This window comes from Micromonospora sp. CP22 (assembly GCF_009712475.1).
GTDB lineage: Bacteria > Actinomycetota > Actinomycetes > Mycobacteriales > Micromonosporaceae > Micromonospora.
Map to the genome: position 1 here is coordinate 115,083 of NZ_VCJO01000006.1, position 115,343 is coordinate 230,425.

The 115,343-nt window shown below is 71.6% G+C and carries 103 protein-coding genes (1 of these 103 only partly in view); 79 read left to right on the top strand and 24 right to left on the bottom strand.

Translation table 11 applies throughout. The features are described from left to right. Window positions 1-175 precede the first annotated feature (175 nt). Both FF096_RS13225 and FF096_RS13230 read right to left on the bottom strand, forming a co-directional pair. Window positions 176-1,591 carry a HAMP domain-containing sensor histidine kinase gene (locus FF096_RS13225; RefSeq protein ID WP_155217897.1) on the bottom strand — a complete coding sequence of 472 codons (1,416 nt, stop codon included), beginning with the start codon at window positions 1,589-1,591 and terminating at the stop codon, window positions 176-178. Window positions 1,592-1,608: 17 nt separating this feature from the next. After that, window positions 1,609-2,298 carry a response regulator transcription factor gene (locus FF096_RS13230; protein WP_309223214.1) on the bottom strand — a complete coding sequence of 230 codons (690 nt, stop codon included), beginning with the start codon at window positions 2,296-2,298 and terminating at the stop codon, window positions 1,609-1,611. 75 nt (window positions 2,299-2,373) lie between these two features. On the opposite strand from FF096_RS13230, the gene FF096_RS13235 reads away from it, so the two are divergent. After that, a complete protein-coding gene (locus FF096_RS13235; protein ID WP_155217901.1) occupies window positions 2,374-3,294 on the top strand; it encodes an ADP-ribosylglycohydrolase family protein in 921 nt (306 codons plus the stop codon). Between the two features lie 23 nt (window positions 3,295-3,317). Here the strand turns inward: FF096_RS13235 and FF096_RS13240 are convergent, their stop codons facing one another. Beyond that, the gene (locus FF096_RS13240) at window positions 3,318-4,223 is read right to left on the bottom strand and encodes a DUF1775 domain-containing protein (RefSeq protein ID WP_196222521.1); all 906 of its coding nucleotides are present in this window, start codon (window positions 4,221-4,223) and stop codon (window positions 3,318-3,320) included. 196 nt (window positions 4,224-4,419) lie between these two features. Here FF096_RS13240 and thrS point away from each other — a divergent pair, with 196 nt between their 5' ends. The 3 genes from thrS to FF096_RS13255 all read left to right on the top strand — a co-directional run bounded on the left by thrS (window position 4,420) and on the right by FF096_RS13255 (window position 8,386). After that, window positions 4,420-6,426 carry a threonine--tRNA ligase gene (thrS, locus tag FF096_RS13245; protein WP_309223215.1) on the top strand — a complete coding sequence of 669 codons (2,007 nt, stop codon included), beginning with the start codon at window positions 4,420-4,422 and terminating at the stop codon, window positions 6,424-6,426. A gap of 61 nt (window positions 6,427-6,487) precedes the next feature. After that, window positions 6,488-7,000, top strand: a complete 513-nt coding sequence (locus FF096_RS13250) for an HIT domain-containing protein (RefSeq protein ID WP_155218125.1) — start codon at window positions 6,488-6,490, stop codon at window positions 6,998-7,000. A 327-nt stretch (window positions 7,001-7,327) separates the two neighbouring features. Further along, complete coding sequence (locus tag FF096_RS13255) at window positions 7,328-8,386, top strand: aldo/keto reductase (protein ID WP_309223216.1); 1,059 nt, start codon at window positions 7,328-7,330, stop codon at window positions 8,384-8,386. Between the two features lie 34 nt (window positions 8,387-8,420). On the opposite strand, the gene FF096_RS13260 is transcribed toward FF096_RS13255, so the two are convergent. Then, a complete protein-coding gene (locus FF096_RS13260; protein ID WP_155217905.1) occupies window positions 8,421-10,574 on the bottom strand; it encodes an elongation factor G-like protein EF-G2 in 2,154 nt (717 codons plus the stop codon). 297 nt (window positions 10,575-10,871) lie between these two features. Between FF096_RS13260 and pgsA the strand changes: the two genes are divergently transcribed. The 6 genes from pgsA (at window position 10,872) to pdxT (ending at window position 15,879) form a co-directional block, all read left to right on the top strand. Next, window positions 10,872-11,504: a phosphatidylinositol phosphate synthase gene (pgsA, locus tag FF096_RS13265; protein ID WP_155217907.1), complete on the top strand. Its 633-nt coding sequence runs from the start codon at window positions 10,872-10,874 to the stop codon at window positions 11,502-11,504. A gap of 25 nt (window positions 11,505-11,529) precedes the next feature. Next, complete coding sequence (locus FF096_RS13270) at window positions 11,530-12,408, top strand: phosphatidylinositol mannoside acyltransferase (protein WP_309223280.1); 879 nt, start codon at window positions 11,530-11,532, stop codon at window positions 12,406-12,408. 13 nt (window positions 12,409-12,421) lie between these two features. Beyond that, window positions 12,422-13,576 carry a glycosyltransferase family 4 protein gene (locus FF096_RS13275; RefSeq protein ID WP_155217909.1) on the top strand — a complete coding sequence of 385 codons (1,155 nt, stop codon included), beginning with the start codon at window positions 12,422-12,424 and terminating at the stop codon, window positions 13,574-13,576. Between the two features lie 31 nt (window positions 13,577-13,607). Further along, complete coding sequence (locus FF096_RS13280) at window positions 13,608-14,114, top strand: hypothetical protein (RefSeq protein ID WP_155217911.1); 507 nt, start codon at window positions 13,608-13,610, stop codon at window positions 14,112-14,114. Window positions 14,115-14,280: 166 nt separating this feature from the next. Beyond that, entirely contained in the window at window positions 14,281-15,198 is a 918-nt protein-coding gene (gene pdxS / locus FF096_RS13285; protein WP_309223217.1) for a pyridoxal 5'-phosphate synthase lyase subunit PdxS, read from the top strand. A 75-nt stretch (window positions 15,199-15,273) separates the two neighbouring features. Then, window positions 15,274-15,879 (top strand): pyridoxal 5'-phosphate synthase glutaminase subunit PdxT, encoded by a 606-nt coding sequence (pdxT, locus tag FF096_RS13290; protein WP_309223218.1) that lies wholly within the window; start codon window positions 15,274-15,276, stop codon window positions 15,877-15,879. Window positions 15,880-15,989: 110 nt separating this feature from the next. On the opposite strand, the gene FF096_RS13295 is transcribed toward pdxT, so the two are convergent. Continuing rightward, complete coding sequence (locus tag FF096_RS13295; protein WP_155218132.1) at window positions 15,990-16,838, bottom strand: helix-turn-helix transcriptional regulator; 849 nt, start codon at window positions 16,836-16,838, stop codon at window positions 15,990-15,992. 103 nt (window positions 16,839-16,941) lie between these two features. Between FF096_RS13295 and FF096_RS13300 the strand changes: the two genes are divergently transcribed. The 4 genes from FF096_RS13300 to FF096_RS27485 all read left to right on the top strand — a co-directional run bounded on the left by FF096_RS13300 (window position 16,942) and on the right by FF096_RS27485 (window position 19,189). Beyond that, the gene (locus FF096_RS13300; protein ID WP_155217913.1) at window positions 16,942-17,571 is read left to right on the top strand and encodes an NADPH-dependent FMN reductase; all 630 of its coding nucleotides are present in this window, start codon (window positions 16,942-16,944) and stop codon (window positions 17,569-17,571) included. Continuing rightward, window positions 17,568-17,870: a hypothetical protein gene (locus FF096_RS13305; protein ID WP_155217915.1), complete on the top strand. Its 303-nt coding sequence runs from the start codon at window positions 17,568-17,570 to the stop codon at window positions 17,868-17,870. Before FF096_RS13300 ends, FF096_RS13305 begins: the two co-directional genes overlap by 4 nt. Before the next feature lie 222 nt (window positions 17,871-18,092). Next, window positions 18,093-18,842 (top strand): YebC/PmpR family DNA-binding transcriptional regulator, encoded by a 750-nt coding sequence (locus FF096_RS13310; protein ID WP_155217917.1) that lies wholly within the window; start codon window positions 18,093-18,095, stop codon window positions 18,840-18,842. Between the two features lie 164 nt (window positions 18,843-19,006). Beyond that, entirely contained in the window at window positions 19,007-19,189 is a 183-nt protein-coding gene (locus FF096_RS27485; protein ID WP_375335337.1) for a hypothetical protein, read from the top strand. A gap of 70 nt (window positions 19,190-19,259) precedes the next feature. On the opposite strand, the gene FF096_RS13320 is transcribed toward FF096_RS27485, so the two are convergent. The 8 genes from FF096_RS13320 to FF096_RS13355 all read right to left on the bottom strand — a co-directional run bounded on the left by FF096_RS13320 (window position 19,260) and on the right by FF096_RS13355 (window position 27,432). Next, on the bottom strand, window positions 19,260-20,321 hold the full coding sequence (locus FF096_RS13320; protein ID WP_309223219.1) for an ABC transporter permease: 1,062 nt from the start codon (window positions 20,319-20,321) through the stop codon (window positions 19,260-19,262). Further along, a complete protein-coding gene (locus FF096_RS13325) occupies window positions 20,318-21,211 on the bottom strand; it encodes an ATP-binding cassette domain-containing protein (protein WP_309223220.1) in 894 nt (297 codons plus the stop codon). Before FF096_RS13325 ends, FF096_RS13320 begins: the two co-directional genes overlap by 4 nt. 80 nt (window positions 21,212-21,291) lie before the next feature. Then, on the bottom strand, window positions 21,292-21,972 hold the full coding sequence (locus FF096_RS13330) for a response regulator transcription factor (protein ID WP_309223221.1): 681 nt from the start codon (window positions 21,970-21,972) through the stop codon (window positions 21,292-21,294). Next, a complete protein-coding gene (locus FF096_RS13335) occupies window positions 21,969-23,324 on the bottom strand; it encodes a sensor histidine kinase (protein WP_155217921.1) in 1,356 nt (451 codons plus the stop codon). Before FF096_RS13335 ends, FF096_RS13330 begins: the two co-directional genes overlap by 4 nt. Window positions 23,325-23,514: 190 nt before the next feature. Next, entirely contained in the window at window positions 23,515-25,470 is a 1,956-nt protein-coding gene (locus FF096_RS13340) for a M48 family metalloprotease (RefSeq protein WP_155217924.1), read from the bottom strand. Window positions 25,471-25,480: 10 nt separating this feature from the next. Continuing rightward, window positions 25,481-26,077: a LemA family protein gene (locus tag FF096_RS13345; RefSeq protein WP_155217926.1), complete on the bottom strand. Its 597-nt coding sequence runs from the start codon at window positions 26,075-26,077 to the stop codon at window positions 25,481-25,483. A gap of 72 nt (window positions 26,078-26,149) precedes the next feature. Next, window positions 26,150-27,094 carry a permease prefix domain 1-containing protein gene (locus FF096_RS13350; RefSeq protein WP_155217928.1) on the bottom strand — a complete coding sequence of 315 codons (945 nt, stop codon included), beginning with the start codon at window positions 27,092-27,094 and terminating at the stop codon, window positions 26,150-26,152. Continuing rightward, the gene (locus tag FF096_RS13355; protein ID WP_155217930.1) at window positions 27,091-27,432 is read right to left on the bottom strand and encodes a PadR family transcriptional regulator; all 342 of its coding nucleotides are present in this window, start codon (window positions 27,430-27,432) and stop codon (window positions 27,091-27,093) included. Before FF096_RS13355 ends, FF096_RS13350 begins: the two co-directional genes overlap by 4 nt. A gap of 139 nt (window positions 27,433-27,571) precedes the next feature. Here FF096_RS13355 and FF096_RS13360 point away from each other — a divergent pair, with 139 nt between their 5' ends. The 4 genes from FF096_RS13360 to FF096_RS13375 all read left to right on the top strand — a co-directional run bounded on the left by FF096_RS13360 (window position 27,572) and on the right by FF096_RS13375 (window position 34,682). Further along, window positions 27,572-28,186, top strand: a complete 615-nt coding sequence (locus FF096_RS13360; protein ID WP_309223222.1) for a TetR family transcriptional regulator — start codon at window positions 27,572-27,574, stop codon at window positions 28,184-28,186. 90 nt (window positions 28,187-28,276) lie between these two features. Then, a complete protein-coding gene (locus FF096_RS13365; protein WP_155217932.1) occupies window positions 28,277-29,857 on the top strand; it encodes an MDR family MFS transporter in 1,581 nt (526 codons plus the stop codon). 180 nt (window positions 29,858-30,037) lie between these two features. Continuing rightward, window positions 30,038-33,571 carry a DNA polymerase III subunit alpha gene (dnaE, locus tag FF096_RS13370; protein WP_155217934.1) on the top strand — a complete coding sequence of 1,178 codons (3,534 nt, stop codon included), beginning with the start codon at window positions 30,038-30,040 and terminating at the stop codon, window positions 33,569-33,571. Window positions 33,572-33,644: 73 nt separating this feature from the next. Further along, a complete protein-coding gene (locus tag FF096_RS13375) occupies window positions 33,645-34,682 on the top strand; it encodes an aminotransferase class V-fold PLP-dependent enzyme (protein WP_309223223.1) in 1,038 nt (345 codons plus the stop codon). Between the two features lie 91 nt (window positions 34,683-34,773). Here the strand turns inward: FF096_RS13375 and FF096_RS13380 are convergent, their stop codons facing one another. The 4 genes from FF096_RS13380 to FF096_RS13395 form a co-directional block, all read right to left on the bottom strand. Continuing rightward, window positions 34,774-35,631 (bottom strand): SPFH domain-containing protein, encoded by an 858-nt coding sequence (locus tag FF096_RS13380; RefSeq protein WP_155217936.1) that lies wholly within the window; start codon window positions 35,629-35,631, stop codon window positions 34,774-34,776. 107 nt (window positions 35,632-35,738) lie between these two features. After that, a complete protein-coding gene (locus FF096_RS13385; RefSeq protein ID WP_196222522.1) occupies window positions 35,739-36,845 on the bottom strand; it encodes a calcium:proton antiporter in 1,107 nt (368 codons plus the stop codon). 45 nt (window positions 36,846-36,890) lie between these two features. After that, window positions 36,891-38,807, bottom strand: a complete 1,917-nt coding sequence (locus FF096_RS13390) for a helix-turn-helix domain-containing protein (protein WP_155217938.1) — start codon at window positions 38,805-38,807, stop codon at window positions 36,891-36,893. 17 nt (window positions 38,808-38,824) lie between these two features. Next, window positions 38,825-39,607 (bottom strand): 3-hydroxybutyrate dehydrogenase, encoded by a 783-nt coding sequence (locus FF096_RS13395; protein ID WP_155217940.1) that lies wholly within the window; start codon window positions 39,605-39,607, stop codon window positions 38,825-38,827. A 191-nt stretch (window positions 39,608-39,798) separates the two neighbouring features. Between FF096_RS13395 and ruvC the strand changes: the two genes are divergently transcribed. The 8 genes from ruvC (at window position 39,799) to FF096_RS13435 (ending at window position 49,190) form a co-directional block, all read left to right on the top strand. Continuing rightward, window positions 39,799-40,326 carry a crossover junction endodeoxyribonuclease RuvC gene (gene ruvC, locus FF096_RS13400; RefSeq protein WP_309223224.1) on the top strand — a complete coding sequence of 176 codons (528 nt, stop codon included), beginning with the start codon at window positions 39,799-39,801 and terminating at the stop codon, window positions 40,324-40,326. Beyond that, window positions 40,323-40,925 carry a Holliday junction branch migration protein RuvA gene (ruvA, locus tag FF096_RS13405; protein ID WP_155217942.1) on the top strand — a complete coding sequence of 201 codons (603 nt, stop codon included), beginning with the start codon at window positions 40,323-40,325 and terminating at the stop codon, window positions 40,923-40,925. Before ruvC ends, ruvA begins: the two co-directional genes overlap by 4 nt. 55 nt (window positions 40,926-40,980) lie before the next feature. Next, window positions 40,981-42,051, top strand: coding sequence for a Holliday junction branch migration DNA helicase RuvB (gene ruvB, locus FF096_RS13410; RefSeq protein ID WP_155217944.1), 1,071 nt, complete (start codon window positions 40,981-40,983; stop codon window positions 42,049-42,051). Between the two features lie 138 nt (window positions 42,052-42,189). Then, entirely contained in the window at window positions 42,190-42,528 is a 339-nt protein-coding gene (gene yajC / locus FF096_RS13415) for a preprotein translocase subunit YajC (protein WP_309223225.1), read from the top strand. Window positions 42,529-42,810: 282 nt separating this feature from the next. Continuing rightward, window positions 42,811-44,694 (top strand): protein translocase subunit SecD, encoded by a 1,884-nt coding sequence (secD, locus tag FF096_RS13420; RefSeq protein ID WP_309223226.1) that lies wholly within the window; start codon window positions 42,811-42,813, stop codon window positions 44,692-44,694. Window position 44,695: 1 nt separating this feature from the next. Continuing rightward, window positions 44,696-45,886 carry a protein translocase subunit SecF gene (gene secF / locus FF096_RS13425; RefSeq protein WP_155217946.1) on the top strand — a complete coding sequence of 397 codons (1,191 nt, stop codon included), beginning with the start codon at window positions 44,696-44,698 and terminating at the stop codon, window positions 45,884-45,886. 106 nt (window positions 45,887-45,992) lie between these two features. Then, window positions 45,993-46,559, top strand: a complete 567-nt coding sequence (locus FF096_RS13430; protein ID WP_309223227.1) for an adenine phosphoribosyltransferase — start codon at window positions 45,993-45,995, stop codon at window positions 46,557-46,559. Between the two features lie 171 nt (window positions 46,560-46,730). Beyond that, window positions 46,731-49,190 (top strand): RelA/SpoT family protein, encoded by a 2,460-nt coding sequence (locus FF096_RS13435; RefSeq protein ID WP_375335333.1) that lies wholly within the window; start codon window positions 46,731-46,733, stop codon window positions 49,188-49,190. An 81-nt stretch (window positions 49,191-49,271) separates the two neighbouring features. Here the strand turns inward: FF096_RS13435 and FF096_RS13440 are convergent, their stop codons facing one another. Next, window positions 49,272-50,105 carry a peptidylprolyl isomerase gene (locus tag FF096_RS13440; protein ID WP_309223228.1) on the bottom strand — a complete coding sequence of 278 codons (834 nt, stop codon included), beginning with the start codon at window positions 50,103-50,105 and terminating at the stop codon, window positions 49,272-49,274. A 64-nt stretch (window positions 50,106-50,169) separates the two neighbouring features. Further along, the gene (locus tag FF096_RS13445) at window positions 50,170-51,096 is read right to left on the bottom strand and encodes a peptidylprolyl isomerase (RefSeq protein ID WP_309223229.1); all 927 of its coding nucleotides are present in this window, start codon (window positions 51,094-51,096) and stop codon (window positions 50,170-50,172) included. Between the two features lie 243 nt (window positions 51,097-51,339). On the opposite strand from FF096_RS13445, the gene FF096_RS13450 reads away from it, so the two are divergent. After that, window positions 51,340-52,059: an MBL fold metallo-hydrolase gene (locus FF096_RS13450; protein WP_309223230.1), complete on the top strand. Its 720-nt coding sequence runs from the start codon at window positions 51,340-51,342 to the stop codon at window positions 52,057-52,059. 72 nt (window positions 52,060-52,131) lie between these two features. Continuing rightward, window positions 52,132-53,460 (top strand): histidine--tRNA ligase, encoded by a 1,329-nt coding sequence (gene hisS, locus FF096_RS13455; protein WP_155217948.1) that lies wholly within the window; start codon window positions 52,132-52,134, stop codon window positions 53,458-53,460. Between the two features lie 91 nt (window positions 53,461-53,551). Here hisS and FF096_RS13460 read toward each other — a convergent pair whose 3' ends face one another. Next, window positions 53,552-54,382, bottom strand: coding sequence for an SGNH/GDSL hydrolase family protein (locus FF096_RS13460; protein ID WP_155217950.1), 831 nt, complete (start codon window positions 54,380-54,382; stop codon window positions 53,552-53,554). 246 nt (window positions 54,383-54,628) lie between these two features. Here FF096_RS13460 and FF096_RS13465 point away from each other — a divergent pair, with 246 nt between their 5' ends. From FF096_RS13465 to mltG, 15 genes are all read left to right on the top strand, one after another. Continuing rightward, a complete protein-coding gene (locus FF096_RS13465; protein WP_155217952.1) occupies window positions 54,629-55,681 on the top strand; it encodes a S1 family peptidase in 1,053 nt (350 codons plus the stop codon). A 106-nt stretch (window positions 55,682-55,787) separates the two neighbouring features. Continuing rightward, window positions 55,788-56,189, top strand: coding sequence for a hypothetical protein (locus tag FF096_RS13470; protein WP_155217954.1), 402 nt, complete (start codon window positions 55,788-55,790; stop codon window positions 56,187-56,189). A 24-nt stretch (window positions 56,190-56,213) separates the two neighbouring features. Further along, a complete protein-coding gene (locus FF096_RS13475; protein WP_155217956.1) occupies window positions 56,214-56,540 on the top strand; it encodes a hypothetical protein in 327 nt (108 codons plus the stop codon). A gap of 85 nt (window positions 56,541-56,625) precedes the next feature. After that, the gene (gene aspS / locus FF096_RS13480) at window positions 56,626-58,434 is read left to right on the top strand and encodes an aspartate--tRNA ligase (RefSeq protein WP_309223231.1); all 1,809 of its coding nucleotides are present in this window, start codon (window positions 56,626-56,628) and stop codon (window positions 58,432-58,434) included. 108 nt (window positions 58,435-58,542) lie between these two features. Then, window positions 58,543-59,400 carry a sugar nucleotide-binding protein gene (locus FF096_RS13485; protein WP_309223282.1) on the top strand — a complete coding sequence of 286 codons (858 nt, stop codon included), beginning with the start codon at window positions 58,543-58,545 and terminating at the stop codon, window positions 59,398-59,400. 102 nt (window positions 59,401-59,502) lie between these two features. Then, entirely contained in the window at window positions 59,503-60,099 is a 597-nt protein-coding gene (locus FF096_RS13490) for a helix-turn-helix domain-containing protein (RefSeq protein ID WP_155217958.1), read from the top strand. Next, window positions 60,096-61,379, top strand: a complete 1,284-nt coding sequence (locus FF096_RS13495; RefSeq protein ID WP_309223232.1) for an MFS transporter — start codon at window positions 60,096-60,098, stop codon at window positions 61,377-61,379. Before FF096_RS13490 ends, FF096_RS13495 begins: the two co-directional genes overlap by 4 nt. Before the next feature lie 87 nt (window positions 61,380-61,466). Continuing rightward, the gene (locus FF096_RS13500; protein WP_155217960.1) at window positions 61,467-61,676 is read left to right on the top strand and encodes a hypothetical protein; all 210 of its coding nucleotides are present in this window, start codon (window positions 61,467-61,469) and stop codon (window positions 61,674-61,676) included. A 74-nt stretch (window positions 61,677-61,750) separates the two neighbouring features. After that, on the top strand, window positions 61,751-63,277 hold the full coding sequence (locus tag FF096_RS13505; RefSeq protein WP_155217962.1) for a replication-associated recombination protein A: 1,527 nt from the start codon (window positions 61,751-61,753) through the stop codon (window positions 63,275-63,277). Between the two features lie 2,294 nt (window positions 63,278-65,571). Further along, window positions 65,572-66,384, top strand: a complete 813-nt coding sequence (locus FF096_RS13510; protein ID WP_230462574.1) for a hypothetical protein — start codon at window positions 65,572-65,574, stop codon at window positions 66,382-66,384. Window positions 66,385-66,523: 139 nt separating this feature from the next. After that, window positions 66,524-66,985 carry a DUF948 domain-containing protein gene (locus FF096_RS13515; RefSeq protein ID WP_309223233.1) on the top strand — a complete coding sequence of 154 codons (462 nt, stop codon included), beginning with the start codon at window positions 66,524-66,526 and terminating at the stop codon, window positions 66,983-66,985. 26 nt (window positions 66,986-67,011) lie between these two features. Beyond that, on the top strand, window positions 67,012-67,317 hold the full coding sequence (locus FF096_RS13520; RefSeq protein ID WP_155217964.1) for a hypothetical protein: 306 nt from the start codon (window positions 67,012-67,014) through the stop codon (window positions 67,315-67,317). After that, window positions 67,314-69,992, top strand: a complete 2,679-nt coding sequence (alaS, locus tag FF096_RS13525; protein ID WP_155217966.1) for an alanine--tRNA ligase — start codon at window positions 67,314-67,316, stop codon at window positions 69,990-69,992. Before FF096_RS13520 ends, alaS begins: the two co-directional genes overlap by 4 nt. Window positions 69,993-70,065: 73 nt before the next feature. Further along, the gene (gene ruvX / locus FF096_RS13530) at window positions 70,066-70,527 is read left to right on the top strand and encodes a Holliday junction resolvase RuvX (RefSeq protein ID WP_309223234.1); all 462 of its coding nucleotides are present in this window, start codon (window positions 70,066-70,068) and stop codon (window positions 70,525-70,527) included. Next, window positions 70,524-71,720 (top strand): endolytic transglycosylase MltG, encoded by a 1,197-nt coding sequence (gene mltG, locus FF096_RS13535; RefSeq protein ID WP_155217967.1) that lies wholly within the window; start codon window positions 70,524-70,526, stop codon window positions 71,718-71,720. Before ruvX ends, mltG begins: the two co-directional genes overlap by 4 nt. Before the next feature lie 31 nt (window positions 71,721-71,751). Here the strand turns inward: mltG and FF096_RS13540 are convergent, their stop codons facing one another. Continuing rightward, window positions 71,752-73,017 (bottom strand): endo-1,4-beta-xylanase, encoded by a 1,266-nt coding sequence (locus FF096_RS13540; protein ID WP_155217969.1) that lies wholly within the window; start codon window positions 73,015-73,017, stop codon window positions 71,752-71,754. 100 nt (window positions 73,018-73,117) lie between these two features. Here FF096_RS13540 and FF096_RS13545 point away from each other — a divergent pair, with 100 nt between their 5' ends. From FF096_RS13545 to FF096_RS13610, 14 genes are all read left to right on the top strand, one after another. Continuing rightward, a complete protein-coding gene (locus tag FF096_RS13545; RefSeq protein WP_375335336.1) occupies window positions 73,118-73,927 on the top strand; it encodes a shikimate dehydrogenase in 810 nt (269 codons plus the stop codon). Window positions 73,928-74,170: 243 nt separating this feature from the next. After that, entirely contained in the window at window positions 74,171-75,874 is a 1,704-nt protein-coding gene (locus FF096_RS13550) for a glycosyl hydrolase (RefSeq protein ID WP_309223236.1), read from the top strand. Window positions 75,875-76,104: 230 nt separating this feature from the next. Next, window positions 76,105-78,039 carry a hypothetical protein gene (locus FF096_RS13555; RefSeq protein ID WP_155218167.1) on the top strand — a complete coding sequence of 645 codons (1,935 nt, stop codon included), beginning with the start codon at window positions 76,105-76,107 and terminating at the stop codon, window positions 78,037-78,039. A gap of 96 nt (window positions 78,040-78,135) precedes the next feature. Continuing rightward, window positions 78,136-78,678 (top strand): DapH/DapD/GlmU-related protein, encoded by a 543-nt coding sequence (locus FF096_RS13560; RefSeq protein ID WP_155217971.1) that lies wholly within the window; start codon window positions 78,136-78,138, stop codon window positions 78,676-78,678. Next, window positions 78,671-80,266, top strand: coding sequence for a lipopolysaccharide biosynthesis protein (locus FF096_RS13565; RefSeq protein WP_155217973.1), 1,596 nt, complete (start codon window positions 78,671-78,673; stop codon window positions 80,264-80,266). The genes FF096_RS13560 and FF096_RS13565 overlap by 8 nt, the downstream gene beginning before the upstream one ends. 105 nt (window positions 80,267-80,371) lie before the next feature. Continuing rightward, a complete protein-coding gene (locus tag FF096_RS13570; RefSeq protein ID WP_155218169.1) occupies window positions 80,372-81,607 on the top strand; it encodes an O-antigen ligase in 1,236 nt (411 codons plus the stop codon). Then, window positions 81,604-83,217, top strand: a complete 1,614-nt coding sequence (locus tag FF096_RS13575) for a lipopolysaccharide biosynthesis protein (RefSeq protein ID WP_155217975.1) — start codon at window positions 81,604-81,606, stop codon at window positions 83,215-83,217. The genes FF096_RS13570 and FF096_RS13575 overlap by 4 nt, the downstream gene beginning before the upstream one ends. 7 nt (window positions 83,218-83,224) lie before the next feature. After that, the gene (locus FF096_RS13580; protein ID WP_309223237.1) at window positions 83,225-84,127 is read left to right on the top strand and encodes a sulfotransferase domain-containing protein; all 903 of its coding nucleotides are present in this window, start codon (window positions 83,225-83,227) and stop codon (window positions 84,125-84,127) included. Continuing rightward, window positions 84,124-85,374 carry a hypothetical protein gene (locus tag FF096_RS13585; protein WP_309223238.1) on the top strand — a complete coding sequence of 417 codons (1,251 nt, stop codon included), beginning with the start codon at window positions 84,124-84,126 and terminating at the stop codon, window positions 85,372-85,374. The genes FF096_RS13580 and FF096_RS13585 overlap by 4 nt, the downstream gene beginning before the upstream one ends. Before the next feature lie 32 nt (window positions 85,375-85,406). Further along, window positions 85,407-85,889: a UDP-N-acetylglucosamine--LPS N-acetylglucosamine transferase gene (locus FF096_RS13590; protein ID WP_375335334.1), complete on the top strand. Its 483-nt coding sequence runs from the start codon at window positions 85,407-85,409 to the stop codon at window positions 85,887-85,889. Window positions 85,890-85,945: 56 nt separating this feature from the next. Further along, a complete protein-coding gene (locus FF096_RS13595; protein ID WP_155218177.1) occupies window positions 85,946-86,572 on the top strand; it encodes a glycosyltransferase in 627 nt (208 codons plus the stop codon). After that, window positions 86,521-87,489 (top strand): glycosyltransferase family 2 protein, encoded by a 969-nt coding sequence (locus FF096_RS13600; RefSeq protein WP_155217977.1) that lies wholly within the window; start codon window positions 86,521-86,523, stop codon window positions 87,487-87,489. Before FF096_RS13595 ends, FF096_RS13600 begins: the two co-directional genes overlap by 52 nt. A 133-nt stretch (window positions 87,490-87,622) precedes the next feature. Then, window positions 87,623-88,801, top strand: a complete 1,179-nt coding sequence (gene aroC / locus FF096_RS13605; protein WP_309223241.1) for a chorismate synthase — start codon at window positions 87,623-87,625, stop codon at window positions 88,799-88,801. Then, complete coding sequence (locus tag FF096_RS13610) at window positions 88,798-89,313, top strand: shikimate kinase (protein WP_155217981.1); 516 nt, start codon at window positions 88,798-88,800, stop codon at window positions 89,311-89,313. Before aroC ends, FF096_RS13610 begins: the two co-directional genes overlap by 4 nt. 14 nt (window positions 89,314-89,327) lie before the next feature. Here FF096_RS13610 and FF096_RS13615 read toward each other — a convergent pair whose 3' ends face one another. Both FF096_RS13615 and FF096_RS13620 read right to left on the bottom strand, forming a co-directional pair. Beyond that, window positions 89,328-90,152: a cytochrome c oxidase assembly protein gene (locus tag FF096_RS13615; RefSeq protein WP_309223242.1), complete on the bottom strand. Its 825-nt coding sequence runs from the start codon at window positions 90,150-90,152 to the stop codon at window positions 89,328-89,330. Further along, window positions 90,149-90,691, bottom strand: a complete 543-nt coding sequence (locus FF096_RS13620; RefSeq protein WP_155217983.1) for a DUF2243 domain-containing protein — start codon at window positions 90,689-90,691, stop codon at window positions 90,149-90,151. Before FF096_RS13620 ends, FF096_RS13615 begins: the two co-directional genes overlap by 4 nt. Window positions 90,692-90,823: 132 nt before the next feature. Here FF096_RS13620 and aroB point away from each other — a divergent pair, with 132 nt between their 5' ends. The 4 genes from aroB to nusB all read left to right on the top strand — a co-directional run bounded on the left by aroB (window position 90,824) and on the right by nusB (window position 93,824). Next, window positions 90,824-91,900, top strand: coding sequence for a 3-dehydroquinate synthase (aroB, locus tag FF096_RS13625; protein WP_155217985.1), 1,077 nt, complete (start codon window positions 90,824-90,826; stop codon window positions 91,898-91,900). Beyond that, a complete protein-coding gene (gene aroQ / locus FF096_RS13630; RefSeq protein ID WP_309223243.1) occupies window positions 91,897-92,343 on the top strand; it encodes a type II 3-dehydroquinate dehydratase in 447 nt (148 codons plus the stop codon). The genes aroB and aroQ overlap by 4 nt, the downstream gene beginning before the upstream one ends. 489 nt (window positions 92,344-92,832) lie before the next feature. Next, entirely contained in the window at window positions 92,833-93,390 is a 558-nt protein-coding gene (gene efp, locus FF096_RS13635) for an elongation factor P (RefSeq protein ID WP_155217987.1), read from the top strand. A 23-nt stretch (window positions 93,391-93,413) separates the two neighbouring features. Next, window positions 93,414-93,824 carry a transcription antitermination factor NusB gene (nusB, locus tag FF096_RS13640; RefSeq protein ID WP_196222524.1) on the top strand — a complete coding sequence of 137 codons (411 nt, stop codon included), beginning with the start codon at window positions 93,414-93,416 and terminating at the stop codon, window positions 93,822-93,824. 72 nt (window positions 93,825-93,896) lie between these two features. Here nusB and FF096_RS13645 read toward each other — a convergent pair whose 3' ends face one another. Further along, a complete protein-coding gene (locus tag FF096_RS13645) occupies window positions 93,897-94,385 on the bottom strand; it encodes a transcriptional regulator (RefSeq protein WP_007458348.1) in 489 nt (162 codons plus the stop codon). Between the two features lie 313 nt (window positions 94,386-94,698). Here FF096_RS13645 and pyrR point away from each other — a divergent pair, with 313 nt between their 5' ends. From pyrR to fmt, 18 genes are all read left to right on the top strand, one after another. Further along, window positions 94,699-95,286, top strand: a complete 588-nt coding sequence (gene pyrR, locus FF096_RS13650; protein WP_309223244.1) for a bifunctional pyr operon transcriptional regulator/uracil phosphoribosyltransferase PyrR — start codon at window positions 94,699-94,701, stop codon at window positions 95,284-95,286. 55 nt (window positions 95,287-95,341) lie between these two features. Further along, on the top strand, window positions 95,342-96,268 hold the full coding sequence (locus tag FF096_RS13655) for an aspartate carbamoyltransferase catalytic subunit (RefSeq protein WP_155217990.1): 927 nt from the start codon (window positions 95,342-95,344) through the stop codon (window positions 96,266-96,268). Then, the gene (locus FF096_RS13660) at window positions 96,265-97,542 is read left to right on the top strand and encodes a dihydroorotase (protein WP_309223245.1); all 1,278 of its coding nucleotides are present in this window, start codon (window positions 96,265-96,267) and stop codon (window positions 97,540-97,542) included. The genes FF096_RS13655 and FF096_RS13660 overlap by 4 nt, the downstream gene beginning before the upstream one ends. 55 nt (window positions 97,543-97,597) lie before the next feature. Continuing rightward, the gene (gene carA, locus FF096_RS13665; RefSeq protein ID WP_309223246.1) at window positions 97,598-98,758 is read left to right on the top strand and encodes a glutamine-hydrolyzing carbamoyl-phosphate synthase small subunit; all 1,161 of its coding nucleotides are present in this window, start codon (window positions 97,598-97,600) and stop codon (window positions 98,756-98,758) included. Beyond that, window positions 98,751-102,131: a carbamoyl-phosphate synthase large subunit gene (carB, locus tag FF096_RS13670; RefSeq protein ID WP_155217992.1), complete on the top strand. Its 3,381-nt coding sequence runs from the start codon at window positions 98,751-98,753 to the stop codon at window positions 102,129-102,131. Before carA ends, carB begins: the two co-directional genes overlap by 8 nt. Window positions 102,132-102,231: 100 nt before the next feature. Further along, window positions 102,232-103,272, top strand: a complete 1,041-nt coding sequence (locus FF096_RS13675; protein WP_309223247.1) for a quinone-dependent dihydroorotate dehydrogenase — start codon at window positions 102,232-102,234, stop codon at window positions 103,270-103,272. A 115-nt stretch (window positions 103,273-103,387) separates the two neighbouring features. Then, complete coding sequence (locus tag FF096_RS13680; RefSeq protein ID WP_155217994.1) at window positions 103,388-104,662, top strand: adenosylmethionine--8-amino-7-oxononanoate transaminase; 1,275 nt, start codon at window positions 103,388-103,390, stop codon at window positions 104,660-104,662. 158 nt (window positions 104,663-104,820) lie between these two features. Then, on the top strand, window positions 104,821-105,657 hold the full coding sequence (gene pyrF / locus FF096_RS13685) for an orotidine-5'-phosphate decarboxylase (RefSeq protein WP_155217996.1): 837 nt from the start codon (window positions 104,821-104,823) through the stop codon (window positions 105,655-105,657). Window positions 105,658-105,828: 171 nt separating this feature from the next. Continuing rightward, window positions 105,829-106,146, top strand: coding sequence for an integration host factor, actinobacterial type (gene mihF / locus FF096_RS13690; protein WP_117229171.1), 318 nt, complete (start codon window positions 105,829-105,831; stop codon window positions 106,144-106,146). Between the two features lie 25 nt (window positions 106,147-106,171). Next, window positions 106,172-106,705, top strand: a complete 534-nt coding sequence (locus FF096_RS13695; protein WP_309223248.1) for a guanylate kinase — start codon at window positions 106,172-106,174, stop codon at window positions 106,703-106,705. A gap of 54 nt (window positions 106,706-106,759) precedes the next feature. Then, a complete protein-coding gene (rpoZ, locus tag FF096_RS13700; RefSeq protein ID WP_007075826.1) occupies window positions 106,760-107,023 on the top strand; it encodes a DNA-directed RNA polymerase subunit omega in 264 nt (87 codons plus the stop codon). Window positions 107,024-107,036: 13 nt separating this feature from the next. Next, on the top strand, window positions 107,037-108,248 hold the full coding sequence (gene coaBC / locus FF096_RS13705; RefSeq protein WP_155218001.1) for a bifunctional phosphopantothenoylcysteine decarboxylase/phosphopantothenate--cysteine ligase CoaBC: 1,212 nt from the start codon (window positions 107,037-107,039) through the stop codon (window positions 108,246-108,248). An 88-nt stretch (window positions 108,249-108,336) separates the two neighbouring features. Continuing rightward, a complete protein-coding gene (gene metK, locus FF096_RS13710; protein WP_309223249.1) occupies window positions 108,337-109,530 on the top strand; it encodes a methionine adenosyltransferase in 1,194 nt (397 codons plus the stop codon). 71 nt (window positions 109,531-109,601) lie between these two features. Next, window positions 109,602-111,518, top strand: coding sequence for a primosomal protein N' (locus FF096_RS13715; RefSeq protein WP_230462599.1), 1,917 nt, complete (start codon window positions 109,602-109,604; stop codon window positions 111,516-111,518). 268 nt (window positions 111,519-111,786) lie between these two features. Continuing rightward, window positions 111,787-112,758: an AAA family ATPase gene (locus FF096_RS13720; RefSeq protein WP_309223250.1), complete on the top strand. Its 972-nt coding sequence runs from the start codon at window positions 111,787-111,789 to the stop codon at window positions 112,756-112,758. A gap of 137 nt (window positions 112,759-112,895) precedes the next feature. Continuing rightward, on the top strand, window positions 112,896-114,164 hold the full coding sequence (locus tag FF096_RS13725) for a cytochrome P450 (RefSeq protein ID WP_155218005.1): 1,269 nt from the start codon (window positions 112,896-112,898) through the stop codon (window positions 114,162-114,164). A 43-nt stretch (window positions 114,165-114,207) separates the two neighbouring features. Continuing rightward, window positions 114,208-114,768, top strand: coding sequence for a peptide deformylase (def, locus tag FF096_RS13730; RefSeq protein ID WP_309223251.1), 561 nt, complete (start codon window positions 114,208-114,210; stop codon window positions 114,766-114,768). A gap of 4 nt (window positions 114,769-114,772) precedes the next feature. After that, a protein-coding gene (fmt, locus tag FF096_RS13735; protein ID WP_155218007.1) for a methionyl-tRNA formyltransferase crosses the window boundary here: on the top strand, window positions 114,773-115,343 show its 5' portion. Its footprint extends 356 nt past the window's final position; only the first 571 of its 927 coding nucleotides appear in the window; its start codon is at window positions 114,773-114,775; its stop codon lies beyond the right edge, outside the window.

Genomic DNA, 115,343 nt, shown 5'->3' on the forward strand with positions numbered 1-115,343 from the left:
CACAGCTCCACCAGCCGCGTGCGCTGGAAGCGACAGGCTGGTGGAACTGCTGGGTTCGCTGAGATCCTGACAGCCAGACCGGTCGGCGAGAACGGGGTTAATTCGGATCTAAGGAAGACTTGCGCCGTCGCACAGCCCGGAGCCACGATCGCGCCACGGGCCGTGACGAACGCACTCAGCCGTCCGTCGGCCGTTGCCGGGGCCAGCGGCGTCCGCTCTTCTGCTCCCGCCCCTCCCGAGCCATCCGGCCCACCAGACCGAATCGGCTGACCTGGCGCGGTGTCGCCTCCGGGTCGGCCAGCAACATCACCACACTGGCACCGCCCAACCGTGCCCGGTCGATGCTGACCGATCCGTTGGCCTGCAACGCCACCCGCTTGGCGATGTCCAACCCGAGCCCGGTGGAGCCCTGGTCGCTGGCACCGCGCCGCAGCGCCCGGTCCGGGTTGGCGATGCCGGGGCCGGCGTCGTCGATCCGGATGGCCACGTACCCGTCGCGGCGTGACACCGCCACCTCGAACGCGGTGCCCTGCGGGGTGTAGCGGAACACGTTGCCGATCACCGCGTCCAGGGCGGCGGCCAGCTCCGCGCGGGGTACCGGCGCGGGAATGCGCAACTGGGCACCGCAGACCCGGTGCGGGCGGTTCTGGTCACCGGCGAGGGCCGCCCAGAACACCATCCGGTCCCGTACGACCTCGCTGACGTCGCACATCGCCGGAGCGGTCTCGGTCGTCGTCACCGCCTTGCGGGTGGTCTTGATCAGCACGTCGATCTCGCCCTCCAGGGTGACGATCGCCTGCCGGATGCGCCGGATGCCGCGCCGGTAGTCCAGCTCGGCCTGGCTGAACGAACCCACGCTGGTGTCGTCGGACTCCAACGCCTCGGCGTCGAGGCGCAGCACGGTCAGCGGGGTACGCAGCCGGTGGGACAGGTCCGCGACCAGCTCCCGCTCCTCGGTGCGCGCCGCGACCAGCCGCTCCGCCATCCGGTTGAACGCGTGACCGGCCTCGGCCAGCTCGCGCGGGCCGTGCGGCTCGACGCGTACGCCCAGGTCACCGTCGCCGATCGCGAGGGCCGCCTTCACCAGGCCCCGGCTGGCGTCCGCCGCTCGGGCGGCGACGCGGTCCACCACCAGCATCGCGGCGCCCACCAGCGCGACGGCCACCCCGCCCAGCAGCAGCCACCGACCACCGCGACCGGCGTCGAGCACGGCGTCCGGGACGAAGACCTCCACCACGGCGGTCTGCTCGCCCAACACCACGGGATCCAGCCGCAGCACCCCGCCGTCGACGTCGACGACCTGCGAGCGGCCCTGCTCGCGGGCCTGGTCCAGCTGCGCCGCATCGGCCCGTCCGGCGGAGGCGTCCACGTCCAGCCCGTGCACCACCGGCCGGGTGGCCGGGTCGTCTCCGCTGGCCTCGATCGCCCGGGTCACCGTCTCCGCGTCGGTGCTGATCGCGAGCGCCCCGGTCACCAGCGCGCTGCGCCGCGCCGCGTCGGCGATCGCCTCCTCGCGGGCCTGCCCGCTGAGGGTCAGCCCGAGCGGCACGAGGAAGGCCAGTGCCAGCAGGGTGCCCACGCCGGCCGTCAACAGGGCCAGCGTCCTCCTCAGTCCGGCGCCACCAGCCGGAAGCCCACCCCCCGCACGGTGCGCAGGTAGCGCGGCTTCGCCGCGGACTCGCCCATTTTGCGCCGTAGCCAGTACAGGTGAACGTCGATGGTCTGATCCTCGCCGACCGACGGCTGCCGCCATACCTCCTCCAAGAGCTCCCGCCGGGACACTACCCGGCCGGGGCGGGCGGCGAGATACGCCAGCAGGTCGAATTCCTTGCGTGTCAGGGCCAGTGCCTCACCGTCGAGGTGGGCGCTGCGTTCGCCGACGTCAACCCGCAACCCGCCCACGGTGTGCACGGCGGGTTGGCTGGCCCGACTGGCCCGACCCGCCCGGCGCAGCACGGTGGTGATCCGGGCGTCCAGGTGCGCGCCGGTGAACGGCTTGATCATGTAGTCGTCCGCGCCGGCCCGCAGCAGCTTGACCACGGACTGCTCGTCGTCGCGGGCGGTGGCGATGATGATCGGCACGTCGGTGATGCCGCGCAGCATCCGCAGGGCGTCCGAGCCGTCCAGGTCAGGCAGCCCGAGGTCGAGCACGACCAGGTCCGGCGTCTCCGCGGCGACCCGGCGCAGCGCGTCCAGGGCGGTACCCACCGCGTGGACGGCATGACCCCGGTCGGTGAGGGACCGGAGCATCGCGCCGCGTACGACATGGTCGTCTTCGACCAGGAGGACGGTGGCCACCCAAGCACGGTACTCGGGACGGCAAGCGCGGCGACATTGCGGCCCGCCCCCGGAACCGGTCAAGCTGATGCGACCATGACGTTCACCCTCTATCCGGACACCCGCCTGGCCCTGGCCCGGGACAGTCTCACCGGCCTGTCGGTCGGCGACGCCCTCGGCTCACAGTTCTTCGTCCCCGGTCGGCGAGTCGCCGATCTCGCCGCCGACCGACTTCCACCCCCGCCGTGGCAGTGGACCGACGACACCGAGATGGCCTGCTCGGTGCTGGCCCGGCTGGCCGAGACGGGGCGCATCGACCGCGACGACCTGGCGTTGGACTTCGCCGAGCGCTGCGAGCCCTACCGTGGCTACGGTCCCGGCGCGGTACGCATCCTGCGCCTGATCCGCACCGGCACCCCGTGGCCGGTGGCCGCCGCCTCCGCGTTCGACGGGCAGGGCTCCTGCGGCAACGGCGCGGCGATGCGGGTCGCCCCGTTAGGCGCGTACTTCGCCGACTCGACCAGCCGAGCGGCGGCTCAGGCTCAGGCGTCGGCCGAGGTGACCCACGCCCACCCGGAGGGGATCGCCGGTGCCGTGGCGGTGGCGGTGGCGGCGGCCGGTGCCGCTCGGGCGCGTCTGGACGGCGATCGACCCGACCCGGGCCGCCTGCTCGCCGGTGTCGCCGCCGCCGTGGACCCGTCGACCGAGGTGCACCGGAGCGTACGCCGGGCGGCGGGGTTGCTCGGCCGAGGGCTGCCGGAGGTGGTGGACGCGCTCGGCAACGGCTCCCGCGTCACCGCACAGGACACCGTCGGGTTCACCTGCTGGGTCGCCGCCACCCACCTGGACGACTACCCGGCCGCAATCCGCGCCTGCGTCGAGGCGGGCGGCGACGTGGACACCACCGCCGCCATCGCCGGTGGGATCGTCGCCGCCTACACCGGGGTCGGCACCGCAGGCGGGGTGCCCACCGCCTGGCGGGCCGCCCGGGAGCCGCTACCCGACTGGGTCGACTGAGCCGGGCACGCCACGCCCGCCGGTCACCGCCGCGCGCCCGCCTCGACCACGTCCGAGCCCGCCGTCTCGGCCGGTCCCGCTGTCTCGGCCGTCCGGCCCGCGTCGGGTCCGGTCGACGGGTCCGACGTGGCCCCGTCGCCGGTCACCGGTTGCGTGTCGGCGGGTTCCTCGTCGAGTACCGAGCGGTCGACCTCCTCGGCCGGATCACGGCGTCGACGGCTGATCAGCCAGCCCACCACCGCCCCGCCGCCGAGCCCGGCGACCAGCCCGGCGGCGAGCAGACTGTTGGCGTTCGGGCCGCTGTCGGAGCCGGTGGTGGTGGCCGGTGCCTCGGCGGGCGCCCCGCCGTCGGGGGCCGCGCCGTGTCCGCCGTGCGCCCCCGGGTAGGTCGGGTCGCCGGGCAGTAGCGCCAACGCCGGCAACGGCCGCATGCCCGCGCCGCCACCCCAGCGCACCTGGAGGCCGTCGGCGTACGTCTGCACCAGTTCGAAACCGAGCCGGTCGGTCTGCGGCAGCGGTGCCATCGAGAACACCAGCCGGGCCGGGCCCTCGTCCGCCTCGCCCTTCGCCCGCGACCAGATCAGCGACGCGGTCACCACGTCGGTGGCCGGGCCGTGCATCCCGGACACCGGTCGGTCCAGCTTCCGGGTGGTGATCGTCGGTGCCCAACCCGGCACGGACAGCGGGTACACCTCGGCGATCGGCGGGTCCGCGGGGATCCTGATCTCGATCCGTTCGGTACGCACACCGGGCCGTTCGTCCGGCACCACGAACTCGATCTTCACCGCGTTGCCCTGCTGCGCCTCGGTCGGGGTGAAGGTCACCCCGTCGGCCCACGCCGTGGCGGGCCAGAGCAGTACCACGGTCGTGGCCAGGGCGGCCACCAGCGCGCCCCGGCGTCGACGGTTCCCGCCGTGCGTCATCGCCATCTGGGTTCCCATCCGTGTCCACGCGGCCGGAACCGGCTCCGGCCGCACCCGGTAGTTCGGATCCCGGGCCGAAAAGGTTCAACGGTGGCGGTGATCGGCTGCCGTCGGTGTCGACGGCGGCGTGTCCCCCGGCGACCGATAGCATCAGTGAGCCACCATCGGCACCATCCGTAACGTCTGCTGCGAGGAGTCACCCGTGTCCGCATCCCGTACCCCCGCCGTGGCCGACCCCGTCGTCGTCGCCGCCGGGACGACGGCGGCCGATGCGGTGGCCTCGGCCGGGCTGCCCACCAACGGCCCCCGGGCGATCGTGGTGGTCCGCGACCCGCGCGGCGTGCTGCGCGATCTGGACTGGCGTCCGGCCGAGGAGACCGTGGTCGAGCCGGTCGCGCTGGACTCCCCGGACGGGCTGAACGTGCTGCGCCACTCCACGGCCCACGTGCTGGCCCAGGCCGTGCAGGACATCTACCCGCAGGCGAAGCTCGGCATCGGTCCGCCGATCGACAACGGCTTCTACTACGACTTCGCGGTGGACAAGCCGTTCCAGCCCGACGACCTGGCCAGGCTCGAGAAGCGGATGCAGGAGATCATCAAGTCGGGGCAGCGGTTCCGGCGTCGCCGCTTCGACAGCCTGGACGAGGCGAAGGCCGAGTTGGCGGCCGAGCCGTTCAAGCTGGAGCTGATCGACGTCAAGGGCGAGGGGCTGGACTCCTCCGAGGTGATGGAGGTCGGCGGGGGCGAGCTGACCATCTACGACAACCTCGCCGCCGACGAGGACAAGGTCTGCTGGTCGGACCTGTGCCGGGGGCCGCACCTGCCCAACACCCGGCTGATCGGTGCGTTCAAGCTGATGCGGTCGGCCGCGGCGTACTGGCGCGGTTCGGAGAAGAACCCGCAGTTGCAGCGGGTGTACGGCACCGCCTGGCCGACCCGCGACGGGTTGAAGGCGTACCTGAAGCTGCTGGAGGAGGCCGCCCGCCGCGACCACCGCAAGCTCGGCGCGGACCTGGACCTGTTCAGCTTCCCCGACGAGATCGGCTCCGGTCTGGCGGTCTTCCACCCCAAGGGCGGCATCATCCGCCGGGAGCTGGAGGACTACTCGCGTCGCCGGCACTCCGAGGCGGGGTACGAGTTCGTCAACAGCCCGCACATCACCAAGGCCCAGCTGTTCCAGACCTCGGGCCACCTGCCGTACTACGCCGAGACGATGTTCCCGCCCATGCAGTTGGAGGGGGCGGAGTACTACCTCAAGGCGATGAACTGCCCGATGCACAACCTGATCTTCCGCTCGCGCGGCCGGTCCTACCGCGAACTGCCGCTGCGGCTGTTCGAGTTCGGCACCGTCTACCGGTACGAGAAGTCGGGTGTGGTGCACGGGCTGACCCGGGTACGCGGCCTGACCCAGGACGACTCGCACATCTACTGCACCCGCGAGCAGATGCCCGGCGAGTTGACCACCCTGCTGTCGTTCGTGCTGGACCTGCTGCGTGACTACGGCCTGGACGACTTCTACCTGGAGTTGTCCACCCGCGACGACTCACCGAAGTTCATCGGCTCCGACGCCGACTGGGAGGAGGCCACCGAGGCGCTGCGCACCGCCGCCGAGACCTCCGGCCTGGACCTGGTGCCGGACCCGGGTGGCGCCGCCTTCTACGGTCCCAAGATCTCCGTGCAGGCCAAGGACGCCATCGGCCGGACCTGGCAGATGTCCACCATCCAGGTCGACTTCAACCAGCCGGAGCGGTTCGGTCTGGAGTACCAGGCCGCCGACGGCACCCGGCAGCGGCCAGTCATGATCCACCGGGCGCTCTTCGGCTCGATCGAGCGGTTCTTCGGCGTGCTCACCGAGCACTACGCGGGGGCCTTCCCGGCCTGGCTGGCTCCGGTGCAGGTGGTCGGCATCCCGATCCGCGACGACCACGCCGACTACCTGCACGGCTTCGTCGCGGCGCTGCGCGCCGAGGGGATCCGCGCCCAGGTCGACGCCGGTGACGAGCGGATGCAGAAGAAGATCCGCACCGCGCAGCAGCAGAAGATCCCGTTCATGGTGATCGCCGGTGACGACGACGTGGCCGCCGGCACCGTCTCGTTCCGGTACCGGGACGGCTCCCAGCGCAACGGAGTGCCGTTGGCCGAGGCGGTCACCCACGTCCTCGACGTGGTCGCCTCCCGGACCAACACCGGCCCCTCCGCCGAGATGTGATCGACGGGCGGGGTCGTAGGATCGCCGTGTGACTGGGGCGGAGGAGCACACCGACAAGGACATGGCCGACGGGCTGGACCGGCTCTGGACGCCCCACCGGATGACGTACATCTCCGGGGAGGACCGCCCGGAGGGCGGCTACGAGCGACCCTCCGGCTGCCCGTTCTGCCTGGCCCCGGGGCGGCCACCGGGGGAGAGCCTGGTGGTCGCCCGTGGTGAGCACGTGTTCGTGGTGCTCAACCTGTACCCGTACAACCCGGGGCACCTGCTGGTCTGCCCGTACCGACACGTGGCCGACTACACCGACCTGGACGGGCCGGAGACGGCCGAGCTGGCGTCGTTCACCCAGACCGCCATGCGGGTGATCCGCAAGGTCAGCAGTGCCCACGGCTTCAACCTGGGCATGAACCAGGGCGGGGTGGCCGGTGCCGGGATCGCCGCCCACCTGCACCAGCACGTGGTGCCCCGCTGGGGCGGCGACGCCAACTTCATGCCGGTGATCGGGCAGACCAAGGTCCTGCCGCAACTGCTGGCCGACACCCGCGACCTGCTCGCCCGCGCCTGGCCCGCCTGACCCGCCCACGCCGCCGCCGTCGCGTCCGGCTCGGGTCGCCTGGTCGCGCGTCCGCATCCGGTTCCGGCAACCTACCGGTACCCACACCCTCTGCTCTGCTTCACCCCGCGCACCGGTTACGAAGCGGAACCGTTGCGTATCGGTGAGTAGAGCAAAGGGTGGTGGGATGACCGGTGACTTCTCCGGCCAGCCGCAGGTCGCCCGCGCGGCGGTTGGGAGAGCGTGAGATCCGCCCGCCAGTGGGTGATCCGTACGACATCTGTGGCCGTACGGATGGTCGTGCTGGATGTTCGTCAACGTCTGCCCGAAAGATGGCACGATGCGCCGGTGGGAGAGTCGACGCGGACGCTGGGCCGCAGCGGCATCGAGGTCAGCGCCCTGGGCATGGGCTGCTGGGCGATCGCCGGCCCGTGGGCCGAGGGACGCATCCCGCTGGGCTGGGGGGCCGTCGACGACGAGGAGTCGGTACGGGCGATCCGTCGGGCGCTCGACCTCGGCGTGACGCTCTTCGACACCGCCGACAGCTACGGCGCGGGACACGGTGAGCGGATCCTCGGCCGGGCCCTGGCCGGTCGCCGCGACGAGGCGGTCATCGCCACCAAGTGGGGATACACGTTCGACGAACGCACCCGGCAGGCCATCGGGCCGGACGCCTCACCGGCGTACCTGCGGCGGGCGGTGTGGGAGTCGCTGCGCCGCCTCGATACCGACCACATCGACCTCTACCAACTGCACCTGGCCGACCTGCCGGTGGCCCGCGCCCACGAGCTGATCGGCGCGTTGGAGGAGCTGGTCGCCGACGGACTGGTGCGCGCATACGGCTGGAGCACCGACCGGGCCGACCGGGCGGCGGCCCTCGGGCACGACGCCCCGCACGCCGCCGCCGTGCAGCACAGCCTGTCGGTGCTGCGTGACGCGCCCGACCTGCTCGCCATCTGCGAGAAGTACGACCTGGCCAGCGTCAACCGTGGCCCGCTCGGGATGGGGCTGCTCACCGGCAAGTACCGCCCCGAGTCGGTCCTGCCCCGCGACGACGTGCGCGGGATGTCCTCGGGTTGGCTGGAGTGGTTCCGGGGTGGCCGGCCGGCGCCGGAGTGGCTGCGCCGGGTGCACGCCGTCCGCGCGACGTTGACCGCCGACGGGCGCACCCTGGCCCAGGGCGCGCTGGGTTGGATCTGGGCGCGCAGCGCTCGGGCCATCCCGATCCCGGGCTGCCGCACCGTCGCCCAGGTCGAGGAGAACGCCGCCGCGCTGGCCCTCGGCCCGCTCGCCCCCGACCACTTCGCCGAGGTGGAGCGGCAACTCGCCGCCCTGCGTACCGCGGCGCTGCGGGAGGCCGACCGCCCCTACTGGCCCAGCCCGATGCTCCCCACCGCCCGCCCCTGATCGGCTGCGGCCGGGTCTGCGTGACGCCGCCCGCTCAGCCGTGCTCCTTGCGGATGCGGTCGGCCAGGTGGGCGGGCATCGGGTCGTAGCGGACGAAGTGGCGGCGGAAGGTGCCCGCTCCGGCGGTCATCGCGCGCAGTTCCACGGCGTAGCGCAGCAGCTCCGTGGCGGGCACCTCGGCGCGGACCAGAGTGCGGCCCTCGGAGTCCGGATCCGCCTCGGTGCCGAGCACCCGGCCACGCCGCCCGGACAGGTCGCCCATCACCGCGCCCACGTTGCCGTCGGGCACCCGCACCGTCACCTCGTCGACCGGCTCCAACAGCGTCGGCTGCCCCCGGTCGGCGGCGTCCCGCAGGGCCAGCGCCCCGGCGGTCTGGAACGCCGCGTCGGAGGAGTCCACGCTGTGCGCCTTGCCGTCGACCAGGGTCACCCGCAGGTCCACCACCGGGTGGCCGGCGACCAGGCCGCGCTCCATCTGAGCGCGTACCCCCTTCTCCACCGAGGGGATGTAGTTGTGCGGGACCGCGCCGCCGACCACCCGGTCGACGAACTCGAAGCCGCCGCCGCGCGGCAACGGCTCCACCTCGATGTCGCAGACGGCGTACTGCCCGTGCCCGCCGGACTGCTTGACGTGTCGGCCGTGCCCCCGGGCCGGCACGGTCAGCGTCTCCCGCAGCGGCACCCGCACCGGCTCGGTGTCCAACTCCACCCCGCCCGCGCGCAGCCGGTCGAGGACCACGTCGGCGTGCGCCTCACCCATGCACCACAACACCAGTTGGTGCGTCTCCGGGTTGCGTTCCAGCCGCAGCGTCGGGTCACCGGCCACCAGCCGGCCCAGGTTGCGGGCCAGGGCGTCCTCGTCGGACCGGGACTTCGCCACGATCGCCACCGGCAGCAGCGGCTCGGGCATCTCCCACGGTGCCACCAGCAGCGGGTTCTCCTTGGCCGAGATGGTGTCACCGGTCTCCGCGCTGCCGGACTTGGTGATCGCGCAGATGTCACCGGCCACCGCCACGCCCACCTCGCGCAGGGTGGCCCCCAGCGGGCTGTAGAGGTGGGCGATCCGCTCGTCGGCGTCGTGGTCGGGGTGGCCGCGCTCGGCCAGGCCGTGACCGGAGACGTGCACGGTCTGGTCCGGGCGTAGCGTGCCGGAGAAGACGCGGACCACGCAGACCCGCCCGACATGCCGGTCGATGGTGGTCCGCACCACCTCGGCCACCAGCGGACCGTCCGGGTCGCAGGTCAACGGGGGTCGGGGCGAGCCGTCCACCCCGGTCACCGCGGGCAGGGTGTGCTCCGGCGGGGCGGGGAAACCGGCGGTGAGCACCTCCAGCAGCGCGTCGACGCCGACCCCGGTCGCCGAGCAGACCGGCACCACCGGGTAGAAGTGGCCACGGGCGACCGCCTTCTCCAGGTCCTCCACCAGGACGGCGGCGTCGATCTCCTCGCCGTCCAGGTAGCGGTCCATCAGGGTCTCGTCCTCGCTCTCGGCGATGATCCCCTCGATCAGCTCGTTGCGGGACTCGGCGATGGCCGGCAGGTGCTCCGGGTCGGGCTCGCGCACCTGCGGCGGCAGCCCATCCGTGTAGTCGAAGACCCGCCGCGTGATCAACCCCAGCAGGCCGACGGTGGACTCGCCGTCGTCACCGAGCATCGGCAGGTAGAGCGGGAGCACGTTGTCGCCGAAGACCCGCTGGCACAGCGCCACCGCCTCGTCGAAGTCGGCACGGGGATGGTCCAGCCGGGCCACCGCGACCGCGCGGGGCATGTCCACCGCCGCGCACTCTTCCCACAGCGCGGCGGTGGCCGCGTCCATGCCGTCGACGGCGGAGACCACGAAGAGCGCGGCGTCGGCGGCCCGCAACCCGGCGCGCAACTCGCCGACGAAGTCGGCGTAACCGGGCGTGTCGAGCAGGTTGACCTTGATCCCGTCGTGGATCAGCGGCGCACAGGCCAGGGCGACCGAACGCTGCTGGCGTACGGCGGCCGGATCGTGATCGCAGACGGTGGTGCCGTCGGTGACCGTGCCGGCCCGCGTGATCGTGCCGGAGGCCGCGAGCAACGCCTCGACCAGCGTTGTCTTGCCCGCCCCGGAATGCCCGACGAGCACCACGTTGCGGATCCTGGCCGGGTCGGTCACCACCGGTATGCCGCCGGTGGCTCCCTTGTCCTGACTCCTCTGCGCCATCGGGCGCACCTCCCTCAGCCGGTGGTGGTGGCGACCGCCGCACGCGACGGGAAATGCGGCCCGGGCGGGGTGCTGCGGCGATATCCTCCGGTGCTGCACTGGGAACCGGGCAGTCAACAGCCGGTGGGGTGAGCCGGGTCACCCTCTTGGTCCGATCTCACACCCGATGGCGACCGGACACAAGCCTCTTCGACCGCCGCGCCGGGTCGGTCCGACGCGGCCGTGCCACGCCGGGTGAGCGTGGCTGGTGGCGGGCGGTGTCGTCGGTCGAACGCCGACCGATATCGTGGGACCGCCATGGCGAAGATCTTCCAAGTGTCGGCCCGCGCGGGGATGACCCGCGTCGTCGAGCCGATCGCCCGTAGCCTGCTGCGCGCGGGCGTGTCCCCCAACGCGGTCACCGTCTCCGGCACCTTCGGCGTGCTCGTCGGCGCGCTCGGCTTCGGTGCCCGAGGCCACCTGGTCGCCGGTGCGCTGATCGTGACGGTCTTCGCGCTCACCGACCTGCTCGACGGGACGATGGCCCGGATGAGTGGCGGCTCGACCCGCTTCGGTGCCTTCCTCGACTCCAGCATGGACCGGGTCGCCGACAGCGCGGTCTTCGGCGCGGTCGCGTTCTACCTGGCCACCGAGGGCGACCGCGCGGGCCTGGCCGCCGCGCTGATCTGCCTGGCCGCAGGCGGGCTCGTGTCGTACGTCAAGGCCCGCGCCGAGGGGCTCGGGATGACCTGCAACGTGGGCATCGCCGAGCGTACGGAACGACTGCTGATCGTCGGCGTCGGTGGCCTGCTCGCCGAACTGGTCCACCCGGTGGCGCTGCCGATCGCGCTCTGGCTGCTCGCGGCGGTCTCCCTGTTCACCGTCGGCCAGCGGATGCGGCACGTGTACCGGCAGGCCCAGCAGGCCGACGTGCCGGGTGGCACGGGGTGAGCGGCACAGCCGGGCGGGGTATCCGGTGAACCTCACCGAGTTCGGCTACGTCGCCGGTTGGCGGCTGGTCCGCGTACTGCCCCGGCCGGTAGCCGCCGCCGCGTTCACCGCCGGAGCCGACCGCGCCCACCGTCGCCGGGGTCCGGGTGCCGCCCGGCTCCGCGCCAACCTGCGCCGCGTGGTCGGGCCGCAACTGTCCGAGGCCGAACTCGACGACCTGGTTCGGCGTGGCCTGCGCTCCTACGCCCGCTACTGGATGGAGGCGTTCCGGCTGCCCGCGCTGAGCCGTGAGCAGCTGCTCGCCGGGTTCCGGCTGGATCGCGCCGAGGTGCTCGCGGCGGACGTCGCCGCCGGGCGTGGCGCGGTGGTGGCGTTGCCGCACGCCGGCAACTGGGACGCGGCCGGAGCGTGGGTCGCCGCCAACGGCTGGCCGTTGTCCACCGTCGCCGAACGGCTCAAGCCGGAGGGCGTCTTCAAGCGGTTCGTCGCCTTCCGGCAGCGTCTGGGGATGGAGATCCTGCCCACCGTCGGCGGCGAGCGGCCGCCGCTGGATGTGCTCACCGACCGGCTGACCGCCGGGACGGTGGTGCCGCTGCTGGCCGACCGGGACCTCTCCGCCCGTGGGGTGGAGGTCGACTTCTTCGGTGGTCGGACCCGGATGCCGCCCGGCCCGGCGCTGCTCGCGCTGCGCACCGGCGCGCCGTTGTACGTGGCGTCGATGTGGTACGAACCGGATGCGGCCTGTGCCTCACTGGAAGGTCCGTTGCCGGTGCCGGGACCCGAGACGGGCTCGCTCGACGTGCGGGTCCGATCGCTGACCCAGCTGATCGCCGACCGTCTCGCGGCGGGCATCGCCCGGCATCCGGAAGACTGGCACATGCTGCAACGGATGTGGCTGGACTGAGGGGACGGGCGCAATGCGGATCGGCATCGTCTGCCCGTACTCCTTCGACGTACCCGGCGGGGTGCAGAACCACGTCATGGATCTCGCGGAGGCGTTGATCGGGCTCGGGCACGAGGTGAGCGTCCTCGCCCCGGCGGACGAGGACTCGCCGCTGCCGCCGTACGTGGTGTCGGCCGGTCGGTCGGTGCCCCTGCCGTACAACGGCTCGGTGGCCCGGATCGCGTTCGGTCCGGTCTCCACCGCCCGGGTCCGCCGCTGGATCATCCGAGGCGACTTCGACGTGCTGCACGTGCACGAACCGCTCGCGTTGAGCTTGTCCATGCTCGCCGTGCTCTCCGCCCGTGGGCCGGTGGTGGCCACCTTCCACACCGCGATGACCCGGTCGCGGATGCTCGCCGCCGCCCAGGGGGTGCTCCAGATCGTGCTGGAGCGGATCACCGCGCGGATCGCGGTGAGCGCCCTGGCCCGCAAGGTGCAGGTCGAGCATCTGGACGGCGGGGCGGTGGAGATCCCCAACGGGGTGGCGGTGGCCAAGTTCGCCGGAGTCGAGCCGCTGCCCGGCTGGCCGGGGGAGTGCGGGCCGGGCACCGGCGGCACACTCGGCTTCCTGGGCCGCTTCACCGAACCCCGCAAGGGATTCCCGATCCTGCGGGACGCCTTCGTCGAGCTGGCCCGGCGGCGACCCGGCCTGCGCCTGCTGGTCGCCGGCCCCGGCGACCCGGACGACCTGTTCGACCGGTTCCCGGCCGACCTGCGAGACCAGGTCACCTTCCTCGGTCTGGTCTCCGAGGAGGACAAGGCGCGGATGCTGCGCAGCGTGCACCTCTACGTCGCGCCGAACACCGGCGGTGAGTCCTTCGGCATGATCCTCACCGAGGCACTCGCCGCCGGCACCACCGTCGTGGCCAGTGACCTGGACGCCTTCCGCCGGGTGCTCGACGGCGGCCGGGCCGGCCGGTTGTTCCCGACCGGCGACGCGGTGTCCTTGCGTGCCACGCTGGCGCAGTTGCTGGACGACGCGGAGCAGCGGGCGGAACTGACCGCCTGCGGCGACCAGGTGGTGGCGAATTTCGACTGGCCCGTGGTTGCCCGCCGGGTTCTGGAGGTATACGCAGCGGCGATCGAGGCCACCGACGGGCGGGTGATCGACCAGGAGTGGGTGGGTTGACCTGATCGGGAGGAACGGGAGCAGCACTACGATGCCGGGCATGTGGTGGGCGGTGGGCGTGACGCTGGTCGTCGCCCTGGTCGCGGTGTACCTGATCTGGACCGCCGGCCGGGTCGAGCGGCTTCAGGATCGTGCCCAACTCGCCGCCCGTGCCCTGGACGCGCACCTGCTGCGCCGGGCCGCCGCCGCCGCGGTGCTGGCCGAGCGCCGCGACGGCGTCGAGTTGTACGCGGCGGCGCGGATCGCCCTCGACGCCGGGCCGGAGGAGCGGGAGGCGGCCGAGAACGATCTCACCCGGCAGTTGCGGAGCATCCCACTCGACCCCACCGACCCCGACTGCGAGGCGGTGATCGCCGCCAGCCGGCGACTCGCCCTGGCCCGCCAGGTGCACACCGACCTGGTCCGTGACGCCCGTTCGGCACGCAGCCGCCCGCTGGTGCGGCTGTTGCGGATGGGACGCCGGCACACCTGGCCGCGCTACTTCGACATCGACGACCCGACCCTCACCATCCCCGCCGCCGACGTGTCGAGCCGCTGACCTCGCCCACCGAGCCGCTGGCCGGGCTGATCAGGGTGGCCCGGCTCGTCGGAGTGACGGCGACCACACAGCAGGCCACCACGGGTCCGATTGGCTGTCGGAGCGACGTCCACCCGGGCGTAGCATCTGCGCTGCCACCTCCCGAGGACGCCTGAGGAGCGACAACGTGTCCGAGACGACTTCCCCGAACACCGAGGCCACCCCGGTCGTCGGCACCGCCCGCGTCAAGCGCGGCATGGCCGAGATGCTCAAGGGCGGTGTGATCATGGATGTGGTCACCCCCGAGCAGGCCAAGATCGCCGAGGACGCCGGTGCGGTCGCGGTGATGGCGCTGGAGCGGGTCCCCGCGGACATCCGCGCCCAGGGCGGGGTGTCGCGGATGAGCGACCCCGACATGATCGACGGCATCATCAACGCGGTCTCCATCCCGGTGATGGCCAAGGCCCGCATCGGCCACTTCGTGGAGGCGCAGATCCTCCAGTCCCTCGGCGTCGACTACGTCGACGAGTCCGAGGTGCTCACCCCGGCCGACTACGCCAACCACATCGACAAGTGGGCGTTCACCGTCCCCTTCGTCTGCGGTGCGACCAACCTGGGCGAGGCGCTGCGCCGGATCACCGAGGGCGCTGCCATGATCCGCTCCAAGGGCGAGGCCGGCACCGGCGACGTCTCCAACGCCACCACGCACATGCGCCGGATCCGCCAGGAGATCCGCCGCCTGGCCTCGCTGCCGGCCGACGAGCTGTTCGTCGCGGCGAAGGAGTTGCAGGCACCGTACGAGCTGGTCAAGGAGGTCGCCGAGACCGGCAAACTGCCGGTGGTGCTGTTCACCGCCGGTGGCATCGCCACCCCGGCCGACGCGGCGATGATGATGCAGCTCGGCGCCGAGGGCGTCTTCGTCGGCTCCGGCATCTTCAAGTCCGGCAACCCGGCCCAGCGGGCCGCCGCGATCGTGAAGGCGACCACCTTCCACGACGACCCGGACGTGCTGGCCAAGGTGTCCCGGGGCCTCGGCGAGGCGATGGTCGGCATCAACGTCGACGACATCCCCGTCCCGCACCGCCTCGCCGACCGCGGCTGGTGACGTGCAAGGAAGGGCACCTTGTTAACGCCTCGTGTATAGCAGGGGCCCCCTGCTAACACCTCGGAGGGAACGCACGTGACGCCACCCGTCATCGGTGTGCTCGCCCTGCAGGGCGACGTCCGCGAGCACGTCTCGGCCCTGACTGCGGCGGGTGCCCGCGCCCAGACCGTACGCCGACCGGCGGAACTGGACGCGGTCGACGGCCTGGTGATCCCGGGCGGGGAGTCGACCACGATCAGCAAGCTGGTCGACATCTTCGAGCTGCGCGGCCCGATCGACAAGCGGATCGCGGACGGGATGCCGGTCTACGGCTCGTGCGCCGGGATGATCATGCTGGCGACCGAGGTGCTCGACGGCCGGCCGGACCAGCGTGGCTTCGACGGCATCGCGATGACCGTTCGCCGCAACGCGTTCGGCCGGCAGGTCGACTCGTTCGAGGCGCCGGTGGAGGTCGCCGGCATCCCGGGCGGCCCGCTGCACGCGGTCTTCATCCGCGCGCCCTGGGTCGAGCGGGTCGGCGAGGGTGTCGAGGTGCTGGGCACCGTGGCCGACGGCCCGGCGGCCGGCCGGATCGTCGCCGTACGCCAGAACAACCTGCTGGCCACCTCCTTCCACCCGGAACTCACCGGCGACCACCGCCTGCACACCTACTTCGTCGACCTCACCCGCACCGCCCGCTGACCCACCCGGCCCGACGGGAGGCACCAACGTCGGAAAAGTTGCTGCCTCCGAGCGGCGGCGGAGGCGGCAGTTCCCGAACCTGCGTGGATCTTGAGCGAGTCGAGTGCCGCTCAGCCGGCGACCGAGCGGAGACCGCCCGGGCGGCGGCCCAGCAGGCGGTCCAGTGCCGTGGCGCTGTCCGGGTCGGCGGGCTGCTGCACCACCAGCCGCTGCTGGTCGTCGGCGAGTTCCAGCGTCTCGTACGACAGCCGCAGCGGCCCCACCTCCGGATGCCGCAGCCGGCGCACCCCGCTGGACTGCACCGCGACCGGCCGGCGCTGCCACCGGGACCGGAACGGTACCCCGACGGTACGGTCGAGCCGTTCGGCGAACGCGTCGGTGGCCGGGTCGCCGCCGCGCAACCGGTGCAGGTCGGCGACCTGCTGGTCGGCGAGGTCGGCCCAGTCGGGGAAGTGCTCCGGTGCCCGTTCGTCGGCGAAGATGAACCACACGAGGTTGGGCTGCTCGTCGTCGAGCAGCCCCAGCGGGCGCGCCAGCCGGTCGAACGGCTCGTTCCAGGCCAGCACGTCGCCGAGCCGGTTGAGCAGGTAGGCCGGTCGGTCGCGCAACGACTCCAGCAGCGTCCGGACCGGCGGACGGACGGTACGCGACACGAACGGCCGCCCACCCGCGCACAGTTCCCGGCGTTGGTCGACCGACGCGAGTTGCTGGAGGTGCCGCCGGTCGGCGTCGTCGAGCCGCAGCGCGTCGGCCAGCGCGGCGAGGATGCCGGGCGACGGGCGGGTGTCCCGGCCCTGTTCGAGGCGGGTCAGGTACTCCACGCTGACCTGGGCCAACGTGGCCAACTCCGCACGCCGCAGGCCGGGCGTACGCCGCCGGCCGTTGGTGGGCAACCCGACCTGCTCGGGGCGTAGCGCCTCCCGGCGGCTGCGGAGGAACGCGCCCAATTCGCCGTCCATCACGCGTCCAGTCTGCCCCGATCGCCGCCGGGGAGCATGGCCCCGCCAGGGCTACCCTCACGCCGGTCTCCCCGAGTGTCGCCCACGGCTGTGGGATCGGGTCATGGACAGAACGCACGAGAACGAACCGATCACGGTGGGCCTGGTCGTGGGCAGCAGCCGCCCGGGGCGGCGTGGCCCGACGGTGGGAAAGTGGGCGGCCGAGACGATGGCCGGGCATCCGGCCGCGCGCGCGGGTGGGCTGACCGTCGAGCTGGTCGATCTCGCCGAGCAGCGGCTGCCGATGCTCGACGAGCCGGTGCCGGCCCGATTCGGCGACTACCGGCACGACCACACCCGTCGCTGGTCGTCGGTGGTGTCCGCCTACGACGCCTTCGTCTTCGTCACCCCGGAGTACAACAGCTCGGTCCCGGCGGTGCTGAAGAACGCCATCGACTACCTGGACGCCGAGTGGCGCGGCAAGCCGGCCGGAGTGCTCAGTTACGGCTCTCGCGGGGGCGGGCAGGCGGCCGAGCACCTCCGGGTGATCCTGGGTGAGGTGGGCATGGCCGTCGTACCGGGCCACGTCGAGTTGCGACTCTTCACCGACTTCCAGTGGCCCGCCGGGAGCGCCACGGACCCGACCGCGCACGCCCGCATCGCACCCGCGCCGGAACGTGCCGCCGAACTGGCGATCATGGTGACCGAGCTGGTGGACGCCGTTCGCGGCGCCGTCCCGGTGCCGGTGCGATGAGCGTGGACACCCTCCTGATCAGTTACCGGGTCCGGGCCGACCGTCTCGACGAGCATCTGGCCCTGCTCGACGCGGTGTACCGGGAGTTGGACCGGCTCCGCCCGCCCGGGTTCCGCTACCAGACCCTGCGGCTCGACGACGGGCTCAGCTTCGTCGACGTCGTCATGGGGCCGGATCTGCCCGGACCGCTGCCGTCGCTGGAGTCGTTCGGCCGCTTCCGGGCGGAGCTGGAGGGGCGCTGCGAGCAGCGCAGCACGGCCGAATTCACCGTGCTGGGGTCGTACGGCATGGGGGAATGACTTCGTCCGCTTTGTGTTGATCGGGGGAGAGCCGGCCGAAGGCTGACGTGCGGCGGGTGACGGCCACCCGCCGTACGTCGGTAGGATTGTCGAGATTCGGCAGGGCCATCTGCCCGTCCACGGCTTCCACCAGGGCTGACCGGCACCACCGTGTGCGCCGGTGCGGAGCGGGGCGTGCGCGGTGCGGTCGATGCAGACGGCGGGTAGCAACGGAGGTAACAGATGTCCGGCCACTCAAAGTGGGCGACGACCAAGCACAAGAAGGCGGTCATCGACGCCAAGCGCGGCAAGATGTTCGCCAAGCTGATCAAGAACGTCGAGGTCGCGGCGCGTACCGGTGGTGGCGACCCGGCCGGCAACCCGACGCTCTACGACGCGATCCAGAAGGCCAAGAAGAACTCGGTCCCCAACGACAACATCGACCGGGCCGTCAAGCGCGGCTCCGGCCTGGAGGCCGGCGGCGCCGACTACCAGACGATCATGTACGAGGGGTACGGCCCGAACGGTGTCGCCCTGCTGATCGAGTGCCTGACCGACAACCGCAACCGCGCCGCCACCGAGGTACGCACCGCCCTGACCCGCAACGGCGGCTCCTTCGCCGACGCCGGCTCCGTGTCGTACCTCTTCTCCCGCAAGGGTGTGGTGATCGTGCCCAAGGCGGGCACCACCGAGGACGACGTGATGCTGGCGGTCCTCGACGCGGGGGCCGAGGAGGTCAACGACCTGGGCGAGGCGTTCGAGGTGGTCTCCGAGCCGGGTGACCTGATCGCCGTGCGGACCGCGCTCCAGGACGCCGGCATCGAGTACGAGTCGGCCGAATCCTCCCTGATCCCCAGCGTTACCGTCCCTCTGGACGAGGAGGGCGCGCGCAAGATCTTCAAGCTGATCGACGTCCTGGAGGACAGCGACGACGTGCAGAACGTCTACGCCAACTTCGACGTCTCCGACGAGGTCATGGCCGCCGTCGGCTGACCCGCGTACGAGTCGAAGGCGCTGACCAGGAGGTTGGCGCCTTTCTCGTGCCCCCGTCGTCCGCATCCCGATGCGGCGGGCGCCAAGCAGCACGTAGATCTTGGAAAGTTCTCGTCTTTCGCGTACGGAAACTGTCCAAGATTGCCCGCCTTGGGGCTCGAGGTGTGCGAGCGGCTGCCGAGGAGCGGCTCGACGACAACCTGCCGAACTGCTCGTTCCACCTGCGGCAGCTCGCCAAGTACGGGTTCGCCGAGCGGGTGCGCGGTGCGGACGCTCGGGACCGGCCCTGGCGGGCCACCACCCCCTGCCTGCCAGCCGACTGGGCGGCGGCACCGGCACACCGGTGATCGTCTGCACTCCGGTGACCGGCGCGGCGGCGTGTCGAGTCAGCGAAGTGCAGACGATCAAGCGGCGGGCTCAGCCGAGGGTTTCGCGTTCGCGCCAGGCGGTGCGGATGGAGGTGCGACCGTTGGTCCGCAGCAGGGAGCCCTCGTACACCCGGGCTCCGGCGAACAGGAACCCCACCGCCGTGACCAGGAGCAGGGCCAGCGAGGCGACCAGCTCCCAGCCGGCGGCATCACCGTTGAACAGCCGCAGCGGCATCGCCGTCGGCGAGGAGAACGGCAGGTAGGACAGCACCCGCATGGCGGTGACGTTCTCGTTCAGGAAGATCACCGCGAAGAACGGCAGCATCACCGCGAGTTGGACCGGCATCGACACGCCGCCGATGTCCTCCAGCCGGTTGACCAGTGCACCGGCCGCCGCCCACATCGACGCGATCAGCACGAAGCCGAGCAGGAAGAACGGCACGAACCAGCCGATCGCCGGTCCGAGCAGCGACAGCAACGCGCTGTTGTCACCGAACGCCATGCCGGCCACCGCGACCACGGCCACCAGGCTGATCTGCCCGAGCGCGAGGATCGTACCGGCGATCATCTTCCCGGCCAGCAGGGCACGGACCGGCACCGCGGCGACGAGGATCTCCACGATCCGGGTCTGCTTCTCCTCGATGATGCTCTGCGCGATCTGCACCCCGAAGGTCTGCGAGGTGAGGAAGAAGATGAAGGCGAAGGCGAACGGCACCAGGAAGGCCACCACCGGGTCCACCGCGTCCGGGTTCAACAGCCGGACCGGAGGTTCGGTGCTCAGCGCGGCGACGACGTCGTTCGGGGCGTCGTTCATGGCGAGCACCGCCGGGCCGGCGACGACCGCGGCGTCCGCGTCGCCGTCGCGTACCGCCTGCTCGGCGGCGGCGTCGTCGGCAACGGTGAGCACCTCCAGCCCGGCCGCCCGCAACGGTCCGGCTGCCGCCTCGGTCACGGCCACGGTGGAGGGACCGCCGGACAGCAGCGGCGGCAGGATCGTCGCCGCCGCCGCGATCAGCAGGAAGACGACGGTGCTGATCAGGAAGGTACGGTCGCGCAGCTTGACCCGGATCTCCCGGGCGGCGACCAGCCGGGTGGCCTGCATGGCGTTCACTTGGTGACCTCTCGGAAGATCTCGGCGAGGGACGGGGAGACCGGGCGGAACGCGCGGACCGGACCGCGTCGCAGGGCGGCGTGCAGCAGGGGTTGCTCGTCGGACCCGGCGGCCAGGTCGAAGACGGCACGCGCGCCGTCGAGGTCCACCAGGGTCACCCCGGGTTGGTCGCGCAGCCAGCCGGCGTCGCCGTCGACCACCAACTCGAAGCGGGGCGTGGTGTACGCCGAGCGCAACTCCTCCCGGCTGCCGGCGGCACGGATCGAGCCACCGGCGATGATCACCAGGTCGTCGCAGAGTCGTTCGACCACGTCGAGTTGGTGGCTGGAGAAGAGCACCGGAGCACCGGCGGCGGCCCGTTCCCGCAGGACACCGACGACCGTGTCCACGGCCAGCGGATCCAGGCCGGAGAAGGGCTCGTCGAGGACCAGTACCTCGGGGTCGTGCACCAGCGCGGCGGCGATCTGGGCGCGCTGCTGGTTGCCCAGGGACAGCGTTTCGAGCAGGTCGTTGCCCCGCTCGGCGAGACCGACCCGCTCCAGCAGCCCGTCGGTGGCGCGGCGCGCCGCCTCGGCGGTCAGCCCGTGCAGTTGGCCGAGGTAGGTCACCTGTTCCCGGACGCTCATCTTCGGATACAGGCCGCGTTCCTCCGGCATGTATCCGAAGCGACGCCGTACCTCCCGGGTCAACGGCGTGCCCTGCCACGTCACCTGGCCGGCGTCCGCGGCGAGCACCCCGAGGATGATCCGCATGGTGGTCGTCTTGCCGGCACCGTTGCCACCGACGAAGCCGGTCATCCGACCGGCGACGACGTCGAAGGACACGTTCCGGAGCACCTGGCGGTCGCCGAAGCTGCGGTCGACGGCGTCGAGGCGAAGCACATTGGTCACGGCGTTACGCTAATTCGCCGATCATGCTTGCCCGTCCGTCCTGGGACGGAGATCTGGTCTCCATCTCCCGGCGGAGGCGCTCACCCGCCAGGCCGGACCACCCCCTGCTCGTACGCGAACACCACCGCCTGCACCCGGTCCCGCAGGCCCAGCTTCGCCAGCACCCGGCTGACGTGTGACTTCACCGTCGCCTCGCCGAGGTGCAGGTCGGCGGCGATCTCGGCGTTGCTGGCGCCCCTGGCGACGAGTGCCAGGACCTCCCGTTCCCGGGGGGTCAGGCTGTCCAGGGCCTGCTTCGACGCCACGTCACCGCCGGGTTGGCCGCCCGGTCGGGCGAAGGTGGCGATCACCCGCCGGGTGAGTTCCGGCGCGAGCAGACCGTCGCCACGGGCCACCACCCGGATCGCGTCGACGAGCGCCTCCGGAGTGCCGTTCTTGAGCAGGAAGCCGCTCGCCCCGGCGCGCAACGCGGCGAACAGGTAGTCGTCGCGGTCGAACGTGGTCAGCATCAGCACGGCCGGTCCACCCGGCTCGTCGCTGTCGGCGCTGATCCGCCGGGTGGCCTCCAATCCGTCGACACCGGGCATCTCCACGTCCATCAGGACCACGTCGGGCCGCAGCGCCCGGGTCATGCCGACGGCCCGCTCCCCGTCGGCGGCCTCGCCGACCACGTCGATGTCGTCCTCGATCTCCAGGATCACCCGGAATCCGGTACGCACGAGGTGGTGGTCGTCGACGAGGAGCACGCGGATCGGGTTCACGCCGGACCTCCCGTCGGGCTCCCCGCCGGAAGCGGAAAGCGGGCCCGAACCCGCCAGCCCTCGCCGGTACGCGGGCCGACCTCCAGTTCGCCGCCGTGGGCGGTGACCCGTTCCCGCATGCCGACCAGTCCCAGCCCGTCGGTGTTCGCCGGGCGGGTGGCCCTGCCGTCGTCGCTCACCTCGACCTCCATCTCGTGTGCCAGGTAGCGGACCCGGACGTCGAGCAGACTCGCGCCGCTGGCGTGTTTCAACGTGTTCGTCACCGCTTCCTGCACCACCCGGTACGCGGCCTGGGAAACCGACTCCGGCAGCGGCACCGGGTCGCCGTACACCCCCAGGGTGGCGCGGAGCCCGGCCTCACCGGCCCGGTCCACCACCGCGGCGATCCGGTCGACACCGGCCGGCTGACGGGTGCCTTCCGGGTCGCTGTCGCGGGCCCGCAGCACGCCGAGCATCCGGCGCAACTCGTCGACCGCCTGGCGGGCGGTCTCCTCGATGGAGGCGAGCGCGGTACGCGCCTTCGCCGGATCCTTGTCGAAGACCCGTCGGCAGGCTGCCGCCTGCACCCCCATCACCGACACGTGGTGGGCGACCACGTCGTGTAGTTCCCGGGCGATCCGGACCCGTTCGCCGACCACGGCGTGCTCGCGTACCTCGGCCTGCGACCGGCGCAGTCGCTCCGCCTGTTCGGCCAGTTCGTGCTGGCGGCGGGCGGCCACCCAGGCGGTCTCGCCGAAGGCGTACGCGAACCCGAAGTACAGCACGTTGACCAGGACGCCGGTGACGATCGCGGCGATCACCGGCGGCACCGGCCCGACCGCGTCGTCGAAGGCGTAGGCGGTGAGTGATCCGTAGCTGATCGCGTAGGAGATCCCGAGCCAGACGAACATCGCGGCGATCACGCCGATTCGTAGTCGCCGGGACAGCCGCCGGTCCTGCCCCCAGGCGCCCAGGGTGTAGATGGCGATGAACAGCGCCCAGGAGGAGAGCTGCCACTCGGGTACGGCGCGGGCCTGCGATCCGATGAACGCGGCCGACACGGCCAGCGTGCTGATCGCGGGGAATCGGCGTCGCCAGATCAGGGGCAGCGGCACCGCCACGGTCCAGATGAGCTGTTCGACGCCGGACGGAGGCGGCCCGAGAGCGAAGGCCCCGGTGCTGCGCGCCAACGTCAGACTGAGCAGCGCGATGGCGGTGGCGGCCAACCCGGCGTACAGATCCAGGCGTCGCTGCTCCGGCGTCGGGCCTGGCCGCCGCCACTCGTCACTGGCCTCGGCTCGCCGCCCCCCGTCGACGGTCGCGACGGGGGGCCGCCGCTGGTGAGCGGTCTCGGTGGTCACCCTGCGCAGCATGCCATCTCCTCGCCGACCGCCGTCGCGGCGGTGAGACCGAGCCGTCGGCCCACAGCTGCCCGATCCTCACGGACAGTGCTGTCGCGCCGCCCTCGCCATGCCTCCCCACCCACGCTTTGCTCTGCTTCAACGGACGCAATGCTGACGGATCAGGCGGGCAGGGGACGTCGGGCGCGGGGGAGGGGGACGGTCAGCCGGTGCTGACGCCGACCATCGGTGGCAGCGGGCAGTGCAGCAGACCGCAGATCGTACGCAGCAACTCGACCTCCGGCACGGTCATCTCCCCGTCGTGACTGATCACCGCGACGGTGGCCGCCACCAGGCGTTCCTTGTCTGCCGGGCGCAACTCGTCCAGCACCGGCCAGGCGGTTTCCAGGGCCAGCACGCCGTTCTCCGGCGGCGCGTAGGGCAGAGGCGTGCCCGGCAGCAGCGCGGCGACACCGGCCTGGAAGGCGCGTTCCGCCTCGGCCCGGTCGGGGTGTCCGACCTGGGCGAGGATGGCCAGCAGCGCGGCTGCGGCCGACCGCGCGTCGGTGAGTTTGCGCCGGTCGGTACGCCAGCGGGAGTCCGGCCGCAGCGACTCCGCCAACTCGGCCAGGAGCAGCCGGGACAGGCAGTACTCGGTCACGTTGATCGCGCCGTCGGCGTGGATCAGGGCGAACACGGCCGCCAGCAGTGACTCCAGTTCGGCGTCCGGACGCTCCCGCAGCGCCGGGAAGGCCAGCTCGGCCAGCGGCAACCGCAGCTCGGCGGGGAGGGCGCGCAGGTCGTCGGCGGCCCGCAGCGCGCTGTCGGCCAGCTGCTGACCCTGTCGCTGGGCCACCGCGACGTACTGGTGGTTCCGGACCTCCGGCTCGGTGCTGAGCAGCAGACCGAGCAGCAGCGGCACTGCCGCGTGCCGGTCGCGGGCCCGGTCGAGCAGCGGCTCCGGGATCCGGTCGAGGATCGCCGCCGCGTGCGTGTACGCGTTCTCGGTCGGCGCGGCCACCCGGTCCAGCACCTCGCCCGGCGCGACGCGTACCCGCCCGGCGTGCCCGGTCGGCCCCGGCTGCGCCGGGGGGTGCGGCCGGTCAGGGGCGGCCGCGGGTGCCAGACCCATCGCGACGTCCTCCTGGCGGCCCGACGGCGGTGCCGCCGCCCACCGCTGGGACAGCTGCCGCAGCTCGGCCGGGTCGAACGAGGGCTCCAACGCCTTGATCCGGTCGACCAGCGGGGGGTGGGTGGCGAGCCAGGAGGCTCGGGTCGCCTCACCGAAGAGCATGTGCCCGACCTCGTCGCGCTTCGGCGACTTCAGCTCGGACCCGTCGCTCAGCCCGCCGATCTTCTTCAGCGCTCCGGCGATGCCCCGCGTCTGACGGGTGAACTGCACCGCCGAGGCGTCGGCGAGGTACTCCCGCTGGCGGGACACCGACGCCTGGATGAGCCGCCCGGCGAGCACCCCCACGTAGCCCGCCACCAGCAGGGCCAGACCCACCAGCGCCAGCGGGGCGGCGCTGCCGCCGTTGTTGTTGCCGCGTGACCGGCCACCGCCGAGGACCCCGGCGCGGGCCAGCCCACGGCCGATCACGGTCAGGAAGAGGATGCCGAACAGCAGCCCCATCAGCCGGATGTTCAGCCGCATGTCGCCGTTGACGACGTGACTGAACTCGTGGGCGATGACCCCCTGAAGCTCGTCGCGGTTGAGTCGTTGCAACGCGCCCCGGGTCACGGCGACGGCGGCGTCGGACGGGGTCCACCCGGCGGCGAAGGCGTTGATCGCCGTCTCCTCCGGCAGGACGTAGACCTCGGGCACGGGTACGCCGGAGGCCAACGCCATCTCCTCGACGACGTTGCGCAACCGGCGCAGCTCCGGGTCGGTGGTGTTGGCCGGCACCGGCACCCCGCCCAACTCGCGGGCCACCTTCCCGCCGCCGCTGCGCAATGCGAGCGTACGCACCAGGGCGGCCAGCCCGATCGCGACGACGGTGGCGACGGTGACGATCGCGATCAGGCCGACGAGCTGGCCGGGGTCGGCGGTGGTGGCGTTGAAGGCGAACAGTGCCGCGAGGTTCACCACCACCACGATGCCGACCACGGCCAGCACGAACAGCAGTACCAACCGGGTCGACAGCCGGCGTACCTGGCGCTGCCGTTCGAAGAAGTTCATCGCGGCCCGATCAGAACGAGACCTGCGGCGCCTGGCGCTGCTGCGGGTCGTCCGGCTGGAACAGCGCCGCCGGCCCGAACGAGAACATCCCCGCCACCACGCTGGAGGGGAAGACCTCGCGCTTGTTGTTGTAGGCCATCACCGCGTCGTTGTACGCCTGGCGGGCGAAGGCGACCCGGTTCTCGGTGGAGGTCAGCTCCTCCGACAGCTGCATCATGTTCTGGTTGGCCTTGAGGTCCGGGTACGCCTCGGAGAGCGCGAACAGCCGGCCCAGGGTGGCGGTGAGGGCGTTCTCCGCGCCGCTGAGCTGCTGCATCGCCGCCGGGTCGCCGGGCGTCGCCGCGGCGGTGGCCTGTGCGTTGACGGCGGCGTTACGCGCGTTGATCACCGCTTCGAGGGTTTCCCGCTCGTGCTTGAGGTAGCCCTTGGCGGTCTCGACCAGGTTGGGGATGAGGTCGTGCCGCCGGACGAGCTGCACGTCGATCTGGGCGAAGGCGTTGCGGTACGCGTTGCGGGCCCGGACCAGACCGTTGTAGATCGACACGCCGAAGGCGAGCACCGCCACGACGATCACCACCAGACACAACAGTCCGATGATCAGTTCCATGGCCGCTCCCTCGGTGTGTGTCGGTAACTTCCGCTGATCATCGTACGGTCGTCGGTCCAGACCCGCTCCTGCTCAGCGCGCTGACCGCTGCGCCTTGACCGCGCTGTCGACCACGTCCCAGAGGGTGATGGCGACGATCACCACGACGGAGATCCGGGCGACGGTGTCGATTCCGCCGTCGCGCAACCAGGCGAACCGGTCGACGAACTCCGGGTTGAGCAGCCGGTCGGTGAGCAGCAGCCAGATCGCCGGCACCGCGAACGCCAGGTTGAGCACGGCGTTGACGACGACCAACGGCCAGGTCCACCGACCGGCGCGGTATTTGGCCAGCTCCAGCCCGATGTTGGCGACCAGCACGAGGATGAACACCGGCAACCAGGACGACCAGAGCGCCGGGTCGAGGATCGGGAGCCGTTCGCCGGCACCGATGACGGTCTGGAAGTGCTGCCACGGCAGGAAGGCGATGAACAGGCACAGGAACACCAGCGAGGCGCAGACGTCGACGAGGGTGGTGCCGCGCTGGACCGGCTCGGCGGGGAGTTGGTCGACGGTCCACTTCGGCATGTTCAACGGGGTGCCGAGCCGTTCGAGCACCGCGAAGACCGCCGTCACCCAGAAGGCGATCTGCACCGCGACGTTGAACGCCGCGCTCACCCCGGCCCCGATGGCACCGGCCGGGTTGTCGGAGATGGTGGCCTGCACCACGCCGACCACCAACCCGACGAGGGCGGGCACGAAGCTGAGCAACAGGATCAGCAGGCGTTGCCAGGCCAGGTAGTAGGCGGGGCCGATGAGTTGGAGTCGACGGTCGGCGTAGCGGGCGGCGAGCTGGGCCGGGTCGCCCAGCTCGGTGAGGACCTCGCGCTCGGCCGTCTCGGCGTCCTGGCCGGTGGACGCCCGCCCTTCGACCATGTCCGCGATGAGGGCGCGCAGTTCGGTGGCGATCTCGTCGCGTCGCGCGGTCGGCACCGAGCGCAGGGTCGCGGCGAGATAGCGGTCGGTCAGGGTGGTTGTCATCGGGGGGCTCCTTCGATCAGGGCGGCCAGGGAGGTCTGCACGGCGGCGAAGTCGTCGAGGAGGAGGCGCAGCACCTGCTCGCCGGACTCACTGGTCCGGTAGAACTTGCGCGGCCGGCTCTCTTCGGTGTTCCACTCGCTGGTCAGCAGCCCCTGGTCCTCAAGTCGGCGCAGCAGGGGGTAGAGGGTGTTGGCGTCGACCGGGAAGCCGTGCCCGGTCAGACGTTGCAGCAGCGCGTAGCCGTAGTCGGGTTGGCGTAGGGCGACCAGGCTCGCCACCACGACCGTGCCCCGGCGTAGCTCCTGAAGGTGGGTCCGAAGGACCTCGTCAACGGCCATGTGTCACACCATACTGTGTGTCGCACAGCATTGTCTATCGCACATCGCTGTCTGACGCCCGACATGGTGTCACCCGATGGGTTTGGCGTCACAAGATGAAACTTTGCGGAGACTGCACGTTTGGTTCTAGGGTTTCGCCGTGACCCTCGACGACACGCAGCTGGGCCGGCGGGACCGCAAGAAGCGGCAGACCCGGGCCGCCCTCGCCACCGCCGCGCTGCGACTGGTCGCCGAACACGGGCTCGACCAGGTGACGGTCGAGGAGATCAGCGAGGCGGCGGACGTCTCCGCCCGGACGTTCTTCAACTACTTCCCGACCAAGGACGACGCCCTGGTGGGCGACCCCGAGGGGGAACGCGAGCGGGTGCTGCGTGCGCTCGCCGCCGTGCCCGTCGAGCAGCCCGCCCTGGAGGCGATGCGGCGGGCGTTCGCCGAACTGGTCGAGGAGATGCAGGGCGACGCCGAGCTGTGGCGGCTGCGGATGGGGGTCGTGGTGCAGCACCCGGTCCTGCTGGCGCGTCTCGTCGCCGGCAACGCCACCACCGAGAAGGCGCTCGTCGCGGCCGTGGCCGAACGCACCGGCCTGCCCGCCGACCATGGGTACCCCGCACTCGTGGTGGCGGTCGCCGGAGCCGCCCTGCGTACCGCGATGGTCCGGTGGGCGACCTGCGGCGCGGCCGGCTCCCTGGCGACGCTGCTCGACGAGGCGTTCGCCGCCGTCGCCGCCGGCCTGCCCGACCCCCGCACCGGCTGACCGGCCGGGGCGCACCCTCGGGCCCGACGAGGCCCGCTCCAACCACCGGCGTGACCGCGCCGGGGCAGCACCATGCGTGAGGAAAGGTCCATGACAGCTACGACTGAGCCGGTCGGCGCGCCCGTGACCGGCGCCGACCGGATGTCCCGCCGGGAGATCCTGCAAGCCCTCTCCGGGCTGATGGTCGGCATGTTCGTCGCGATTCTCGCCTCGACGGTGGTGGCCAACGCGCTGCCCCGCATCATCGCCGACCTCAACGGCACCCAGACCGTCTACACCTGGATCGTCACCACCGAGCTGCTGGCGATGACCGCCACCGTGCCGCTCTGGGGCAAGATGGCCGACCTCTACAGCAAGAAGCTGCTCATCCAGCTCTCCCTCGGCCTGTTCGTGGTCGGCTCGCTGATCGCCGGGCTCACCCCGAACGTCGAGGTGCTCCTGGTCAGCCGGGTCGTCCAGGGGATCGGGGCCGGTGGCATGACCGCCCTGGCGATGATCGTGATGGCCGCGATGATCCCGCCCCGGGAGCTGGGTCGCTACGCCGGCATCTTCGGTGCCGTCTTCGGCGTCGGCACCATCGCCGGCCCGCTCATCGGCGGCGTCCTGGTGGACACCTCCTGGCTGGGCTGGCGCTGGTGCTTCCTGATCGGCGTACCGTTCAGCATCCTGTCCATCGTGCTGCTCCAGCGGACCCTGCACCTGCCGGTCATCCGCCGTGAGGTACGCATCGACTGGCTCGGCGCGGCGTTGATCACCGCTGGGGTCTCCACCCTGCTGATCTGGTCGTCACTGGCCGGCCACAAGTTCGCCTGGGTGTCCGGCTGGACCGCGCTGCTGGTCGCCGGTGGGTTGGCGCTGCTGGTGGCGGCCGTCTGGGTGGAGGCCCGGGTACCCGAACCGATCATCCCGCTGAAGATCTTCCGCAGCCGGACCGTCGCGTTGACCACCGTCGCCAGCATGCTGGTCGGCGTCGCCCTCTTCGGCGGCACGGTGTTCCTGTCCCAGTACTTCCAGACCTCGCTGGGCAAGTCGCCGACGATCGCCGGCCTGATGAGCCTGCCGATGATTCTCGGCCTGCTGGTCTCCTCCACGGTCGCCGGCCAGCTCATCACGAAGTTCGGCCGGTGGAAGGCGTACCTGGTGGCGGGGGCGGCCGTGATGGTCGTCGGGATGCTGCTGCTGTCGACCATCACCGTCGACACCCCACTGCCGCTGCTGTTCAGCTACATGGCACTGCTCGGCATCGGGGTCGGCATGCTCATGCAGAACCTGGTCCTGGCGGCGCAGAACGACGTGCCCGCCCACGAGCTGGGTGCCGCCACCTCCGTGCTGACCTTCTTCCGCAGCATGGGCGGCGCGATCGGCGTGAGCGCCCTCGGCGCGGTGCTGGCCAACCGGGTCACCGGCCTGATGACCGAGCAACTCGGGCCCGCGGCGGGCGTCACCGACGGCGGCACGACCGAGGTACCCGACCTCTCCGCGCTGCCCGAGCCGATCCTGGCGATCGTGCGGGACGCGTACGCCACCGCCACCTCGGAGCTGTTCCTGATCGGCGCGCCGATCGCCTTCCTCGCTCTGGTCGCGGTGCTGTTCATCCGGGAGAAGGCGCTGCACACGGTCAGCGGCGACGAGCGGGCCCGTCAGGAGGCGGCGCTGCCCACCGGGCACTGAGCATCCTGCTCCCGACGAACGCGGGGTGCCCGGGAACGGGCACCCCGCGTCCGCCTGCGTCCGGTCCGAGTCCGCCAACCGACTGTCGTACGGGGGCCGCGCGGCGTGCTGGAACGCCCGCGGGAGGCAGCGTTAGGGTTAGCCCCGACCGACTCGATCAGCTACCCGGGGGGCCTCCGCATGGGCGATTCGTTCGCGCATCTGCACGTGCACACGGAGTACTCGATGCTCGACGGGGCAGCCCGGCTCAGGGACCTGTTCGCCGAGGTCAAGCGGCAGGGGATGCCGGCGGTGGCGATGACCGACCACGGCAACATGCACGGCGCGAACGACTTCTACAAGCAGGCGATGGCCGCCGGGGTGACCCCGATCCTGGGCATCGAGGCGTACGTGGCGCCGGAGTCACGGTTTCACAAGCAGCGGGTGCGGTGGGGGCGACCGGAGCAGAAGGGCGACGACGTCTCGGGTAGCGGTGGCTACACCCACAAGACGATCTGGGCGCGCAACCGGACCGGTCTGCACAACCTGTTCGCGCTGACCTCGCGCTCGTACACCGAGGGTTACTTCGTCAAGTGGCCACGGATGGACACCGAGCTGCTGGCCGAGTACTCCGAGGGCCTGATGGCCACCACCGGCTGCCCGTCCGGCGAGGTGCAGACCCGGCTGCGGCTCGGCCACGACGCGCAGGCCCTCGAGGCAGCCGCGAAGTACCAGGACATCTTCGGCAAGGAGAACTACTTCCTGGAGTTGATGGACCACGGGCTGGAGATCGAGAAGCGGGTCCGCGACGGCCTGCTGGAGATCGGTCGCAAGCTCAACATCCCGCCGGTGGTCACCAACGACTCGCACTACACGCACGAGTCGCAGGCCGAGGCGCACGATGTGCTGCTGTGCGTGCAGACCGGCAGCAACGTGGCCGACCCGAACCGGTTCAAGTTCGGGGGCAGCGGCTACTACATCAAGTCGGCCGACGAGATGCGCAGTGTGGACAGCTCCGACGCCTGGTTGGAGGGGTGCCGCAACACGCTGCTGGTGGCGGAGCGGGTCGACCCGTCCGGGATGTTCGAGTTCCACAACCTGATGCCACGCTTCCCGGTGCCGGAGGGGGAGACCGAGGAGTCCTGGTTCCGGAAGGAGACCTTCGCCGGGCTGGCCCGCCGATTCCCGGAGGGCATCCCCGAGGGCCACCTGGTGCAGGCCGAGTACGAGTTGGGCGTCATCATCCAGATGGGCTTCCCGTCGTACTTCCTCGTGGTGGCCGACTTCATCCAGTGGGCCAAGAGCCAGGGCATCGCCGTCGGTCCCGGCCGTGGGTCCGCGGCCGGTTCCCTGGTCGCGTACGCCCTGGGCATCACCGACCTGGATCCGATCCCGCACGGGCTGATCTTCGAACGGTTCCTCAACCCAGAGCGGGTCTCCATGCCGGATGTCGACATCGACTTCGACGAGCGTCGGCGCGGTGAGGTGATCAAGTACGTCACCGACAAGTGGGGCGAGGACAAGGTCGCGCAGATCGCCACGTTCGGCACAATCAAGGCGAAGGCCGCGATCAAGGACTCGGCCCGGGTGCTGGGCTACCCGTACGCGGTCGGCGACCGGATCACCAAGGCCATGCCGCCGGCGGTGATGGGCAAGGACATCCCGCTCACCGGCATCTTCGACCCGAAGCACCCCCGCTACGCCGAGGCCGGCGAGATCCGGGGCCTGTACGAGTCGGACCCCGACGTCCGCAAGGTGATCGACACCGCCAAGGGCATCGAGGGGTTGATCCGGCAGACCGGGGTGCACGCGGCGGGCGTCATCATGTCCGCCGAGCCGATCATCGAGCACATCCCGCTGATGCGCCGCGACGCCGACGGGGCCATCATCACCCAGTTCGACTACCCGACGTGCGAGTCGCTCGGGTTGTTGAAGATGGACTTCCTCGGCCTGCGGAACCTGACGATCATCGACGACGCGCTGAAGAACATCGAGCTGAACCACGGCCGCAAGGTCGACCTGCTCAAGCTGCCGCTGGACGACAAACCGACGTACGAACTGCTCGCCCGAGGTGACACCCTCGGCGTGTTCCAGCTCGACGGCGGGCCGATGCGTTCGCTGCTGCGGCTGATGAAGCCGGACAACTTCGAGGACATCTCCGCCGTCCTGGCGCTGTACCGGCCCGGCCCGATGGGGGCCAACTCGCACACGAACTACGCGCTGCGCAAGAACGGGCTCCAGGAGATCACCCCGATCCACCCGGAGTTGGCCGAGCCGCTGGAGGAGATCCTCGGCCCGACCTACGGCCTGATCGTCTACCAGGAGCAGGTGCAGCGCGCCGCCCAGGTGCTCGCCGGGTACAGCCTCGGCAAGGCCGACCTGCTGCGCCGGGCGATGGGCAAGAAGAAGAAGGAGGTCCTCGACAAGGAGTTCATCCCGTTCCGCGACGGGATGCGCAACAACGGCTACTCCGACGAGGCCATCCAAACCCTGTGGGACATCCTCGTCCCGTTCGCCGACTACGCGTTCAACAAGGCGCACACCGCCGGTTACGGGCTGGTGTCGTACTGGACCGGCTACCTGAAGGCCAACTACCCGGCCGAGTACATGGCGGCGTTGCTGACCTCCGTCGGCGACGACAAGGACAAGATGGCCATGTACCTGTCGGAGTGCCGCCGGATGGGCATCCAGGTGCTGCCGCCGGACGTGAACACCTCGGCCGGCCCGTTCACCCCGGTCGGGCGGGAGATCCGCTTCGGGCTCGGCGCGATCCGCAACGTCGGCGCGAACGTGGTGGCCTCGATCATGCGCTGCCGCGAGGAGAAGGGCGAGTACACCGACTTCTACGACTTCCTGTCCAAGGTGGACGCGGTGGTCTGCAACAAGAAGACCATCGAATCCTTGATCAAGGCGGGGGCGTTCGACTCGCTCAAGCACCCCCGCAAGGGCCTGCTCGCCGTGCACGCCGACGCCATCGACGCGTACGCGGACGTCAAGCGCAAGGAGGCCGTCGGGCAGTACGACCTGTTCGGCGCGGGTTTCGGCGACACCGAGGTGGCGACGAACACCACGGTCATGCCGACCATCGCCGAGGGGGAGTGGGACAAGCGCGACAAGCTCGCCTTCGAACGCGAGATGCTCGGCCTGTACGTCTCCGACCACCCGTTGTTCGGTCTGGAACACGTCCTCGGCGCGGCGGCCGACACCACCATCGCGGCGCTGTCGGAGGAGGGCACCGTGCCCGACGGTGCGGTGGTCACCCTCGCCGGCATCCTCTCCGGCGTGCAGCGACGGGTCACCAAGCAGGGTCGGGCGTGGGCCTCGGCGACCCTGGAGGACCTCGCCGGTGGCGTGGAGACGCTGTTCTTCCCGAACACCTACGAGGTGATCGGACAGTACATCGCCGAGGACGCGATCGTGGTGGTCAAGGGCCGGGTCGACCGACGCGACGACACCCCGCGCATCATGGCCATGGACATGTCCCTGCCGGACATCAGCACCACCAGCGCGAACAAGCCGGTCACCCTGACCATCCCGGTGACCCGCTGCACCCCGCCGCTGGTGGAACGGCTCAAGGAGACCCTGGTGCTGCATCCCGGCGACGCGGAGGTGCACGTCAAACTGCTCAACGGCACCCGGAGCACCACCCTGCGACTGGGGCCGGTACGCGTCGCCGCCACCACCGCCCTGATGGCCGACCTGAAAAGCGTCCTGGGCCCCGCCAACGTGAACTAGCCCGGGCGGGCCGGGGGCCACCGGGGCGGGATTGGTGCTTAGGGCCGACCGACGCGGCGGTTAGCGTCGGGGCGTGGAACTGGAGCAGGCACAGAAGTTGTGGCAACCGCAGCCGGGCTGGCTGAACACCGCCAGCTACGGGTTGCCACCCGACCCGGCGTGGGAGGCGTTGCAGGACGCGCTGGCCGCATGGCGGATGGGTCGGGGCTCGTGGGAGAGCTGGGGAGCGGAGACCGACAGGTGCCGCAGGGCGTTCGCGCGCCTGGTCGCGGTACCGGTGGCCGACGTCGCGGTCGGTGCCACCGTCTCACAGCTGCTCGCGCCGGTCGCCGCCGCGCTGCCCACCGGCGCCCGGGTGCTGGTGCCCGAGGTCGAGTTCACCTCCAACCTGTTTCCCTGGCTCGTCCAGGTCGAGCGGGGCGTCGAGGTACGCACCGTCGCGTTGGAGGAGTTGGCCGCCTCGGTCGACGCCGACACCGACCTGGTGGCGTTCAGCCTGGTGCAGTCGGCGGACGGCACCATCGCCGCGTACGACGAGATCGTCACGGCGGCCCGGGCCCACGGCGCGCTCGTCGCGGTCGACGCCACCCAGGCGTGCGGTTGGCTGCCGTTCGACGCGACCCGCGCGGACGTCGTGGTGGCCGGCGGATACAAGTGGCTGATGGGCCCCCGGGGCACCGCCTACGCCTACCTGGCTCCCGAGCTGCGGGACCGGCTGCGACCCGACGCCGCCGGCTGGTACGCGGGCCGCGATCCGCACGCCTCGTACTACGGGCCGCCGCTGCGGCTGGCCGACGACGCCCGCCGGTTCGACCTCTCACCGGCCTGGTTCAGCTGGGTGGGCGCGGCTCCCGCGCTGGAACTGCTGCTGGAGATCGGGGTCGCGCAGGTGCGGGCGTACGACGTGGCGCTGGCCAACCGGTTCCTCGCCGGGCTCGGCCAGCCGCCCGGGGACAGCGCGATCGTCACCGTCGAGGTACCCGGCGCGCAGGAGAAGCTGGAACGCGCCGGGGTACGCGCCGCGGTGCGGGCCGGCCGGGTCCGCGCCGCGTTCCACCTCTACTCCACCACCGAGGACGTCGACCTGGCCCTCGACGCCCTCACCTCCTGACCGCGTCGTCCGCACCGCACCGGACGGCTCGCCGGTGTGCGGCCGCCGCCCGCCGCCCGCCCTCATCCCCTGACCGGTGAGGGCGGGCGGCTCACTTCCCGGTGATGATGCCCGGGTTGATGCACAGGCCGGGGGAGCTGCCGTGCTTGTCCGCGATCTCCAGGCAGCGGGTCACCTTGTCCACCTTCGCGTTGGTCTCGGTGACCTCCTTCTGGATCTCGGCGTTGAGGCGGTCCTGTTCGAGGTTGCGGGTCTGGGCGAGCTTGTCCTGGAACGCCTTGATGTTGCTCTCGGTCTTGTCGTCGTGGTTGACCCGGGTGATGGTGACCGACAGGATCTCCACGTCGTCGGCCAGCCGCTCCTCGGCGTTGGCCTTGATGCTGGCGGCGAAGGGCTTCAGGTCGACGTTCAGGTTGCCGGTCTTCGCGTCGATGCGCTCCAACGGGTTGTAGGCGGTGAAGGCGTCGTTCACTGCGCTGTCGAGCTGGACGCCGACCCGCTGCCCCCGAAAGCTCTGGAAGTCACCCTTGTAGTCCATGAACTGCTTCGGGGCGTTCTCGGGCTGGACCTGCCACTCGACGAGCACCTCCACGCACGCGTCGGCCAGCGTGCCGGTACGCACCCGGACGCACTGGTCGTTGCCGATGTGGTCGTACTTCTGCCGTCCGGCGTCCCACTCGCCGACCCGCTGCCACGGGGCGACCCACTTCAGGCCGGAGCCGGTGACCTCACCGGTCGGCTTGCCGAAGCTGGTGACGATGCCGACCGAGCGGATCGGCACCGAGTGGGCGCTCGACGCGACGGCGAAGACCGCCGTCGCGGCCAGGGCACCGACCGCCGTCAGCACCCCGAGCTGCCGTACCTGACGTTGCGAGCTGAGCAGGGTGACGGCGACAGCGATGATCGCGGTGGCGGCGGCGACGATCGCCAGGATGAAGCCGAAGGACATGACGGGACCTTTCCGGGGTGACAACCTGCTGAGTTGATCATCAACTTAGCCGCCCGGGTCAAGCCCTTGACCAGCGGCGGGGCCCGGCCGGCAGGTCGAGGCGCCCGTCAGGGGCTGGCGGCGAGCAGGATGAAGGCGGCGAACAGCACCAGGTGCACACCGCCCTGGAGCAGGGTGGCGCGACCGGGCACGACGGTCAGCACGCCGGTGACGACGGTCAACGCGAGCAGCGTCATCTCGGTGCCGCCGAGACCGAGCAGGAGCGGCCCGTCGAGCCAGATCGAGGCGATCGCGATGGCGGGGATGGTCAGACCGATGCTGGCCATCGCGGAGCCCAGCGCGAGGTTGAGGCTGATCTGGACCCGGTCCCGGCGGGCGGCACGGGCGGCGGCCAGGGTCTCCGGCAACAGCACCAGCAACGCGATGATGACACCGACGAAGGCCGGGGGCAGGTTCACCGCCGCGACGCCGGCCTCGATGGCCGGCGAGACGGACTTGGCGTCACCGACGACGGCCACCAGGGCGACCAGGAGCAGCACGAGGCTGGTCAGGGCCTGCCGGGTCGACGGCGGATCGGCGTGCACCTCCTCCGGCAGCGTCTGCCCGTGGCGGCCGACCGGGAGGAAGTAGTCCCGGTGCCGACCCGTCTGCACCATCACGAACAGGGCGTACAGGGCGAGCGAGACCACCGCCGCGAAGGTGAGCTGAGCGGGGTTGAACTCGGGGCCGGTGCGGCCGATGGTGAAGGTCGGCACGACCAGGCTGAGCGTGGAGAGGGTGGCGACGGTGGCGAGCGCGCTGCCGGTGCCCTCGGGGTTGAACACCGCCAACCGGCGGCGCAGGGCCCCGATGAGCAGGCTCAGACCGAGGATGCCGTTGCAGGTGATCATCACGGCGGCGAAGACGGTGTCGCGGGCCAGGGAGGCCGTCTTCTCCCCGCCACTGATCATCAGCGTCACGATCAGGGCCACCTCGATGACGGTGACCGCGACGGCCAGCACCAGCGACCCGTACGGCTCGCCGACCTTGTGCGCGACCACCTCGGCGTGGTGCACGGCGGCCAGCACCGCACCGGCGAGGAACGCCCCGACCACGATCACCATCACGCCGACGAGCTGCTGGTTCCAGGTCACCGCCAGCACCAGCAGGGCGGCGATCGGCACGGAGACGGTCCAGCCGGTCAGGGAACGGAGCAGCGCGAGCACGACCTTCATCCTGCCGAGCGACCACGCGGCGGGGACGGCGAACCGTCGAGGTCGTCAGCCGGGCGTACGCAGACGGTGCAACCGCAGGGCCAGTTGCACCTCCAGGGCCCGGTCGGGCTGCTGCCAGTCGGCACCGAGCAACTGACCGACCCGTTCCAGGCGCTGGGTCACCGTGTTGACGTGTACGTGCAGCTGCTCGGCGGCCCGGGCCAGGCTGCCACCCACCCCGAAGTACGCCTCCAGCGTCCGCACCAGCGCGGTACCGCGCCGGGCGTCATAGTCGATCACCGGCCCGATGGTGGCGGTGAGGAACCGGCTCACGTCGGCGTCGCCGCCGCCGTCGACGGCCCCCAGCAGCAGCCCGACGAAACCCAGCTCGGCGCTGCTCGCCCCCTGCCCGGCCCGGCCCAGCGCCCCGAGCGCGGTCAGGCAGCGGTCCGCCTCCCGGAAGGCGGTGCCCAGCGACGCGGGGTCGGTGAACGGCCCGCTCGCCCCGGCGGTCACCGGTCGGCCGGTGATCCTCGACAGGTCACGGGCCACCGCTCGGGCGCTGTCACCCGCGTGGTGACCGGGCAGCATCAGCGCCACCCGGCCGTCGCGCGCGGCGGCCAGCCCACCCCGGGTCGAGGCGTACGTGGTGGCCCAGGAGAGCACCCGCTGCCGGGCGGAGCCGGTCGCCGCGATGGCGTCGTCGCCGACGGCCACCAGCACGTGCGGTGCGTCCAGGTCCACGCCCAGCCGACGGGCCCGGCTACGCAGCGCGTCGGGGTCGCGCAGCGGCCGGGCGATCAGGTCGTCGAGCAACTCGCCCCGGACCCGTCCCTCCGCCTCGGCGACGGTACGCCGGAACAGCAGCAGCAGGGCGGTCACCAGCGCCGCCCGCTCCAGGATGCGCTGGTCGGCGTCGTCCGGTTCGCCCTCGGGGCGCAGCACCAGCACACCGAGGTTCTCCGTGCCGGCCACCACGGCGGCGTACCACAACGCTCCCCGGCGTACGCTGCGTCCCTCGGTCCGCGACGCCGCGACCGCCTCGACGATCTCCGCTCGCTCCGGCTCGTCGATCTCACCGACCTGTGCCAGCCGCCGTCCCTCGGCGTCGAGCACCAACAGCACCCCACCGAGCACGTCGGTGACCGCCGCGGCCACGTCCTCCACGCCGCCGCCGCGCAGCACCAGCGCCGTCATCCGGTCGTGGGCCGCGGCGGCCCGCTCCACGGAACTGCTGTGCGCGCGGATGGTGGTGTTCGCCGAGGAGAGTTCCTCCAGTGCCGCGCGGGTCTCGGCCAACAGCCGGGCGGTGTCGATCGCCACCGCGGCGTGAGCGGCCAACGAGAGCAGCAGCGCCACCTCCTCGCGGGCGAACGGCCGGGCCGTCCGGTTGGCCGCGTAGAGCACCCCGATGCTGGTCGAGCCGAGGCGCAGCGGCACTCCGAGGATGGCCACCAGCCCTTCCTCGCCCACCCCGGCGTCGATCTCCCGGGTGTGGTGGAACCGCTCGTCCTCCGGATAGTTCGCGGTGACGTAGGGAGCGCCGGACTGGGCCACCAGACCGCCGAGCCCGGCACCCATGGGCAGCCGCAGCCGCTGGAACCGGGCGGAGACCGACCCGTCGGTCACCCGCATGTAGGTGTCGCCGCGCTCGGCGTCGTTGAGGGTCATGTAGGCGACGTCCGCGCCGAGCAGGTGCCGGGCCCGGTGCACGATCGCCCGCAGCACCTCGTCCAGGTCACGCAGCCCGGCCAGGTCGCTGACCGTGTCGTACAGGCCGGAGAGTTCGCTCTCCCGGCGGCGACGGCGTTCCAGCAGCGCCCGGACCCGCAGCGCCACCGTCTTGGCCTGCTCCAACTCGGCGATGCGTTCGGGCGGCAGCCCGGCCGAGCGGGCGGCGACCAGCGGTCCCTCGAATTCGACCGCGGCTGCCTCCCGGGCGAGCAGTTCGAGGAACTCCACCGGCGACGACATGACCGACATTCTGCGGGTGACCTCCGCTAATTCGCCGTCCAGCCCCCGTCGAGCGCGATCGAGGCGCCGGTGAGGAAGCTCGCCGGGGGTGAGCAGAGGTAGGCCAGCAGCTCCGCCACCTCCTCCGGTTCGATCAGCCGCTTGACCGCCGCGCGGGCCAACATGACCTTCTCGATCACCTCGGACTCGGGGATGCCGTGGGCGGCCGACTGGTCGGCGATCTGGCTCTCCACCAGCGCGGTCCGCACGTACGCCGGGTTGATGCAGTTGGCGGTCACCCCGCAGGCCGCGCCCTCCAGCGCCACCACCTTCGACAGCCCTTCCAGCGCGTGCTTCGCCGAGACGTACGCCGCCTTGTACGCCGAGGCACGCAGCCCGTGCACCGAGGAGATGTTCACGATCCGGCCCCAGCCGCGTGCGTACATGTGCGGCAGCGCCCGCCGGATCAGCAGGAACGGCGCCTCCACCATCACCCGCTGGAGGTACTCGAAGCGCTCGACCGGGAACTCGTGCAGCGGTGCCACGTGTTGCAGACCGGCGTTGTTGACGACGATGTCGACGTCGGCGTCGAGGGCGTCCACCGCCGCCGGGTCGGACAGATCCACCCCCTCGGCCCGGCCGCCGATCTCGGCTGCCACCACCGTGGCCGCCTCGACGTCACGGTCGACCACCACGACGCTGGCGCCGGCCGCCGCCAGCCGCCGGGCGCAGGCCCGGCCGATGCCGCCGCCGCCCCCCGTCACCAGGGCGGTACGACCGGTCAGGTCGACGTTCACGACGTGGGGGACCGCCACGGGTTCTGCCGTCATGGCGCATGAAGTTACGAGGTGTGTGCTCGGGCGCACATGGGGTTGTGACACATACTCCCGGGGCACACTGTGGCCGCCTCCTACACTGCCGCCGCGGCTGCCAGATCGGGCGTGTCCCGGGGCGCGGCGCGGCGACGGCATCGGTAGGGTGTCGAACACACGTACTGCCCCGGCGGCTGGAGGGAGGCGGCGTGCGGGTGCTCGGCGTCGACCCGGGGCTGACCCGGTGTGGAGTCGGCGTGGTGGAGGGGGTGCCCGGCCGGCCCTGCACGCTGATCGCCTACTACGTGGTCTACACCGACCCGGCCGACGAGTTGCCCACCCGCCTGCTGCACCTGGACCGCTCGTTGACCGACCTGGTCGTCGAGCACCGGCCGGACAGCGTGGCGGTGGAGCGGGTGTTCAGCCAGCACAACGTGCGTACGGTGATGGGCACCGCCCAGGCCAGTGGGATCGCCGTGCTCGCCGGGGCGCGTGCCGGACTGCCGGTGCAGACGTACACCCCGAGCGAGGTGAAGGCGGCGGTGACCGGCTCCGGCCAGGCCGACAAGGCGCAGATGACCGCGATGGTCACCCGGCTGCTGCGGCTGGCCGAGCCGCCCCGCCCGGCGGACGCCGCGGACGCCCTCGCGCTGGCCATCTGTCACGTGTGGCGCGGTGGCACCCGGTCGAAACTGGCCGCCGCGGCGGACCGGGCGAGACGAGGAGGAGCGAGATGATCGCCAGTGTGCGTGGCGTGGTGGCCGCCACCGGCCCGGATCACGCGGTGATCGAGGTCGGTGGGGTCGGCCTGGCCGTGCAGTGCGCCCCCGGTACCCTCGCCGACCTGCGGGTCGGTCAGCCGGCCCGGCTGGCGACCAGCCTGGTCGTCCGGGAGGACTCGCTCACCCTCTACGGCTTCGCCGACGACGACGCCAAGGCGCTGTTCGAGTTGTTGCAGACCGCCAGCGGGGTCGGCCCGCGACTGGCCCAGGCGGTGCTCGCCGTGCACACCCCGGACGCGGTCCGCAAGGCCATCGCCAACGCCGACACGGCGGCGCTGACCCGGGTGCCCGGCATCGGCAAGAAGGGCGCCGAGCGGCTGGTGCTGGAACTGCGCGACCGGATCGGCCCGGTGCCGGTGGGCGCCGACGGCGCGGCCGGGGTGACCGGTGGGGCCTGGCCCGAGCAGGTCCGTCAGGCGTTGATCGGGCTCGGCTGGACGGCCGGTCAGGCCGACCAGGCCGTCGCCGCCGTCGCCGAGACCGTCGACGGTCCCACCCCGCCGGTGCCGGTGCTGCTGAAGCAGGCCATCCGACTGCTGGGTCGCACCCGATGAGCGCGCGGGTCCAGCCGGGTCCGCGAGCCCCGAGGTCGCGAATGAAGGACCCCCGATGACCGGCCCCGACGGCGGACTCGTCTCGGCGTACGTCAACGACGCGGAACGGGACGCCGAGGCCAGCGTCCGGCCGAAGCGGCTGGACGAGTTCATCGCCCAGCACCGGGTCCGCGACCAGCTCGACCTGCTGCTCCAGGGCGCGATGCGGCGCGGCTCCCCGCCCGACCACATCCTGCTGTCCGGGCCGCCCGGCCTGGGGAAGACCACCCTGGCCAACATCGTCGCCGCGGAGTTGGGCACCGGCATCCGGGTGACCAGCGGGCCGGCGATCGAACGCTCCGGGGACCTGGCGGCGATCCTGACCAGCCTGGCCGAGGGGGACGTGCTCTTCATCGACGAGATCCACCGGATCGCCAAGCCGGCGGAGGAGCTGCTCTACAGCGCGATGGAGGACTTCCGGGTCGACGTGGTGGTCGGCAAGGGGCCGGGCGCCACCGCCATCCCGCTCGACGTGGAGCCGTTCACCCTGGTCGGCGCGACCACCCGGTCGGGCCTGCTCACCGGCCCGATGCGGGACCGGTTCGGCTTCGTGGCGCACCTGGACTTCTACTCGCCGGCCGACCTGGAGGTGCTGCTGCACCGCTCGGCGCGCATCCTCGGTGTGCCGATCACCGAGGACGGGGCGGCGGAGATCGCCGGTCGATCCCGGGGCACGCCACGCATCGCCAACCGGCTGCTGCGTCGGGTGCGGGACTTCGCCGAGGTACGCGCCGACGGTGTGGTCACCGTCGAGACGGCCCGCTCCGCGTTGACCGTGTACGACGTCGACGCCCTCGGGCTGGACCGGCTCGACCGGGCGGTGCTGACCGCCCTGGTGGATTCGTTCAAGGGCGGTCCGGTCGGCCTGTCGACGCTGGCCGTGGCGGTCGGGGAGCAGCCGGACACGGTCGAGGAGGTCTGCGAGCCGTTCCTGGTGCGGGCCGGGCTGTTGGCGCGTACGCCCCGGGGGCGGGTGGCCACCGAGGCCGCCTGGCGCCATCTTGGCCGTACACCGCCAAATGGTACATTTGGTCCAGAAGCCCCTCCCGCGCCCGATCTGTTCTCGGTGGACATCGGCGAGCCGTGATCTGTTCGTGATCTGGGCGACGTTCGGCGTTCCCAGACAGAGCGACTAGACTCGCCGCGGTCTGTACAGGACGTGCAAATCCGCCTCCGTTCCGGCGCCAACGCGCCGGTCCGGCGGCCAATGGGAAGGTCGACAACCGTGCACTACGCAGCAGAAGGCGGCGGAGCGGGAGGCTTCACGCCGATCCTCATGATCGCTCTGCTCTTCGGCGTCATGTATTTCATGATGATCCGTCCGCAGCAGAAGCGCCGCCGCGAGGCCGAATCGATGCAGGCCAACCTCTCCCCGGGCGACGAGGTGGTCACCATCGGCGGGCTCTACGGCACGGTCACCGGCATCGAGGACGACAGCGTCCTGCTGGAGGTCGCTCCAGGAGTGCAGACCCGCTACGCCCGGCCGGCGATCGCCCGGGTGGTCACCCCGGCGGAGCGCCCGGCCGAGGCGGCGGCCGAGGAGACCGACTCGGTCAAGGACTGACGTCGAGTCCCGTCCGGGTGCCGGTCTCTCGGTGGCTCGGACGGGGCACCCGCCCGCGTCCCCGGGTGGGTGTCACTCTCGAACTGCGCATTGAGACAATTGGATATCATGCCGACGCCGGGCGTCGGCGCGTCCGCCCGTACCCGGTCCACGCGTCCGCGCCGACCAGCCGAGGCGGCGGCACCAGCCCGGAAGCCGTCGGAAGGCAGGCCGTCGGCCCGGGATTCCGGCCGACCCGCCGCCGCACCCGCGGCGGCGTGACCACAGGGAGACAGGACAGCCGTGGCACCACCTCAGGGACAGATGCGCCCGGGACGGCAGTTGGCCGTGCTCGGGGCCATCTTCGTCGTCCTCTATCTTTTGGTGTTCTTCTCAGGCGGTGCCAGCGGTGGCTGGAAGGATCGGCTGGAACCTCGCCTCGGTCTTGACCTGGTCGGTGGCACCCGGCTGACGCTGGAAGCGACCAACACCCTGGACGGCCGGGCTCCGACGGCCGACAACCTGGAACGCGCCCGTCAGATCATCGAGAACCGGGTCAACGCCTACGGCGTGGCCGAGGCCGAGGTGGTCACCGAGGGCGACCGCAACATCGTCATCTCCCTCCCCGGCGAGAACCGCGAGCTCAACGAGGTCGGTAACGCGGCCGAGCTGCGCTTCCGCAAGGTGCTGAAGATCGTCGACGGCAGCGGGTCGATCCCGTCGCCGGCGCCGAGCGAGAGCCCGGAGGCGACCCCGTCGGGTACGGCGAGCCCGGAGGCCACGCCGTCCGGCTCCACCAGCCCCACGCCCGACACCGACGCCGCCGCGTCGCCGTCGGCCGGCGGCCAGGGTGGTGGCGCGCCGACGCCGTCGCCGTCGGAGTCGCCGACCCCGTCGCCCACGGCGAGCGAAGAGGTGCCGCAGAGCATCGAGGAGCTGCGCCGCGCCGTCGAGCAGAAGGTCGGTGCCGAGGCGTGGGCCGCCGCGAGCGGGTTGCAGGCACCGGCCGACCTGAGCGCCGACCCGTCGCTGGCCGAGAAGCTCAAGCCGTTCGGTGAGCTGAGCGGGCGCGAGGTAGCGGTGCTGCCGGCGCAGATGCAGTTCAACGTGCCGACGATCAGCTGTGTGCAGCTCGACGACCGGCCCCCGGCGTCCATCTCCGACCCGGAGCAGCAGGTCGTCGCCTGCGAGGGTGGTTACGCGAAGAACCTGCTGGACGTGGCCAAGGTGCTCGGCACCGACGTCTCCGACGCCAACGCGGTGCGCGACCAGACCAGCCAGTGGGTGGTCAGCCTGAACTTCACCAGCTCCGGGCAGCAGAAGTGGACCGCGCTGACCCGCGAGGCGTTCAACAACGAGGGCCAGGCGTGCGACGCGACCGCGCTCGGCGACGAGGGCAAGTGCCGGGTCGCCGTGGTGCTGGACAACGTGATCATCTCCTCGCCGCAGATCCAGGGCGTGCTGACCGGTAACTCCCAGATCACCGGTAACTTCACCAACGCGGAGGCCAGCGAGCTGGCCGGCTACCTGAGCTACGGTGCCCTGCCGGTCACCTTCGAGGCGCAGGAGCAGCAGAACGTCACCGCCACCCTGGGCGCCAGCCACCTGCGGGCCGGTCTGCTCGCGGCCGGCATCGGCATGCTGTTGGTCATCATCTACTCGTTCTTCTACTACCGGCTGCTCGGCTCGGTGATCTTCCTGAGCCTGATCCTGTCGGCGCTGCTGCTCTTCGGCGCGCTGGTGGTGCTCGGCCGGCAGATCGGCTTCACGCTCACCCTCGCCGGTATCGCCGGCATCATCGTCTCGCTAGGTGTGGCGGCCGACTCGTTCGTCATCTACTTCGAACGACTCAAGGACGAGATCCGAGAGGGACGCAGCCCGCGCAGCGCGGTACCTCGGGCCTGGGTCCGGGCCCGCCGGACGATCATCTCCGCCAACGCGATCACCATCATGTCGGCGGTGGTGCTCTACATCGTCTCGGTCGGCACGGTGAAGGGCTTCGCCTTCGCCCTGGGCCTGGCGACGGTGCTGGACCTGCTCGTGGTCTTCCTGTTCCGGCATCCGATCATGACGATGTTCGCCCGAACCAAGGCGTTCCTGTCCCCACGGGTCAGCGGCCTGGGCCGGGCACTGCCGGCCCGGTCGGAGCAGGCCCAGCCCCGCAACCAGCGTGTCAAGGAGGCCTGAGATGGCTGAGACTGGTCTGGCAGCCCGCCTCTACCGAGGTGAGGCCGGCCTCGACATCGTCGGCCGCCGCAAGGTGTGGTTCACCATCGCCGCCGTGCTGGTGACACTCGCGCTCGGCAGCGTCATCTTCCGGGGCTTCAGCCTCGGTATCGAGTTCGCCGGTGGCAACTCGTTCCAGGTCCCGACCAGCGTCGGCACCCTGGAGCAGGCGGAGCAGCGCGCCGGTGAGGTGTTGGCCAACGCGGTCGAGGGTGGCCGGGTGGTCACCGCGCAGCAGGTCGGCGGGGGTGGCGGCGAGTTCTACGAGCTGCGTACCACCGAACTCGACTCCGAGCAGGCCGAGGCGGTGCGGCTCGAGCTGGGGCAGGCGTTCAACATCGACCCGTCCGAGATCGCCAGCAACCGGGTCAGCGAGGCGTGGGGTAGCCAGGTGACCAACCGGGCCTTGCTCGGTCTGGTGATCTTCCTCGCGCTGGTGACGGTCTATCTGGTGCTGCGCTTCGAGTGGCAGATGGCGGTGGCAGCGGTCTTCTCGCTGGTGATGAACCTGGTGCTCACCGCCGGCCTCTACTCGATCGTCGGATTCGAGGTGACCCCGTCGACGATCATCGGATTCCTCACCATCCTGGGCTTCGCCCTCTACGACGTGGTGGTGGTCTTCGACAAGGTGCAGGAGAACACCAGAGGGATCACCGCGAACAACAACCAGACGTACGGCGAGGCCGCCAACCTGGCGGTCAACCAGAGCCTGATGCGGTCGATCAACACCTCGGTGGTCGCGCTGCTCCCGGTCGGCGGCATCCTGTTCATCGGTGCCGGCCTGCTCGGCGCGGGCACCCTGAAGGACCTCGGCCTGGTGCTGTTCGTCGGTATGGCGATGGCCTTCATCACCTCGATCACGCTGGCCACCCCGCTGCTGGTGGTGCTCAAGAACCGGGAGCCACGGATCCAGTCGCACAACAAGCGGGTGCAGGCCCGGCGGGCCACGGTCAACCGGGGCGAGACCCCGGCCAAGGGCGGCGCCGCAGCCCGCCCGGCCGAGCGCGAGGAGGAGCCGGTCGCCGCAGAGGCCGGTGCCCTCGCCGGTGCCGCCGCGCCGAAGGTGGGCGCACGTCCGGCGGGCAAGCGCTCCGGCGGGGCCCGGGGCGGGCGTCCCGGCGGCAACCGTCCGGGCGGCGGAAAACGCCGCTGAGGACGCCGGGGAGCCACCCGGTAGTCAACCGTGCCGGCGGCGTCCTGCATGCTGTGCGAGCAGTGTGCGGGACGCCGCCGTCGTGTGGAAGGGAAGCGGAACTGCCGTGACGGAGACCCACAGCGCCGAGGTGCGTGGAGACAGCGGGCTGGAGGTGGCCCGGCTGGTCGCCAGCCGGGTGCTCGACGTGCCCGACTTCCCCAAGCCCGGCGTCATGTTCAAGGACCTGATGCCGTTGTTCGCCGACGGTGACGCCTTCCGGGACGTCATCGACGGGATCGTCGCGTACCACGGACGGGAGTCCTTCGACACCGTGGTCGGTATCGAGGCGCGGGGGTTCGTGGTCGCCGCCGCGATCGCGTACGCGACGGGAGTCGGTGTGGTGCCGGTGCGTAAGGCGGGCAAGCTGCCCCGACCCGCCTACGCCGCCTCCTACGAGCTGGAGTACGGCGAGGCCACGCTCGAGGTGCACCAGGACGCCTTCACGGCGGGCCACCGGGTGCTGGTGGTCGACGATGTGCTCGCCACCGGTGGCACCGCGGCGGCGACGCTGGATCTGGTGGAGCGGGCGGGCGGCACGGTGGCCGGGTTCACCGTGCTGCTGGAGCTGTCCTTCCTCGGCGGGCGTGACCGACTGGCCCCGCGTCCCGTGCATGCCCTGTTGACCGTTTGAGTCGACGGCGGCGCCGGACGGGTCCGGCATGGTCCGTCCGGTGGAGCGGCGCGGTACCCCCGGTGGGGGTAGCATTGCCCATTGCTGACCGGGCGGTGACCCGTCTGTGCGGCGCTAGACCAGACCGGCCGGCGCACGGTCGGTTCGTTCCGGCGAGCGGTGAGGAGGCCGGTGTCCCACGAGGTCGTTCCTCCGGTGGAGGGCACGGTGCACCCGACAGGTGACGCGGAGGGCTCGTTGACCGGCCGCAACGGCGCCGCACCGGTGCCGGGTGGCGATTCCGGCACGGCGCAGCCGACCGGTGAGAGTTCCCGTCCGGCGGTCGGTGCCGGCGATGCTGTTGACCTCTCGGCGGCCGGTGGTTTCGCCCTGTCCCACGCGCCCACCGGGCGGCGGGTCCGGGCACGGCTCGCCAGGTTCAATGCCCCATGGCAGTCGTCGCAGGTCAGCGAGGTGCTGGAGCCGCTGATCGCATCACACCGGGAGAATCACCCCAAGGCCGACGCACGGCTGTTGCAGCGGGCATTCGACACGGCGGCTCGCTGGCACTCCGGTCAGTACCGCAAGTCCGGCGACCCGTACATCACCCACCCGCTCGCGGTGGCGACCATCCTGGCGAACCTGGGCATGGACACCACCACCCTGGTCGCCGCGCTGCTGCACGACACCATCGAGGACACGGAGTACTCCCTCGACCAGATGCGCTCCGACTTCGGTGGCGAGGTCGCCCTGCTGGTCGACGGCGTCACCAAGCTGGACAAGGTCAAGCTCGGTGACGCGGCGAAGGCCGAGACCATCCGCAAGATGGTCGTCGCCATGGCCAAGGACCCGCGCGTGCTGGTGATCAAGCTGGCCGACCGGCTGCACAACATGCGTACGCTGACCTTCCTGCCGCGACCGAAGCAGGAGCAGAAGGCGAAGGAGACGCTGGAGATCCTCGCCCCCCTGGCGCACCGGCTCGGTATGAACACCATCAAGTGGGAGCTGGAGGATCTGGCGTTCGGGACGTTGTTCCCGAAGCGGTTCGAGGAGATCAACCGGCTGATCGGGGAGCACCAGCCGCAGCGGGAGGCGTTGCTGCGGCAGGTGACCCAGAAGGTGCAGACCGACCTGAAGGCCGCCAAGATCAAGGCGGAGACCACCGGGCGGCCGAAGCACCTGTACTCGATCTACCAGAAGATGATCGTGCGGGGGCGGGACTTCAACGACATCTACGACCTGGTGGGTGTGCGGATCCTGGTCGACACGGTGCGGGACTGCTACGCGGCGCTGGGGGTGATCCACGCGAACTGGCAGCCGGTGCCGGGCCGGTTCAAGGACTACATCGCCATGCCGAAGTTCAACATGTACCAGTCGCTGCACACCACGGTGATCGGGCCGACCGGCAAGCCGGTGGAGATGCAGATCCGCACGTACGCGATGCACCGTACGGCGGAGTTCGGTATCGCGGCGCACTGGAAGTACAAGGAGCACAAGGGCACCCAGATCGTCGGCCCGCCGGCGCACATCGACGAGATGACCTGGCTGCGGCAGTTGCTGGACTGGCAGCGGGAGGCGGCGGACCCGAGCGAGTTCTTGGACGCGTTGCGGTTCGACCTGTCCAGCCAGGAGGTCTACGTCTTCACCCCGAAGGGCGACGTGATCCCGTTGCCGACCGGGTCGACGCCGGTGGACTTCGCGTACGCGGTGCACACCGAGGTCGGGCACAAGTGCATCGGCGCGCGGGTCAACGGCAAGTTGGTGCCGTTGGAGTCGACGCTGTCCAACGGTGACGTGATCGAGATCTTCACCTCGAAGTCCGACACCGCCGGTCCCACGCAGGACTGGCTGGGCTTCGTGAAGAGCCCTCGGGCGCGGACGAAGATCCGGCAGTACTTCAACAAGGAGCGTCGCGAGGAGGCGATAGAGGAGGGCAAGGACGCGATCGTCAAGGCGATGCGCAAGCAGGGCATGCCGTTGCAGCGGATGCTCACCTCCGACAACCTGATGGCGATCGCCCGGGATCTGCACCTGCCCGACGTGGCGTCGCTGTACGCGGCGGTCGGTGACAGTCAGGTCTCCGCCCAGTCGGTCGTGCAGAAGCTGATGGCCTCCTACGGCGGTGAGGAGGGCGCGGCCGAGGACATCGCCGAGACCGCCGTGGCCACCCGCCCGCCGCGCAGCCGCTCCTCCAGCCACGATCCGGGTGTGGTCGTACGCGGGGTCAGCGACGTGTGGATCAAGCTGGCCCGCTGCTGCACCCCGGTCCCACCGGATACGGTGTTCGGGTTCGTCACCCGCTCCGGCGGGGTGAGCGTGCACCGCGACGACTGCGCCAACGCCGAGGACCTGCGCGCCCAGGGCGAACGGGTGGTCGAGGTGAACTGGAAACTCACCTCCGCCTCGACCTTCCTGGTGGCCATCCAGGTGGAGGCGCTCGACCGGCACAAGCTGCTCGCCGACGTCACCCGGGTGCTCTCCGAGGAACGGGTCAACATCCTCTCCGCCACCGTCACCACCACCCGGGACCGGGTGGCGGTGAGCCGGTTCAGTTTCGAGATGGCCGACCCGAAGCACCTGGGGCACCTGCTCGCCGCCGTACGCAAGGTCGACGGCGTCTTCGACGCCTACCGCGTCACCTCCGGCGCCTGACCCCACCCACCCGGTACCAAAAGACTCGGGTCCCGATCCAACCGGATCGGGACCCGAATTCTCTGCTCAGAGGCGCAGTGCTCAGGCGTCGGCCATGGTGAGGTCGGTGATGATGACCTCCTTCTTGGGGTGACCGCCGCCGGCCTGCTGGGCGAACGCGCCGTCGTCACCGGCCGCCGCGACGTCCCGGACGATGTCCATGCCGTCGGTGATGGTGCCCAGGACGGTGTAGTTCGGGTCCAACGGCGAGTCGCCGTACACGATGAAGAACTGGCTGCCGCTGCTGGACGGCGCGCCGGAGTTGGCCATGGCGATGACGCCCTCCGGGTACGGCGGGCGCTTGTCGGCCGGCAGGTTCTCCTCCACCATCCGGTAGCTCGGGCCGCCGGTGCCGTCGGTCTCGCGCCAGCCCTCGCCGGTGGCGCTCGGATCGCCGCACTGGAGCACCTTGATGCCCTCGGTCACCAGGCGGTGGCACTTGGTGTTGTCGAAGAAGTCCTTCTCGGCCAGGTGAATGAAGCTGCCCGCCGTGCACGGCACCGCCGCCCGGTCGATCCGGGCGGTGATCGGGCCGAGGTTCGTGGTGATCGTCATGGTCTGGACGCCCACCTTGCTCTGCTGGGTGGGCGGCAGCCCGACGTCCTTGATCTGCGGGGTGCGCTCGCCCTCGGGTACCTCGATCCAGTCGCACTGCACAGAAGTCGCGTCCTGGGCCGCGTTGTCGGTGCCGCTGTCGTCGCCGAGCATGTTGCTGGCCAGCCAGGCCGTGCCGGCGACCACCAGCAGCAGGACCACGCCGGCCCCGACGACCGCCTGGGTCTGGCGGCGCTTACGGGCCCGGGCGGCCCGCTCGGCCATCTCCTTCTCGAGCCGGGCGCGGGCCGCCGCGCGCTGCCGCTCTCTGGTGGACGTCACGCCTCGATCCTCCTGGACTGTATGTGGATGCCGCTGCGGTGGGGTGGACCCTGCTCGCCGACGCTCAGCCGGCGTTGGCGCTGGCCTCGGGCGCGCCGGACGCGTCCGGACTCGGTGTGCCCGAGGAAGCCGGATCGGCGCTCGACGCCGGGTCCAGCACGGGCTCGCCGACGGTCAGGCTCTGAATGACCACGTCGTCGTTCTCCGGCTTGACCTTCTCCCCGGCCCCATTGTCCACCGTCGGCAGGGCACCGATCTTCTCGACGACGTCGAGCCCCTCGGTGACCCGGCCGATGATCGGGAACTGCGGCTCGGTGGTGGTGAAGTCCTTGAAGAAGATCAGGAACTGGCTGCCGTTGGCGCCGGGCGGGTTCGAGATCATCGCGACCGTGCCCTTGGGGTACGTCGGCGGCTCGTCCGGTGACGGGCTCGCGTCCGGCGAGGGGCTCGTCTCCGGCGCGGGCGGCACGTTCTCGCTGTAGAACGAGTAGGTCGGCCCGCCCAGCCCGGTGCCGCTGGGATCGCCGCACCGCACCGCGCCGTCGGCGGTGATCTCATGGCACTTGGTGTTGTCGTAGAACGACTGGCTCGCCAGGTGGGCGATGCTCGCCGCGGCGCACGGGGCGCTCGCGAGATCCAGCTCCACGGAGATCGGCGCGCCCTGGTTGGTGGTGATCGTCATCGGGCGGGTGCCGGTGACCGGCAGATCGGTGGTCGGGGGCTCGCCCACGTCCTTGAGGTTGCTGTTGCCCTCGGCGTTCTGCGGGGTCCAGAGGCAGACCTCGTTGTTGCTCGCGGTGTCGTCGACCGGCTCGCTGTCGAACGCGCCGAGAGCCCACGCTGTGCCGACGACCACCAGCACGAGGATCAGGGCGCTGCCGACACCGGCCTGGATCCGTCGGCGACGCCTGAGAGCAGCCGCTCGGCGGGCCATCTGCCGGTCGAGCTTGGCCCGCGCCAGTTTGCGCTGCCGGTCCCTGCTGGAAGCCACCCGTGCTCCCCTTTCCTCTACCCTGGTCCTGACCCGGTGTCGTGTACCTGTCGGGCGGCAGGTGCGCCACGCCACACGCCCGCCAGAGTGTACGGGTACCGGCTGGGAAAGTGGTGTACGAGGTCGGTGCCCAATTTCATCGGGATCCGTCAGTGCCTCACCCGGTGCTGGCGCGTTGGGTGGTCCGGAGTGTGACGCCGGTAGGCTGCCCGGTGAGGACGACTCGACGGAAAGGGAGCAGACGTGCTCGTTACCGGCTTTCCCGCGGATGCCTTCGGCACCAACTGCTACGTGGTTGCCACCGGGCCGGGGGAACAGTGCGTGGTGGTCGACCCCGGCATCGGGGTGATCGACCAGCTCGACGCGCTGCTCGCCGAGCATCGTCTGCACCCGGCCGCGGTGCTGCTGACCCACGGCCACCTCGACCACACGTTCTCCGTGGCGCCGGTCTGCGGGGCGCGGGGGATCACCGCGTACGTGCATCCCGCCGACCGGGAGCTGCTGGCGGACCCGACGAAGGCGCTGTCGATGGACCTGACGCAGCTCTTCGGTGGGCGGCTGTCCTACGCCGAGCCGGAGGACGTGGCCGAGCTGACCGACGGTACGACGCTCACCCTCGCCGGGTTGGAGATCACCGTCGACCACGCGCCAGGCCATACCGGCGGGTCGGTGCTCTTCCGGCTGCCCGCTACCGACTCGTCCATGGAGGCGGAGCAGATCTGCCTCTCCGGTGACGTGCTCTTCGCGGGCTCGATCGGCCGCACCGACCTGCCGGGCGGCAGCATGCCGATGATGCTCACCAGCCTGCGGGACAAGATCCTTCCGCTGGCCGACGACACCATCGTGCTGCCCGGCCACGGCCCCGCGACCACCATCGGCCGCGAGCGCGCCACCAACCCGTACCTCGCCGAGGTGGCGGGGACGGGCGGTGCGCGACCGGCGGCACCCACCCGCGGCCTCTAGACCTCACCGCGCCCCGCGCGGGATCGCCCCGAAAACCCTGCCGCGCGGCGCGCGGCTGCCGAGGAGTACGTCATGAGCAAGCCCACGCCCATCTCCGGGTTCCCGGAGTGGACGCCCGCCCAGCGGATGATCGAGCAGTTCGTCCTCGACCGGATCCGGGCCACCTTCGAGCTGTACGGCTTCGCACCGCTGGAGACCCGGGCCGTCGAGCCGTTGGACCAGTTGCTGCGCAAGGGGGAGACCTCCAAGGAGGTCTACGTGATCCGGCGTCTGCACGGCGACCCGGACGGCCCGGCCGGCGACGACACCCTGGGCCTGCACTTCGACCTGACCGTGCCGTTCGCCCGGTATGTGCTGGAGAACGCCGGCAAGTTGGCCTTCCCGTTCCGCCGCTACCAGATCCAGAAGGTGTGGCGCGGCGAGCGGCCCCAGGAGGGGCGGTACCGCGAGTTCCTCCAGGCCGACATCGACATCGTCGACCGGGACACCCTCGCGGCGCACCACGAGGCGGAGATGCCGCTGGTGATCGGGGACGCGCTGCGTTCGCTGCCGATCCCGCCGGTACGCATCCAGGTCAACAACCGCAAGATCTGTGAGGGCTTCTACCGGGGCATCGGGCTGACCGACCCGGAGGCGGCGCTGCGGGCGGTCGACAAGCTCGACAAGATCGGCCCGGCCGGGGTGTCGGAGCTGCTGGCGACCACGGCCGGGGCGAGCGAGGCGCAGGCCAAAGCGTGCCTGGCGCTGGCGGAGATCTCCTCGACGGACGCCTCCTTCGCCGACGCGGTGCGGGCGCTCGGGGTGAGCCACCCGTTGCTCGACGAGGGGGTCGAGGAGCTGGTCCGGGTGGTGGAGACCGCCGCGTCGCACTCGCCCGGTCTCTGCGTGGCGGACCTGCGCATCGCCCGTGGCCTGGACTACTACACCGGCACCGTGTACGAGACGCAGCTGGTCGGGTACGAGCGGTTCGGCTCGATCTGTTCCGGCGGCCGGTACGACAACCTGGCCAGCGCCGGCAACGTCAGCTTCCCCGGGGTCGGCATCTCGATCGGGGTGACCCGGCTGTTGGGGCTGCTCTTCGGCGCGGGCAAGCTGTCGGTGTCGCGGGAGGTGCCGACCTGTGTGCTGGTCGCGGTGGCCAACGAGGACCTGCGACCGGCCAGCAACTCCGTCGCCGAGGCGCTGCGGTCCCGGGGCATCCCGACCGAGGTGTCACCGAGCGCGGCCAAGTTCGGCAAGCAGATTCGGTACGCGCAGCGGCGCGGCATCCCGTACGTCTGGTTCCCGGGCGTGGACGGCGCGCCCGACGAGGTCAAGGACATCCGTTCCGGTGAGCAGGTGCCCGCCGCCCAGGGCGAGTGGACCCCGCCTCGGGAGGACCTCAAGCCCCTGGTGAGCTGAGCTTGGTTCCCCGCGATCTCGCACGTCGTCGGCCGCCGTCCGGACAGCGGTGCGGTGACGAGGCGCGAGATCGCGGGGTGGCCGAGTCGGCCTACCAGGCGAAGCCGGCGGCGTAGGAGACGCTGGCCAGGGCCTGCTGGCCGCTGGTGTTGGGGTGGAAGTAGTCCCAGCCGGAGAGCTGGCCGAGGGTGAACGGGTAGCCGAAGACCGCGTTGCCGTCGTACCGGCAGTTCGACCCGTACGCGGCGCAGGCCGCGGCGAGCTGGCTGTTGAAGTCGATCACCCGCTGCCGGACCCGGTTGCGCCGGTCGACGTCGGCCTGGGCGGTGGAGGTCGGGTTGGCCAGCAGGGACTGGCAGATGCCAAAGAGCGACCAGGCGGTACGCGCGCTGCTGCTGCCCTTGCCGACCGACCAGAGCCGGTGCACGTCCGGGATGCTGATCACGAAGACCTTGGCGTTCGGCAGGCCCGTCCGCAGCCGGTTCAACGCGGAGTCGATGTTGGCCCGGAAGGTGGCCGGCGAGGTCATCGTCGACTCGGAGCTGGTGCAGGCGTCGTTCGCGCCGATCAGGATCGTCACGTAGCCGACGCCCTGGCTGATCGCGGTGCCGGCCTGGCCGTACAGGTCGGCTGATTTCGCGCCGGTGCGGCCGGCGTTGTGGTTGCGTCCGTTGATGGCCGGTTCGAGCCGGCGGACGCGGAGGTAGTGACTGTCCACTGCGGAATCGCTACCGGTGCTGAACGAGCGGCTGGTGCAGTCGACGTACCACCCGCAGGCGTTGAAGCCACGGGTGATGGAGTCGCCGAGGCTGGCCATCGAGGTGGGTGCCGGGCCGGGGTTGGCCGTGGCGGGACTGGTGGCGAGCAGGACGAGGGCGATGACGCCGGCGAGGGTGGCCAGCGTACGTCGGACGAGGGGCATGGTGGCCTCCGGTTCACGGGTGCCGGACAGCGGCGGTTACCGGAGCGTATAGATGACTTTCTGTGTCCACAATGTTGCGTCGGGGTTACATGCGGCCGGTGGGTGAATTCGGGCAAACGGGGGTCTTGTTTAGGATCTTAAATATGTGAATACTTTCCATCGCTTGGCCATTTCCCCAGGTGGCCGAGTTGCCCCCGCCCCTGTCGGCATGACAGGGCCCTCAACCCCCAAACGGGAGGCTGTTACATGCGACCCACAAGGTCAATGCTGCGTCGCGTCGTCACCGTCGCCGCGGCCGGAACCCTGGCCGGTGGCCTGTTGGCCGGCGTGCCCGCCCAGGCGGCACCTGGATCCGCCTCGCCCGACGCCGCCGCCGCTCTCGCCGAGCGCCTCGGCGACCGTGCCGCCGGCACCTACGCCGACGCCGCCGGCAAGATGGTCGTCGCCGTGACCGACGCCCTCGCCGCCCGTCAGGTGGCCTCCGCCGGCGCCACCCCCAAGGTCGTCAAGCGAGGCGCCGCGGAGCTGAACCGCGCCACCGCCGAGCTGGACCGCTCCGCCGCGATCCCCGGCACCGCGTGGTGGGTCGACCCGGCCACCAACCAGGTGGTCGTCTCCGTGGACAGCACGGTCACCGGAGCCAAGCTGGAGCGGGTCAAGGCCGCCGCCGCGCGCACCAACGGCGCGGTGCGCATCGAGGCCGAGGCCGGCGTGCTGAGCACTCGCATCTCGGGCGGCGAGGCCATCTACGCCCAGGGCGGTGGACGCTGCTCGCTCGGCTTCAACGTCCGGGCCGGCAGCACCTACTACTTCGTCACCGCCGGGCACTGCACCAGGATCGCCGCGAACTGGTACAGCAACTCGGGTCAGACCGCGCTGCTCGGCACCCGCGCCGGCAGCGTCTTCCCGGGCAGCGACTACGGCATCGTGCGGTACAGCAACCAGAGCACCGTGCAGCCGGGCAACGTCTACCTCTACAACGGCAGCTACCGCGACATCACCGGGGCCGCCAACGCCTACGTCGGGCAGTCGGCGCAGCGCTCGGGCAGCACGACCGGTGTCCGCAGCGGCTCGGTGACCGCGCTCAACGCCACGGTCAACTACGCCGAGGGCCAGGTCCGTGGCCTGATCCGCACCAACATCTGCGCCCAGCCCGGTGACAGCGGCGGCTCGCTGTTCAGCGGCGGCACCGCGCTCGGCCTGACCTCCGGCGGCAGCGGCAACTGCTCCATCGGTGGCACCACCTTCTTCCAGCCGATCATGCCGGTGCTGAGCCGCTACGGCGTCAGCGTCTACTGATCCCTGCGCAGGGGAGCACGTCCACTCCCAGCGGGCCGCCGGATTCCTCCTCCGGCGGCCCGCACTCGTCGTGCCCGCCGTCGAAGCCATCACGTACGGTCACCCCATGGTCGTACGATTTCTGGCGCAGCTCCGCCCGCTGGTCGTCGTGGGTGGACAGCTGTCCACGTGGCTGCTGCTCGTCGTGGACGCGCGTCGCGAGTGGAGCCCGTACTGGTTCGTCGGGCTGCTCCTGCTGCTCGGCGCGCTCGCGGCGATACCAGCGGCAGAGGTCGGCGAGCCGGCATTCCGGCCGGTCGCCCTGGTCACCTACACCATCGGGGCCGGCATCGTCGCGCTGGCCCTGTATGACACGGCGGACAAGCGGGCTCTGTGGGCGTACGCCCTGACCGCCCTCGGCGTGGTGGCCCTGCCGACGAGTCGGCCGACGATCGGTCGGGCGACCGTGACCGGTGTCGCGGTGGCCCTCCTGCTCACTATCGGCGTGTCGGCCCCGGCCCTGGCCTGAAGTGGTGGGTCGCCCGAGGTGACGGTGTGCGTCTCGTCGGAGGAGGCCGTCGACGAGCTGGTGCGCGAGGGCCCCCGCTTCGATCCCCGGCACGCGATCGCCGGCTTCGGACTGACCGAGTCGGATCCGCCCTGCGTCGAGGTGCTCCTGGATCCCGGTGCCACCGCTGGCGACGCCGACGACATCGCCCGCCGCTACTTCGAGGATCCGAGGGTGGTGTCCGCGAGCGAACCCGCTGACCGACGTCCGGGCACGAGGTGGGGCAGCTCGCCCGTCCTGCCCAACCGCTGCCGCCAACTTCAGCCCGGGGCGGGTGTAAGGAAGGGCCCCTTCCTCTACCGCAGGCGTTAACAAGGGGCCCTTCCTTACACCCAGGGAAGGGGGAGGGGCAGAATGCGGGGGCAGAGACATTGAGCAGACGAGGGAGACGCACGTCGTGATCCGTACCCATGACGCCGGAAGCCTGCGCGCGACGGACGCCGGCACGACGGTGACGCTGGCCGGCTGGGTGGCCCGCCGACGTGACCACGGCGGTGTCATCTTCGTCGACCTGCGCGACGGCACCGGCGTGGTGCAGGTGGTCCTCCGCGAGGAGGACGCGCACGCGCTGCGTAACGAGTACTGCGTCAAGGTGGTCGGTGAGGTCACCCGGCGGCCCGAGGGCAACGAGAACCCGGAGCTGCCCACCGGCGAGATCGAGGTGACCGCAGCGGAGCTGGAGGTGCTCTCCGAGGCCGCGCCGCTGCCGCTGCCGGTGGACGACCAGGTCGTGGCCGGGGACGACGTCCGGCTCAAGTACCGCTACCTCGACCTGCGTCGCGGCGGTCCGGCCCGCGCCATGCGGCTGCGGTCGCGGGCCAACCAGCTCGCCCGCTCGGTGCTGCACGAGCGGGACTTCCTGGAGATCGAGACGCCGACGCTGACCCGGTCCACGCCGGAGGGCGCCCGCGACTTCCTGGTCCCGGTGCGCCTGCAACCCGGCAGCTGGTACGCGCTGCCGCAGTCGCCGCAGCTGTTCAAGCAGCTGCTGATGGTCGGCGGCATGGAGCGCTACTACCAGATCGCCCGCTGCTACCGCGATGAGGACTTCCGCGCCGACCGGCAGCCGGAGTTCACCCAGCTCGACATCGAGATGTCCTTCGTCACCGAGGACGACGTGATCGACCTCGGTGAGGCGATCGTCGCCGCGCTCTGGTCGGAGCTGGCCGACCACGAGATCCCCCGGCCCATCCCACGGATCACCTGGCACGACGCCATGGCCCGGTACGGCTCGGACAAGCCGGACCTGCGCTACGGCGTGGAGCTGACCGAGCTGACCGACTACCTGCGCGGCACCCAGTTCCGGGTCTTCGCCGGCGCGATCGACGCGGGCGGGTACGTCGGCGCGGTGGTCATGCCCGGTGGGGCGACCCAGACCCGCAAGGAGCTGGACGGCTGGCAGGACTGGGCCAAGGCGCGCGGGGCCCGGGGCCTGGCGTACGTGGTGCTCGACGCCGAGACCGGCGAGGCGCGCGGACCGGTGGCGAAGAACCTGTCGGCCGAGCACCTGGCCGGGCTGGCCGACGCGGTCGGTGCCAAGCCGGGCGACGCGATCTTCTTCGCCGCCGCCGCCGAGGCGCGCGAGGCGCAGGAGCTGCTCGGCGCGGCCCGGGTGGAGATCGCGCGGCGGGCCGGCCTGATCGACGAGAGCGCCTGGGCGTTCTGCTGGGTGGTCGACGCGCCGATGTTCGAGAAGACCGAGGAGGGTGGATGGACGGCGGTGCACCACCCGTTCACCTCGCCGAACTCGGAGTGGGTCGACCGGTTCGAGGAGGCGCCGGACCGGGCCCTGGCCTACGCGTACGACATCGTCTGCAACGGCAACGAGATCGGTGGCGGCTCGATCCGTATCCACCGGCGTGACGTGCAGCAGCGCGTGTTCGACCTGCTCGGCATCACGCCGGAGGAGGCGCAGGACAAGTTCGGCTTCCTGCTGGAGGCGTTCAGCTACGGCCCGCCGCCGCACGGCGGTATCGCGTTCGGCTGGGACCGGGTCTGCATGCTGCTCGCCGGTGCCGACTCGATCCGCGAGGTGATCGCCTTCCCGAAGACCCGGGGCGGCTTCGACCCGTTGACCGGCGCGCCCACCCCGATCACCGCCCAGCAGCGCGCCGAAGCCGGCATCGACGCCAAGCCCAAGCCGCAGCCGTCGCCCGCCCACCTCGGCACCGCCGGCCCCGCCGCCCCCGTATCCGACCCCACCTAACAGCCCCCACCCCCACCCCGCCCGGGTTGATCAAGAAGTTTGCGTCATGATCTGAGCGTTTCGGCGACCAAAACTTCTTGATCGACGCGTGCGGGAGCGGGTGGTGTGGTGCGGGTCCTGGTGGTGGGGGGCAGCGGGTTTCTGGGGCGGGAGGTCTGCCGGCAAGGAGTCGCCGCCGGGTGGTCGGTGGTGGGCACGTGCCACTCCGGCGAGGTCGGGGTGCCTGGTGTCGAGGTGCACCGGCTGGATGTGACCGATCGGAGCGCGGTGGTCGCGCTGGTCACGGCGGTACGGCCGGACGCCGTGGTCTCCACCCCCTACCGGTACGGCGACTGGGTGGTCACCGCCGACGGGGCGGCGCATGTGGCGTACGCGGCTGCCCGGGTGGCGGCGCGGCTGGTGCACATCTCCAGTGACGCGCTGCATGCCGGGCGACCGCAGCCGTACGCCGACGACGATCCGCCGACCCCGATCTTCGCGTACGGTGCCGCGAAGGCGGCGGCGGAGACGGCGGTGCGAGCTGTCGACCCGGGCGCCGTGCTGGTGCGGACCTCGCTGATCCTGGGTGCGGGGAGCAAGCAGATCCAGCTCTGCCGGGACGCCCTGGCCGGTCGCGCGACCCTGTTCACCGACGAGTTGCGGTGCCCGATCGACGTCGGCGACCTCGCCGCCGCCGTACGGGAACTGGTGGACAGCGATGTCGCCGGCCCGCTGAACGTGGCCGGTCCGGAGGCGGTCAGCCGGGCGGAGTTGGGCCTGCTGGTGGCCCGCAGCGAGGGGATCGACCCGGTCGGCCTGAAGACCACCACCGGGGCCGCCGCCGGTGTGGTGCGCCCCACCGAGGTACGCCTCGACTCCTCCCGCGCCACCACCCTCCTCCGCACCCCGATCCGACCCGTCTCCACCCTCCTCCCACCCCCACCCCTCCTCCCATCCCTCGGGTTGATCAAGAAGTTTTCGCCATGAATTGAGCCTCTCGGTGACCAAAACTTCTTGATCAACGCGTACAGGGGGGAGGGAGGTGGGGTGGGGTTGTGCAGAGGAAGTGTGCATAAGTATTGTGCATTCATGGGAGATGGTGAGGAGCGGGCGGGCGGGCGGCAGGTCTGGCTTGATCGTCGGCAGGTGCGGGTGCTGGCGCATCCGTTGCGGACGCGGCTGCTCGGCGCGTTGCGGGTGAGGGGTCCGGCCACCGCGACCGTGCTGGCCGAACTACTCGACACGAACACCGGAGCGACCAGCTACCACCTGCGCCAGTTGGCGGAGGTGGGTCTGGTGGTGGAGGAACCGGGCCGGGGGACTGGACGGCAGCGTTGGTGGCGGGCCGCCCACGACGTGACCAGCTGGGAGAACACCGACTTCGACGACGACCCGGACGCGCGGGCCGCGATCGAGTGGATACAGGCCGAGCAGGTACGCCACTTCGTCGAGCACGCCGAGCGGTGGTTCGCCGCCCGCGCCGAGTGGTCGCCACAGTGGCGCGACGCGTTCGGCATGAGTGACGCGCTCCTGACCATCCCGGCGGGCCGACTGAAGGAACTCCAGCACGAGATGTGGCGCGTGGTGGAGCGCTACCGGGCCGAGGCCGATCCGCAGGAGCCCGGTGCCGAGCAGGTGCAAGTCTTCCTCGCCTCCCTGCCGCTGCTGCTCGGGAGGAAGCCGTGAGTGAGCTGTCCGTACGCCAGATCCAGCGTCGCTTCCTGATCCTGCACGGTCTGCGATGGCTGCCGACCGGCCTGCTCATCCCGGTGTTCATCCTGCTCATGCGGGAACGGGGCCTGACCCTGACCCAGATCGGCCTGGCCGTGGCCGCGCAGGGCGTGGTGGTGCTTGCCCTGGAGTTGCCGACCGGCGGGTTCGCCGACGCCCTGGGTCGCAAACCGGTGCTGGTGGTGGCGAACGCGGTCGGCCTGGTGTCGGTGGGTCTGCTGGTGGTCGCCGACTCGTTGGCCCTGCTGGCCGCGGTCTGGGCGCTTCAGGGTGTGTTCCGCGCCCTGGACAGCGGCCCCCTCGAATCGTGGTACGTGGACGCCACCCTCGCCGTCGACCCGGACGCCGCGTACGAGAAAGGGCTGGGCCATGGTGGCACCGTGCTCGGCCTGAGCATCGCGGCCGGTGCCCTGCTCAGCGGTGGCCTGGTCGCGCTCGGTCCGCTGGGCCCGGTCAGTGCCTTGACCACGCCGGTGCTGGCGGCCTTCGTGCTGCAGGGGATCGCGTTGGCGGCACTGCTGATCCTGCTGGAGGAACGGCGACCGGCGAGCGGCCCCGGTGCCCTGCGGGCCTCGGTCCGCTCCGCTCCCCGCATGGTCGGCGAGGCCGTCGGCCTGCTGCGGCGCTCCCGGGTGCTGCTCGCGCTGGTCGCGGTCGAGCTGTTCTGGGGATTCGGGATGACCACCTTCGAAGGGCTGCTGCCGATCCGGCTGGGCGAGGTGGTGGGCGACGCCGACCGGGCCGCCGCCCTGCTCGGCCCGGCCAGCACCGTGGCGTGGCTCGCCTCGGCCGGTGGTGCCGCGCTGACCCCACTGCTCATCCGCTGGGTCGGCGCGGCACCGGGTGCCGCCCTGTTGCGCGTCGTGCAGGGGGCGACGGTGGTCGGGATGGCCCTGCTGGCCGGCCCGGTCGGGGTGTTGATCGCCTTCTTCGCCTGTCACGCCGTGCACGGCGCGTCGAACCCGCTGCACATGGGGCTGCTGCACCGCCAGGTCGACGGCCCGTACCGGACCAGTGTGATCTCGGTGAACTCGATGGTGGCCATGCCGGCCGGCGCGCTCGGCGGTGTGCTGCTCGGCGTCATCGGCGACCGGGCGGGGGTGAGCACGGCGATGCTGGTCGGCGCGCTCGCGCTGGCGGTCGCCGCGCCGCTCTACCTGCCCGCCTGGCGGGCGGGCCGGGCCGCCGACTCGGCGGCCACGGGCCAGGCGGCGGCAACCGAGATGGCGCGCTGAGCGGGGGCATCCTCCACTGGAGATTGGCGAGCCGACCGATCGGGTACATCCCGCGCGACCTACTGGAACCCCCACCGGAGGAACGTCATGCTCGCCATCGCCGCAGCCATCGTCTTCGGCTTCGCCCTGTTGCTCGACCTGCTGGACACCAAACTCGGCGCCCCGGACCTGTTCAACTGGAACACCCTGGTGCTGATCGGCCTGCTGCTGCTCTCCCTCTACCTGGCCGGCGTCGGCCGTGGCCCGGGCGGCGGGGGCGGTCGCTGGTACCGGGGCCGTCGGCCGGGCCGAGGCTGACCGGAAACGACCATCCGGGCTCGGTCGGCGGCGCGATTCCGGCGTTGCCGACCGAGCCCGGTACTGTTCTCGTGATGGAGACCGACGCCCTGTTCACCCTCGGTGAACCCGCCGCAGCACCCGGTGCGCAGGCGGGTTCCAGCGGTGTCGGCGGCTTCACCCCGGCGGGTCCGGACGCGCCGCTGCCGGTCCGCATGCGCCCGGCCGATCTGGACGAGTTGGTCGGTCAGGAACACCTGCTCAGCCCGGGTGCGCCGCTGCGGCAACTGGTGGCCGGCAGCGCACCGATGTCGGTCATCCTCTGGGGGCCGCCGGGCAGCGGCAAGACCACCATCGCCCACCTGGTCGCCGCCGCCACGGACCGACGGTTCGTGGCCATGTCGGCGCTGACCGCCGGGGTCAAGGACGTCCGCGCGGTGATCGACACGGCCCGACGGCAGCGGCGCTCGGGTGGCCCGCCGACGGTGCTGTTCATCGACGAGGTGCACAGGTTCAGCAAGACCCAGCAGGACTCGCTGCTGGCCGCCGTGGAGGACCGGACGGTCACGCTGCTGGCGGCCACCACCGAGAATCCGTACTTCTCGGTCATCTCCCCGCTGCTCTCCCGCTGTGTGCTGCTCACGCTGCGCCCCCTCGACGACGATGCGGTGCGCGGGCTGCTGCGCCGGGCGCTGGTCGACGAGCGGGGGTTGGCCGGGGCGCTCACCCTCGCGCCGGAGGCGGAGGAGCATCTGGTCCGGCTGGCCGGTGGGGACGTCCGCAAGGCGCTGACGGCGCTGGAGGCGGCAGCCGCCTCGACGACCGCGCTGGGCCGGGATCTGATCGACCTGGCCACCGCCGAACGCGCGGTGGACACCGCGGCCGTCCGCTACGACCGGGCCGGGGACGCCCACTACGACGTCACCAGCGCCTTCATCAAGAGCATGCGCGGTTCCGACGTGGACGCCGCGCTGCACTGGCTGGCCCGGATGCTGGTCGCCGGGGAGGACGCCCGGTTCATCGCCCGGCGGTTGGTCATCTTCGCCAGCGAGGACGTCGGCATGGCCGATCCGGGTGCGCTCGGTGTGGCGACGGCGGCGGCGCACGCGGTGGAGTACGTCGGCCTGCCCGAGGCGCAGCTCAATCTCGCCCAGGCCGTGATCCACCTGGCCACCGCGCCCAAGTCCAACTCGGCGACCACCGCCATCGGGGCGGCGATCGCCGACGTGCGGGCCGGTCGGGGCGGGCCGGTGCCCCGGGGGCTGCGCGACGCCCACTACTCCGGTGCCCGGGGTCTGGGGCACGGCATCGGTTACCGCTACCCGCACGACGACCAGCGGGGCGTGGTCACCCAGCAGTACGTGCCCGACGACCTGGTCGGCACCGACTACTACCGGCCGAGTCAGCACGGCGCGGAACGATCGGTGGCCGGCCGGCTGCCGTTGCTGCGCCGGATCGTCCGAGGGCTGCCCACCCCTGCCCGTCCGGACGAGCCGGCACCGGGCGGGCGGCCGCAGACATCGAGGTCGTCCGGGGGGGACGACGGCGATCGCCGTACGGTCACGGACGCCCAGGTGGCCGAAGAGGTCGGCGCGAGCGCCGACGGGAGGGGTCAACAGTGAAATCGTCGGACCGACCGGACGAGGGGCCGGACGCGCGACGCGGCAAGAGTCGGCGCTGGGGTCGGGGCAAGGCCGAGCCCGCCCCGGAGGAGCCGACCGGCGGCGAGGATTTCGGCTGGATCGACGACCTGCGTTCAGCCAAGCGGCAGCGCGGCGAGTTGGGCCCCGACGGCATTGCGGTCGAGCCGCCCGCCGGAGCACGGAGCGCCCCGGCACGCCCCGGCCAGGAGCCACCGGTGCGGCCCGGCGGAGTCCACCAACCCGGCCCGGAGGGGTCGGTGGCCGTACCCGGTCGCGGGCCGGCCGAGCCGCCACGGGCACGTCCGGTCGACGGTCCCTGGCCGGGCGCCCCGGCTGCCCGACCGCCTGCCGGCGGGGACCGGCCGTCGCCGCCACCGTTCGCCGCCCCACCGGCGACCACCGGCCGACACGAGCCCGGCGCACCGAACACCCCGCCGCCCGGTTGGGCACCGCAGCCCGGTGTCGCCGGACCGGCTGCCCGGCGACCGCAGCCCGGTGATCCGGTGCCGGGTGGTCCCGGACCGGTTCCGGAGGCCAACCCGGTGTCGGGCGCACCGGTCGGTCCGGGTCGCCCGCCGGTGTCGGGCCCGCCCGCCGGTCCCGTGTCGGGGCCGCCCGGGCGTCGGCTGCCCGGTGCCCGGCCGAACGCCGCGCCCGCCGGTCCTCGTCGCCTCCCGGGAGCCGAACCCACCCACGCATCGGAGCCGGTCACCGGTGGGCTTGCGCCGAACCACGCCGACCCTGGTGTTGCCGATGGTCGGACCGGACGGTTCGCCGGGCCGGGCCGACCACGTGTGGCCGATGCCCCGGCGGGGCCGCCCGCACCCGGTGTCCCCGATCCGACGCCTCCGCGAGGGGCCCGACGCGTCGCTGCGGATCCGGTCGGTCCGCGGGCTCCCGAGCACTCCGGACCAGCCGTACCTCCCGGTTCGGTGACCCCAGGCATGACGCCTGCCGCCGGTCGACCGGCCGGGCCCCCGGCGGGGGGGCCACGGGGCGGTCGTCGGCGGGCCGCCGAGCCGGAGCGGCCCGTGGTGCCGCTGTCCGGCAACGCGCCACCGATTCCCGGCGTGCCCGCCGGCCAGCCGCCGACCGGGCCCGCTCGTACCGCACCCACCGGGCGCAGTGAACCCGGCGTACCGACGGCGGTGGACCGGGACCGCCGGGGCGCGCCCACGCCCTCCGGTGTGGACGCGGCGGCGAGCCGTCGGGCGGTAACCGCGCCGCAGCCGCCGTTCGACCGTCGGCCGGTGGACGGGCCGGTCGAGCCGCCGCGGGGACGCCGCGCGGCCGATGCCGCCGACGCGCCAGGTCGACGCCCGGACGAGGAGCCGTCCGGACGGCACGCGGTGGCGGGCGCCGGCAGCGAGACGCCTGCCGCCGGTCGACCGGGTGAGGGCCGGGCCGGACGGCCGGAGCGGCCGTCGGACTGGCTCCGGCAGGCCGGGCGAGCACACCACACAGACCCGGCGTTGCCCACGATCAGCAAGCGACCGGTGCCACCCGGTCGGGTGGTCGGCACCCCCACCGGGGGTACGCCGACCGTCGGCGACCGTCGGGGCGTGGACGCCGGGGGACCGCCCCGCCGTCCCGTGGCGGGCGGTGCGCCGACCGACGGACGCGGTGTCGAGCCGGGACCGGAACGTGCCGCCCCCGACCGCCGCGCCGACGGACCACTCACCGGCCGTGGCCGTCCTGCTCCCGTGAGCGGTCCCGTTCCCGGGCCCGACGGATCACCGACCGGCCGTGGTCGTCCTGCTCCGGGTGGCCCTGTTTCCGGGGCCGACGGACCCGGACGTGGTCGTCCCCCTTCCGGGGGTGGCCCCGTTCCCGGGGGCGACGGATCCGAGCCGGGTGGGCGGGCCGGTGCGCCGCCACGGATCGGCGGCGCGGGCCCGGTCGTCCGACCCGACGGCCCAGCCGGTGGCCCGCCACGTGGTGCGGTGCGCCCCGACGGTCCGCCTGCCGGTGCGCCGCGTGGTGCGGCGCGAACCGATGGGTCGCCTGCCGGGCCGCCGCGTGCCGCGGTGCGTCCCGACGGGATTCGCACCCGTCCGGGCGGGCCGCCGCCGGGACCGGCCCGGGGCGCGGCCCGGCCCGACGCCGGGGCACCCGACGGCGTCGACCCCGGTCGAGCCGTCGGCACCGGACCAGTCGGTTCGCCGGTCACGGCTCGGGCGGGCGCCCCGGTGCGACCGGAGGACCGGGGGACCGGCCGGGCGACCCCGCCGCATCGGAACCCGGCGGGCCCCGAACCCTCCGGTGCGTCGCCGATGCCCCCGACGCGGGTCGGCGAGGCCCCGGCGGTGGCTCGCGCCGCGGCTGCCGTGGCGCCGGTCGACCCGGCCGCGCCTCGACCCGGGGCGGAGCCGATGGTTCACCGCGCCGACGCCCCGGACCACCCCGACGTCGACCGGTCCGAGAGCGACCAGGTCGGTGACGGCGAGGCGCGTCGGCCGACGGCGGGCTACACGCGGGCGCGTACCGCCGTGCTGGTGCTGGCCAGTGTGCTCCTGCTCGGCGTGCTCCCAGCGTTCTTCGGTGTGCAGACCATGAACCGGGATCCGGTCTTCGCCTCGCTGGACAAACTGGACGTGCCGTCCTGGGCGTCGGTCGAACCGGTCGACGACGTCAGCGGCAGCCAGTGGTGCCTGCTCGACTGCCGACTGCGGGAACGCACCGCCACCTCGGACCGCCCGCCGGACGAGACCGCCCAGGCGTACGAGGCGGCGTTGACCGGTGACGGTTGGCAGCGGTGGACGCCCAACTACTGCCCGGAGCAGGAGGAGAAGGGCAGCTACACCTGCTGGCGGCGCGACGAACTCACCCTCGACCTGTGGGTACGCGAACGGACCTGCGTGCCACCGCCGGTCGACGGTGAACCCGCCGTGGTGCCGGTCCCCGACCCGTCCACGGCAGCCGAGGAATGCCCCGGATCGTTGGTGTCGGTGAAGGTGCGCAACGCCATCGACGACGAGCGGACGCGACCCCAGCCGAGCACCGACCCGTCGCTGACCGGTGAGGATCCCTTCCCGACACTGACCGAGGACCCGCTGGGCGATCTGACCTCGTCGCCACCGTCCTGAGCCGATCGTCATCACGGACGGTAGGGTCAGGTGCTGGTGGTGACCGGCGGTCGGCCGGGAACTCGACGTTGGCGTGGGTGAGACGGTCGTGCGGTTGGGGGCCCCTGCGCCCCGGAAGCACTCTTCGAGGAGGACTGGCGTGGGCTTTTTGGAGGTCGCGGCACTGATCGCGGCGATCGCGTTCGCGATGCTGGTGCTGATCCTGACGCTGCCCATCCTGCGGTTGCGGCATACCGTGGACGCCGCCACCCGCATGATCAACGACGTCAACGACCGGACGGGTCCGCTGCTCGGCGACGTCAACACCACGGTACGCAACGTCAACGTGACGCTGGAGCAGGTGCAGACCTCCCTCGACGGTGTGAACCTCCAGTTGGCCAAGGTCGACACCATGACCAGCCACGCGCAGAACATCAGCGCCAACGTCGCCAACCTGGTCACCGTGGTCTCCGCGGCAGCGGCCAACCCGCTGGTCAAGGTCGCCGCGTTCGGGTACGGCGTGCGCAAGGCCGCGGCCAGTCGCCGGCACGCCGAGACCGAGCGCGAGGTGCGGGACACCATCAAGGCTCAGCGGCGCGCCGCCCGGCGCGGCAACCGCTGAACCCGACGGCACCGGGAGGTACGAGCATGAGGCGCCTTTTCTGGCTGGGTATCGGCCTGGCGGTCGGTGTGGTGGTGGTGCGCAAGGCGACGCGTGCCGCGCACGCGTACACCCCGGCCGGCATCGCCGACAACCTGTCACAATCCGCTGGCGGGCTGGTCGAGGAACTGCGTAGCTTCGTGGCGGACGTACGCGCCGGGATGGCCGAGCGGGAGCACGAGATCCACGAGGCGTTCGCCCATGGCGAGGCGTTCGACGACCAGTTCGCCGAGCTGCGGGAGGATCCGCGGATCGGCGACCGAGAGATTTTCCCGGAGGACCACCAGCGATGAAGACGGCGGAGATCAGGCGGCGGTACCTCGCCCATTTCGAGGCGAACGGGCACACCGTGGTGCCGTCCGCTCCGCTGCCCGCCATCAGCGATCCGAACCTGCTGTTCGTCAACGCCGGCATGGTGCAGTTCGTCCCCTACTTCCTGGGCCAGCAGACGCCCTCCTACCGGCGCGCGGTGAGTGTGCAGAAGTGCATCCGTACGCCGGACATCGACGAGGTCGGCAAGACCAGCCGGCACGGCACGTTCTTCCAGATGAACGGCAACTTCTCGTTCGGTGACTACTTCAAGGACGGGGCGATCCCGCTCGCCTGGGACCTGGCCACCAAGTCGGTCGGGGCCGGCGGCTTCGGGCTGGACCCGGAGCGGATCTGGGCGACGGTCTACCTGGACGACGACGAGGCGTACGAGATCTGGCGTCGTACCGGTGTGCCCGAGGAGCGCATCGTGCGCCGGGGCAAGAAGGACAACTTCTGGTCGATGGGCATTCCCGGCCCGTGCGGCCCCTGCTCCGAGCTGTACTACGACCGGGGCCCCGAGTACGGCCCCGAGGGCGGCCCGGAGGTCGACGAGGACCGCTACCTGGAGTTCTGGAACCTCGTCTTCATGCAGTACGAGCGGGGTCCGGGCACCGACAAGGAGAACTTCCCGATCCTGGGTGAGCTGCCGGCGAAGAACATCGACACCGGCATGGGCCTGGAGCGGATGGCGTCGATCCTGCAGGGCGTCGACAACCTCTACGAGATCGACGAGGTTCGGCCGATCCTGGACCGGGCGGCGGAGTTGACCGGTAAGCGCTACGGCGCGCAGTCGGGTCAGGCCGCCAACCAGTCGCACCCCGACGACGTGCGGCTGCGGGTGGTCGCCGACCACGTGCGTACCGCGCTGATGCTCATCGGTGACGGGGTGACCCCGTCCAACGAGGGCCGGGGCTACGTGCTGCGGCGGATCATGCGCCGGGCGATCCGGGCGGTGCGGCTGCTCGGCTGGCAGGAGCGGGCGCTGCCCGAGCTGCTGCCGGTGGCCCGGGACTGCATGGCCCCGTCGTATCCGGAGCTGGCGGAGGACTTCGACCGCATCTCGGCGTACGCGTACGCCGAGGAGGACGCCTTCCTGGCGACCCTGCGCGCCGGCACCACGATCCTGGACACCGCGATCACCGAGACGAAGTCGGCGGGCAAGCCGGCGCTCTCCGGTGACAAGGCGTTCCAGCTGCACGACACGTACGGTTTCCCGATCGACCTGACGCTGGAGATCGCCGCCGAGCAGGGGTTGAAGGTCGACCAGGAGGGTTTCCGTCGGCTGATGGCCGACCAGCGGGCCCGGGCCAAGGCCGACGCGCAGGCGCGCAAGACCGGGCACACCGACCTGTCGGCGTACCGGTCGGTGCTCGACGCCGGGGGGCCGGTGACCTTCACCGGCTACACGGAGGTGGCCCGCGAGTCGACGGTGCGGGCGGTGCTCGGCACCGACGGCCCCCGGGCGGCGGCGGTCGAGGGCGACACGATCGAACTGGTGCTCGACACCACCCCGTTCTACGCGGAGGGCGGTGGGCAGCAGCCCGACCTCGGCATGATCACCGTCGGTGGCGGCCAGGTCGAGGTCCTCGACGTGCAGCAGCCGGTGCCGGGCCTGATCGTGCACCGGGCCCGGGTGCTGCGGGGCGAGGTGCGGGCGGGGGAGACCGGCTACGCCGAGATCGACACCAGTCGGCGGCGGGCCATCTCCCGGTCGCACACCGCGACCCACCTGGTGCACCAGACGATGCGCAACTTCCTCGGCGAGTCCGCCACGCAGGCCGGTTCGCTGAACGCCCCGGGCCGGCTCCGGTTCGACTTCAACACCGCCACCGGTGTCGCCCCGAGCGTGTTGCGGGACGTGGAGCAGCAGGTCAACGAGGTGCTCCTGGCCGACCTGGAGGTGCACGCCTTCGTCACCTCGCTGGAGGAGGCGCGGCGCATCGGCGCCATGGCGCTGTTCGGTGAGAAGTACGGCGAGCAGGTCCGGGTGGTCGAGGTCGGTGACTACGCCCGCGAACTGTGCGGCGGCACCCACGTGGCCCGCTCCGGCCAGCTCGGCCTGGTCAAGATCCTCTCCGAGTCGTCCATCGGGTCCGGGGTACGCCGGGTCGAGGCGCTCGTCGGCATGGACGCGTTCAACTTCCTGGCCCGCGAACACCTGCTGGTGGCCCGCCTCGCCGAGTTGTACCGGGTCCCCTCCGAGCAGGTCGCCGATCGGGTCGAGCAGACCGTCACCCAGTTGCGCGACGCGGAGAAGGAGTTGGAGAAGCTGCGTGCGCAGCTGGTCCTCGGGGGCGCGGCGGCGCTCGCCGCCCAGGCCAAGGACGTCGGCGGGATCGCCTACGTGGGCACCGAGGCGCCCGAGGGGGCGGCCGGTAACGACGTCCGCACCCTCGCCCAGGAGATCCGGGGCCGGATCGACGCGTCGCGGCCGGGTGTGGTCGCGGTGGCCGCCCGGGCCAACGGCAAGGCGTCGCTGGTGGTGGCGGTGAATTCGGCCGCCCGCAGTCGGGGTGTCGCCGCGAACGACCTGGTCAAGGCGGCGTTCTCCGGCCGGGGCGGGGGCAGCCCGGAGTTGGCGCAGGGCGGTGGCCTACCCGAGTCGGAGGTGCCGCGCCTGCTGCTCACGGTCGAGAAGGCGCTCGCCGACGCGTGAGGCGTCAGCGCGATGGATCAGGGCGGACCGTAGCGGTCCGCCCTGACGCGTATGTCCGGGGAGGTGACACGGCGTGAACGACTCGCCCCGGGGGGTACGCCTCGGAGTGGACGTCGGGCAGGTCCGGATCGGGGTCTCCCGGTCCGATCCGTACGGGGTCCTGGCCACCCCGCTGGTCACCCTCGCGCGGGAGCAGAATCCCAGGTCAGAGGCGGTACCCTCGGATGTCGCCGAACTCGCCGCGCTGGTCGCCGAACACGAGGCGGTGGAGGTGGTGGTGGGTCTTCCGGTCAACCTCGCCGGAAAACATGGCCCGGCGGCGGAGCAGGTGAAGGCGTACGCTCGACAACTGGCCGATGTGATAAGTCCGGTGCCGGTGACGCTCACCGACGAGAGGATGTCCACGGTCGTGGCGAGTCGTAGGCTTGCCGAGCGTGGTGTCCGAGGGAAGAGACAACGGGCGGTGGTCGACCAGGCCGCCGCCGTGGAGATTCTGCAGAGCTGGCTGGATGCGCAGCGGAGGCGGACGCGATGATGGACGATCTGGATCTCGGGTTCGACGAGCCGGAACGGGGGGAGAAGGGCAAACACCGCCGGGGGCGTCGCAAGGGTGGCCGATCCGGTGGTGGACGGGGTAAGACCGTCCTGGCCCTGCTGCTGGCCGTGGTGCTGCTCGGCGGTATCGGCGGGGGAGCCTTCTACGGCTTCGACCGGATCCAGAGCTATTTCGTCACCCCGGACTACGACGGCGCGGGCACCGAGGACGTGACCGTCCAGATCCCGCAGGGCGCGTTCCTCGCCGACATGGCGGTGGCGCTCTACGACGCTGGCGTGATCAAGAGCACCAAGGCGTTCATCGAGGCAGCCAACGACAACTCCCGCAGCCGCAACATCCAGCCCGGCACCTACAAGCTGCGCAAGCAGATGAGCGGCGAACTGGCCGTGGCCGCGATGCTGGACCCGAAGAACCGGATCGTCAACGGGGTCACCATCCCCGAGGGGCGCACCGCGAAGAGCATCTTCAAGCTGCTCAGCGAGCACACCAAGATCCCGGTCAAGGAGTTCGAGGCCGCCGCGAAGGACCCGGCGAAGCTCGGCGTACCGGACTGGTGGTTCAAGCGGGAGGACGGCAAGAAGCCCAAGAAGTCGATCGAGGGCTTCCTCTTCCCGGACACCTACGAGATCCCGCCGGACGCCACCGCCAAGGACATCCTCGGGCAGATGGTCGACCACTTCCTCACCGTCACCGGTGAGATGGAGTTCGCCGACCGGGTGCAGAAGGAACGCGGCGGGATCAGCCCGTACGAGGCGCTGATCGTGGCGTCGCTGGCCCAGGCCGAGGCCGGTACCAAGAAGGATCTCGGCAAGGTCGCCCGGGTCGCCTACAACCGGGCCTACTCCGGCACCTTCGACTGCGGCTGCCTGGAGATGGACGTCACAGTCAACTACTACCTGGAGTTGACCGGGCAGAAGACCAAGACGTCGGCCGAGATGACCGTCAGCGATCTGGACAACCCGAAGAACCCGTACAACCGCAAGCTGCGCGGCATGATCCCCACGCCGATCAACAACCCCGGCAAGGATGCCCTCGAAGGTGCGATGGACCCGCCCAAGGGCGACTGGCTCTTCTTCGTGGCCATCGACAAGGAAGGCAACTCCGCCTTCGCCGAGACCTACGCGGAACACCGGAAGAACGAGGCCAAGGCCCGGGAGGCCGGCATCATCTGACCGGTTACGGCACCCCCGGGCCCGGGCCGGGTCAGGTCAGGTCGACCGTCGCGGTGGTGGCGGGGGCGTCGATGGTGAAGCGCGCGGTGCGGTCACCAACGCTCACGGTGTAGTCGCCGAGGAAACCTTCGACGGTGACGGTGCCGTCCGCGTCGGTGGGCAGCTCCGTCGGCGACAGCCACCACTCGCCCTTGACGAGGGCTTTCAGGGCCTCGTACGCGGGCTTCGGGCTGCCGTCGGCGCGGACCAGTCCGGCGGGTGCGCCGAGCCAGGCGCCGTGGTCGGTGATCCCCCAGTAGTTGATCGCTTGGACCGACGGGTGGGCCACCAGCGACCGGTAGTGCCGCTCGATCTCCTCGGCCTGGCGGGCCTCACCCTCGGGGGTGCTGGGCCAGTGCGGGATCTGGTAGTCGTTGAGGTCCTCGATCTCGGACGGCATGAGGTGGCCGGAGACCAGCGTCGTCTCGGTCAGGTGCAGCGGCAGCCCGTACCGGGCGAACCGGTCGAGCGTCCGTTGCATGTACTCCTCGCCCCGGTAGCCCTGGTGCATGTGGGTCTGCAAGCCGATCGCGTCGATGCGTACCCCGGCTTCGAGGACCCCCTCGATGAGACATTCGTAGGCCGAGCTGAGGTCGAAGTCGTTGAGCACCAGGGTGGCCGCCGGGTTGGCCGCGCGGGCCTCCTCGAACGCCAGCCGCACCATGTGGATGCGGCCCCGGGCCCGCGCCAGCGGGGTGATCGCGTTGTCGCCGTTGTCGAAGACGGGCATGATGACCGCCTCGTTGATGGCGTCCCAGGTGTCGATCAGCCCGGCGAACCCGCCGGCCAGGTCGCGGACCCGGGCCCGCAGCAACCGCTCGACCTCGTCGAGGTCCAGGCCCAGCAGCCAGGACGGCTGGACGGTGTGCCAGACCAGCGGGTGGCCCTTGACGGTGACGCCCCGCTCGGCCAGCCACCGTGCCGTGGCGGTGAGTCGGTCGGTGTCGGGTGCGCCCCGGCGCGGCTCGTAGCGGCCCCAGTAGAACGGCAGGGTCGCGGTGTTGAACACGTCCAGCCACAGCTCGCCGAGCCGGTCCAGGTCCAGGCGGTCGGTGCCGCCGAAGCTCTCGACGTCGGTGGTGTCGGCCGGACCCGCGCCGCCGACCAGGTCTACGAAGTCGAAACCGATGTTGCCGAAGGCGAAGGCGTGTCGGGTCTGGGTGACCGTCACGACCTGGTCGGCGAGTGGCTGCCGGTCCGGTCCTCGGACGGTGAGGGTGATCTCGCCCTTGCGGTGTCGCAGGCTGCTGTCTGACATTGTTGGATGTTAGGCGACAGATGATCGTCGGTGAGGAGCGAAGGTGGCGGAGTCGGTGCGCGAGGCGGCAGCACCCGAGGCATCGGTACGCAGGGCGGCGGTGCTGGGTAAGCCGATCGCGCACTCGCTCTCCCCGGTGATCCACAACGCGGGGTACGCCGCCGCCGGGCTCGACGGGTGGTCGTACACCCGGATCGAGTGTGCGGCGGCGGAGCTACCGGCCCTGGTCGCCCGCCTGGGGCCGGAGTGGGCCGGGCTGTCGGTGACCATGCCGGGCAAGGAGGCGGCGCTCGCGGTGGCCGCCGAGGTCTCGCCGGTCGCCGCCGCCGTGGGTGCGGCCAACACGTTGGTACGCCGCGCCGACGGCTCCTGGTTCGCCGACAACACCGACGTCACCGGCATGGTCGAGGTGCTGACCGAGGCGGGCGTACGCGCCGGTGCCACCGTCACCGTGCTCGGCGCGGGCGGAACCGCGCGGGCGGCGCTGGCGGCGGCGGCCCGGCTGCGCGCGGCCGAGGTCCGGGTCGTCGCCCGTCGCCCGGCGGCGATCGCCGAGCTGGCACCGGTCGCGGCGGTGCTGGGGGTGCCGATGGTCGCCGCGCCGTGGCCGGTGCCCGGGTCGGAGCCGTCGCCGCTGGCCGACACCGACGTGCTGATCTCCACGGTGCCGAAGGGTGCCGTCGACGAGCTGGCCGACAGCGTGCCCTGGCGGGCGGGCACGGTGGTCTTCGACGCCATCTACGACCCGTGGCCGACCCCGCTGGCCGCCTCCGCCGAGGCCGCCGGTTGTCGCATCGTCTCCGGCCTGGACCTGCTGCTCGCCCAGGCGATCGGCCAGTTCGAGCAGTTCACCGGAGTTCCCGCACCCCGCTCCGCGATGGCCGCCGCGCTCGCCGCCGCCCGCTCCTGACCGCTCCCGCCCGCATCGCGCGCTGCCCCGTCGGCGTGCTTCGCGCCGGTGGCGATGTCGCCGCCGACCGGGTGGATCCGCGCCATGATCGGTCCCGTTCGGTGCCGAGCGGAGTGGGGCGCGTGAGTTGGGTGGTGCTTAGGTGACTTTTAAGACCCGCTTAGGTCCGGCCGTCGGACGCACACTCCGTTGTGTACACAGATACGCTGCTCAGCGTTGTTGCCGTAGACACGAGGAGTATCCGTGACCAGTCGCGGACTGCACCGCATGATCCCGCATCGTGGCCCCCGGCGGAAGGCCGTGGTGCTCGGCGCCATCGGCACCACTGTGGTGCTGGGGCTCGGTGCGACCATGGTGCCGCTGCTCGCCGATGACGACCTGTCGATTCCGGTGGTGGCCGACACCACCGCCACGATGGTGCCGCAGGACGGCGACAACAGCGTCAAGACGACCCTGGCGACCTGCCCCGCGCCCTGCGACGGCAACCCACGTGGCGCGCGGGAGGCGGTGCTCACCTTCCTGGTCACCACGCTGCCGGCGAACGCGGTGAACGTCCGGGCCACGTTGCGGGTGCACGCCTGGGAGAAGTTCGACGCGACGGTGAGCGCGCACGAGTCCCGGCTGGACGCCCGGGCGGCCCGTCCGGCGCCCTCGCCGCTGGGCGCGGCGCTGGACACGGTCACCGGCGTCACCAAGGGATTCAACGAGTGGGACGTCTCGGGTCTGGTCACCGGCAACGGAATCTGGACGCTGTCGCTGGCGCAGGCCGGGCTCGACACCCGGATCTACTGGGCCTCCGCCGAGAACCGCAACGCCGACCTGCGTCCGCGGCTGGCGCTGAGCTACGGCGTGGGTGCCCGGCCGCCGTCCGCCCCACCTAGCGTCTCACCGACGCCGTCGGCCTCGCCGAGCCGCCCGCCGGCCTCGCCGTCCGCCTCGCCGAGCGCGAGCCCGACGCCCGCCCGACCCAGCCCCACCTCGACGCCACCGCCGGCCTCGGACAAGTGCGGCACGGTCTCGGCGAAGCTGGTCCCCGCCTGCGGCGCCTGGTGGGGGATGTACTCGCCGTCCAGCGCCGCCACCGGGTGGGACCACGGCAAGTCGATCACCGATGTGGAGAAGCAGGTGGGCCGGACGTTCGACATCGTCCACCGCTACCACGACTTCTCGAACACCGGCAGCAACGGTGCCTTCCCGGACGCCTTCCAGCAGCAGCAGATGCGGGAGGGCAGGCTGATGTTCTTCGCCTGGGAGAGTCGGATCTTCTCCTCGGGCACCGTGTTGACCTGGAAGGACGTCTACAGCGGACGGTACGACGCGACCATCGACGCGGTCGCCGGACGGATCCGGGCGATCGGCAAGCCGGTCTTCATCGGCTTCGACCACGAGCCGGAGGACGAGCCGGCGAAGGGTAGCGACGCGGACTTCGTCCGGGCCTGGCGGTACGTGCACGACCGGTTCGCCAACGCCAAGGCCGACAACGCGGTCTGGGTGTGGACGATGATGGGCTGGTCCGGCCACTACGACAGGTACGCCGGCCTCTACCCCGGTGACAGTTACGTCGACTGGGTCGCCTGGGATCCGTACAACTTCCACGTCTGCAACGGCAGCACCGTGTGGAAGAGCCCCAGCAACACCATCGGTTCCTTCTACCGCTGGCTGGACGACAACGGCATCGGTGCGGGCAAGCCCCGGATGCTGGCCGAGTTCGGCACCAACATGAACTCCGCCGACCCGAACGCCAAGCGACGGTGGTTCGAGGAGTTCCCGGCGGCGCTGAAGGCCCACCCGAAGATCAAGGCAGCGATCTACTTCAACTCGCCGGGCATGACGAAGACGACGAACACCTGCAACATGCTGATGAACCAGGACGCGGCGTCGATCGCCGGATTCGCCGCGGCGGGACGAGACAGCTACCTGCGGCAGCCGACCGGGGGGAGTCGCTGAGTGAAGTGAACTGATCACGGAGACGTACCGCTTGGATTGTCAATAATCTGACTGTCTGCCGGGTTGTCCGTTTCCTGATCCACCGACCGCCCAATCGGCGGATGCCGCCCTCCAGCGTGGAGCGGGCACGCTACGTGCATTCTCGTCCACTCTGGAGGCGCAGCGTGCCCAGATTCTCCTTGCCGTGGCGTACGGTTCGTCGGCGTCGAACACGGGCCGCGACCGTCGCGATGGTGACCGTCGCGGCTGTCCTGGCCGTGCCCACCGCGACATCCGCAGCCGTGGTTCCGGCGCCCGAGCCGGCCACCCTGGTCTCGACCAACCCGGTAGACCAGACCCCGCACGCCCGCGACGGCGAGGCTCGCGCCTTCGCCGAAATCGGGAACACGGTCTTCGTCGGCGGCACTTTCACGCAGATTCGGCAGACGGCCAGTTCGGCCTGGACCTCCCGTAGCTACCTCTTCGCGTACGACCGGACCACCGGGACGATCTCCACGACCTTCCTGCCGGTGCTCGACGGTGCGGTCAACGCGCTCATCGCCGGCCCCGGCGGAATACTCATCGTCGGCGGGGCCTTCAAGAACGTCAACGGTGTGTCCCGCCGCAACCTGGTGGCCCTCGAACCCTCGACCGGCATGATCGTCGACAGTTGGGTCGGTCGCTCCGACGGTGGCAACGTGCGGGACCTGGTGCTGCACGGCAACTGGCTCTACGTTGCCGGAGCCTTCAACTGGCTCAACGGCACCGCGCACGCCGGGCTCGGCCGGATGGACGCGACCACCGGCGAGATCGACCCGACCTTCAACATCAACACCAGCGTCGGCCGACACGGCACCAGCATGTACGTCTGGACCATCGACGTCTCGCCGGACGGCAACACCCTCGTCGTCGGCGGCAACTTCCTCTACGTCAACGAGCTGCCACGCAACCAGATCGCGCTGGTCGACCTCACCGACACCCCGAGCGTCATCGACTGGAGTTCGGAGCGGTTCGTGGCCCCGTGCGCGAACCCGACGACCTTCGTGCACTACGTGCAGGACGTACGCTTCGGCGGCGACGGGACCTGGTTCGTGGTCGGCACCAACGGCGGTACGGGCTGGCCGAGCGCCTACTGTGACGCCCTGGTCCGCTTCGAGACCGACGCCCGGGGGCCCAACCAGGTCGCCACCTGGGTCAACTTCACGGGTAACGACACGATCACGTCGGTCGAGGTGGCCGACAACGTGATCTACCTCGGTGGGCACTTCCGCTGGCTGAACAACCCGAACGCCAGTGACCGGGCCGGCAACGGCGCCATCGACCGGCTGGGCATCGGTGCGGTCACGCCGGCCACCGGCATGCCGGTGAACTGGAACCCGCGCCGCAGCGGTGGCAACGCCCTGCCCTCGGGCGCCAGTTCCTGGGGCTCGTCGGTGCCGGTGCTCTGGCGGGGCAGCGCCGGTCTCTACTTCGGTCATAACTCCGACGGCATGGGTAACGAGTACCACGGCCGGCTCGGCATGTTCCCGCTCAGTGGTGGGCGCACCATCACCCCGAAGAACCCGCCCACCGGGAGCAGCGGATACCTCCACCTGAACGTCGGGCCCGGCGAGGTGGCGAAGGTGCCGTTCGACGGCACCGAGTTGGACGCCGAGAACGCCACGGTGGTCAGCCAGCCGAACTACACGGGCGCGGGCGCGACCTGGCTGGTGGATGACCGGATCTACTGGTCCCACGCGGTCTCCGGCACGCCGACCGGCAGTCGGATCGACGTCTCGCTGTTCAACGGCTCCACCATCGGTGGGCCCTGGGAGGCGTCCGGCTACAACGACTGGTACAACCCGGCCCTGCTGACCGGCGCGTTCTTCCTGGACGGTCGGCTGTACTACACCCGCAGCGGCGCGAACAACCTCTACTACCGCTACTTCGAGATCGACGGCAACTATCTGGGCGCCACCGAGTTCGTCCTGCCGACCACCGGCGTGACCTGGTCGGCGGTGCGAGGCATGGCCTGGGTTGACGGTAAGATCGTCTACGGGGCGACCAACGGTTCGCTGCGTAGTGTGCCGTTCGACCCGACCCTGGCTCCCGCTGCGGCGGTCAACGGCACCGAGTCGACGCTCATCGCGGAGGCGACCCCGGAGCTGACCTGGTCGACCGCCTCGATGTTCTTTTCGGTGTCCTAGCGTTCACCGTTCGTAACGAATCCTCGGTAGTTTGTTCACCTCGGGTCGGCGTGCGGCATCATCCGCCGCCGACCCGAGGCAAGGTGGGGAGGCTCGTTGACTGGCATCCGGCGTGGACTCGTCGTGCGTACCGTCTTCGCGGTCAAGCGTGGTTGGTACCGGCTGCGCTATCCGCGTCTGCGACTCGGCGCGGGAGTGGAGATCCGGGGCCGGATCCGGCTGCGTCGCGGCGTACGGGTCACCATCGGTGAGCACACCCGACTGAACAAACTGGTCCGGTTCGCCGGGCCGGGTGAGGTGCGCGTCGGCGCGAACTGCCTGCTCAACGCGACCTGGATCGGCACCTGGACGTCGGTGACCATCGGCGACCGCTGCCTGTTGTCGGACTGCGAACTGCTCGACAACGACTTCCACAACCTTGCCCCCGACCGCCGGCACGATCCGCCCACCCCGGCCACCCGCGCTCCGATAACCATCGAGGACAACGTCTGGATCGGCGCGCACGCGCTGGTCATGAAGGGGGTGCGGATCGGTCGGGATAGCGTCGTGGGTGCCGCGACCGTGGTCCGCGCCGACGTGCCGCCCGGGGTCGTGGTGATCGGCAACCCACAACAGATAGCGAAGAAGTTCCATGACTGATCCCGCGCCCAGCCACTGGACCGGTCCCGTGGCCGCCTCCTCGCCCCGCACCGTCACGATCGGCGACATGGCGCGGGTGCCGCTGCACCGGCTCCGGTTGGTCGCGGCGGTGGCCCTCGGCGGACTGCTCGCCGCCGGCGGCTACCTGCTGCTGGCACCGGCCACGGTCACGGCGAACGCGGTGGTCGCGGTGCGGCCGGTGGTCACCGACGCCTTCACGCCCAGCGGTGCCGCCGCCGACCGGGCGGTGAACATGAACGTGGAGAGCGGCATCGCCACCGGCACCGAGGTCGTCGCCAAACTGGCCGAGCGCTTCGACTCCGACCATCGCACCGTGCGCGACGCCCTCGAGGTCGAGGTGCCCGCCGGTGGCCAGATCCTGCGGTTCACCTACCAGGCCCCGGACGCCGAACAGGCCGTGACGGGCGCCAACCTGGCCGCGCAGAGCTACCTGGACGTCCGCCGTGCCATGTACGAGAAGCAGCGCGAGGAGATGCTGCGGTCCTACGACGAGAGCATCGAGAAGGTCGTCGCACAGCGCAACGCCGTGCAGCGCCGGATCAACAACGCCCGGGACACCTCCGCCGCCAACGCCGCGGTCGCCGAACTCGGCGGGATCAACAACCAGCTCACCCAGCTCAGCTCGGCCCGCACGGAGATCGCCGCGGTCGACGTGAACCCGGGCTGGGTCACCCGCAGCGCCGAGCGGGCGCTGGCCACCACGGCCGGCAACGCGCCGCTGCTGCTGGCCGGTGGGCTGCTCGGGGGGACCGTGATCGGGCTGGTGCTCGCCTTCCTGTGGGAGTCGGTGGACCGGCGCATCCGCAGCGCGGCCGACGCCCGGGACAGCACCGGCCTGCCGCTGCTGGGCACCGTCCGCCGGGTCGGGCTACGCGGCCGGGCGGTCGACGCCGACGTCCGCTACGTCGCCATGGCCGTCGCCGAGCGGGTACGCCAACCCGCCCGGGTCGCCGTGCTCACCGCGCGGGAGGACGCCACCGAGATCACCGCCGGTCTCGCGGTCGCCCTCGCCGTGGTCGGTCGGGAGGTGTTCGTCGCCGACGACGGCGGCCGAGTCGACCGACTGCGGGCCGCGGTGCTCGCCGACCGGGACCGGTTGCCGCCGAGCCTCGACCCGACCAAACCCGCCGTACCCAAGCCCCGTACCGCCCCCACCGACATCGACGACGGCCCCACCGAGGTCGTCACCCGCCGTCCCTCCCCACATCCGGTGGGGGCACGCCCGTCCACCGATCCGGAGGCGACGCTCACCCTGCCCCGTGTCGCCAAGACCGTCGGCCGTACCGACAACGGCCGGCCGACCGGCGACGCGCAGGTGGTGGTGGGCGCCGGCTCCGTGCGGTTCGGCACCTGGCGGCAGGGCGCCGACCAGAGCCTGGTGCTGTACAACGCGCCGCCGGCGGAGACCGACGAGCGGGGTGTGGCGATAGCCCGACAGGGCACCGCCGTGGTCGTGGTCGAACGCGACCGCACCCGGCAGGCCGACCTGCGCCGCCTCGCGGAGCGGCTGCGGGCGGCCGGGGTCAACCCGCTGGGATTCGTGCTGTGCCGCAGCGGGCGGAGTTGAGGCGTGCCGGTCACCCACGCCCCGCCGACCACCGAGCCGGCCCGGCCGGCCGATGTCGCGCCCGCGCCCGCACCGCCCCGACTGCCGCTGTGGCCGTTGGCGGCGATGTTCGGGCTCGTTCCCCTGTGGTGGGTGGCCGGCAGCTTCTACCTCGGCTGGCCACTGCTGGGTGCCCTGCTGTTCACGCTGCTGGCCACCCGGGGTCGCGTGCCGCTGCCACCCGCGATCGGGATCTGGCTGCTCTTCCTGGCCATCGCGGTGGCCAGCGCGAGCCGGCTGACCTCGCTCACCTCGGTGCCGACCTTCGTGCTGCGACTGGCGTTCTACCTCACCGCGCTGGTCGTCGCGATCTACGTCTACGCCGTCACCCGGGAACGCCCCGACCAGGCCGTCGTGCTGGTGCCGCTGTGCGCGTTCTGGTTCAGCCTGGTCGCCCTGGGCTGGTTGGGCGTGCTGATCCCGCGCTTCGAGCTGACCACCCCGCTCGAGATCCTGCTGCCGCCGGGCGTGTCCGGCGTGCCGTTCATCAACGACATGGTCCACCTGAGCACCGCCGAGTACAGTGCCCGGTCGCTCAACCCGATCTACCGGCCGGCGGCTCCGTACGCCTACACCAACAACTACGGCAGCGCGTACGCGATGACGCTGCCCTGCGTGGTCGCGTTCACCATGTTGCGTCGGCGCGGCCTGCTGCGGTGGCTGCTGCTCGCGTCGTTGCCGCTGTCGCTGGTCCCGGCGTTCTTCACGCTCAACCGGGCGATGTTCCTCAGCCTCGGCGTCGGCCTGGCCGTGCTGGGGGTGCGGGCGGCGCTACGCGGCAACGTCCGGGTGGCCGCCTCCATCGCCGGAGTGGTGGTGCTCGGCGGCGTCGCCAGCCTGTTCATCCCGGTCGCCGAGATGATCGGCAATCGGGTCGAGTCCAGCGACACCAACACCGACCGGCTCTCGCTCTACTCCGAGGTGCTGCGTCGGGTGGGTGATTCCCCCTGGCTGGGCTACGGCGCGCCGATGGACGTGGACACGGTCAGCGCCGACGCGCCGATCGGCACCCAGGGGCAACTGTGGATGGTGCTGTTCAGTCACGGCGTCCCGGCGCTGCTGTGCTTCCTGGCCTGGTTCGTCGCCGCCGCGCTGATCTGCGCCCGGGCCCGGTCGGCGGCCGGGCAGTGGCTCTCCATCGTCCCGGTGATCTGCCTGGTGCAGGTGCCCTTCTACGGGATGGCCAACCAGAATCTCGCGGTCGCCTTCTTCGCGGTGGCGTTCGCGATCGCCCTCGACGAACGGGAACGCGGCAGCCCACCGGACGGGTGGTCGCGACGAGCGGCGGTGACACCGGCATGACGGCGACGACCAGCCCACCGACCGGGGAGGGGCCCGGACGTACGCCGAGCCTGCCCGCCGCCTCGTCGACGGGCACGACGACGGCGGTGGACGGCACGGCCGAGACCCGGCGCAGCACCCGCAGTGGAGTCGCCGGGCTGCTCGGCGCGGCGACCAGCGGCCTGTTCGGTTTCGTGCTCGCGGTGGTCATCACCCGTGGTTACGGCACCACCGGAGCGGGCGCGTTCTTCGCCGCGATCGGCGTGGTGACCGTCGCCGCCGCGATTTGCACCCTCGGTGCGGAGACCGGTCTGATCTGGGCGCTGCCCCGGCGACGTCTCGGCGCGACCGGTGACGGCGCCCGGGTGCTGCCGGTCGCGCTGATACCGCCGCTGGTGGTGGCCGTGCTGGTCGCGGTCGGCGGAGCGCTGGTCGCCGGGCCGCTCGCCGGGCGGTTGCAGGGCCCGGCGGGTGCGTCGCTGCTGGTGGTGACTTTCGCGGCGGTGCCCGTGGTGGTCGCGATGAACCTGCTGCTGGCCGTCGTGCGCTGCGTACGCCCGATGCGGGCCTACGTCGCGGTGCAGTTCCTGCTGTTGCCGGTCGCCCGGCCCCTGCTGGTCGGTGCGGCGGTGCTGACCGGTGGTGGACTGCTGGCGGGTATGACCGGCTGGCTGGTGCCCGCCGCCGTGGCCCTGCTGGTCTGCCTGATCCTGGTCACCGGGCCACTCGGCGTCGGCGCGGGTGCCCGGCTGCGCCCGGAGCCTCGGGACTGGTCCACGTTCTGGCGGTTCGCGTTGCCCCGCGCCGCCTCGGCGGCGATCGACGCCGGCAACATGTGGATCGGCGTGCTGCTCACCTCGGCCCTGGCCGGGCCCGCCGACGCCGGTGTCTTCGGTGCCGTCGGCCGTTACGTCCTCGCCGGTCAACTCGCGATGCAGGGGCTGCGGGTGGCCGTGTCGCCGCAACTGTCGCGGCTGCTCGGCCGAGGCGAGCGGGCCGCCGCCGCAGCGGTGCACCGGCAGCTGACCACCTGGGGTCTGGTGCTCTCCTGGCCGGTCTACCTGTTGCTCGCCGTCTTCGCACCGGCCTTCCTGGCGTTGTTCGGCTCGGAGTTCACCGCCGGCACCGCCGCGATGACGGTGCTCGCCGTGGCGATGCTGGTCAACACCGGGGTCGGCAACGTGCAGAGCATGCTGCTGATGGGCGGGCGCAGCGGCCTGCACCTGGTGGCGGTGCTGACCGGGCTGGTGGTGACCGTCGGCGGTGGACTGGTGCTGATTCCCGCCCACGGGGCGACCGGGGCGGCGGTGGCCTGGGCCGCCGGCATCGTGACCGAGAACCTCGGTGCGGTCACCTTCGCCTGGCTGGTGGTGCGCCAACCCCTGGTGGACGCCCGGATGCTGGCCGCGGCGGCGGCCACCGTGGCGGGAGTCGGGTTGGCGGCGGTGGCCGGCCTGACGGTGGCCGGACGCGGAATCGCGGGGCTGGTCCTCGCGCTGGCCGTGCTCGCCGCCTTCTGCGTCGGCTTGTTGACGTTGCCCCGGGTGCGGCGCGGCATCCGGGTGACCATGGTGCAGATCCGTGGCGGGTCGCCGGCCGGCGACCCGCCACGGACGTCGAAGGGCAGGTGAGTTCGTCGTGTCGTCCATTCGGGACCGGGTGAAGCAGTTGGTGCCGACCCAGGTGACGAACCGGGTACGGGAAAGCCTCGTCGACTACGGGGTACGCACCAGTGATCGCCGACCGTTGCCGGACTTCCTCATCATCGGCACCAAACGCGGCGGCACCACCTCGCTGTGGAACTACCTGATCCAGCATCCGCTGGTGCCCCGGCTCTTTCCGGCCTGGAACACGAAGGCCTCGCACTACTTCGAGGAGCACTGGAAGCGCGGCGAGGCGTGGTACCGCTCGCACTTCCCGACCGTGCGCCAGCGGGAGGCGCTGGAGAACCGCCACGGCGGCCCGGTCCGCGTCGGTGAGGCCGCCCCGCTGTACATGTTCCACCCGCTGGCCGCCGAACGGGTGTCCGCGTTGATGCCCTCGGTGCGGCTGATCGTGCTGCTGCGCGACCCGGTGGAGCGGGCCTACTCGCACTGGAAGGAGCGGCGGACCAACGGCGTGGAGCCGCTCGACTTCGCCGCCGCGCTGGCCGCCGAGGAGGAGCGTACGGCGGGGGAGCGGGAGCGGCTGATCGCCGAACCGGAGTACTTCAGCGAGCCCTACGACTGGTACACCTACCGGGCCCGGGGCCGGTACCTGGAGCACCTGGAGCCGTGGTTGGAGCGTTTCGACCGCGACCAGATCCTCTTCCTGCCGAGCGAGGAACTCTACCGCGACGCGCGGGCGACCTACCGGCGCACCCTGGACTTCCTCGGCCTGCCGCCGTTCGACCTGCCCGACTTCAAGGTCTACAACGACCGTCGGTCCGCGCCGCTGGAGCCGACGCTGCGCGCCGAGCTGACCGAGTACTACCGCCCGCACAACGAGGCGCTGCGGCAGCGGCTGGGGCTGCGGCTCGACTGGCCGGACCAGGTCGCGTGACCGCCTCGGCCACGACCGCGCACGACCCCCGGTGCCGCGACGACGGGCTGGGCTGGGTCACCCGGGCGGTCTTCGCCGACTCCCGGGTCGCGGTGGTCGTGGACGGCGACCCGCCGCCCGGGCACACCGTCACCGCCCGGTACGCGATCGTGCCGTCGGTGTCCCGGGCACGTTTCCTGCTGCCGATGGGCTCACCCCGGGTCGCCGCGGCGGCCCTGCTGTCGTACAACGCCCTGCGGCCGGCGAAGCTGCGCGCGGCCCGGGCGGTGCTCGGCATGGCGGCTCGGGTCGGCGCGGTCGACCGGGCCCCGTTTCCCGTGCTGACCGTGGCGGTGCCCGCCGGGGTCGACCCGGCGGAGGTGCTGCTCGCCGAGCGGGTCGGTGCCGAACTCGGTGTGCCGGTGCACGCGGCCTGTGGGGTGCGGCCACCGGACCCGAACCACAAGCCGACGCTGCAACTGTTCGACAGCCGGGGAGAGCCGCGCGGGTACGCGAAGATCGGCTGGAACGCCGCGACGCGGGCGCTGGTCACCGCCGAGGCGGCGGCGCTGCGGGAGGTGGCCGGGCTGGCCGGGACGGCCGGACACCCCGGCACCACCCGACTGCTCACCGAGTTCAGCTGGGGCGGGCAGGCGGTGGCGGTGGTCGAGCCGCTGCCCGCGCGCATCCGTGGCGTACCGGTCGACACCGAGCCCGATCTCGCCGCGCTGCTCGCGGTGGCCCGCCGGGGCCGCCCGGCGGCAGCGGCCCGGCCGCTGGCCGGCTCGCCGTTCCTGGCCCGGCTGACCGACGAGGCGCGGCGGGCCGCCACCGACGTCGGTGACCGGGCGTCGGCCGCCGTCGCCGACCTGGCCCGTCGGCACGCGAACGTCACCGTCGAGTTCGGCCACTGGCACGGCGACTGGGTGCCGTGGAACCTCGGCCGGCACGGCGGCGACCTCATCGCCTGGGACTGGGAACACAGCGGACCGGACGTACCGGTCGGCTTCGACCTGGCCCACGACGCGTTCCAGCGCGCGTTGGTGCTGCGCGGCGAACCGGCCGCCGAGGCGGCGCGACAGGTCGACACCTGGCTGCTGCGGCACGGCGACGCGCTGGGGCTGGACCGGGCCCGGCAGCGACTGGTGGCCGACGCGTACCTGCTGGAGATGTGGCTGCGGACCTGGCGGCTGGCGAACGCCGGTGCCGGCTGGAACCCGGCGCTGCATCCCGCCCTGCTGGACACCATCCAGGCACGACACACCTGACCGAGACGTCAAACGGACTTGTGGGGAGTCACGTGGACAACACCATCAAGGGAGCCGACGAGCAGCCGGTGCTGCTGCTGGTCGGATCGAGCGGCGGGCACCTGGCGCAGTTGCTCGCCCTGCGGCCCTGGTACGAGACCTGGCGACGATGCTGGGTCACCTTCGACACTCCGGAGGCGCTGTCGCTGCTGGCCGGGGAGGACGTCGTCCCGGCGTACCATCCCACCACCCGGCACCTGGGCAATCTGCTGCGCAACGCGTGGTTGGCCGCCCGGGTGCTGCGGCGGCGACGGGTCGCCGCGGTGGTCACCACCGGCGCGGGCGTGGCGGTGCCGTTCGTCGTGCTCGCCTGGCTGCGCCGCATCCCGACCGTCTACATCGAGGTCTACGACCGGATCGACACCCCGACGCTGACCGCCCGGCTGTGCCGTCCGTTCCTGTCGGCGATGCTCGTGCAGTGGGAGGAACAGCGTCGGCAGTATCCGGAGGCGACGGTCGTGGGGACGCTGCTGTGAGCGGCGACGGGCACGGGACGATGCCGGTGCGACCCCGCCCGGCCCCCGACGAGCCGATGGTACGCGTGCCGGAGCCCCGCGAGCCGCGCCCCGACGGTCGGCCCCGCGTGCTGGTGGCCGTCGGCACCGACAAGCATCCGTTCGACCGGTTGGTCGACTGGTTACGCCAGTGGCACGGTGAGGTCGCCGGCACCGTCGTGCTGACCGTGCAGCACGGGCACACCCGGGCCGACGACCTGTCCGGCGCGGTGCCGTTCCTCGGCCACGCCGAGTTGCAGACCGCGATGGCCCAGGCCGACCTGGTGGTCTGCCACGGTGGGCCGGCCACCATCCTGGAGGCCCGTCGGCACGGGCACCTGCCGATCGTGGTGCCCCGCGACCCGACTCATGGTGAGCACGTCGACGACCACCAACTGCTGTTCGCCCGCCGGCTCGGTGTCGCCGGTCTGGTGGCGCTCTGCGAATCCCGGCAGGAGCTGCTGGACTCGCTGGCCACCGGGCTGGCGGACCCGTCCCGCTTCACCATCGAGGTGGACGCGGATGCGGCCGACGGACGTCGGGCCGCGGTGCGGCGGGTCGGAGTGATCGTCGAGGACCTGGTGGCCGCCGCCGCGCAGCGGCGCCACCGACCCTGGTGGCGGCCGTGGCGCGGACCCGGCCCGGACGGAAGGCGGAAGTCGTGACCTCGTACCCGAGCGTGAGCGCCGTGGTGCCCACCCGCAACCGGCCGGAGCTGCTGCGGGCCGCGGTGCGGGCCATCGTCGCGCAGGACTACCCGGCGCCGGTCGAGGTGGTGGTGGTCTACGACCAGTCCGAACCGGACCTGTCGCTGACCGAGCTGTCCGCCCCGGACCGGCCGGTGCGGGTGGTCACCAACGCCCGCACCCCCGGCCTGGCCGGTGCCCGCAACACCGGCACCCTGGCGGCCACCGGCGAGCTGATCGCCTTCTGCGACGACGACGACGAGTGGCTGCCCGGCAAGCTGCGTGCCCAGGCCGAGGCGCTGTCCCGGGTACCCGGTGCCGAGTTCGTCAGCTGCGGCATCCGGGTCAGCTACGACGGGAACACCGTCGAGCGGGTGCTGGACCGCGACTCGATCAGCCTGCCCGAGCTGCTGCGCGACCGGATGACCGAGCTGCACCCGTCGACCTTCCTCATCCGGGCGGCGGCGCTGCGCGACGGGTTCGGTCTGGTCGACGAGGAGATCCCGGGCAGTTACGCCGAGGACTACGAGTTCCTGCTCCGGGCGGCCCGCAGCGCGCCGTTGGTCAACCTGCGCAGCCCGTACGTGGTGGTGCGGTGGCACAAGCGGTCGTACTTCGCCCAGCGGTGGGACACCATCTCCGAGGCGTTGCAGTGGCTTCTGGAACGCTATCCCGAGTTCGCCAGCCAGCCCGCCGGACAGGCCCGGGTCACCGGCCAGATCGCCTTCGCCCGCGCGGCGTCGGGAGACTCCCGGGGCGCGATGCGCTGGGCCCGACAGACCATCCGGCACAACCCACGCGAGCCCCGGGCCTACCTGGCCCTGGCGGTCGCCGGGCGGGTCGTCCGCGCCGACACGGTGCTGCGTACCCTGCACCGGCGCGGCAAGGGCATCTGACCGTCCGCCGCCTGCCCGCCCGCGCTCACGGACGCCCGTGCGCCCGTGGGCGGTCCCGCCCTGACGCGTCCGTAGGGCGGGACACGGCGGGCGGCGCGGCGCGGCGGACACCGGGCGTGACAGACTCATGGCCGTGTTGCGCTGGTTGACCGCAGGGGAATCACACGGGCCCGCTCTCGTCGCGTTGCTGGAGGGGGTGCCCGCCGGTGTCGAGCTGACCTCCACCGAGATCGCCGGGGAGCTGGCCCGCCGTCGGCTCGGCTACGGGCGGGGTGCCCGGATGGCGTTCGAGCAGGACGAAATCGAGATCATCGGTGGCCTGCGGCACGGGGTGACCCTGGGCAGCCCGGTCGCCGTCCGGGTCGGCAACTCCGAGTGGCCCAAGTGGCGCACCGTGATGGCCGCCGACCCGGTCGATCCCGACGAGTTGGCCCAGCAGGCCCGCAACGCGCCGCTGACGCGCCCCCGGCCCGGCCACGCCGACCTGGCCGGCATGCAGAAGTACGGCCACACCGACGCCCGGCCGATCCTGGAACGGGCCAGCGCGCGGGAGACCGCCGCCCGGGTCGCGGTCGGCACGGTGGCCAAGGCACTGCTGCGGCAGGCCCTCGACATCGAGATCGTCTCGCATGTGGTGGAGCTCGGCCCGGTCGCCGTCAAGCCGGGTCTGCGGCCCCGGCCGGAGGACGCCGAGCGCATCGACGCCGACCCGCTGCGCTGCCTCGACCCGGAGGCCAGCGCCCGGATGGTCGCCGAGGTCGACGCCGCGAAGAAGGCCGCCGACACCCTCGGAGGCGTGGTCGAGGTGCTGGCGTACGGCGTACCCCCGGGCCTGGGCAGCCACGTCCAGTGGGACCGCAAGCTCGACGCCCGGCTGGCCACCGCGCTGATGTCGATCCAGGCGATCAAGGGAGTGGAGATCGGCGACGGCTGGCAGCAGGCGCGGTCCCGGGGCTCCGAGGCGCACGACGAGATCATTCCCACCGCCACCGGGGTCCGCCGGGTCACCGACCGGGCCGGTGGCCTGGAGGGCGGCATCACCACCGGTGAGCCGCTGCGGGTGAAGGCGGCGATGAAGCCGATCTCCTCGTTGAACCGCGCGCTGGCCACGGTGGACATCACCACCGGCGAGCCCGCCACCGCCATCAACCAGCGATCCGACGTCTGCGCGGTGCCGGCCGCCGCCGTGGTCGCCGAGGCGATGGTGGCGCTGGTGCTGGCCGAGGCAGCGGTGGAGAAGTTCGGCGGCGACTCGGTCGCCGAGATGCGCCGCAACCTGACCGGCTACCTGAACGCGCTGGTGATCCGATGACCGGTACCGTCCGGCCGGTCTGTGTGCTGGTCGGCGCGCCGGGTTCGGGCAAGACCACCGTCGGGCAGCAGTTGGCGGAAGCGCTCGGCGTCGAGTTCCGGGACACCGACGCCGACATCGAACGGGTCGCGGGCAAGCCGATCCCGGAGATCTTCGTCGACGAGGGGGAGGCGCATTTCCGTACCCTCGAACGGGCGGCGGTGGCGGCGGCGCTGGTCTCCTGCACCGGGGTGCTCGCCCTCGGCGGCGGCGCGGTGCTGGCCGAGGAGAACCGGGCGGCGCTGGTCGGTCACCGGGTGGTGCACCTCGACGTCGGGTTGGCCGACGCGGTGAAGCGGGTCGACCTCGGCATCGGTCGACCACTGTTGGCGATCAACCCCCGGGCCACCCTCAAACATCTGATGGAGCAGCGCCGGCCGCTGTACACCGAGGTCGCCACCATCACGGTGGCCACCGACGGGCGCACCCCCGAGGAGATCGTCGCCGAACTCGTCACCCTGCTGAAGTCGTAAGGAAGGGCACCTTATTAACGCCTGCGGTAGAGGAGGGGGCCCTTCCTAACATCCGGCCCGAGTGTGGGCGTGCGGCGGTGGCGCGGTCGGGGTTGCCAGGTCGCCAGCAGGGCGAGAGCGAGCAGGATCTCGGCGAGATCCCCGCCGTAATACATCACCGTCGCGCCCGCCCGTAGCTGCTCCGGCGGTGCGGGCACGTCGACCAGCAGGCCCGCGTACAGCAGCTGGGCGAGGCTGGCGTGTGCGATCACCGCCGCACCGAGCACCGCCAGCCGGACCGGCACCCAGGCCCGGTGCGGATAGGGTTCCGGACCGGCGATCGACCAGGTGAACAGCAGCCCGCTGAGCAGGAAGTGCAGGTTGACCAGGTCGTGCAGTACCGCACTGTCGAGGGTGGCCCGGTACAGCGGGGTGAGGTAGAGCAGCCACAGCCCACCGGCGGTGAGTGCCAACCCGGTGATCGGGTGGAGCAGGGGTCGCAGCGCCCGACGGTTCGCCACCCGCAGCGCCGCCCGTCCGGCCCGCCGGTCGACGCAGCGCAGGGCCAGGACGCCGGGGGCGCCCAGCACCAGCCCGAGCGGAGCCAGCATGCCGAGCAGGAGATGCTGCCACATGTGCCCGGCGAAGTCGTCCGCCCGCATCAGCAGGGCGGTGGCGAGCAGGGCGCATCCGGCGGCGAAGGCCGTCGTACGCCAGTGGCTCCAGCCCGCCCTGTCGGGGGCGCGTTGCCGCAGTGCGGCGGCCAGATAGAGCCACCCGGCCAACAGCGGTAACAGCAGTGCCGGGCCGACGGTGGTGGCGTGCTCGGTGCCGTGCGCCGAGACCAGGACCGGACTCACCGGCGGCTTCGGTCCGGCTCCGGGTGGTCGGCGCAGACGTCCACCGTGGCTGCGCGCCGCTGCACCAGCCAGCCGGCGGCGACCAGCACGACACCCAGGGCGAGGAAACCGAGATCCCACCAGAGCTGGTGTGGACCACTGCGGACGTGATGGATGGCCAGGATGTGGTGGTCGACGATGCCTTCGACGAGGTTGAACAGGCCCCAGCCGATCAGGGCCCAGCCCCACAGCATCGGCGAGCGCCACAGCCGCCCCCGGGAGCGGGTGACCCGGGCGTAGAGCATCGCCAGACCGGTCAGCACCGCCACCCAGGTGACCACGTGGAAAATGCCGTCCCACAGCGTGTTCATCTGCAGACCGGCGACGGTGTCGACCGGGTATTCGCGGACGCCGATGTTGTCGTCCCCGGTGCTGCTGAGCAGATGGTGCCACTGGAGTACCTGGTGCAGCAGGATGCCGTCGACGAAGCCGCCGAGCCCGACACCGAGGATGGTGGCGGGCAGCCGGATGTCGGCGCCGTCGATCGTCCGCCTGTTCATGGGCGAGTCTCCCGTCGCGGGGCTTTGCGTTGCCGGTGCCCGATGCCCGATGCGTTAAACCTCCGTTCCAACCCTCGGGCACCCGGCGGCGGAGCGGGTCACCGCGGCGGCCGGTGGGCTAGGCTCCCGGCGATGGACGAGGTGACCCGGATCCCGGTCGGCGGCGAACGGCCGTACGACGTGTTGGTCGGGCGCGATCTGCTCGACGCGCTGCCCGGCCTGCTGCCCGATGCCACTCGCGTGGCGGTGCTGCACGCGCCGCCGCTGAAGGGGCAGGCCGAGGAGGTCGGTGCCGTGCTGGCGGCGGCCGGCATGACGCCCCTGCCGATCGAGGTACCCGACGCCGAGGCCGGAAAGCACGTCGATGTGGCGGCGCAGTGCTGGGACCGGCTCGGCGAGGCGGGGTTCACCCGTACCGACGCGGTGGTCGGCCTCGGCGGCGGCGCGGTCACCGACCTGGCCGGTTTCGTGGCGGCCTGCTGGCTGCGCGGGGTGCGGTGGGTGCCGGTGGCCACCTCGTTGCTCGGCATGGTCGACGCCGCGGTGGGCGGGAAGACCGGGATCAACACCGCCGCCGGCAAGAACCTGGTCGGTGCCTTCCACCCGCCGGCCGGTGTGCTGGCCGACCTCGCCTCCCTGGACAGCCTCCCGCCCGCGGACCTGGCAGCCGGGCTGGCCGAGGTGGTCAAGTGCGGGTTCATCGCCGATCCGGTCATCCTCGACCTGATCGAGGGGGACGCGGCCGCCGCGACCGATCCAGCCGGGTCGGTCACCCGGGAGCTGATCGAGCGGGCCATCCGGGTCAAGGCCGACGTGGTCGCGGGGGATCTGCGTGAGTCGGGCGTACGGGAGGTGCTCAACTACGGGCACACCCTCGCCCACGGGATCGAGAAGGTCGAGGGTTACCGCTGGCGGCACGGCCACGCGGTGTCCGTCGGCCTGGTGTACGCCGCCGAGCTGGCCCGCCTCGCCGGCCGGCTGGACCCGGCCACCGCGTCCCGGCATCGCGCCGTGTTGACGGCACTCGACCTGCCGACGGAGTACGACGCCGAGGCGTGGCCGCGCCTGCTGGCCACGATGCGGGTCGACAAGAAGACGCGGGGCAGCCGACTGCGCTTCGTGGTGCTCGACGGGATCGCCCGGCCGGCGATGCTGGAAGGCCCCGACGACGACCTGTTGCACGCGGCCTACGCGGCGGTGGCCCGGTGACCAGGAAGGTCCAGGTGCTCAACGGGCCGAATCTGGGCCGGTTGGGCAGTCGCCAGGTCGACGTCTACGGCGTGACCAGCTACGCCGACCTGGTGCGGCTGTGTGAGACGACCGGCCGGGAACTGGGCCTGGACGTCGTCGTGCGGCAGACCGACGCCGAGCACGAGCTGCTCGGCTGGCTGCACGCCGCCGCCGACGAGGGCGCCGCCGTGGTGCTCAACCCGGCGGCCTGGTCGCACTACTCGATCGCGGTACGCGACGCGTGTGCCATGCTGCGCGGCCCGCTGGTGGAGGTGCACATCTCCAACATCCACGCCCGCGAGGAGTTCCGTCACCACTCGGTCGTCTCCGCGGTGGCGACCGGCGTGATCTGCGGTCTCGGCGTGGACGGCTACCGTCTCGCCCTGCACTACCTGGCCAACCTCCCCGACCGGAACACCTGAGGTTCCGATCACCGTACGCCCGGCTTCCGCACCGCCACTACGCTCGGTGCTGCCCGCGCCCGGGTAGGTGCGAAGCAAGCCCTTCCAGCTACCCTCAGTGATGTCCCGGTTCCCCGCCCATCACCCCTTTCCACGCTTTGCTCTGCTTCAACCAACGCACTAGCGGCTGACCAGCGGCGTTGTGGCGCGGCAGTGCGGTGATCTGCGGCGAAATCGCCACGGAAAGTGACTGTTGCGTCGGTTGAAGCAGAGCAAAGGGCGCGGAGGTGTGGTGGGGGGCGGGGGAGAGGCGTCACTGACAGTGCGCGGTTTGCCCTCGCGGATCGGCACCCGGGGTGCGGCGCGCGGGCCCTCGCCGGATGGTCATGCCGAGGCGACGGGGCACGTCGAGCCGGGCCCGGGCCGGTGGCGACCGGCGGCGGTCGGCGGGTCGTGAGACTGCTAGTAGACTTGGCAGGTCTGTCCGCCAATTGATGATCAAGGCAGGAAATGGCCACCACCAACGACCTGAAGAACGGCATGGTACTCAACCTCGACGGGGAGCTCTGGTCCGTCGTTGAGTTCCAGCACGTCAAGCCCGGTAAGGGTGGTGCGTTCGTGCGTACCACGCTGAAGAACGTGCTCTCCGGCAAGGTGGTCGACAAGACCTTCAACGCGGGCACCAAGGTGGAGACGGCGACCGTCGACAAGCGCACCATGCAGTATCTCTACGCCGACGGCGAGGACTACGTCTTCATGGACATGGAGACGTACGACCAGATCACGGTGCTGGGCGGGACGGTCGGCGAGGCGGCCAACTACCTGCTGCCCGAGGCCGAGGCGATCGTGGCCACCCACGAGGGTGTGCCGCTCTACATCGAGCTGCCGACCTCCGTTGTGCTGGAGGTCACCTACACCGAGCCGGGTCTGCAGGGCGACCGCTCGACCGGCGGCAACAAGCCGGCGACGGTGGAGACGGGCGCGACCGTCCAGGTCCCGCTCTTCGTGACCACCGGCGAGAAGATCAAGGTCGACACCCGCGACGGCCGTTACCTCGGCCGCGCCTGATGTCCGAGGGTCCGAAGCAGCAGATGCCGGCGCGCCGCAAGGCGCGCAAGCGGGCGTTGGACGTGCTCTTCGAGGCCGACCTGCGTGATCGCCCACCGGTCGAGGTGCTGGCGGGCTACGTTGAGCGGATCGAGAAGCCGCGTCCCGAACACCTGGGGTACGCGGTCGGTCTGGTCGAGGGGGTGGCCGGGCACCTGGACCGGATCGATGAGCTGATCTCCAGCTACGCCGAGGGCTGGACGTTGGACCGGATGCCGGTGGTCGACCGCAACCTGGCCCGGATCGCGGTCTACGAGCTGCTGTATCTCGACGAGATCGACGACGCGGTGGCGATCAGCGAGGCGGTGGAGTTGGCCCGGCAGATGTCGACCGACGACTCGCCCCGCTTCCTCAACGGTCTGCTCGGCAGGATCGCCGAGTACGCCACCCGCTGAGGCGTACGCCACCTGCGGTGACGTGACGAAGGGCCCGTGCCGGACGGCACGGGCCCTTTCGTCGGTTCGTACTCAGGAGGCGAAGAACGCCCGGGGATCGGCGACCAGCACGCCGTGCTCGGTCAGCCGCTCGATCAGGCCGGACGGCGAGGCGTCGTAGACGATGGCGAGGGCGCGCAGGTCGTCGGCGCGGATGGACAGCACCCGGCCGTTGTAGTCACCGCGCTGCTGCTGGATGGCGCGTGCGTAGCGGGCCACGTAGGCGAGATCCTCGCTGGCCTCGTCGTAGAGGCGCTCCAGGTCCAGAACGATCTTGCTGGTGGGTTCGTGCCGCACCCCACTGCCGTCGGGCAGCAACTCCGAGACCGGTACGCGGTAGAACTCGGCCAGCTCGGCCAGTCGGGACACCGTGACGGCCCGGTCGCCGCGCTCGTACGAGCCGACGACTACCGCCTTCCAACGCCCGTTCGACTTCTCCTCCACTCCCTGCAGGGACAGACCCTGCTGCTGGCGGATGGAGCGCAGGCGGGCGCCCAGAGACTTGGCGTATTCAGAGGGCATTCGGACACTCCAGTGCTGCTCGGGTTCTCCCAGCGATCGCTACGGAGCGTGACGGTACGGGGATTCGTACACGTGGTCAAGTGGTCGTGACCTTCCCGTTGAACACCCCGGGTGAGTTGTCCCGTTTCGCCAGACTGATTCGCCAGTCAGTAAATGCCGACCGGTCACGCCGTCGTGCCTGGTGCCCGCGCGTAGCGGCGGCGACGACCACTGGTAACGTTGCCGACGCCCCTCCGCCGGCCCGGTCCAGCCGGCCGGGAGGATCCGACGTCCTTTAACGACCCGTCCCGTGAGGCGGGGAAGGAGGTCCGCCGTGGCCTACCCAACGGCTGCCCAGTCGCCACCGCCGCGACAACCCTCGGTGAAGGTGATTTTGACCAGCGCCGACGTGCAACGCGTCGTCGACCGCATCGCTCACCAGATCCTCGAGAAGACCCAGGGCGCGGCCGACACCGTGTTGCTCGGCGTCCCCACCCGGGGCGCCCCCCTGGCCGGTCGCCTCGCCGCCCGGATCAGCGCCTTCGAGGGCATCTCCGTGCCGGTCGGCGTGCTCGACATCACCCTCTACCGCGACGACCTGCGCCGGCACGCCACCCGGGCGGTCGGCCCCACCCAGCTCCCGCCCGGTGGCATCGACGGCATGCGGGTGATCCTCGTCGACGACGTCCTCTTCTCTGGCCGGACCGTCCGGGCCGCCCTCGACGCGCTCGGTGACCTGGGACGTCCCGCCATGGTGCAGCTTGCCGTGCTGGTGGACCGGGGGCACCGACAGCTACCCATCCGGGCCGACTACGTCGGCAAGAACATCCCGACCGCGCTGGCCGAGAACGTCAAGGTGACGCTGGCCGAGACCGACGGCGTGGACGAGGTCCGGCTCTACGGCGAGGAGCCCGCCCGGTGAGCGCGAGGAGTGGGGCGCGGCTTTGCCCCGCGGTCGCCGACGAAAGGCAGGCATCATGATCAGGCATCTGCTCTCCGGCGCCGACCTTGACGCCGACACCGCCACCCAGATCCTGGACACCGCCGCCGAGATGGCCGCCGTGGCCGGACGCGAGGTCAAGAAGCTGCCGGCGCTGCGCGGCCGGACCGTGGTCAACCTCTTCTACGAGGATTCGACCCGTACCCGGATCTCGTTCGAGGCGGCCGCCAAGCGACTCAGCGCCGATGTGATCAACTTTTCGGCGAAGGGTTCCAGCGTCGCCAAGGGCGAGAGCCTGAAGGACACCGCGTTGACCCTGCAGGCGATGGGCGCCGACGCGGTGGTGGTCCGCCATCCCGCCTCGGGCGCCCCGCACCGCCTCGCCGACTGGGTCGACGGTTCGGTGGTCAACGCGGGCGACGGCACCCACGAGCATCCCACCCAGGCGCTGCTCGACGCGTACACGATGCGGTCCCGGCTGGGACGGCTGGCCGGACTGTCGGTGGCCGTGGTCGGTGACGTGCTGCACTCCCGGGTGGCCCGCTCCAACGTGCTGCTGCTGTCCACCCTCGGCGCCAAGGTGACGCTGGTCGGGCCGCCGACGCTCATCCCGGTCGACATCGCCGCCGCCCTCGCGCCCGGCACCGACGTCTGCTACGACCTCGACGCGGTGCTGCCGTCGTCGGACGTGGTGATGATGCTGCGGGTGCAGCGGGAGCGGATGAACGACTCCTACTTCCCGTCCGCCCGCGAGTACGCCCGCCGCTACGGCCTGGACGGTCCCCGGATGAATCGGCTGCCGGAGCACGCCATCGTCATGCACCCCGGCCCGATGAACCGGGGCATGGAGATCACACCGGAGGTCGCGGACTCGTCCCGCTCCACCATCGTCGAACAGGTCGCCAACGGTGTCTCCGTCCGGATGGCCGTCCTCTACCTGCTGCTCGGGGGGAACAACCGGTGAACTCGTACCTGCTCAAGAACGTCAGCGTCCTCGGCGCCGCACCGACCGACCTGCTGATCCGCGACGGCGTCGTCGCGGAGACCGGCACCGGGCTGTCCGCGCCGGACGCCACGGTGGTCGACGCCGCCGGGCTGGTCGCCCTGCCCGGCCTGGTCGACCTGCACACCCATCTGCGTGAGCCCGGCCGGGAGGACGCCGAGACGGTGGAGACCGGTTCCCGCTCGGCGGCGCTCGGCGGTTACACCGCGGTCTGCGCGATGGCGAACACCTCGCCGGTGGCCGACACCGCCGGGGTGGTGGAGCAGGTGTGGCGGCTCGGCCGCGAGGCCGGGCTGGTCGACGTGCAACCCATCGGCGCGGTCACCGTCGGCCTGGCCGGCGAACGCCTGGCCGAACTCGGCGCGATGGCCGACTCGGCGGCCCGGGTGCGGATCTTCTCCGACGACGGGCACTGCGTCGCCGACCCCCGGCTGATGCGCCGGGCGCTGGAGTACGTGAAGGCCTTCGACGGGATCATCGCCCAGCACGCGGAGGAGCCCCGGCTCACCGAGGGGGCCCAGATGCACGAAGGTGAGGTCTCCACCCGGCTGGGCCTCACCGGGTGGCCGGCGGTGGCCGAGGAGGCGATCATCGCGCGGGACGTGCTGCTGGCCGAGCACGTCGGCAGCCGACTGCACGTCTGTCACGTCTCCACCGCCGGCAGCGTCGAGGTGCTGCGCCACGCCAAGGCCCGGGGGGTACGCGTCACCGCCGAGGTGACCCCGCACCACCTGCTGCTCACCGACGCGCGGGCCGAGACCTACGACCCGGTCTTCAAGGTCAACCCGCCGCTGCGTACCGCCACCGACATCGCCGCGCTGCGGGCCGCGCTGGTCGACGGGGTGATCGACATCATCGCCACCGACCACGCCCCACACGCGGTGGAGGACAAGGAGTGCGAGTGGGCGTACGCCCGGCCGGGCATGCTCGGGCTGGAGACGGCGCTGTCCATCGCGCTCGACGTGCTGGGGCCGGAGTGGGACCTGATCGCCGACCGGATGTCGCGTACGCCGGCCCGGATCGCCGGACTGACCGAACACGGCCACGACCCGGCCCCCGGAGCGCCGGCCAACCTGACCCTGGTCGACCCGGCGGCCCGCCGGGTGATCGAACCTGCGGAGCTGGCCAGCCGTAGCCGCAACACACCGTACGCCCGGATGACGCTGCCGGGTCGCATCGTGGCGACCTTCCTGCGTGGCGAGGCGACGGTTCTGGACGGAAAGGCTGTCCGGTGAGCGCGAGGAACGCAGCGAAGCGGAGTACCGCAGCCGCGAACGAAAGGCGGGCACAGTGAAGCGCAGGTCGGCGATCCTGGTCCTTGAGGACGGGCGCACCTTCCACGGCGAGGCGTACGGCAGCGTCGGGGAGACCTTCGGCGAGGCGGTCTTCAACACCGGGATGACCGGTTACCAGGAGACCCTCACCGACCCGTCGTACCACCGCCAGGTGGTGGTGCAGACCGCCCCGCACATCGGCAACACCGGCGTCAACACCGACGACGACGAGTCGCGTCGGATCTGGGTGGCGGGTTACGTGGTGCGTGATCCGGCCCGGGTCAGCTCCAACTGGCGGGCCACCGGCGGACTGGAGGACCGGCTGGCCACCGAGGGAGTAGTCGGCATCAGCGGCGTGGACACCCGGGCACTGACCCGCCACCTGCGTGAACGCGGCGCGATGCGGGTGGGTGTCTCCAGTGTCGAGGACGACCCCCGGGCCCTGCTCGAACGGGTCCGCCAGTCGCCGCAGATGGTCGGCGCGAACCTCTCCGACGAGGTGACCACCCCGACCCCGTACGTGGTCGACGCCGAGGGCGAGCACCGGTTCACGGTGGCCGCGCTGGACCTGGGCATCAAGCGCAACGTGCCGCGTCGGCTCGCCGCGCGGGGTGTCACCACCCACGTGCTGCCGGCCGGTTCGACCATCGAGGATCTGCTGGCCACCGGTGCTGACGCGGTCTTCTTCTCGCCGGGCCCCGGCGATCCGGCGACCGCCGACAACGCGGTCGCGTTGGCCCGGGAGGTGCTGCGCCGCGAGATGCCGCTGTTCGGCATCTGCTTCGGCAGCCAGATCCTCGGCCGGGCGCTCGGCTTCGGCACCTACAAGCTCGGCTACGGCCACCGGGGCATCAACCAGCCGGTGCTGGACCGGGTCACCGGCAAGGTCGAGGTGACCAGCCACAACCACGGCTTCGCGGTGGAGGTGCCCGGGGTGCGGCCGGGCGCGGTGGTGCCGAACCAGGTGATCGACACCGAGTTCGGTGGCGTCGAGGTGTCGCACGTCTGCCTCAATGACAACGTGGTCGAGGGGCTGCGGGCGCGTGACGTGCCCGCTTTCACCGTCCAGTACCACCCGGAGGCGGCGGCCGGCCCGCACGACGCGGACTATCTCTTCGACCGCTTCGCCGAGCTGATCGACGGCCGGGCTCTCAGTGGGGGGCGTACCAATGCCTAAGCGGACCGATCTCAAGCACATCCTGGTGATCGGGTCGGGACCGATCGTCATCGGACAGGCCTGCGAGTTCGACTACTCCGGCACCCAGGCGTGCCGGGTGCTGCGGGCCGAGGGGATCAGGGTCAGCCTGGTCAACTCCAACCCGGCGACGATCATGACCGATCCGGAGTTCGCCGACGCCACCTACGTCGAGCCGATCACCCCCGAGTTCGTCGAGCTGGTGATCGCCAAGGAGCGTCCCGACGCGGTGCTGCCCACCCTGGGCGGTCAGACCGCGCTGAACACCGCGGTGGCGTTGCACGATTCCGGGGTGCTGGAGAAGTACGGCGTCGAGCTGATCGGCGCCGACATCGAGGCGATCCGGCGCGGCGAGGACCGGCAGCTGTTCAAGGAGATCGTGGCGAAGGCCGGCGTACGCCTCGGGGTGGCCGACCCGTCGGCGCTGGTGCCACGGTCGCGGGTCTGCCACTCGATGGACGAGGTCCGGGAGACGGTGGCCGAGCTGGGCCTGCCGGTGGTGATCCGGCCGTCGTTCACCATGGGTGGCCTCGGCTCGGGTATGGCGCACACCGACGCCGACCTGGAGCGCATCGCGGGGGCCGGGCTGGCCGCCAGCCCGGTGCACGAGGTGCTCATCGAGGAGAGCGTGCTCGGCTGGAAGGAGTACGAACTCGAACTGATGCGGGACCGCCACGACAACGTGGTGGTGGTCTGCTCGATCGAGAACATCGACCCGATGGGCGTGCACACCGGCGACAGCGTGACCGTGGCGCCGGCCATGACCCTGACCGACCGGGAGTACCAGCACCTGCGCGACCTGGGTATCGCGGTGCTGCGCGAGGTCGGCGTGGACACCGGTGGCTGCAACATCCAGTTCGCGGTGAACCCGGCCGACGGCCGCATCGTCGTCATCGAGATGAACCCCCGGGTCTCCCGCTCCTCGGCGTTGGCCTCGAAGGCGACCGGTTTCCCGATCGCGAAGATCGCCGCCAAGCTGGCCATCGGCTACACCCTCGACGAGATCCCCAACGACATCACCCTCAAGACGCCGGCCGCGTTCGAGCCGACGCTGGACTACGTGGTGGTGAAGATCCCCCGGTTCGCGTTCGAGAAGTTCCCCGGCGCGGACCGGGAGCTGACCACCACGATGAAGTCGGTCGGCGAGGCGATGAGCCTGGGACGTAACTTCACCGAGGCGTTGAACAAGGCGATGCGCTCGATGGAGACCAAGGAAGCCGGTTTCTGGACGGTGCCCGACCCGGCCGGGGCCACCCGGGAGAACACCCTCGCGGCCCTGGGCACGCCGCACGACGGGCGGCTCTACACGGTGGAACGGGCGCTGCGGCTGGGCGCCTCGATCGCCGAGGTCAGCGCCGCCTCCGGCGGTATCGACCCGTGGTTCCTGGACCAGATCGCGGCTCTGGTCGAGTTGCGGGCCGAGATCGTGGCGGCCCCGGTGCTGGACGCGGCGCTGCTGCGCCGGGCCAAGCGGGCCGGCCTGTCCGACGGCCAGCTGGCCGCGCTCCGGCCCGAGCTGGCCGCCGAGGACGGGGTGCGTACGCTGCGGCACCGCCTCGGCATCCGGCCGGTCTACAAGACGGTGGACACCTGCGCCGCCGAGTTCGAGGCCACCACCCCGTACCACTACTCCTCCTACGACGCCGAGACCGAGGTGGCCGGTTCGGCGCGGCCGAAGGTCATGATCCTCGGCTCGGGACCGAACCGGATCGGGCAGGGCATCGAGTTCGACTACTCCTGCGTGCACGCGGTCATGGCGCTGCGGAACGCGCCGTCCGGGTCGGCCGCCGACGCCGAGCGGGCCGGCTACGAGACCGTCATGGTCAACTGCAACCCGGAGACGGTCTCCACCGACTACGACACCGCCGACCGGCTCTACTTCGAGCCGCTGACCTTCGAGGACGTGCTGGAGGTCTGGCACGCGGAGGACTCCTCCGGCCGGGCGGCCGGCGGGCCGGGCGTGGTCGGTGTGATCGTGCAGTTGGGCGGTCAGACCCCGCTCGGGTTGGCCCAACGGCTCAAGGACGCCGGTGTGCCGGTGGTGGGTACCTCCCCGGAGTCGATCCACCTGGCCGAGGAGCGGGGCGCCTTCGGGTCGCTGCTGGCCCGGGCCGGTCTGCGCGCTCCGGCGCACGGCACCGCCACCTCGTACGAGGAGGCGAAGCAGATCGCCGACGACATCGGTTACCCGGTGCTGGTCCGACCGTCGTACGTGCTGGGTGGGCGCGGCATGGAGATCGTCTACGACGACGCCACGCTGCATGACTACATCGGCCGCGCCACCGACATCTCGCCGCACCATCCGGTGCTCGTCGACCGGTTCCTCGACGACGCCATCGAGATCGACGTGGACGCGCTCTGTGACGCCGACGGCGAGGTCTACCTCGGCGGGATCATGGAGCACATCGAGGAGGCGGGTATCCACTCCGGCGACTCCTCCTGCGCGCTGCCCTCGATCACCCTGGCCAGTTCGCACGTCGCCCAGGTGCGGCGGTACACCGAGGCGATCGCCCGGGGCATCGGGGTACGCGGACTGCTCAACGTCCAGTACGCGTTGAAGGACGACGCGCTGTACGTGCTGGAGGCCAACCCGCGCGCCTCGCGTACCGTGCCGTTCGTCTCCAAGGCCACGGCGGTGCCGCTGGCGAAGGCGGCGGCCCGGATCGCCCTGGGCGCGACCCTGGCGGAGCTGCGCGCCGAGGGCATGTTGCCGGCGACCGGGGACGGCGGCTCGCTGCCGCCGCACGCCCCGATCGCGGTGAAGGAGGCGGTGCTGCCGTTCAAGCGGTTCCGCACGCCGGCCGGTAAGGGAGTGGACTCACTGCTCGGCCCGGAGATGAAGTCGACCGGCGAGGTGATGGGGATCGACACCGGCTTCGGGCACGCCTTCGCCAAGTCGCAGTCGGCGGCGTACGGCTCACTGCCGACCGAGGGCAAGATCTTCGTCTCGGTGGCCAACCGGGACAAGCGCGGCATGATCTTCCCGATCAAGCGGCTCGCCGACCTCGGCTTCGACATCGTCGCGACCAGCGGTACCGCCGAGGTGCTCCGCCGTCACGGCATCGCCTGCGAGCAGGTCCCGAAGCACTACGAGGCCGGTGCCGAGGACGACGCGGTGTCGCTGATCCTCGGTGGTCATGTCGCCCTGGTGGTGAACACGCCGCAGGGTTCGGGTGCCAGCGCCCGCTCGGACGGTTACGAGATCCGCAGCGCGGCGGTCACCGCCGACATCCCGTGCATCACCACCGTTCCCGGCGCTGCCGCCGCCGTCATGGGCATCGAGGCACGCATCCGTGGTGACATGCAGGTACGCCCCCTGCAAGACCTGCACGCACTCCTGCGGCCCGCCCAGTGACCCCCCAGGCTCTCGTCGATCAAGAAGTTCTGGTCCTCCGGAGGCGCTCGGTGGGACGAAAACTTCTTGATCGACGCGCGGCGGTGCGGGGAGGGACGGCGTGATCTTCGAGAGGACGGTGCGGCGGGGGCTGTTCCGGGTCGGTGGCGGTGACGCCGAGGCGGCGCACGAGTTCACCCTGCGGCGGCTGGCGGAGCTGTCTCGGATGCCGGTCGCACTGGCGGCGCTGCGCGCCCGGTACGCCGTGTCGGCCCCGCGCACGGTGTTCGGGGTGCGGTTCCCGAACCCGGTCGGACTGGCCGCAGGCATGGACAAGGACGGGGTGGCGCTGCCGGCCTGGCCGGCGTTGGGCTTCGGGTTCGTCGAGGTCGGCACGGTGACCGCGCGCCCGCAGCCGGGCAATCCCCGGCCCCGGCTGTTCCGGCTGGCCGACAGCGAAGCCGTGATCAACAGGATGGGCTTCAACAACGCCGGGGCGCAGGCGTTGGCGAACCGGCTGGCGGCGTTGCCGAGACCGCTCGGCGTACCCCTGGGAATCTCGCTGGGCAAGTCGAAGGTGACGGCCCTGGAGGACGCGGTGGCGGACTACCGCGAGTCGTACCACGCGTTGCGTGAGCACGGTGACTACTTTGCGGTCAACGTCTCCTCACCGAACACCCCCGGACTGCGCGCGTTGCAGGACCGGGAGCACCTGGACGCGCTGCTGGCGGCGTTGGTGGGGGAGAAGCCGGTGCTGGTGAAGATCGCCCCCGATCTCACCGAGCCGGCCATCGCCGAGTTGCTGGAGGTGTGCCTGGCCCGGGGCGCCGCCGGGGTGATCGCCACGAACACGACCCTCGCCCGGGACGGGTTGGCCCCGGCCGACCGGGCACGCGCGGCCGAGGCGGGCGGACTGTCCGGTCGGCCGCTGGCCGATCGGGCGCGGCAGGTGGTCTCCTTCGTCCACACCGAGACGGGCGGGCGGCTGCCGGTCATCGGCGTGGGCGGCATCGTCGATCCCGACGACGCGACCCGGATGTTCGACGCCGGTGCCAGCCTGGTGCAGCTCTACACCGGGTTCATCTACCGGGGCCCGGCGCTGCCCCGTGCCGTCGCCCGTGCGGCGGCGGGTGCGGCACGCCCGACGACGACCGGAGCCTGACGACCACGACCCACCCGACTCACCACCCGCTTCGGCTCTGCTTCACCGGACGCACGGGTTCGACACCGAGACCGTCGCCTGGGTTGAAGCAGAGCCTCGGGCGCAAGGAGGACCGATGACCCCGGAGGAGGTTCTCGCCGCCGACGCGGCGCACGTCTGGCATCCGTACGCGGCGTTGCCGCCCGCGGTGGCGCCCTACCTGGTGGAGAGCGCCGAGGGGGTACGGCTGCGGCTGGCCGACGGCCGGGAGTTGGTCGACGGGATGTCCTCCTGGTGGGCGGCGATCCACGGTTACCGGCATCCGGTGCTGGACGCGGCGGTGACCGGGCAGCTGGGGCGGATGAGCCACGTCATGTTCGGTGGCCTCACCCACGCCCCGGCCGTGGAGCTGGCCCGCACCCTGGTCGAGATCACCCCCGACGGCCTGGAGCACGTGTTCCTGGCCGACTCGGGGTCGGTCAGCGTCGAGGTCGCGGTGAAGATGGCCCTGCAGTACCAGCGGGGCGTCGGTCGGCCGCAGCGGCACCGGTTGGGCACCTGGCGGGGCGGATACCACGGTGACACCTTCCATCCGATGAGCGTGTGCGACCCCGAGGGCGGGATGCACCACCTCTGGACGGACGTGTTGCCGCGACAGGTCTTCGCCCCGGCGCCGCCCGGCGGCTTCGACGATCCGCCGGACCCGGCGTACGAGGCGGCACTGACCGACGCGGTCGAGCGGCACGCCCACGAACTGGCCGCGGTGATCGTGGAGCCGGTGGTGCAGGGGGCCGGCGGGATGCGTTTCCACCACCCCCACTACCTGCGGGTGCTGCGCGAGGTGACCCGCGCGCACGGCGTGCTGCTGATCTTCGACGAGATCGCGACGGGATTCGGCCGCACCGGGACGATGTTCGCCGCCGAGCACGCCGGGGTGACCCCGGACGTGCTCTGTGTCGGCAAGGCGCTCACCGGGGGCTACCTCACCCTGGCGGCGGCTCTCTGCACGCCGGAGGTCGCGTGGGGCATCCAGGCCGGCGGCGTCCTCGCGCACGGTCCGACGTTCATGGGTAACCCACTGGCCTGCGCGGTCGCCAACGCGTCGCTGAGCCTGCTGCGGGCCGGTGACTGGGCCGGGGAGGTGGCCCGGCTCGAACGCGGTCTGCGGTCCGGACTGGAGCCGCTGCGCGGTGCGTCGGGGGTGGCGGACGTGCGGGTGCTCGGCGGCATCGGGGTGGTCCAACTGGACCACGAGGTGGACCTCGGTGCGGCCACGGCGGCGGCGGTGGCGCGGGGGGTGTGGCTGCGCCCGTTCCGGGATCTGGTCTACACGATGCCGCCGTACGTCATCACGGACGCCGACTTGGCACTCGTGGTGTCGGGTATCGCGGCAGCGGTCGCGGCGGGCTGAGTAGGCGAATGTCGACGCCCGGACCGATTTGAGTAGGCGTGGTCGGCAGGCGTCGCTAAATGGAGTAGCTCGGCAACCAGCCTGACTGCGGATGGTGAGTAGGCGGCGGACGGTGGAAGCCGGAAACCGTCGGAGGACGAGAGGAAGGCGACTGCCTTATGGAGAGCTTCGGCGCCCGACTGCACCGGGCCGTGGCGGACCGTGGTCCGCTGTGCGTGGGTATCGACCCGCATCCGGAACTGCTGGCCCGGTGGGGTCTCGACGACGATGTGAGGGGTCTGGACCGCTTCGCCGGTACGGTCGTCGACGCCCTCGGTGACCGGGTTGCGGTGGTGAAGCCGCAGTCGGCGTTCTTCGAGCGATTCGGTTCTCAAGGGGTGGCGGTCCTTGAGTCAACTATCCGACAGTTGCGAAATCTCGGCTCGATCGTTCTGCTCGACGTCAAGCGCGGCGACATCGGTTCGACGGTTCGCGCGTACGCGTCGGCATACCTTGATCCATTCAGTCCCATGTATGTCGATGCGCTGACGGCGAGCCCTTTCCTGGGGGTCGGATCGCTGGCACCCATGTTCGAATTGGCCGCCGAGCACGGCGGTGGCGTGTTCGTCCTGGCGCGCACCTCCAACCCCGAGGGCGCGGCGGTGCAGCAGGCTCGGGCCGCCGACGGACGCACCGTCGCGCAGACGGTTCTCGATGAGATTTCGCAGCTCAACGCGGGTGCGGAGCCGCTCGGAAGCATCGGTGCGGTGGTCGGGGCGACGGTCGGCGAGACGGGCTGCGACCTGTCGCGGGTGAACGGACCGCTGCTCGCACCGGGGCTCGGAGCGCAGGGCGCGTCGGCGGCGGATCTGCGGACCGTCTTCGGTTCCGCGCTGCCCGCAGTGCTGCCCGCGTACTCCCGCGAGGTGCTGGGCGCGGGGCCCGATTCGGAGGCGTTGCGGGCCGCCGCGGACCGGCTTTTGGCCGAGTGTCGAGGGGTTCTGGAGATGTCGTGACTGACTGATGGGTCGGTCACTCTGAGGTGATCATCGCGCGCCCACGTTGCCGAAAGCTCCGTTGACCGCTAGTTTTCCCCGCGCTGGGAACCCCTTGGTTCACAGCGACACCACGTTTCACAGATGCGGCGGCGCGTCCCGCCCGTCGCGATAGGGACCTGAGGAGAACTGGTGCCGCTCCCGTCACTGACCCCCGAGCAGCGCGCAGCCGCGCTGGAGAAGGCTGCGGAGATCCGCAAAGCCCGTGCCGAGCTGAAGGAGCAGCTCAAGCAGGGCAAGACCACCCTCGGAGCCGTTCTTGCGCGGGCCGAGTCCGACGATGTCGTCGGCAAGCTCAAGGTTTCGGCCGTGCTGCAGGCCATGCCGGGCATCGGCAAGATCCGGGCTACTCAGATCATGGAGAAGCTCAAGATCGCCGATAGCCGTCGGCTGCGTGGCCTCGGCGAGCAGCAGCGCAAGGCGCTGCTCGGGGAGTTCGCCGCCAACTGAGCGCGACTGCGTGTAGAAACAAGCAGTGAGCTTGGATGACGAGGCGCGCCCGGCGGCTCGGCTCACTGTCCTGGCCGGCCCATCCGGCGCCGGCAGGGAGAGTGTCGTCGAGCTGCTCCGGGCGCGTTCTCCGTCAGTGTGGACGCCGATCACGGTCACCACCCGGCCTCGCCGGGGCAGCGAACTGGACGGCGTCCACCGGCACTTCGTGACGGCGGAGGAGTTCGACCGCCGGCTCGCCGCAGGCGAACTGCTGGAGTGGAGCCGGTTCGGCGCGTACCGGCGCGGCACGGAGATCGCCCCCCTGCGCCGCCGGCTCGCCGCCGGGCAGCCGGTGTTGCTCTCGCTGGACCTCGACGGCGCGCTGCTGGTGCGAGCCGGATGGCCGCGAGCCCGACTGGTCCTGCTCCATCCCCCCGGCCGAGCGCCCGGTCCGCCCGTCGTGGCAGCGTTCGACCTCAGTGTGTCGCACGACCGGATCGAGCGGGTCGTGGACGAACTGGTAGGATTCATCGGTTCTTCATTCCTGGCTCCGGCCCGGCCGCGTCCGCGCGGTTGAGCGCCGGCGCCGCGCTCACGCGCGGTCCGTGCGACAGACGCAGAGGTTTTATCCGTGGGATCCATCGCCAACCCCGAAGGCATCACCAACCCGCCGATCGACGAGCTCCTGGAGAAGACGACGTCGAAGTACGCGCTGGTCATCTTCGCGGCCAAGCGCGCCCGCCAGGTCAACGCCTACTACAGCCAGCTCGGTGAGGGCCTGCTGGAGTACGTCGGCCCGCTGGTCGAGACCACTCCCCAGGAGAAGCCGCTCTCCATCGCGATGCGCGAGATCAACGCGGGCCTGCTCACCGCTGAGCCGACCGACCAGCCGTAACCCCCGCGCGTCGATGAGCGCCCGGGTCGTCCTCGGCGTCGGTGGCGGGATCGCCGCCTACAAGGCCTGCGAGTTGCTGCGCCTGTTCACCGAGTCGGGCCACCAGGTGCGGGTGGTGCCGACCGCAGCCGCGTTGCGTTTCGTCGGCGCGCCGACCTGGGCGGCCCTGTCCGGCCAGCCGGTCGCCGAGGACGTCTGGTCCGACGTGCACGAGGTGCCGCACGTGCGACTCGGTCAGCAGGCCGACCTGGTGGTGGTCGCGCCCACCACCGCCGACCTGCTGGCCCGAGCCGCGCACGGCCTCGCTGATGATCTACTCAGTAACACGCTGCTGACCGCGCGCTGCCCGGTGCTGCTGGCGCCGGCCATGCACACCGAGATGTGGGAGCACCCGGCGACCGTCGCCAACGTCGCCACGCTGCGGGCCCGAGGGGTACGGGTCATCGAGCCGGCGGTGGGTCGCCTCACCGGCGTCGACACCGGCAAGGGGCGGCTGCCCGAGCCGGCCGAGATCTTCGCCGTCGCCCGCCGCATCCTGGCCCGTGGCGCCGACGCGCCGGCCGACCTGACCGGCCGCCGGGTGGTGGTCACCGCCGGCGGCACCCGGGAACCGCTGGACCCGGTGCGCTTCCTGGGCAACCGCTCCTCCGGCAAGCAGGGCTACGCCTTCGCCCGTGCCGCGCTCGCCCGTGGCGCGCGGGTAACGCTGATCTCGGCCAACGTCTCGCTGCCCGACCCGGCCGGCGCGGACCTGGTCCGCGTGGGCACCACCGGGGAGTTGCGCGAGGCCACGCTCAGCGCGGCGGCGGACGCCGACGTGGTGGTGATGGCGGCGGCTCCGGCCGATTTCCGACCGGCGACGTACGCGCCTGGCAAAATCAAGAAGTCGGACGACGGCACCGCACCCACCATCGAACTCGTGACCAACCCGGACATCGCCGCCGAACTGGGGCAGCGTCGTCGACCGGAGCAGGTGCTGGTGGTGTTCGCCGCCGAGACCGACGACGCCGAGGCCAACGGGCGGGCCAAGCTGGCCCGTAAACGGGCCGACCTCATCGTCATCAACGAGGTCGGGCCGGACAAGGTTTTCGGTGCCGACACCAACGCGGCCACGGTCATCAGCGTGGACGGCTCGGTCACCCGGATCCCCGAGCGGTCCAAGGAGGATCTCGCCGACCGGGTGTGGGACCTGGCGGTCGCCCGGCTGGCCGGAGACTCCTCCTGACGGCTGGACCCCGAGACGACCGTCAACGGTGCGGTTGACGGTTGGTGACTACACTGCCGCGGAACGACGTCCAAGACTTAGGAGTACCGTGACACGCCGCCTCTTCACGTCCGAATCGGTCACGGAAGGCCACCCGGACAAGATCGCCGATCAGATCAGCGACGGCATCCTCGATGCCCTGTTGACGCAGGATCCGCACAGCCGGGTGGCTGTGGAGACCCTGATCACCACCGGTCAGGTGCACGTTGCCGGTGAGGTGACAACCAAGGCGTACGCCGACATCCCGACGATCGTGCGGGAGACGATCCTGGGTATCGGGTACGACTCGTCGAAGAAGGGTTTCGACGGGGCGTCGTGTGGCGTGAGCGTCTCGATCGGTGCTCAGTCGCCGGACATCGCGCAGGGCGTGGACAACGCCTTCGAACTGCGTACCGGGGCGTCGGAGAGCGCATTGGACGCGCAGGGCGCCGGTGACCAGGGCATGATGTTCGGCTTCGCCTGCTCCGAGACGCCGGAGCTGATGCCCCTGCCGATCGCGCTCGCGCACCGACTGGCCCGCCGGCTCGCCGCGGTCCGCAAGGACGGCACCGTGCCCTACCTGCGGCCGGACGGCAAGACGCAGGTCACCGTCGAGTACGACGGGCTGCGGCCGGTACGCCTGAACACGGTGGTGGTCTCCAGCCAGCACGCCGCGGACATCTCACTGGAGTCGTTGCTCACCCCGGACGTGCGGGACCACGTCATCGCCCCGGAACTGGAGAGCCTGGGCCTGGACACCGAGGGCTACCGCCTGCTGGTCAACCCGACCGGCCGGTTCGAGATCGGTGGCCCGATGGGCGACGCCGGTCTGACCGGGCGGAAGATCATCGTGGACACCTACGGCGGCTACGCCCGTCACGGCGGCGGGGCGTTCTCCGGCAAGGACCCGTCGAAGGTCGACCGCTCGGCCGCGTACGCGATGCGCTGGGTGGCCAAGAACGTGGTGGCCGCCGGTCTCGCGGAGCGGTGCGAGGTGCAGGTGGCGTACGCCATCGGCAAGGCGCACCCGGTGAGCCTGTTCATCGAGACGTTCGGCACCGAGACGGTGCCGGTGGCCTCGATCGAGAAGGCGGTCAACGAGATCTTCGACCTGCGCCCGGCCGCCATCATCCGGGACCTGGACCTGCTGCGGCCGATCTACGCCCAGACCGCCGCCTATGGCCACTTCGGTCGGGAACTGCCCGACCTGAGGTGGGAGTCGACCGACCGCGCCGCCGACCTCAAGTCGGCCGCGGGAGCCTGACAACCCCCCGGCGTGACGACCGGCGGCCCGCTGACGGGTCGCCGGTCGCCCGTGTCTGCGTCGACGTTCCGCTGGCCCATCTGGACCGCCCCTTCGACTACCTGGTCCCGCAGGCGCTCGCCGCCGACGCCGTGCCCGGCGTCCGGGTGAAGGTGCGGTTCGCCGGCCAACTGGTCGACGGATGGCTGCTGGAGCGGGCCGAGGAATCCGACCATCCCCGGCTCGCGTACCTGGACAAGGTGGTCTCTCCGGTGCCGGTGCTGGCCCCGGAGGTGGCCCGGCTGGCCCGGGTCGTCGCCGACCGGTACGCCGGCAGCCTGGCCGACGTGCTGCGGCTGGCGGTGCCACCCCGGCACGCGCGGGTGGAGAAGGACGTCGTCGGTCGAGCCCCGGCCGACGACCCGGCACCGGCGGCTCCGGCCAGCCCGCCGGTGCCGGAACCCGTCGGCTGGCGTGACTACCCGGCCGGGGTGGCGCTGCTGCGGGCCCTGGCCGACGGGCGTTCCCCCCGGGCGGTGTGGTCGGCGCTGCCGGGGGAGGACTGGGCGGCCCGCTACGCCACCGCCGTCGCGGCCACGGTCGCCTCCGGTCGGGGCGCGCTGGTGGTGGTCGCCGACGGGCGGGACCTGGACCGCCTCGACGCCGCGCTGACCGCACGGCTCGGCGAGGGACGGCATGTCTGCCTGTCGGCCGCGCTCGGCCCGGCGCGGCGCTACCGCGCCTTCCTGGCCGCCCGGCGCGGCGACGCCCCGGTGGTGATCGGCACCCGGGCGGCCATGTTCGCCCCGGTCGACCGGCTCGGCCTGGTGGCCATCTGGGACGACGGTGACGATCTGCACGCCGAGCCGCGAGCCCCCTACCCACACGCCCGCGAGGTGCTGCTCACCCGCGCCCAGTTGGCCGACGCCGCAGCGCTGGTCGGCGGCTACGCCCGGACCGCCGAGGCGCAACTGCTGGTGGAGACCGGCTGGGCCCGTGAGGTGGTCGCCGACCGGGCGGTGCTGCGGGCGCGTACCCCCGCCATCGTGCCGACCGGCGATGACCCGCAACTGGCCCGTGACCCCGGCGCGGCGACCGCCCGGCTGCCGAGTCTGGCCTGGCACGCGGCCCGGGAGGCACTGCGCGCGGACCTGCCGGTCCTGGTCCAGGTGCCCCGACGCGGCTACCTGCCCTCGGTGGCCTGCGCCGAGTGCCGTACCCCGGCCCGCTGTCCGCACTGCGCCGGCCCGCTCGGGTTGCCGTCGGCCGGTGGGACACCGGCGTGCCGCTGGTGCGCCCGGGTCGCCGCCGCGTACGCCTGCCCGCAGTGCGGCCGACGGCGGCTGCGAGCCTCGGTCACCGGTGCCCGGCGGACCGCCGAGGAACTCGGCCGGGCCTTTCCGGGGGTGCCGGTTCGCACCTCCGGGCGGGAGGAGGTGCTCTCCGACGTCCCCGGCGGCGCGGGTCTGGTGGTCGCGACCCCGGGCGCCGAGCCGGTGGCGGCCGGTGGGTACGGCGCGGTGCTGCTGCTGGACACCTGGGCGCTGCTTACCCGGGCGGACCTGCGGGCCGGGGAGGAGGCGTTGCGTCGCTGGACGGCCGCGGCGGCACTGGCCCGGCCGGCGTCCGACGGGGGGCGGGTGGTGGTGGTCGCCGACGGCGCGCTCGCGCCGGTGCAGGCGTTGCTGCGGTGGGACGCCGGCTGGTTCGCGGCCCGGGAACTGGCCGAGCGGCGGGAGCTGGGCTTCCCACCGGCGATGCGGATGGCCAGCGTGACCGGCCCACCGGCGGCGGTGGCCGACCTGTTGGCGCAGGCCCGCCTGCCCGACGGGGCCGAACTGCTCGGTCCGGTGCCGGCCGACGGCGAGCGGGAGCGGATGCTGGTGCGGGTGCCGAGGACGCGGGCCGCCGCCATGGCCGACGCGTTGCACGCGGCGGCCGGGGTGCGTAGCGCCCGCAAGGCGAGCGATCCGGTCCGCCTCCAAGTCGACCCGCTCGCGCTGTTCTAAGCGGCTTGGTGACGGTGGGTACCGATCGATGCGGCAATCGATGCGATATGTTACCTGATAGTGACGCTACGTATTGACTTGCCTGCTGCCGGTTGCGTCCTCGGGCCCGGCCCGCATGAGGTGGTAGCATCGCCCGTCATGCCGGTGCGTACGGCGACTCCAGGTCCAGCTGGAGGTGTCCGAGGGCAGCGCGACGACGGCGCAACCCCGTCGGTCCGGCGCGGAAATCGATGATCTCAATCAGCCGGTTATCAGGGGTGGACCAGTCGTGACCGTTCGTCAGTCGATCGTCTTCAACGGTGACCTCGGCAGCGGCAAGAGCACTGTCTCGGTCGAGATCGCCAAGCGGCTCGGCATGCGCCGGGTCAGCGTCGGTGACCTGTATCGCAAGATGGCCCAGGAGCGGCAGATGACCGCTCTCCAGCTGAACCTGCACGCCGAGTTGGACCAGGCCGTCGACGGCTACGTCGACCAGCTCCAGCGGGACATCGCCGCCTCCGGCGAGAGCCTGGTCATGGACTCCCGGCTGGCCTGGCACTTCTTCACCGACGCGCTCAAGGTGCACATGATCACCGAGCCGGGTGAGGCCGCCCGTCGCGTCCTGCTGCGCCCCTCCGGTCCGGCCGAGAGCTATACCTCGCTGGAGGAGGCGAAGGCGAAGCTCAAGGAACGCAGCGAGAGCGAGCGCAACCGGTTCCTGGTCCGGTACGGCGTGGACAAGGCCCGGCTGCGCAACTACGACCTGATCTGCGACACCACCCGGGCGTCCGCCGACGAGGTGATCGAGAGCATCATCGACGCGTACGAGGGACGGCTCGCGCCCGAGGTGCTGCGCGGCGCGCCTCCGCTGCTGCTGCTCGACCCGGGACGGGTCTACCCGACCGAGGAGATCGGCGGCCTGCGCGGCCTGTGGGACTCGACCTCCGTGCCCGAGGTCCCCGCCGATGAGACCGGCCTGGAGCCGTTGGACATCGGCTACACCGGCGAGTACTTCTTTGTGGTCAACGGACACCGTCGGCTCAGCGCCGCCCTGCGCAACGGCGTGCGGCTGGTGCCGGGTCGGCTGGTCGCCGAGGTCGAGGAACCGGTGGTCGGTGGGGTGAGCGCGATGGACTACTTCGTCGCCCAAACCCGCCCCAGCCTGATCCACGACTGGGAGGCGGCCCACGACATCCAGCTGCCGTTGCCGGAGCACGCGCTGCTCGCCGGCGACGCGGTGCTCGCCGGGGAGAGCGGCTGACCGGCCAGGCGGCGCCGGTCGGGGTGAGCGGCTGACTCGCCAGGCGGTGCCGGCCGCGGAAGGCGGCCGTGCGCGGTACCACGGCGACGGCGTCGCGCGGGATGATGGAGCCTCCAGGATCCCCCCAAGGAGGCCGGATGGATGTCGCCGAGGCGTTCGCGTCGCTCATGTCGCCCGAAGGGCGCGTAGACCCCTATCCGGCGTACGAACAGCTGCGTGCCCACGGACCGGTCGCGCAGACCGGTCCGGGCGTGTATGCGGTCACCGGTCACGCCGAGGCCGACGAACTGCTTCGGGACGCCCGGATCCGGGTGCTCGACGAGCACCTGCGCGACGGCATCCTGCCCGACTGGCGGCAGAGCCCGGCCGTGTCCTCGATCGCCCGATCCATGTTGCGTACGAACCCGCCCGACCACAGCCGGATGCGTCGCCTCGTCACCGGCGCCTTCACCCCCCGCCGGATCAACGCCATGCGCGAGGTGGTCGCGGCGCAGACCGACGAACTGATCGACGGGATGACCACAGCCGGCCGGGGTGGGGCGGCGGTGGACTTCATGGCCGAGTTCGCCTACCCGCTGCCGGTCGGGGTGATCTGCGAACTGCTCGGCGTGCCCGCCGCCGACCGCCCGCTGTTCCGGCGCTGGACGGCCGACCTGACCGGAGTCCTGGAGCCCGAGATCAGCGCGGCGGAACTGGCCGTGGCCGACGCCGGTGCCACCGAGCTGCGTGACTACTTCACCGAACTGGTGGCCGCCCGTCGCCGCGCACCGGCCGACGACCTGACCACCGCCCTGGTGCAGGCGCACGACGCCGGTGACCGGCTCTCCGGTGACGAACTGTTGGCGAACCTGGTGATCCTGCTGGTCGCCGGTTTCGAGACCACCACCAACCTGCTCGGCAACGGGTTGGCGGTGCTGCTGGCCCACCCCCGGGAGGCCGAGGGGCTGCGCCAGCAGCCGCAGCACGCCCCGGCGTACGTGGACGAACTGCTCCGTTTCGACTCGCCGGTGCAGCTGACCACCCGCGTCAACGCCGAGGCGGTCGACCTCGACGGGGTCGAGGTGCCGGCGGGCAGCTGGATCCTGCTGCTGCTCGGCGCGGCCAACCGCGACCCACGGCGCTACCACCGACCGGAGCGGTTCGACCCGTGGCGGGCCCAGCTGAGCCCGCTCTCCTTCGGTGCCGGGCCGCACTACTGCCTGGGGGCGGGTCTGGCCCGGCTGGAGGCCCAGATCGCCTTCCCGGCGTTGCTGCGCCGATTGCCCACCCTGGCGCTGGCCGGGCAACCTCGGCGTCGGATCCGGCTGACCCTGCGTGGGTACGATCACCTGCCGGTCACCGTGGGTGCACCGCCGTCGACCGGGGAGGGTGGTGCGCCGGGCGGCGCGGCTACCGGCAGTCCGTAGACTGGTACGGCATTCCCGTCCTGCCGTGAAGGAGCCCATCCGCGTGACCGTCCAGCCCATCCGTCTGTTCGGAGACCCGGTGCTGCGCACGCCGGCCGATCCGGTGGTCGACTTCGACGTCGAGTTGCGAAAGCTCATCGAGGACCTGACCGACACCATGCGTGAGCAGGGTGGCGCCGGTCTCGCCGCGCCGCAGCTGGGCGTGGGCCTGCGGGTGTTCACCTTCGACGTCGACGACGTGGTGGGTCACCTGGTGAACCCGGTGCTGGAGTTCCCCGACGAGGAGGAGCAGGACGGCCCGGAGGGGTGCCTGTCCATCCCCGGGCTCTACTTCGACACCAAGCGTCGGCAGAACGTCATCGCCAAGGGCTTCAACGGCTACGGTGACCCGATGCAGATCGTCGGCACCGGGTTGATGGCCCGCTGTGTGCAGCACGAGACCGACCACCTCGACGGGGTGCTCTTCGTCGACCGGCTGGACCCGGCCGGCCGCAAGGAGGCGATGAAGGCGATCCGTCAGGCCGAGTGGTACGACCCGGCCGCCCCACCGACGGTCAAGCTGAGCCCGCACGCCGCCGGTAACCCGTTCGGTCTGGGGCGGTGACCCGATGCGCGTGATCTTCGCCGGTACGCCGGCCGTCGCTGTTCCGGCCCTGTCCGCCGTGGCCGAGTCCCAGCACGAGGTGATCGCCGTGGTCACCCGTCCGGACGCGCCCGCCGGGCGCGGTCGGGGTCTGGTCCGTTCCCCGGTCGGCGCGTGGGCCGACGAGCGGGGCATCGAGGTGTTGACCCCGGCGCGTCCGCGTGAGCCGGAGTTCCTGGACCGGCTGCGCGAGCTGGCTCCGGACTGCGTGCCGGTGGTCGCCTACGGCGCGCTGGTGCCGCCGGTCGCGCTGGAGATCCCCCGGCACGGCTGGGTGAACCTGCACTTCTCGCTGCTGCCGGCGTGGCGGGGAGCCGCGCCGGTGCAGCACGCCGTGCTGCACGGCGACGAGGTGACCGGCGCCAGCGTCTTCCAACTGGAGGAGGGGCTGGACACCGGTCCGGTCTACGGCACGGTCACCGACGAGATCCGTCCCACCGACACCTCCGGTGACCTGCTGGAGCGGTTGGCGCACAGCGGTGCCGGGCTGCTGGTGGCGGTGCTGGACGCGTTGGCCGACGGCACCGCGAGGGCGC

Bases quoted from the DNA above. Each gene is read 5' to 3' on its own strand.
- FF096_RS13235 (WP_155217901.1), top strand. From the start codon at position 2,374: ATGACGTTCACCCTCTATCCGGACACCCGCCTGGCCCTGGCCCGGGAC.
- FF096_RS13240 (WP_196222521.1), bottom strand. From the start codon at position 4,223: ATGGCGATGACGCACGGCGGGAACCGTCGACGCCGGGGCGCGCTGGTG.
- FF096_RS13250 (WP_155218125.1), top strand. From the start codon at position 6,488: ATGGCCGACGGGCTGGACCGGCTCTGGACGCCCCACCGGATGACGTAC.
- FF096_RS13260 (WP_155217905.1), bottom strand. From the start codon at position 10,574: ATGGCGCAGAGGAGTCAGGACAAGGGAGCCACCGGCGGCATACCGGTG.
- pgsA (WP_155217907.1), top strand. From the start codon at position 10,872: ATGGCGAAGATCTTCCAAGTGTCGGCCCGCGCGGGGATGACCCGCGTC.
- FF096_RS13275 (WP_155217909.1), top strand. From the start codon at position 12,422: ATGCGGATCGGCATCGTCTGCCCGTACTCCTTCGACGTACCCGGCGGG.
- FF096_RS13280 (WP_155217911.1), top strand. From the start codon at position 13,608: ATGCCGGGCATGTGGTGGGCGGTGGGCGTGACGCTGGTCGTCGCCCTG.
- FF096_RS13295 (WP_155218132.1), bottom strand. From the start codon at position 16,838: ATGGACGGCGAATTGGGCGCGTTCCTCCGCAGCCGCCGGGAGGCGCTA.
- FF096_RS13300 (WP_155217913.1), top strand. From the start codon at position 16,942: ATGGACAGAACGCACGAGAACGAACCGATCACGGTGGGCCTGGTCGTG.
- FF096_RS13305 (WP_155217915.1), top strand. From the start codon at position 17,568: ATGAGCGTGGACACCCTCCTGATCAGTTACCGGGTCCGGGCCGACCGT.
- FF096_RS13310 (WP_155217917.1), top strand. From the start codon at position 18,093: ATGTCCGGCCACTCAAAGTGGGCGACGACCAAGCACAAGAAGGCGGTC.
- FF096_RS13335 (WP_155217921.1), bottom strand. From the start codon at position 23,324: ATGCTGCGCAGGGTGACCACCGAGACCGCTCACCAGCGGCGGCCCCCC.
- FF096_RS13340 (WP_155217924.1), bottom strand. From the start codon at position 25,470: ATGAACTTCTTCGAACGGCAGCGCCAGGTACGCCGGCTGTCGACCCGG.
- FF096_RS13345 (WP_155217926.1), bottom strand. From the start codon at position 26,077: ATGGAACTGATCATCGGACTGTTGTGTCTGGTGGTGATCGTCGTGGCG.
- FF096_RS13350 (WP_155217928.1), bottom strand. From the start codon at position 27,094: ATGACAACCACCCTGACCGACCGCTATCTCGCCGCGACCCTGCGCTCG.
- FF096_RS13355 (WP_155217930.1), bottom strand. From the start codon at position 27,432: ATGGCCGTTGACGAGGTCCTTCGGACCCACCTTCAGGAGCTACGCCGG.
- FF096_RS13365 (WP_155217932.1), top strand. From the start codon at position 28,277: ATGACAGCTACGACTGAGCCGGTCGGCGCGCCCGTGACCGGCGCCGAC.
- dnaE (WP_155217934.1), top strand. From the start codon at position 30,038: ATGGGCGATTCGTTCGCGCATCTGCACGTGCACACGGAGTACTCGATG.
- FF096_RS13380 (WP_155217936.1), bottom strand. From the start codon at position 35,631: ATGTCCTTCGGCTTCATCCTGGCGATCGTCGCCGCCGCCACCGCGATC.
- FF096_RS13385 (WP_196222522.1), bottom strand. From the start codon at position 36,845: ATGAAGGTCGTGCTCGCGCTGCTCCGTTCCCTGACCGGCTGGACCGTC.
- FF096_RS13390 (WP_155217938.1), bottom strand. From the start codon at position 38,807: ATGTCGGTCATGTCGTCGCCGGTGGAGTTCCTCGAACTGCTCGCCCGG.
- FF096_RS13395 (WP_155217940.1), bottom strand. From the start codon at position 39,607: ATGACGGCAGAACCCGTGGCGGTCCCCCACGTCGTGAACGTCGACCTG.
- ruvA (WP_155217942.1), top strand. From the start codon at position 40,323: ATGATCGCCAGTGTGCGTGGCGTGGTGGCCGCCACCGGCCCGGATCAC.
- ruvB (WP_155217944.1), top strand. From the start codon at position 40,981: ATGACCGGCCCCGACGGCGGACTCGTCTCGGCGTACGTCAACGACGCG.
- secF (WP_155217946.1), top strand. From the start codon at position 44,696: ATGGCTGAGACTGGTCTGGCAGCCCGCCTCTACCGAGGTGAGGCCGGC.
- hisS (WP_155217948.1), top strand. From the start codon at position 52,132: ATGAGCAAGCCCACGCCCATCTCCGGGTTCCCGGAGTGGACGCCCGCC.
- FF096_RS13460 (WP_155217950.1), bottom strand. From the start codon at position 54,382: ATGCCCCTCGTCCGACGTACGCTGGCCACCCTCGCCGGCGTCATCGCC.
- FF096_RS13465 (WP_155217952.1), top strand. From the start codon at position 54,629: ATGCGACCCACAAGGTCAATGCTGCGTCGCGTCGTCACCGTCGCCGCG.
- FF096_RS13470 (WP_155217954.1), top strand. From the start codon at position 55,788: ATGGTCGTACGATTTCTGGCGCAGCTCCGCCCGCTGGTCGTCGTGGGT.
- FF096_RS13490 (WP_155217958.1), top strand. From the start codon at position 59,503: ATGGGAGATGGTGAGGAGCGGGCGGGCGGGCGGCAGGTCTGGCTTGAT.
- FF096_RS13500 (WP_155217960.1), top strand. From the start codon at position 61,467: ATGCTCGCCATCGCCGCAGCCATCGTCTTCGGCTTCGCCCTGTTGCTC.
- FF096_RS13505 (WP_155217962.1), top strand. From the start codon at position 61,751: ATGGAGACCGACGCCCTGTTCACCCTCGGTGAACCCGCCGCAGCACCC.
- FF096_RS13510 (WP_230462574.1), top strand. From the start codon at position 65,572: ATGCCCCCGACGCGGGTCGGCGAGGCCCCGGCGGTGGCTCGCGCCGCG.
- FF096_RS13520 (WP_155217964.1), top strand. From the start codon at position 67,012: ATGAGGCGCCTTTTCTGGCTGGGTATCGGCCTGGCGGTCGGTGTGGTG.
- alaS (WP_155217966.1), top strand. From the start codon at position 67,314: ATGAAGACGGCGGAGATCAGGCGGCGGTACCTCGCCCATTTCGAGGCG.
- mltG (WP_155217967.1), top strand. From the start codon at position 70,524: ATGATGGACGATCTGGATCTCGGGTTCGACGAGCCGGAACGGGGGGAG.
- FF096_RS13540 (WP_155217969.1), bottom strand. From the start codon at position 73,017: ATGTCAGACAGCAGCCTGCGACACCGCAAGGGCGAGATCACCCTCACC.
- FF096_RS13555 (WP_155218167.1), top strand. From the start codon at position 76,105: ATGGTGACCGTCGCGGCTGTCCTGGCCGTGCCCACCGCGACATCCGCA.
- FF096_RS13565 (WP_155217973.1), top strand. From the start codon at position 78,671: ATGACTGATCCCGCGCCCAGCCACTGGACCGGTCCCGTGGCCGCCTCC.
- FF096_RS13570 (WP_155218169.1), top strand. From the start codon at position 80,372: ATGTTCGGGCTCGTTCCCCTGTGGTGGGTGGCCGGCAGCTTCTACCTC.
- FF096_RS13575 (WP_155217975.1), top strand. From the start codon at position 81,604: ATGACGGCGACGACCAGCCCACCGACCGGGGAGGGGCCCGGACGTACG.
- FF096_RS13595 (WP_155218177.1), top strand. From the start codon at position 85,946: ATGGTACGCGTGCCGGAGCCCCGCGAGCCGCGCCCCGACGGTCGGCCC.
- FF096_RS13610 (WP_155217981.1), top strand. From the start codon at position 88,798: ATGACCGGTACCGTCCGGCCGGTCTGTGTGCTGGTCGGCGCGCCGGGT.
- FF096_RS13620 (WP_155217983.1), bottom strand. From the start codon at position 90,691: ATGAACAGGCGGACGATCGACGGCGCCGACATCCGGCTGCCCGCCACC.
- aroB (WP_155217985.1), top strand. From the start codon at position 90,824: ATGGACGAGGTGACCCGGATCCCGGTCGGCGGCGAACGGCCGTACGAC.
- efp (WP_155217987.1), top strand. From the start codon at position 92,833: ATGGCCACCACCAACGACCTGAAGAACGGCATGGTACTCAACCTCGAC.
- nusB (WP_196222524.1), top strand. From the start codon at position 93,414: ATGCCGGCGCGCCGCAAGGCGCGCAAGCGGGCGTTGGACGTGCTCTTC.
- FF096_RS13645 (WP_007458348.1), bottom strand. From the start codon at position 94,385: ATGCCCTCTGAATACGCCAAGTCTCTGGGCGCCCGCCTGCGCTCCATC.
- FF096_RS13655 (WP_155217990.1), top strand. From the start codon at position 95,342: ATGATCAGGCATCTGCTCTCCGGCGCCGACCTTGACGCCGACACCGCC.
- carB (WP_155217992.1), top strand. From the start codon at position 98,751: ATGCCTAAGCGGACCGATCTCAAGCACATCCTGGTGATCGGGTCGGGA.
- FF096_RS13680 (WP_155217994.1), top strand. From the start codon at position 103,388: ATGACCCCGGAGGAGGTTCTCGCCGCCGACGCGGCGCACGTCTGGCAT.
- pyrF (WP_155217996.1), top strand. From the start codon at position 104,821: ATGGAGAGCTTCGGCGCCCGACTGCACCGGGCCGTGGCGGACCGTGGT.
- coaBC (WP_155218001.1), top strand. From the start codon at position 107,037: ATGAGCGCCCGGGTCGTCCTCGGCGTCGGTGGCGGGATCGCCGCCTAC.
- FF096_RS13725 (WP_155218005.1), top strand. From the start codon at position 112,896: ATGGATGTCGCCGAGGCGTTCGCGTCGCTCATGTCGCCCGAAGGGCGC.